Raw genomic sequence first — 112,257 nt, 5'->3', positions numbered from 1 at the left:
GCAAGCCAGTCCACGCCGGGCCGGACAGGCTTGCCGTCCTCCCGCACGATCTCCCCGTTCAGCGCGGGCAGCACCCATGGCAGGCCGGCGCTGCCGGCGTTCAGGTCGATCACCCACGTGAGGACGTCCTCAGCCCGGGCGAACCCGGCCAGGATCGTGTGGACCATGTTCGTCTTGCCCGATCCGGTCGGGCCGACGACCAGCGCGCACTGCTCGCGCAGGTAGGCGCAGACGGTCTCACCGTTCGTGCGCACACCCCACGGCAGGCCGGTCAGCACCGACAGCGGTCCGTATTCGCTGGGGTAGGGGCAGTCCTCCTTGAGGACATTGACTGTGGTCACGTCCAGGATCGTGCGGCCCTGGTGGATGCCGGCAGTCGCCGAGGCGGTGCAGCCGTGCGGCAGCTTCGCATCCGCGGAGAGCTGCACGGAGTACTGCGCGATGCGGTCGTAGGTGATCCCGCCCTGCGGCTCCAGATCGAGCGAGTAGCCGGTTCCGGTGGACCACATCTCCACGGCGAGGACGCGCACGGAAATCGAGCAGATCCGCTGAATCCGCTCCACCCACTCCGCGGCGATCGCCCGCCGCTCCGCGGACAACTCCGCCGCGATGGCCCGCTGCTCGGCTGCGATCGCCTCCTCCTCCCGCGCCTCCTCGTACAGCGCGACGGAGCGGGCCGCGGCGCCCATGCCGACGCCGATGGCAGCGAGGGATCCGAGGGCGGCCCAGGTGAGGGGGCCGGTGGTCATGGCCCAGGTGGTCCAGCCTGCCCCGACGAGCCAGGAGGCGGCGCGGGTGGCGAGAGTACGGCCGGCGTTGCGCACCCGCAGGCCGGCGACGGTGTGGCCTAGGGCGCCGGCGGCGCCGATGGCGAGCACCCAGCCGGGCGGCATGCCGGTGGCCGCGCCAGTAGTGGCGACGGCGAAGGCTCCGGTGGTGGCGGACAGGGCGCCGGTCACGGGTCCGTGACCGGCCGCCCAGTCCAGCACCGGGCCACTGCTGACGTTCTGCTTCTTGGCGGTGGCGGGGCTGCTCATGGTTAGACGTTCCAGCCCTTCTCGGCCTCGGGGCCGTTGCGAGGGTCCTCGTGACGGGCGATGTCCTGCTCGTGCGCCTGCCGGAACAGCGGGCCCATGTCCTCGGCGACCGCGACGGCGCTCATCAGGGCGCCGAAGATGTCGTTGAAGCCGTCCGCGACCTCCTTCTCCAGTGGAAACTCCGAGTCGGAGCGCTCCGCGAGGATCTTCATCACGTTCGCCACCGACGTCAGCGCGGCCGGCAGGCCTTCGACCATGGCGAGGATCTCCATGGCGTTCTCGGGGTCGTACTGGTTAGCGGCCTGCTCCATCTCGGAAGCGACCTCTTCGAACCGGAAACCGGACACGTGCTCTCCTTCATTCACACCGGATGTGCTGGGGGTGGGGATGTCTGCGGCCGGGCGTTCCACCTGCTCGCCCAAGCCGTCGGTGCCGTCCTGAGCGGCCTCCGCATCGGCGGCGGCCTCCTGCTCGCTCAGCGTCTGGCGCGTGGCTTCATCGCGGGCCGCGCGCTGCTCGGTGGCGGTGCGGACGATCTGCCAGAACAAGCGGCGACCGGGGTACATCAGCCACGGGATATCGAACTTGCGTCCGATTAGCGTGCTGACAATGCCGAGCAGCCCGACCGGCAGGGCGAGCAGCGCAGCCAGCAGCCGGCGGCCCTGGAAGCGAGCTGCGGACCGGCGCAACGCCTTACGCGCCGCCCGACGGGCCGGGGCCTTGCGCACCTGCGCCCGCTGCGCCGCCACCGTGGCGCCCGCCTTGGCGTCGCGCCGGTTGCGCTGCTTGGTGACTGCCGCATCCCGCGCGGCACGCGCCTTGCGGGTGGCACCGTTCATGAGCCGGCCTGCCAGGCCAGGACGCTTGCCCGACCGGGCCCGGGAGGTGCCGGCAGCGGCCTTGGCGTTGCGGCGGGCGTCGGCGACCGCGCGCCGGGCGTTGGCCGTCTGCGCCCGCCGCCCGCCGCGCGAACCTGCCGCAGCCTTTTGCGCGGCCCGCAGCGCCTTGACCTGCCCGGCACGCCCCGCAGGGCTCTTGCCCGCGCTCGCCGCGTGCTTGGACGGGCCATGACCGGTCTTGCTGGGCGTCTTCGCGTTCGTCGTCGCGGCGGTGCTGCGGCGGTGCTGGCTGGGCACCTTGCCCGACCGGCCACCGGATCCACCGGCGCGCGAGCCAGCCGAACCGCGGCCCGCGCCGCCGCGGCCCGTTCCGGTGCTCCGCAGTCCTGCGGAGCGTGCAGCCGCACGACCAGCCGCGCGGGCCGCGGACCGGCGAGCCTCGCGGCGAGGGCTCGCCTTGCGGGAGCGGGTGGCGGCGACGGTGCCGAGGACGACGATGCCGGTCGCGGCGACGGCCGCGGCGATGGGCCCGCCGGCCAGGGATGCGGCGGCGAGCGCGCCGACGGTGCTGTTCGCGCCGGACAGGGCGAGTGGGACGATGGGCCACCCGCCGGGCGTGTGGTCCACCTCCTCCACGTCCTTGCCCTTCTTGGCGGGCGGGGTGTCGGGAGGCGGGGGCGGTGTGGGCGGTGCAGGCGGAACGGCTACCGGTTCGGTGCTGACTTCCGTCATGCTGAACGCACTCCTTAAGGGGAGTAGGGCCCGACCGGGACCGTGGAAAGTTGCCGGTCGGGCCTGCTGACGTGTGGGGGTTCAGGCGGCGGGCTGTTCCTCGGCGGCCAGGCACATCCCGCAGATGCCTTGCGAGGTGGGGATGCAGTAGCCGACGTCCAGCTCGCAGCGCGGGCAGGTGCGGCGCGCGAGCATCGCCAGTGCCAGAGCTCCCCACTTGCGCGAGGTCATCGGGCGGACGGGCTTGGCCAGGTCGAGGCGGTAGAGGTAGGCGACGCGCGCCCCGCGGCGGCGGCTGTACACCATCACCTGAGCGGCGACCGGCTGCCCGCCCGGCCGTAACCCCTGGGTTCGGAGCTGTCGGCGGGTGGCGTAGCCGTCCGGGGCCATCCGCCACGGGTAGGTCGGTATCCCGTAGCGGACCCCGTCGGGGTCGAAGCAGCGGCTGTAGGCGGTCGGCATCACTCGCCGCCCACGGCCACCAGATGCGGCCGATCCAAGCCGTCGCCCTCGCGCACGGCGAGGATCTGCTTACGCGCCCACGACTCGCTCATGCCGTACGCCTCGCCCAGCGCACGCGCGGACAGCGGGCGTGCGGCCTGTGCGGATTCGGCGTACGTACGCCGGGCGTCCTGCCGCATCCGCTCCAGCTCCGCCTCCTCGAATTGAGCCTGTCGGGCGGCCTCCTCCGCGCTCAGCTCCGGTGTGCGGACGGTGTGCGGGGTGTGCGGATCCGCCGCCCGCACGGCGTCCGCACGGCCGGTGACCTGCTCCGACACCGGCGGCGCGGTCTCCTCGACCGTGCCGCTGGGGGTGTCGTCGGGAAGGTCGGGGGCGGGGGTGTGCGGGAGGGGTGCGGGGTTTCCCAGACGCTGTCCGTCCGACTGCTGGTGTGCGGGTGCGGGCTGGTGGTGCAGCACCTTGGCGACCAGATCGGAACCGAAGTAGATCGACCCGACCGGCAGCGAGGTCGCCAGCAGCACCAGCGCATAGTTCGCTGCATCCCACTCCGCGAGCCGCCCCCACTCGGCCCTCTGGCCGTGCAGTTCGGGAACGAGCCCGTGAACGTAGTTGAGCACCAGCGACGCGAGCGTGTAGGTGCCCAGCACCCGCAGGGCGAACTTGCGGTCGTCACCGGCCAGGACAAGCGTGGCGACCAGCGCGAGCGCCATCAGGCCGTCGACGACGAACGGGTAGAGGGTGGCGGCCGTCGCGTCCGCGCCGATCGCGCCGGCGATGTCGCGCAGCGCGTTCCACGAGACCCTAAACGCCATCGCGACCACCGCGACCAGCGCGGCCACCAGCAGCTTTCCCTTACGGTTCACCGGGCACCCCCCAGCGCGAGCAGGACGGCAAGGACGAGCAGGGCGCCACCCGCGCGGGTCAGATCGATCGCGCGGCGGAGCCCGGTGAACTTCACGACCGCCAGCCGGGACAGTCCCGCGATGTCGGCGGCGAGGTCACCGCCGTCGACGGCGGTGGCGATCTCCGCGGCCGTGAGGGTGGCCCACAGCGGGAAGCCGTGCCGGCCCCGCAGGTTCGGACGCACCGAAGCCAGCAACAGCCCGGCCGCCGCGACCAGCAGCGCCATCCCCAGACCGCCCGCCGTACAGGCGGGAACGTTCAGCGGCAGGTCGCGGGCGACCGTCCACGCACCGGCGAGAATCGCACCGACGAACGCCAGCAGCAGACCCGTTTTGGCGTCCGTCCGGGCGATCTCCGCCTTCACCTCGGCATGCGCAGCCACCAGAGCGGCGCTCATGCGGCGACCTCCCTCGCGGTGACGCGGTTGGCGAGCGTCGCACGCTCGGCCAGCACCCGGCTCCTGTTGCGGCGGACGCGTCGCTGGTCCGGCCCCGTCGGCGCCCGCTCCATGAGAGCGATCTGGACGTCCAGCGTCTCGACGTCAGCGAGGATGCCGGGCATCTCGGCGTCGATCGCGTCCAGCTCGGAGTCCGTCGGCTCCATCCAGTCGGCGAACGCGGTAACAGCGTCCTGAACAGTGACGATGTGTTCCATGGGTCGTGTTCTCCCTGCAAGGTGGCAACGGCCCGAACAGCGGCCCCGGTGCTCGAACACCGGGGCCGCGCGCCGTTGAAGTCGGTAGATCCGGCTCCCCTCAGCGCTGCTCGTTCGGGACGAGCAGCGGAGGCAACCGGCGCGACGAGAGCCGCGAAGGTCGATACGCGTTCTAGTCGCGCAGTCCGTCTTTTCGACTCGGGGAGACGGGGCCCGCCTATGCAGTTGTCAAGCAATCGCCAGTGCGGGGCCCGCCCCTCAATAGGGCGAGCTATCCCGTCCGGCAGCCGCCCCGCGAAGGCGGGGCCGGCGTTGCATCTATAGACTGGACCGGTGGACCGGTCCAGTCAACCCTTGAAAATCGAGTTGGGAGACGGGAAGTTGCGTTTGCGCAGGTCGGAAAGCGTGACGAGGCATCAAAAAAGCTGGACCGGCGGACCGGTCCAGCTCTCAAAACGTGCAGCTCCTACATGGCGTACGTGTCGACCTGCTCGAAGAACACGGAGGGCGTGACCCCTTCCTCGCAGACCAGCGGTCGGCCTGCCTGGTCGTACGCCGTGTGAAGGAGCACAGCGACCGCGCTGGCCGTCGCCACTCCCAATCGGTCCGCTTCCGCGTCCGTGGCGAGGCGCACTGTGGTCACATCCACCCCCTCGACAGGGAACCGCCCAGTTTGCCGGCGGACATAGCGTGTCGTGCCCTCGGCGATGGGCGCGGTGTCGGCGAGGCGCGGCGCCGACTCTGCGATCTCTGGCGGAAACCACGCTTCAACGCAACTGTTCGGAGTCCCGTCCGGCAGCTGCAAAACGCGGATGCGTCGGAGCGCCTGGACCCCGGAGGAGAGTCCGAGCGCGGCTGCCACGCGCGCGGGAGGTTCTGACCAATCCGGCGTGCCGATGCGCAGGTACGGCATCCCGCCCAAGATGCGGGCCGAACCAGATCGGCGAGCACCAGCGGGGCGCGCCACTGGCGTGTCTGTGACGACGAACCCGGTGCCCTGCTTGGCCACCACCACGCCATCGTTGCGCAGCACGTCCACAGCCTTGATGGCGGTGGCCCGTGAAACGGCCCACTGCTCGGCCAGGTCGCGGCCCGACGGGATGGTGTCCCCAGGAGCGAACTCCCCAGCAGCGATGCGGGCGCGTAGAGACTCAGCGATCTCTTCGTACTTCAAAACGGCCATGGCTTCCACTACTCCGCACGCTGGACTGGTCCACCGGTACACAGGATACTGCGACTATGTCGAATCTCGAATTGGCTCCCTCTGTGATGCGGTTCTACGGCGAGACAGTGAACGAGGACGGCCGCCTGCGAAGGTCGGCAGACGGACGTATGGAGCTGGTCAGGACCCAAGAGCTACTCCGCCGCTTCTTGCCCCCTGCGCCGGCGCGTGTGCTTGACGTGGGCGGGGGGACCGGAATTCATGCTGAGTGGCTGGTGAAGGACGGCTACGAAGTCACGCTTGTGGACCCAGTGCCCCGCCATGTCGAGAGCGCGGCAGCCGTGTGTTCGGCGGTCGTCGGAGACGCCCGCGACTTGCGCGAGCCAGATGACAGTTTCGACGTCGTGCAGCTTCTCGGGCCGCTCTACCACCTGCCCGATCCCGACGACAGGCGTGTGGCACTGGCGGAAGCGCACCGCGTGGTAAAGCCGGGAGGGTTGGTCGCGGCCGCTGCTATCAACCGCTACGCGTCCCTCTTCGAGCACGTCACGTACGCCCACCTTCACACCGAGCGGATCCGTGACTCCGTCTCCAAGATTCTTGAGACGGCCGTCTATGACGGTGTACGTGGATTCACCTTGTCCTACTTCCACCGCGCAGAAGAGCTCGTGACGGAGTTGGAGGCCTCTGGGCTGACGGACGTGCAGGTCTTCGGGATCGAGGGGCCTGCATGGTCACTGGTGAAGGCAGCAGAGCAGCAGCCGGGCGAGGGGCCAACAGATGAGCTGATCGCCTCCGCGATGGAGGCGGCGCGCCTGGCAGAGCCGTACCCTGAGCTGCTTGCTGCCAGTTCCCACCTGCTGGCCGTGGGCAAGGCTCCTGCTGACATCAACGCCTGACCTGCATAACGGCGGAGATCGGCAGACAGGCGCAGCCGCCCGGCGCGGGCGCGCACCGCCTCCGCACCGCCCTGATCTTGCTCGACGCGGGACCCGAGCCAGAGAGATGGCTAAAACCGTGGAGCCAGCCTCAGCCACGGCGGGTATCTCCCACTTCCTGACCGCAGCCACCGAGCGCCCCGGCCAGTCCCGACGCAGAGGCCCAAACCCTGCCCGACTTGCCAACCAGTCAACGCACTGCCGATCCGCCTCACACCACTACTAAGTAGAGCATTCCCGAAACAGGGCGAATTGCTACCGCTAAGTAACATGTCCACTATCCCTGCACAAAGGGTTAGCTGGAGCTACCATCCAACGCATGGACGACGTGCCGCGCGTACTGGTCGAACAGGCTCTAACTACCCTTGGCGTGACCGAGGTTGCTCCCCTGCGGGGTGGTGCGCAGAAGGCGGTGTCACTCGTCGATCGCGACGGGGAACGCCTAGTGCTCAAGGTTATATCTATTGGTGCCTCCAACCCGGACAGTATTAAGCGGGCGGAGCGGGAAGTCGAACTGCTTTCCGCCATTAGTAGTCCCTATGTTGTGGCGGTGGCATCTGAGCTAATCGAGCTAGGCAATCCCCCGACAGGTGCTGCCTGGCTCGAAGAGTTCCTAGATGGTGACGACCTGACGCCTAGCCTTCAAACCGGGCCGTGGACCTGGAATGAAACGGCGATGATGGCTAGGGACGTGGCAAAAGGATTGGGAGCCGCTCACGTCAAGCGGGTAGTTCACCGTGATTTGAGTCCGAATAATATCCGCAGACTCTCCAACGGTACCTACAAAGTCATGGATTTCGGGTTCGCTCGGCATACTCTGCGTTCCGGGTTGACCATTGCTGGACAGCCCGGAACTCCCGGATTCGCGAGTCCAGAGCACCTGCACAACTTCTCTGGAGCGCCGACAGCCGCTTCTGACGTTTTCTGTGTCGGCATTCTCGTGTATACCGCCCTTAGCGGACAGGTGCCGATCCCATACGCAGGCGATGATGCCGACTACGCCATCCGCCTAATAAACGCCCGCATCGTCGATATAGCCGAACATAGGCCAGATCTCACCGACCGGCAATGCGCTCTAATTCGCAAGTGCCTGCACCCGCAACCCGCACGGCGGTACTTGAACGGAAACCGTCTGGCGCAGGCCGTTGAGGAGCTCATGTGAGTATCTTGATCGAGGACAGTCCCCGCAACCTCCTAGCCTGGATAGTCCAGGCAGTAAAGGCTGGAGACGCGCATGGTGCCGTTATCTCCCCGTTCGCTTCTCCGCTTCAAGGTCTGCGACACAGGCGCAGTGCGGAGGTCATGGCTCGAGGACTCCTAAGCGAAGGGGCTCAAGTCTGGTTTGATGCTCAGACGCACGCTCTCCAAATGGCTGGTGTTGGAGATTTCCGCTACTACCAAGAGTATGAACTGTGGGACGGTAGTAGAGGAGATCTTTCCAGTGCGTCTTTGAGGAGAGGTCACATCGCCAGGGTTTTTGCGTTCCAAGATCGCCTAGAAGTGACAAGGCTCGCTCCCACTACGCTGCTGCATCACGCGGAAACTCAGAGCAGTGAGGCGGCGTTGGAACTAGCGAAGGACGCGATCGATCAAGCACCGGACTGCTGGATTACGATCGCTGGCACTGCCCCCTTCTGGGAGAGTGGTCTAGCACTGGATGCCCATATTGGCGCCCTCGCCCAACTGGAACCTGCTGGTTGGTTTATCGTTCCGGTGCGACCGCTCGCGACTCTGCCAGTGGAGGTCGAGGCTGAGGAAACTCATGGGATTTGCAGGACCGTCAGAGCTCTAAGCGAGAACGCGACGGTGCACATTTCTCACGGGGACCTCGCCGGCCTGCCGGGGGTTGCTGCTGGAGCTGCAAGCGTGGGATCTGGCTGGGATCAGCGTCAGCGAGCATGTGCTTACGCTAGCTACGCGGAGCGTGAGAACGGCGACGGGGGTGGTGGTGGTTGGTATGAACGGGTCACCATCCGAAGCCTGTTGGGGTCGCTGCGGCCGTCCGAAGTAGCCGTGCTTCGGAGTCAGAACCCGGCGCTCTACCAGGCGCTTGGTGAATTTCCACCGCCCGGCCCTCAAGAGGCCTTCCGGCATCATGTATCCGCCCTCCGCTCCGTTATCAGCGCTATTGCCGACAACGGAGATGACTATCACGCACGTTACGCGACCTTGCTGGAGATGTACCGCAACTCTTCCAGGCTCTGGCCGCAGGTGGCGGCTACAACAGGTTCACCTCTGAACGCCTCCCACTGGACCGATCCGCTACAACGTGGAATGACCCTCTACGGGGAAGGTGAAGGCTGGTAATCGTTGCGTAGCGCGGCGACTGTGTGCTCTGCCGCCCATACACGCTTTTGGCGAGAGTGAGTCGATTCTAGGCGGGGACGAACAATCCAATTTCCGGCGACCATGAGCCCTCCCTGGTCACGCTCGACCTCGTCACACATTCGTTGCGTTGCCTTTTTGGACAAGTCGCCCATGACCACAACATAGGAATCTGCCCACACGGCATAAGTGCGCACCTGTCGCAAAGCCTTACGCCAGTCCTCCACCTTGGCTTCCACTGCGATAATGCTGCCGTGTGGTTTGATGCTCGGGGGTCGCACATAGAGGTTGGCCTTGACTTCGATTAGACCACCTGATTTAACGAGATGAGGTACTCTTCGTGCGATAGTTGCGCTAGGCCATCCAATAGCGCGAGCGAGGGCGTCAACGGAGCGGGCTGCATTCGCGTGAGCTACGGCCACGATCGCGGCGTCTACTTCATTCAGCAACGGTGGAACCGGATAATCAAGGCGTGCATCGAGTGCGTCACGCCCGCCGATGATGGCAGTGAAATCGGGAATTCCATATGGTCCTGTCATTTCCCGAATTATAGTCAAATCCCGCCTCGGCGTAGCCAAATCGACACACGCTTTCAAGGCTGGTGCATGCAGGGCGAGTTCTTTTGTTGGTTGAAACCGTTTTCCTGCGCGAGGTTTCGCCGTATCGGTGACATTCGCGTTCACTCCACACCCCGATTGCAGACAGCGTCAATATTGGATGATCTGGCGTCTAGCCTACAGCAAACCACCGACAATAGCCGTGCTGGGCATTTCTGGCGAAGGTCAGTCATTGGTTTCCTGCATTCCAGACGCAGGTTTTGAACTGCTCCTCACGCAAGGACGCTGGGCCGGGGCGCTAGGGGATTCACGTCGGCGTTCGCTCAGTTCTAACCCGATGAGAGCGTGATGGTTGTGGTTCACAGTCCCCGAACGTGTGATCGTCCCTAGGCCGTCCAACGCCTCTCAGAGAGTGTGCCTGCGCTTCGCGAAGTGACGTCAGCAGATGGCATCAATGTCGTCGGACAGTAACGGAGCGGAACAGCCACAGGAGCACCGGCAGCTTTCAACATCATGAACACGCAGTAGGTAACCCGATGATCGAACTTCCGATGCAGTGTTCTCGGACCCACTTCCCCCAGGTGTGCCCCAGGGGTACACGGGAGCGGAGATACCGCAGGTCAAAGTGCCCGAACCCGTCCCGCTGTAAATCTGCCTGGGCCGCCGCGTCGTCCTGTACCTCTATGTCCGGGGCGATGCGCCAGTCTCTCAGGGCAGCCGAGACTTCCCGCAGCGGTGGCAGACGGCTCTTTGCGGCTGTATAGACCGTCCCGTCAGGAGACATGCCCGGCTACCTGCCGGCTTCCATGGCACGGGTGGGCGCTGGGTACCGTGGTGCCATGAACGCCGCAACGATGGGACTCGCGGGAGCCTTAGCGGGTGCACTGGTCGCTGCTGCGGCGACCACGCTCGGACCGCTCGCCCTCCAGAGAAGGAAGGAGCATGTGGACGAGCGACAACGGCGGGCGGATGTCGTCACTCGCAAAGTGGACATCGTCAACGACGTCGGGGTGCACTGCCGTGCCTGGCTGATCTACCTCGTGCGGGTCTTGGAGGATGAGGGGCGAGGCGTAGGTCCGACCGTAGGCGAGTTCGATGAAAAGTCCGAAGCCTTGAGAGGCGCCGCCGAACGCGCCTTGGCTCAGGCGGCACACGCGGGCTACGAACTATCTGACAGTGGCTTGGCCGACGCGCTGCGCGCCATGGAGACCCAGGTTCGCCGCTCACTGGGACACGGTGGTCCGCGTGCTCTCGCGCAGTTGAGGGAACAAGCGAGCGGCTACTTCACTCCTCGGGAGATCGTCAGAACGAACATGCTTCGCCAAGTCACTAGTGAAGAACTACCAACGGATCCCCTAGCTGGGACGGTCTTCGAACGTCGTCATCCACCTCGGCCGTAGGGCGGGCTGGCTTGCTGCGTCCGCATGCGTGGGGCACTGGTGGGGCTCCGGGACTTGAGATGGGAAGCGGCCCAGCTCAAGCGCGTTCGCGCGGACTGTAAAACTGCCGGCGCAGCCGTCTCCGTGCGCCGTCGATAGCCACCGAGAGCCGCCAGTCTCAGTTGCAGTCTCATTTCAGGCTCGGTCCGGCACCGTCCGTCAGTGTCCATCGAAGTCTGTGAACATCCCTGACCAGCGGGGATGTCTGGTTTGCAAACGCCCACGGACGGCCCCGGATCAAGGTCGGACAGCTCGTAATGCGTAGGTCTCGGGTTCGAATCCCGAAGGCGGCTCCGAGAAACCCCAGGACTCACTCGCCGTGACCTGGGGTTTCTTCTTTAGGGTGACCTTGGACCCAAGCCGGTCGGGCATCTGTGGTGCCCAAGCGTGCAGTGATTGGGCAGATCGGTCCCGATCGGCCGTGCGGTCACACGTGGGCTCGGGGCAGCCGGGTGGGGCCATCCGGACATACCCACGATCAACGCGCTCGACCCTGGGCACGATCGACAGGAGCCGCCGCAGGGGTGTCAGCCAGGAAGTGTCCCCCGATGCCAGGTCGCGGCGTCGGTCGAGTCCCAGGCCCCGGGGCAGCGGTGGAGTCGCTGAGCCCGGAGCCGTCTATGGGCTGCCGCTCAGGCAGACTTGGCGGTCATGCTGCGTTCTCGGGCGAGGAGCTCGACGATCTTGTGGAGACGCAGCTTCGGGTCGGGAGCCTCGGCGATCATTTCGGTGAGCAGGTTGTTGAAGTCGTCCAGTGCGGGGCTGCAGAGCCCGGCCGCGTTCATCGCGGCATGCTCTTCCTGGAGTTGTTCGATGATGCGGGCGGCGTCGGCGTTGACGGCGGCCGTCATGCCGGCACCTCCGCCCGCTCGGGCCCGGTCCCGCAGAGGACACGGGTGATCGTGCCCCACACCTGGTCGGGGTTCCCGGTCTCCAGGATCATCCCAGCTGCCACGTCGAGGGCCTTGTCGATACGCCCGCCGTTGTTCTCCTTCTCTACGTCGATGGCGTGCAGTGCGCGAACGACGTGGGGGCGGGCCGCCGCATGCGCGGCGGGCAGCCGGGCCGGGACGGGGTACGCGGCCGGGCTGTCGTCGTAGGTGACGACCCTGGGAGTGCCCCTGCCGCTGCCCAGGTGGACGTCCAGGCGAAGCAGGGACGCTTCCCGGAACAGGGCGGTGATGCCTGGGCCCATGCTTCGAGGATCACCTTTCGGACGGCGTATCCGTGCCGGCGCAGCGAGACGCGTGCGAGCCAGACGGCGGTGCCGGGGTTGGTGCGTCAGGGTACTTCTCGGTCAGCGCGATGCTGGCCGAGTCGACGTGGACCTGACCCGATCTGGATTCCGAGATCGCCATCCACGCCCATAGTGATGAATGCAACCCAGAGGACCGCGATGAGAACAAAGGCTGCTTCGGTCGCGGTACTGGTGACTCGTGTTTTCAGCTGTGGCGCGACAGGTGGCGCATCATCAAGGAAGGCGAGTCAATCCAAGGTGAACGTGCAGGAAGCGGCTGACACGCTATGAAGGGGTGTGGGCGTGCAAGGGATATCCTCCGACGACCTGGTCACGCAGCTTCTGCGACTGCTTCCGGAAGTGAAGCCGTATGTCGAGCAGGCGGCCGCCCGGCACGATCTGAGCGTTTCCCAGGTGACTCACTGGGAGCAGCTCAACACCAGTCCGGGAACGCTCATTTCCGAAGTCCTCGCTTATCCGCTGTTCCAGCCACTGATGTAATCCCCGGAGATCGACGCGGAAGGGGAGGATTTCCTCAAGCGGTGTTTCGAATTCATCGAGGCGCTCCATGAGGACCCCACGGGCCGGCTGACGGACACCGCCTGTTTCACCTTCGTGGAGTCCTTCCTGGAGAGCAGGGAGGTGCTCGACCGCGCCTTCCGCTTCGCGTGGCCGAGGACCCGGGCGGCGGCCCTGTCCATGCTGCGCGCCTGGAACGTCCCCGTGGACCCCTCCTGGGAGCACCCGTCGGGCGAACACCCGCCGAAGTAGATCCGCCGGGGACCACGGGGGATCACGTCGGATCGGCGGGGGCGGCCGGAGACGTCCGAGACGCCGAGACGTCCGAGGACGGCAGGGTGGTGACCGCGCGTCAGCCCAGCAGCCGTACCGGTGCTCCCGCCAGGTAGGCCCTGATGTCCTCCACCGCCTGCCCGTAGTACCGCTCGTAGTTGGCACGCGAGACGTAGCCGAGGTGCGGGGTGGCCAGCAGGCGGGGAGCGGTGCGCATGGGGTGGCCGGAGGGGAGAGGCTCCACGTCGAAGACGTCCACCCCGGCGCCCGCGATCCGGCCCTCCCTCAGCGCCGCCAACAACGCGTCCTGGTCGACGATCGCCGCGCGTGAGGTGTTGACCAGGTATGCCGTCGGCTTCAGCAGGGCCAGCTCGGAAGGGCCCAGCAGGGCGCGGGTGCGGTCGCTCAGCGCCAGGTGGACCGAGACGAAGTCGCTCCCGGAGAGCAGCGCCTCCTTCGACGGGGCCCGTCGCACACCGACCTCCGCCGCCCGCTCCGGCGTCAGGTTCTGGCTCCACGCGCTCACCTCCATGCCGAAGGCGAGTCCCACCCGGGCCACCGCGCTCCCGATCTTTCCCAGGCCCAGCAGGCCGAGCCGGCTGCCGTGCAGGTCAGCGCCGACCGTCGACTGCCAGGGCCCGCCCTCCCGCAGGGCCGCGTTCTCCCGCACGAGCCCACGCGCGAGGCCCAGCAGCAGCGCCCACGTCAGCTCGACCGGCGGCGTCGACGAGCTCTGCGTGCCGCACACCGTCACGCCGTTCGCCTTCGCCGCCGCGTAGTCGATCACCGAGTTGCGCAGGCCCGACGCGATCAGCAGCCGCAGCCGGGGGAGCCGGTCCAGCAGCGACGCGGGGAAGGGGACCCGTTCGCGCAAGGTGACCACGCAGTCGAACGCGGCCAGCGCCGCCGCGAGTTCGTCCTCGTCGCCGAAGTGCCGGGTGAAGGGGACCACTTCCAGCTCATGGCCGGGGGCCGACCAGTCGGCGAGGCTCGTGGCGACGTTCTGGAAGTCGTCGAGTACGGCACAGCGGAAGGGCACGGCGTTTCCTCCAGGCGGTGTCACTGCCGGGCGGCGTCCCCGGGCGGGGAACGTCCGGTAGGAGATTACGGCCGCCTGCCCGGGGGGCTGTCGTGGCGACGGCTCGCCTCTGAGGCACCATCTACCGTGACGACGCCCGCCGCGCGCCCCGGGCCGCGGCCGCCGTCGGATGCCGGACCGATCGAGAGGGACGTGGTGGACGTGGGCGAGGCGGGCGACGTGGGCGACGTGGGCGATGCGGCGGACGTGACGGACGCGGCGGAGCCGGGGCCGAGGATCGCCGTCGCCGTGGTGACGATGGGGGACCGGCCCGCCCAGGTGGACGCGCTGCTGGAGTCGGTGGCCAAGCAGGACCTCGCCCCCGCCCGCATCGTGATCGTCGGCAACGGCTGTGTGCTCCCCGAGTTCGCCGCGCGGCTCTCCCTCCCCGGTGAGGTCACCACGATCGACGTCGACGAGAACCTCGGCTGCCCCGGCGGCCGCAACGTCGGCCTGGCCCGGCTGCGCGAGTTCGGGGACGTCGACGTCGTCGTCGAACTGGACGACGACGGGCTGCTCGTCGACGCCGACGTCCTGCGCCGCGTCCGCGACCTGTACGCGGCCGACCCGCGCCTGGGCATCGTCGGCTTCCGCATCGCGGACGAGCACGGGGAGACCCAGCGCCGGCACGTGCCCCGCGTCGGCGCCTCCGACCCCATGCAGGGCGGGTACGTCACCGGCTTCCTCGGCGGCGGCCACGCCCTGAGCACGGCCATGCTCGCGGAGACGGGCGACTGGCCCGCCGAGTTCTTCTTCGCCCACGAGGAGACCGACCTGGCCTGGCGCGCCACCGACGCCGGCTGGAAGATCCTCTACGCGCCCGAGCTGCTGCTCCAGCACCCCAAGACCTCGCCCGCCCGGCACGCCATCTACCACCGCGTCACCGCCCGCAACCGGGTCTGGCTCGTCCGGCGCAACCTTCCGCTGCCGCTCGTCCCGGTCCACCTGGGGGTCTGGATCGCCGTCACGCTGCTGCGCACGCGCTCGCTCGCCGGGCTGAGGGCCTGGTTCGGCGGGTTCGCGGAAGGCGTGCGGAAGCCCGCGGGCCCGCGCCGGCCCATGAAGTGGCGGACGGTGTGGCGGCTCACCCGGCTGGGCAGGCCGCCGGTCATCTGAGTCCGCGGACCGTCCGGGGCACAGGGCGGGCCTCGGTCGTTCACCTCCGACGACCGAGGCCCCCTATGCGCCCGAACCCGGCCGCAGCGGCGACACTCCCCCGAGCTGCGCGTCGATACGCGCGCGCCGTCGGGCCAGATCCGAGAGTCTGATCACACCAGGCCGCGCCAACGAATCGCTAACATGTGGCCAACGGTTCGCCGCGTCATCGCTGGTCATCTGGCCTGAAGTCGCCGGGCGACCCGGGGAGACGGCCGCACCGACGGCCGTCTCCGACGGGGACCGCCCGGGGAACGGCCGGGGCCCGGGTGGCGGAAAACCGGCGGCCGGGGGCGGAATTCCGCCAGCACGGCGGGGTACCCGCCCGGAGCGCGGGCGACTCGACAGGGCGACCCGGCAAGAGCCGGGCGCGGAAGGGCGATGGGCGGCGTGATGCGGCGGTACGGGCTGCGGTTCGGACTGCTGGGCCCCCCGGTCCTCTACCCGGCCGGCCTCGCCGCCGTCGACCTGGCCGAACCGGCTGAACTGGCTGAACCGGCCGAACTGGCTGAACCGGCCGAACCGGCTGAACCGGCTGAACCGGCCGGACCGGTCGATCCGGCGGAGGCCGCCGCCGGGCCCGAAAGCGTGTCCTCGCCCTTCACCGGGCCCGCGGCCCGCCCCCACCCCCGGTCCGAAGCCGGGGCCGCCCCCCTCGGGGACGCCCGACGCGCCCGCGCCCCCTACGAGACCGTCCGCAGCCCCAAGGTGCGCGCGCTGCTGGCCGCGCTGCTCCTGGAAGCGGGCCGGACCGTTCCCGTCGACTCGCTGAAGGAGGCCCTGTGGGGCGGCGCTCCGCCGGCGTCGGCCCAGGCCTCGCTGCACAACCACGTGACCCGGCTGCGCCGGCTGCTCGACGACCCGCGACGGCTGCGGGCCGTGGGGTCCGGCTATCGGCTCCGGGTGGAACAGGGCGAGCTCGACGTCCACGTCTTCGACCGGCACGTCGCCGCCGCCCGCGGCGCGCACGCCGCCCGGGACTGGGAACGGGTCCTGTGCGAGTGCGGGGCGGCGCTCGCGCTGTGGCGGGGCACCCCGCTCAGCGGGCTCCCCGCCGAACTGGGCGGATACGCCTTCGTGCGACGTCTGCGGGAAGCCCGGCTGCTCCTGCTCGAATGGCGGCACGACGCCGAACTCGCCCTCGGGGACGGACGGTTCGAGCACCGGCTGCCGGAGCTGACGGCCCTGGCCGCCGAGCATCCGCTGCGCGAGACGTTCCACCGCCAGCTGATGCTCGCCCTGCACCGCACCGGCCGCCAGGCCGAGGCCCTCGCCGTCCATCGCGACCTGCGCACCCGTCTCGTCGAGGAACTCGGCGTCGAGCCCGGCCCCGCGGTCCGCGAGGCCCATGTGGAGGTCCTCGGCCCCACGGCCGACGCCGCCACCGGTCCGGCCGCTCCCGCGCTCTCCGTCGCCCTCCCCCCGGCCCGGTCTGCGGCTTCCGCCGCCGCCGCTTCCGTCACCGCCGCGCCCGAGGGCTCCGAGGACGAGTCCGTGAGCACGTCCGGGGGCGAGTCCATGGGCGAGGACGAGGGCGAGTCCGCGGTCCGGTCGGTGCGGCGTCCCCGCCCGGCCCAACTGCCTCCGCCCCCCGCCTGCTTCACGGGCCGCGCCGACACCCTGCGCCGGCTCCGCGCCACACTCGCGCCGGGGGACGGTCCGGGCGGGCGCGGTCCGGCCGTCGTGGTGCTCGGCGGCACCGCCGGCGTCGGCAAGAGCGCGCTCGCGCTGCACGCCGCGCACTCCATGCGGGAACGTTTCCCTGACGGTCAGCTCTACGTCCACCTGCACGGCGCGACTCCCGGCGTGACCCCGCTGACCGCGGGCCAGGCGCTCACCGCCCTCCTGCGCGACCTCGGCGTCGAGCCCTGCCGCATCCCCGAACACCCCGACGCGGCGGCCGCGTTGCTGCGCACCGTGCTCGCCCCCACCCGCACCCTGATCGTCCTGGACGACGCGGCGACCGCCGCCCAGGTCCGTCCGCTGCTGCCGGCCGGCGCCGGGTGCGCGGTGATCGTCACCAGCCGCTCGCCGCTGACCGCTCTGGACGGCGCTCACCGCGTCCCGCTCGCTCCGCTGTCCGCCGAGGACAGCGCCGCGCTGCTGCGGGTCGCCGCCGGTCCCGGCGAGGGGCGGGCGGAGCTGGGCGCAGGCCACCCGCTCGTCGGTCTCACCGGCCGCCTGCCGCTCGCACTGCGCGTCGTCGCCGCCCGCCTCGCCGCGCGCAGCGCCCTCACGCCGGACATGCTGGCCCGCCAACTGGCTGAGGCGGAGAGCAGGTTGACGCATCTGGAGTACGACGACCTCAGCGTCCGCCGGTCCCTGGCCGTGGCGCACGACGCGCTCGCCGCCTCGGAGCGCGAGGCCGACCGGGACGCGGCCCTGGTGCTGCGGCGCATCGGCGCGCTCGACCTCCCGGAGTACGGCGTCCCGCTGCTGTCCCGGCTCCTCGACGCCGACGAGTCCCGTGCCGAGGCCGCCCTGGACCGTCTCGTCGACGTGGCCCTGCTGGAGGAGCGGGCCTACGGCCGCTACACCCCGCACGACCTGGTGCGCGACTTCGCCCGCGAACTCGCGGTGACCGGCCCCGCGACCGTTCCCGCCACCGGCCGGCAGGTCCGGGCGCCCGCCGTCGCGCGGGCCCGGACGGTCGCCCTGCACTGGTACGCGGCCGTGGCCGAGCGCGCGCTGGTCGCGGTCGTCGAGGCGGGTCTCGATCTGGAGGACAGGCGCCGGCCGACCGCGGCCCAGCCCGTGGCCCACACGGCATATCTCGCGCAGGCCCCCGCCTTCGCCGGCCCCGAGGAGGCCTTCGGGTGGGTGGACACGGAGCTGGAGAACATCGTCGCCCTGGTGGCGGGCACCGCGGCCGGAGCGACCGGAGCCGCCGGAGCTGCCGAGGCAGCCGAGGCGACGGTCGGTTCGGCCGCTGCCGAGCCGGGGCTCGTCTCCACGCTGCTGCGGCTCCTGCTGCCTTGTCTGCAACGGCGCGGACGGGTCGCCGAGATGGAGGTGCTCGGGCGGACCGCGCTGCGGGTGGCGCGGCTGCTCGGCGACGAGGCCGCCGAGGCCTACGCGCTGGGCGACCTCGCGGGCCTGCACTTCCTGACCGGCCGCCAGAGCGACGCGCTCGACCTCAACGGCCGCGCCCTGGCCATCTGGCTGCGGCTGGGCCGCCTCTCCTGGATCCGGCGCTGCCTCAGCAACCGGGGCCTGCTGCTGGAGGCGCTCGGGCGTTACGAGGAGTCCGGGACGGCGCTGCGCCACAGCCTCCAGCTCTCACGCCGGCTGGGCGACCCGCACGGGGAGGCCGTGGCCCACAGCCACCTCGGCAACCTCTACGAGCACACCGATCCGCGCGCCGCCATCGAGCAGCACCGGCGGTCCCTGGCCATCGGGACCGGCATCGGGGCCGTCATCGTGCAGCACTCGGCGCACTGCAACATCGGCTACGCCCACCTCGCGCTGGGGGAACCGGCCGCCGCGCTGCCGCACTTCGAGGAGAGTCTGCGCATTCTCGGCGCGCACGGCGACTGGCACGGCGAGTCGCAGACGCGGCTGGGTCTCGTGCGCGCCCTGCGCCCGCTGGGCCGGGCCGAGCGGGCGCTGGGGGAGTGCGCCGAGCTGCTGCGCCGGGCCGAGGCCCGCGCCGACCGCTACACGGCCGCGCTGGCCCGCCACCAGCACGGTCTGCTGCTGCGGGAGCGTGGAGAGCGGGAGCGCGCGTTCGAGGAGTGGCGGTCGGCGCTCGACGCGCTGGACGGCACGGACGAGACGGCGGTCGCCGGGGAGCTTCGCGAGCTGCTCGCCGGCCGGGGCTGACTACTTGGCGTCGGCATAGCACTCCACCACCGCGACGGTGAACGGGAACCGCACCGGCGTCTCGCCGAAGGTGAGCCGCCCGGCCAGGTCGGAGGCCTCGCGGATCGCCGCGGCCACCTGCTCGGCCTCCTCCTCGGGACAGTGCACGATCACCTCGTCGTGCTGGAAGAAGACCAGCTCGGCCGCCATCCCGGCACAGGCCCGGCGCAATGCGGCGAGCAGCAGCAGCGCCCAGTCGGCCGCGCTGCCCTGGACGACGAAGTTGCGGGCGAAGCGCCCCCGCGCGCGGGCGTTGGTCGAGGCGTATCCCGGCACCCACTCCTGTCCGTCGCCCTCCCCGTCGCCGTCGGCTCGCCGCCGTCTCGCCACGTGGCTTGCGTCGGGGCCGTCGGCGTCGTCCTCGGGGAGCGGGATGCCGGCCTCCTCGGACCCCGCGTCTCCGGTCCGGGCCGCGGGCGGGCAGGTCCGGCCCAGCCAGGTCCGCACCAGCCGGCCCTCCTCGCCGGCCTTGGCGGCCTCGTCGACGTAGGCCACCGCGCGCGGGAAGCGGCGGCGCAGCGCCGCGAGGTTCTTCAGGCCGTCGCCGGAGGTCTGGCCGTAGACCGCGCCGAGGACGGCCAGCTTGGCCTGGCCGCGGTCGCCGGAGAAGGCGCGCTCGGAGACGGACTGGTAGAGGTCGCTCTCCCGGCCCGCGACCTCCATCAGCCCGGGGTCGCGGGAGATCGCCGCCAGCACGCGGGGCTCCATCTGGTCGGCGTCGGCGACGACGAGCCGCCAGCCCGGGTCGGCGACGACGGCTCGCCGGATGACCTTGGGGATCTGGAGCGCGCCTCCGCCGTTGGTCACCCACCGGCCGGTGACGGTGCCGTGCGCGAGGAACTCCGGGCGGAACCGCCCGTCGCGCACCCAGTCCTGGAGCCAGGACCAGCCGTGGGCCACCCAGATGCGGTACAGCTTCTTGTACTCGAGGAGCGGCTTCACGGCCGGGTGGTCGAGGGACTCGATCTCCCAGCGGCGGGTCGACCGGACCCTGATCCCCGCCTGCGCGAATGCCTTGACGACGTCGGCCGGCAGATCGGGACGGACCCGGCGGCCGAAGGCGGCCGAGACCTCGTCGGCCAGCTCGGCCAGCCGCCGGGGCTCGCCGCCGCCCGCGTAACGCTCGCCGAGGAGGTCGTGCAGGACCGCGCGGTGCACCGGGGCGCTCCAGGGCAGCCCGGCCCGGTTCATCTCGGCCGCCACCAGCATGCCGGCCGACTCGGCCGCCGTCAGCAGCCGCATCCGCGCCGGGTGCCGCGTCAGCTCGTGGCGCCGCTGCTGGTCGGCGTAGACGGCGAGGAGGTCGTCGAGGGGGAGGCGGGCGGCGGCCCGCGCTTCGAACAGCGGGGACTGCGCGCCGGGGGCGGCCGCGCGCGAGGGCGGATCCGGCGGTACGGGACCGCCGCGCAGCCGGGCCAGTGCGGCGGCCGCCGAGCGGGGCTCGCCCGACCGGCCCTCGTGGCCCAGCAGAAGCGTCTCGGCGTCCTCCACGTCGTAGCACCGCTCCACCCGCACCCCCGCGGCGAGCAGCGACGGATAGACCTCGGCCGTGGAGCGCCAGACCCAGCGGGCGACATCTGGTCGCTCGCGCACGGCACGGGCGAGGTCCGGCTCGCGCAGCACCGGACCGGCGGGCAGCCCGTCGGGGCCGAGGGGGGCGAGTTCCACGCCGCCGTCCTCGGCCGGGGCGAGAGCCCACCGATCGGCCATGCTGCGAGTGTGGCAGGAGGGTCTGACAACGGCCCTGCTCAAGCCCGTCGGCCGTCGCCTGCCGCCGTCGCCCTCGCCCCCGGAGTTCTCGCCCTACTCGGCCGCCCCGCCCGCCTCGTCCGCCTTCACCAGCCCGGCGAGGGCCTCCGCCACGAACCTCTCGGTCGCCGCCTTGCCGACGCCGAGGCCGCTGAGCACGCCCGCGCCGTTCTCGTGTTCCAGCAGGGCCAGCAGCAGGTGCTCGGTGCCCACGTAGTTGTGGCCGAGGCGGAGCGCCTCGCGGAAGGTGAGTTCGAGGACCTTCTTGGCGTCCGTGCCGTACGGAACCAGCTCCGGCGGCTCCTCGACGGGCGACGGGAGCGCGGCGGTCGCGGCCTCGCGCACGGCGTCCGGGGAGACGCCCTGTGCGGCGATCGCCTTGGCGGCGAGGCCCTCCGGTTCGGAGAGCAGGCCGAGGACCAGGTGCGCGGGCAGGCCCTCGGCGTTGCCGGCCGCCTTGGACGCGTTGTGGGCCGCCATGACCACGTTGCGCGCGCGGGGGGTGTAGCGGCCGAAGTTCTGGTTGGCGTCCAGGTCGGACGACTCCTTCGGGACGAACCTCTTCTGGGCGGCCTGCCGGGTGACGCCCATGCTGCGGCCGATGTCGGTCCACGAGGCCCCCGAGCGGCGGGCCTGGTCGACGAAGTGGCCGATGAGGTGGTCCGCCACGTCGCCGAGGTGGTCGGCGGCGATGACGGCGTCCTGGAGCTGTTCGAGCGGCTCGTCGTGGACCTTCTTGATCGCGTCGATGAGGTCGTCGAGACGCACGGACGACGTGGTGGCGGGGCGTGAATCGGTCATGTGTCAACCTTAGGTTGACAGTAGGATGGTGTCAACCCAAGGTTGTCACTCGCGCGGGCGCGCCCCCCACGCGGAAGCGACCCCCGCATGGGCAAGCGACCCCACGCGCGGAGGCGTCGGGAACACGCGGAGGCGTCCTCACACGGGCGGAAGCGTCGGGAACACGCGGAGGCGTCCTCACACGGGCGGAAGCGTCGGGAACACGCGAAGGGGCGTCTCCCCAGGGGCGGAGGCGTGGTGCACACGCGGGGGCGTCCTCCCGTGCACCGGGTGCCTCCCGCGCGTGGGGGCGGTCCCGCCCGCGTGGCACGATCGACCGGTGAGCAGCACCAGTGACAGCCCGGCCGACACCGTCGAACGCGCCTTCCGCGCCGCCCTGCACGACAGCGCCGACGCCGCCCTCGACACGGGCGCGTCCCTCCTCGCCGCCGACCCGGCGACGGACGCGGAACTCACGCGCCGGGGTGTGGAGTTCGTCGCTGCGCTCTGGCGTCGCGGCTGGCAGCCCGCGGACGCCGTGCGCATCGTCCGCCGGGAGCTGGACGCCGTCCACGTGGGCCTGGTGACGGCGCTGATCCGCGCCCACGCGCGCGACGACCGCGCACGCGGCCGGCGCTGGGCGGACCAGCTCGCGGAGCTGCCGGCCGGCCCGCCGGCGTCCACCGACCGCTTCTCGCACGCCACCGCGGTCCTGGAGCTGTACCGCCTGCTGCTGCGCCTGCCCGCCCTCGAACCCCTCCAGGAGCGCGAGCCGCACCGGTCCGCACGCCCCGGGACCCACTCCCGCATGCTCACCCGCATCCGCGCCCTGCTGGCCAAGGCCGAGGCGACCGGGTTCCCGCAGGAGGCGGAGGCGCTCACCGCGAAGGCGCAGGAGCTGATGGCCCGGCACAGCGTCGACGAGGCGCTGCTCGACGCCCAGGCGCCGGACCCGGACGCGCCCGGCGCCTGCCGGATCGGCGTCGAGCCGCCCTACGAGCAGGCCAAGGCGGTGCTGCTGGACGCGGTCGCCGCCGCCAACCACTGCCGGGCGGTGTGGAACGAGCCCTTCGCGTTCTCCACGGTCGTCGGGTTCGAGGCCGACCTGGAGGCGGTCGAACTGCTCTACACGTCGCTGCTGGTGCAGGCGCAGTCCGCGATGGCGAAGGCGGAGGCGGCCCAGCGGGCCGGGGGGCGCAGGCGGACCAAGACCTTCCGGCAGTCCTTCCTCGCCGCGTACGCGCACCGCATAGGCGTCCGGCTGGGCGAGATCGCCGCGGCCGCCGAGACCGCCGTCGACGACGCTCTGCTGCCGGTCCTGGCCACGCGCGCGGTCGCGGTCACCGCCGCGACGGACCGGATGTTCCCGCAGACGGTCTCCACACGTCTGCGCGGGGTCACCGACGAGGCGGGCTGGTCCGAGGGCGCCGAAGCCGCCGACAGGGCCAGGATGCGCTCCCGGCCCCGCCTGCCCTGACGCCCCCCGCCGGCCCGCCGCTCCCGGTGCGGGTCAGTCGCCCGCCTGCGTGAAGGCGCTCACCGTGGCGTCGGGGACGCCCTTGCTCTTCAGGGCGACGTCGCCGTACGACCAGTCGAAGCTCACGGTGGACGAGGCGTCCGGCAGGCCGTACTTCACCGTCTTGACGGCGAGGCTCTTGTCGCCGCCCTTCTCGCCGCGCACATAGGTGATCGTGAACGAGGCGGTCCCCTGTGCCGGGAGGGTCAGCGTCTGTGCCGCGGCGGCGCCGTCCTCGGGCACGGTCGCGGAGTCGCCGTCGGCCTGAAGAGCCACCTTGGGGAAGCCCTTGAGGGTGCACTGCGCGCCCTTGTTGGTGAGCGTGACGGTGACGTTGCCGGTGTCACCGGCGGCGGGTGCGGCGTCGACGGGGCCGACCTCCTGGCCGAGGCCGTCGGCGGCACAGGCGCCGCCGGCGGGGCCGGACGAGCCGGCGGCCTTGCTCTCGTCGCCGCCGGAGCCGCTGTCGTCCCCGCCTCCGCAGGCGGTGAGGAGCAGGGCCGCGGCGAGGGCGGTGACGGTGATGGGAAGGGCGCGCATGAGTGATTCCTAGGGTGTCGTGACGGTGCTCGATGGATCATCACGCACGCGTGCGGCGACACGACGCGCGCCCCCCCGCTTCCGTGACGACCCGATCACACATACGCACCCGACGACCCACACCGCCCCGGCGACCGCGCCGACCGTGTCGCCGGAGGCGATCCGCGTCTGCACGGCTCTTGACCGCCCGGCCGCCGCCAGTTGCCCAATCCGCCTCTCGCTTGCCCGAGCCGCTCCGGGCTGCCTGAGCTGCGGTCGGCTGGCCGGGCAGCGGTCGCCGGCCGGGCCGCCGTCGGCCGTCCGAGCCGCTTTGCGGCCGCGCGCGTTCCACGGCTGCCCGCACACCCCTCGGCCGCCTGCACGGCCTTTTTGGCCGCCGGACCGCCTCCAGTTGCCCAAGCCGCCTCTCGCTTGCCCGAGCCGCTCCGGGCTGCCTGAGCCGCCGTCGGCTATCCGGGCAGCAGCGGGTCGCTGGCCGGGCCGCCGTCGGCCGCCCGGCTTGCTTTTCGGGCCCGCCGCCCGCGCGGCCCTCGGCCGTCCGCATGATCCTCGGATGCACGCGTGCCCCTCGGACGTCCGAGCCGCTTGCGGCCGCCCGTGCGCCTCGGCCGTCCATGCGGTCCACCGCCGCCCGCGCGCCCCTCGGCGTGCGGGCCGACCGCGGCTAGCCGAGCCCCGGTGTCGGCAGTCCGGAGGGCCACTGGCCGCCCTGCGCCTTGGCGAACGTCTCCTTGCCGGCCGCGCCGGACCACGTCACCTTGAGGGACTTCGCGTCGACGGAGTCGACCATCCCGGTCGTCCGGTCGTCCTTGCCGGCGCTGCACTTGAGGCGGATCATCCGCATGCCCGCCTCCTCGCCCGCCGTGCCGCTGCAAACGGCCCCGCCGGTCACGAAGAGGGCGGCCTGCTTGCCCGTGACGATCAGGGCGACGGCCTTGCCGTCCGTCGTGGCGAGCCAGCTCCCCTCCAGCTCGTGGGAGGCGGACGCCGAGGCGGAGGCCGAGGCGCCGCCGGTGCCGCTCGCGCCCCCGGTGCCCGCGGTCGCCGTCGCGGACGGCGCGGCCGAGGAGCCGTCGGACCCGCCACCGTCGCTGCACGCCGTGAGCGTGAGCGCGCCCGCCAGCGCGGCCGCCGCGGCCGCCGCGCGGACCGACGGACGGGACGTGCCCCGCGAGAAGTTCGCCGAAGTCACTGCTGGCTCCCAAGCTGTGCTGTAGCGGGCCGGCCCGGTCGGCGGACGCGAGGACCGCGCGGGCCGAGGGTCCGCAGCAAGCTACCAGCAAGCCCCGGCGGAGTCCCGGGGCCGCCCGTGGCCTACCAGGACGCCTTCCGCACCCCGGGCAGCCGCCCGGCGTGCGCCTCCTCGCGCAGCCCCAGCCGGGACAGCCCGAATTTGCGGATGTACCCGCGCGGGCGCCCGTCGACCTGGTCGCGGTTGCGCACCCGCGTCGCGCAGGCGTCGCGGGGCTGGGCGTGCAACTCCCGCTGCGCCTCGCGCCGTTGCGCGTCGGTCGTGGAAGGCAGCCGGACGATCTGCTTCAGCTCGGCCCGGCGGGCCGCGTGGCGCGCCACGATCGCGCGGCGCCGCTCGTTCTTGGCGATCTTGCTCTTCTTGGCCATCAGATCCGCACCCCCCGCGCGCGGATGCGCGCCACGGCCGCCTCGACGCCGATCGCGTCGACGGTCCTGATGCCCTTCGTGCTCAGCCGCAGCCGGACGTGCCGGCCCTCGCCCGGCAGCCAGTACCGCCGGCTCTGGATGTTGGGGTCGAAGCGCCGCGAGGTGCGCCGGTGGGAGTGGGAGACGCGGTTGCCGAAGCCGGGCCGGGCGCCGGTCAGCATGCAGTGCGCGGACACGGGTGACGTACCTCTCCTCCGCCGATGAGGACATCGGTAGTGCTAATGGAATTCATTTTCAGTAAGATAGCAGCATGGCACGCAACGAACTCCGGCCGGTCGTCAGGCTGCGCTCCACCGCGGGGACGGGCTTCACCTACGTGACCCGCAAGAACCGCCGCAACGACCCGGAACGCACCATCCTCCGCAAGTACGACCCCGTCGTACGCCGTCACGTCGACTTCCGAGAGGAGCGCTGAGCACCGCATGCGCAGGGGAATCCACCCGGCCTACGGTCCCGTCGTCTTCCGGGACCGCGCCGCGAACCACGCCTTCCTCACCCGTTCCACGATGAGCGCGGACCGGACGATCGAATGGGAGGACGGCCGCACGTATCCCGTGGTCGACGTCGAGATCTCCGACGCCAGTCACCCCTTCCACACCGGCACGGCCCGCGTCATGGACACGGCCGGCCGGGTCGAGCGCTTCGAGCGCCGCTACGGGAAGCGGGGCGGGGCGTGAGCCTGCCGATCGTGATCGTCGCCGGGCTGCACGCCGACGCCCGCCGCGCGACGGTCGCGCGACTGCTCGCCGACGTCCCCGGCTGCGTCGTCCTCCACCACGACCTCGCGACGGCGGCGGCCGGCACCGTCGTCCGCACCGTCCGCGACGCCACCGGCGTCCTTTCCGCCGCCGAGACGCCCTTGGTGAACGACTGCGCCTGCTGCGCGCTGCGCGAGGACCTGGTCCCCGAGCTGCGCCGCCTGGCCGGGGACGGCGTCACCCGCCTCGCGGTCGTCGAGCTGTGGGACTCCGTCGAGCCCCGCGGCATGGCCGAGGTGGTGGCGGCCGGCGGGCTCACCGTCACCGGCGTGGTCACCGCCGTCGACCCGGCGCTGCTGCTGCCCTTCCTGGGCAACGGCGACGATCTCGCCGACGTCGGTCTCGCCGCGGCGGCCACCGACCGGCGCACGGTCGCCGACACCTTCGCGCGACAGCTGGAGTACGCCCCGGTCGTGGCCGTCGTCGCGTCCGAGGAGGCCGACGACCAGGACCACGAACTCCTCGCCCAGCTGCACCCCACGGCCCGCCGGATCCCGCTCCCACCCCTGCCTCCGGACCCGCTCGCCGCTCCGCTCGACGGCCGTGCGGACGCGCCCTCCGCACTGGCGGGCGCGCTGCTCGGCCGCGAGACCGGGGGCCGGGCACGTCCGGGCCGTGACGTGCAGGGTCAGGTGGTGACCGGCGGCACCGGGGCCGGTCGCGAGGCCGCCGGAAAGGAGGTCTCCGGTAGGGAGATCGCCGGTCGGGAGACGCCGGCCTGCTTCGACGTGGAGGCTGCCGCCGCCGCCCAGCACCCGGCCTGCGCCCTGCTGCCCGCCGAGGCGGACGCACACGGCGTGAGCACCCTCGTCTGGCACCGCCGCCGCCCGTTCCACCCGGCACGGCTGTACGCCGCGCTGGAGGACCTGACCTGCGCGGCCGCCCGCAGCCGCGGCCGGTTCTGGCTCGCCGACAAGCCCGACACGCTGCTCCACTGGGACGCGGCCGGGGGAGCACTGTGCGTGGAGCCGGCCGGCCCCTGGCTGGCGTCCCTGCCGGACGCCGCCTGGGATCTGGTCCCGCCGGTGCGCCGGGCCGCCGCCGCGCTGGACTGGCACCCCGAGCACGGCGACCGCTGCCAGCACCTGGTCTTCACGTCACCCGGCCTGGACCGGGACGGGCTCGCGTCCCTCCTCGACTCCTGCCTGCTCACGGACGCCGAGTACGCGGCCGGGCGCACCGCCTGGCAGCAGTGGCCGTCCGCCTTCGACAGCCTCCTGGAGGTCTGACCCCATGCCCAACAAGCCAGCGCGCAAGCCCGCGCGCGTCTTCGGACGCACGCCGGGCGCGTCCCGGCCCAACCCGCTCGACCAGGCGGGCGTCGTCTACGTCGACTACAAGGACACCGAATTGCTGCGGAAGTTCCTGTCCGACCGCGGCAAGATCCGCAGCCGCCGCGTCACGCGGATCACCGCCCAGCAGCAACGGCGGCTGTCCCGAGCGGTCAAGAACGCCCGTGAGATGGCGCTCCTCCCTTACGCGACCACTCGCTGACCCGCCCCACCGCCCGCCCGGCCGGGCCCGTCCGCAGCCCGCCCGAGCCGTCCACCCTCCGGCTCGGGCGGGCCCTTTCACCCGTGCCGTGCCGGTCCCGTCCTGGCCGCTCACCACTCGCCTCCCCGCCGAACGCAAGCCGGAACCGGCCGGAGAGCGCCGCGCGCCGGTCGAGAAGTGTGGCCATCCGGACGAGGAGTGTGGCCACCCGGTCGACCGGCACGGGCTGCCGGCTCCGTCCGACGAGGGTCGCCGCTTCGTCACTTCCCGAGGGGCCCGGGTGTGTCCTGTACGCACCCGTCCCGTCCACCCCGGGCCCGCCGAAGCCGTTCGTCGTGCTGAGACGCGGCCCCCTCCTCCCCTGGACGGGCTACGTCGTTCATACGAGCGAATCCGGTCCCGGTGTCCATTCACGCGGGCCGTTCGCCCGTCGCCCGACCGCGACGACCGGCCGAGCCTCGGCTCATGCGTCGGACCGTCCCCGCCTCATCCCCGCGTGCCCCTCCACCTGTTACCCCGCCCATAACTCCACCTGCATCTCCACCCCCGGCTCCGGCCCCACGGCCGCTCTTGTGCACCCGCGTGCCCCTGGGCCGCGGGGGACAGGCCGTCGCCGGCGGACGCCGCGGGCGGGAGGTGTCCCGGACGGCGGGCCGCGACCCGGGACCGTCGGGTCGGCGTCGCTCGGTCCGCCGGATCCGTGCGGAGCGCTGAGCGGATGCCCGGAATCCGCCGGAACGGGGTCTCCCGGACCGGTGCCGTCGAACCTTCGCCGTGCGACCTCGGCCGAATCCCGTTTCACCGCCGACGGAACAGGACGGGCCTGCTGAGCGTCTGTCCTCATGCACGGATGGTTCGATCCGGACGACTTTCGCGGGGAGCCCGGAACAGGCTCGCGAAGCGGAACGAGCCGGGTAAAGCAGGCGTCAAAGCTGTAACCACTCAGGCACCGCGCGTGCACGTGCATCTGCTCATGCGACTGCACGTGAACGGGGCTATGATCCCGGGACAGTTGACAACGGCACCCATGGCCACACGAGCCAGTGCACCACCAGGGAGCGACCTGTGGACCACCACGTTGACGGGGGGCACGACGTGTACAACGGCATGACGGCCACACAGTTGTACGGGGTTGCCTGGCAGAAGAGCCGGCACAGCAACTCGCAGGGTTCGTGCGTGGAGTTCGCCCGGCTGCCGGGCGGTGACGTGGCCGTGCGCAACTCGCGTTTTCCCGACGGTCCCGCGCTCGTCTACACGCGTGCCGAGATCGAGGCCATGCTGCTGGGCATCAAGGACGGCGAGTTCGACCACCTGATCGCGAGCTGAGGGCGCCCGACGTGACCGCGGCCGCCCCTGCTCCCGTCCCGGCCCTCGCCTCCGCCCCCGTCCCGCCGGATCCTGGGCGACCCGGTCCTCGCGCTTCGGTGTGACGCGCGTAGAACCGCGGCGTCACAGCGCGCCGCGGTTCTTCACCGGGCGGGGGTGTGCAGCCGGAAGAGGGCCCAGACGACCTTGCCGCGCAGGGTGCCGGAGAGTGGGTGCCAGCCCCAGCTCTCGGCGAACGAGTCGACGAGGAAGAGCCCGCGGCCGCACTCGGCCGAGAAGTCCTCGCCTTCCCGGGGCAGAGGGCTGTCGTGGCTGGGGTCGCGCACCGCGCAGACGAGGCGTTCGGTCCACCGCATCAGATGCAGACGCACGGGCGGATGCCGGTGATCCGGTCCGACGGGAACCTCGTCGGGGGCCAGCCCGTGTCTCAGCGCGTTGGTCACCAGCTCCGAGACGACCAGGCAGACGTCGTCGAGACAGTCGCCCACGTCCCACTGCCCGAGGGTCCGCCTGGTGAACTGCCGGGCCTCGCGCACCGCTTCGAAGCGGGTCGGCAGAGCGCAGGAGGCGGCGTTGGACACGGCCGCGGGATCAAGCGGCGGAAGGCCCTGCCGTAACGGCTCGAGCATGGTCGATCCATTCGTCCCCATGCGAGGCACTCCCGGGATTCGCGGTCGTTGCGATGCAGCGGTGGCGCGGGACCATGGTTTCGGATGCGCACGGTGGATGCAAGGGCAGATGCACGTGCACGTGACCGAAATGGACCCGCCCGTACCGCTTCTTGGCCATTTTTTCCGCCAACTTCTCGCCCAGCACGGCCACTTCCCTTGCTTTCTCCTCACTCTTCCCACGCATCCCTCTGCACGTATCCTTCTGTTTCTTTCCATCTCTGTAATCGGACGAGTACTGCTCGAAGTGTTTTAGTGGCAGACTGCGGCCCCTAGGACGGTTGGGGAGGCTGGCGAACGTGAGCGCGGGAGAGCCCGGATCGGTGGTGCGGCGGATGCTGCTCGGCTCGCAACTACGGCGGTTGCGCGAGACGCGCGGCATCACACGCGAAGCGGCCGGATACTCGATCAGGGCGTCGGAGTCGAAGATCAGCCGGATGGAACTGGGCCGGGTGAGCTTCAAGACCCGCGACGTGGAGGACCTGCTCACGCTGTACGGCATCACGGACGACACGGAGCGCCAGGCGCTCGTCGGACTCGCCCGCGAGGCCAACGTGGCTGGCTGGTGGCACAGTTACTCGGACGTCCTGCCCAACTGGTTCCCCACCTACGTGGGACTGGAGGGCGCGGCCGCGCTGATCCGCGCGTACGAGGTCCAGTTCGTGCACGGCCTGCTCCAGACCGAGGCGTACGCCCACGCCGTCGTCAGCCGCGGTATGAAGGAGGCGTCGGCCGCCGACATCGACCGGCGCGTGGCGCTGCGGCTGGAGCGGCAGAAGTACCTCGTCGCCGAGAACGCCCCCGACGTCCACATCGTCCTGGACGAGGCGGCGCTGCGCCGGCCGTACGGAGACCGCGAGGTGATGCGCGGGCAGCTCCAGCATCTGATCGAGATCTCGGAGCGTCCCAACGTGCGCCTCCAGGTCGTGCCGTTCAGTCTCGGCGGGCACGCCGGCGAGTCGGGCGCGTTCACGATCCTGAGCTTCCCGGAGTCCGACCTCCAGGACGTCGTCTATCTGGAACAGCTCACCAGCGCGCTCTACCTGGACAAACGCGAGGACGTGGCCCAGTACGAGCAGGCTCTCGTGGAGCTCCAGCGCGACAGTCCCGGCCCGGACGCGAGCCGGGACCTGCTGCGCGGTCTGCTCCAGCTGTCGTAGGGATTCCCCCGCGGGGGCCGGCGACCGGCCGAAGTCCCCGCCAACTCCCCTGCATCCACCGTACGATGACGCGTGATCAGATCGTGATGCCGATCGATCGAAGCCGATCGCAGCAGGGGATTGAGGGATCGCATGTCGTCATACTTCACCGACCTGGCCCAGCAATACATCGACGGCACATGGCGTCCGGGCACCGGGTCCTGGGACATCATCACCATCAATCCCTATGACGGCGAGAAGCTGGCCTCGATCACCATAGCCACGGTCGAGGAGGTCGACGAGGCGTACCGGTCCGCCGCCCGCGCCCAGAAGCAGTGGGCCGCGACCAGCCCGTATGCGCGCCGCGCGATCTTCGAGAACGTGCTGCGCCTGGTCGAGGAGCGCGAGGCGGAGATCAGCGCCCTCCTCGTCGACGAGGCCGGCGGCACCTTCGGCAAGGCGGCCTTCGAGCTCCACCTCGCCAAGGAGTTCCTGCGCGAGTCGATCCACCTGGCGCTGCGCCCCGAGGGCCGCATCCTGCCCTCGCCGATCGACGGCAAGGAGAACCGCGTCTACCGCGAGCCGGTCGGGGTGGTCGGCGTGATCAGCCCCTTCAACGTGCCGTTCCTGCTGTCGCTGAAGTCCGTCGCCCCCGCGCTCGCCCTCGGCAACGCCGTGGTGCTCAAGCCGCACCAGAACACCCCGGTCTCCGGCGGCACCGTGATCGCCAAGCTCTTCGAGGACGCGGGCCTGCCACCGGGCCTGCTGAACGTCGTCGTGACCGACATCGCCGAGATCCGCGACGCCTTCCTGGAGCACCCGGTCCCGCGGGTCATCTCCTTCACCGGCTCCGACAAGGTCGGCCGCCACGTCGCGACCGTCGCCGCCTCGCACTTCAAGCGGACCGTCATCGAACTCGGCGGCAACAGCGCGTTCGTGGTGCTCGACGACGCCGACGTCGACTACGCCGTCGACGCGGCGGTGTTCAGCCGCTTCGTGCACCAGGGCCAGGTCTGCATGGCCGCCAACCGCATCCTGGTGGACCGCGCGGTCGCCGACGAGTTCACCGAGAAGTTCGTCGCCAAGGTGCGCACCCTCAAGGCGGGCGACCCGCGCGACCCGCAGACCGCGATCGGCCCGCTGATCAACTCCTCGCAGGCGGAGGCCGTCACGGCTGTGGTGGAGCAGGCCGTCGGCGAGGGCGCGCACGCGCTGGTGCACGGTAGGACGGTGGGCAACGTGGTCGAGCCGTCCGTCCTGGCCGACCTGCCCGCCGACTCCGCGCTGCTGCGGCAGGAGGTCTTCGGGCCCGTCGTGTTCGTGAACACCTTCGACGGCGAGGAGGAGGCCGTACGGCTGGTCAACGAGTCGCCGTACGGGCTCAGCGGGGCCGTCCACACCGCCGACGTCGAGCGCGGAGTGGCCTTCGCCAAGCAGATCGTCACCGGCATGTTCCACGTCAACGACGCCACCGTGCACGACGAGCCGATCGTGCCGTTCGGCGGCGAGAAGAACTCCGGCGTCGGCCGTCTCAACGGCGAGTCGACCCTGGAGGCCTTCACCACCACCAAGTGGATCTCGGTCCAGCACGGCCGCAGCGCGTTCCCCTTCTGAGCGCGCGCCGGGGCGGGCGGAAGGGCGCCCGCGGCGTCCGCGCGCGGGGGCGCGAGCGGCCCGCTGACGCCCGTCCGGCACGCCCTAACCTGGGCGCATGTCAGCGATCCGTCTTCTCGTCCTGGGGGCCGTGCGCCAGCACGGGCGGGCCCACGGCTACCAGGTGCGCGGCGACCTGGAGTACTGGGGCGCCCACGAGTGGTCCAACGCCAAGCCGGGCTCGATCTACCACGCCCTGAAGCAGATGGCCAAGCAGGGACTGCTGCGCGAGCACGAGACGGCCCCCTCCCCGGCGGGCGGGCCGCCGCGCACCGAGTACGAGATCACCGAGGCCGGTGCCGAGGAGTACTTCCGGCTGCTGCGCGCCGCGCTGACCTCGTACGACCAGAGGACCGACGTGAAGTCGGCGGCCATCGGCTTCATGCTCGACCTCCCGCGCGCGGAGGCCGTGTCGCTCCTTCAGGAGCGCATCCGCGGCATCGAGGCGTGGCGGGCCGACGTCACCGCGCACTACCTCCCCGAGGAGGGCCCGCAGCAACTGGGCCACATCGGCGAGATCATGAACCTGTGGCTCCACACGGCCGACGCCGAGGCCGAGTGGACCCGCGGCCTGATCGCCCGGGTCGAGGGCGGCGCATACACCTTCGCGGGCGAGGGCGAGCCGTTCGTCGGCGTGCTGGCCGAGGGCGAGGAGAACCCGTACGCCACGGGCGAGCGGCACCCCGGCGACGCGCACTGACCAGCCGCCAGGGACCTCCCCGGGCCCGGCCGGCCGGCTGGTCGCCGGGCCGGTCAGGTGGTCGGGCGGCCGGACGGTGAGGCGGTCGGTGGGCATCCCGCCCGCCGCCCGCCGCGACCCTAGTGGTGGAAGCTCGTCGCCGCGCCCTTGTCCCGGGTCGCCGGACCGGACTGGCGGCGCAGCTCCGGCAGCAGTCGCGTCAGGTCCTCCACGAACAGTTCGGCCAGGTCCTCCGAGAAGCCGTTTCTGCACACGACCCGCAGCACGGACAGGTCCTCCCGGTTCGCCGGGAAGGTGTAGGCGGGCACCAGCCAGCCGCTCTCGCGCATCCGCCGGGACACGTCGAAGACGTCGAACGCGTCCACGTCCTGCGCCGTGGTGAAGGCGAAGACCGGCAGTTCGTCGCCCCGGGTGAGGAGCCGGAAGTCGCCGAGGGCCTCCACCTGTCCGGCCAGCCGGCCCGCCACGTCCCGCGTGGTCTGCTGGACCGCCCGGTAGCCCTCCCGGCCGAGCCGCAGCAGCGTGTAGTACTGCGCGACGACCTGGGCGCCCGGGCGGGAGAAGTTGAGCGCGAACGTGGGCATGTCGCCGCCCAGGTAGTTCACGCGGAACACCAGCTCCTCCGGCAGGGCCTCCTTGTCGCGCCACAGCGCCCAGCCGACACCCGGGTAGACCAGGCCGTACTTGTGCCCCGAGGTGTTGATCGACGCCACGCGCGGGAGGCGGAAGTCCCACACCAGGTCCTCGTCGAGGAAGGGGGCGATCATCGCGCCGGACGCGCCGTCGACGTGCACCGGCACGTCCAGACCGGTGCGCTCCTGGAGCGAGTCCAGCGCCGCGCACAGCTCGGCGATCGGCTCGTAGGACCCGTCGAAGGTGGAGCCGAGGATGCCGACGACCCCGATGGTGTTCTCGTCGCACAGCTCGGCCGCGAGCTGCGGGTCCAGGTGGAAACGCTCCCCCTCCATGGGGACCAGCCGGGCCTCGACCTCCCAGAAGTTGCAGAACTTCTCCCAGCAGACCTGGACGTTGATGCCCATCACGAGGTTCGGCCGCGCGCCCGGGTAGCGGTCGGCGTTGCGCCGCGCCCACCGCCGCTTCAGAGCCATCCCGGCGAGCATGCACGCCTCGCTCGACCCGGTCGTCGAACAGCCCACGGCCGCCGAGGGGTCGGGCGCGTTCCACAGGTCGGCGAGCATCGCCACACAGCGCCGTTCCAGTTCGGCGGTGCGCGGGTACTCGTCCTTGTCGATCATGTTCTTGTCGCGGCACTCCGCCATCAGGACGCCGGCCTGCGGCTCCATCCAGGTGGTCACGAAGGTGGCCAGGTTCAGGCGCGCGTTGCCGTCCAGCATGAGTTCGTCGCGCACCAGCTGGTACGCCGTGGACGGGGGCGTCGGGCCGTCCGGCAGGCGGTGCTTGGGCGGCGCCTCGATCATGCCGCTGACCGGATCGGCCTCGCCGTAGAAGGGATTGACGGACAGCGGGCGCTCGTCGGGCTTCCGGGGCCCTTTGTGCAACGGCATGAATGCCTCCTGATGGGTCGAACGGGTGTCAGCGGACCGGAGTTCCGTCCGCGCGCAACTGCATCTGCGGCCGCCCCGTCACCAGCAGCCAGGCAGGCAGCGTGGCGATGCACAACAGGGCGATGATCGACGCCGAGGCCACCAGGACGGCGGCGACGAAGAGACTCACCCAGCCCTGCCGGGTGATGGCCAGGAGCACGCCCAGCACCCCGGCCGCCACGCCCACCGAGGGATGGACGCCGGAGACGAGCGCGTGGGCGGTGAGACCGAACGCGGTGCCCACGAACACGGCCGGGAAGATCCGGCCGCCGCGGAAACCGCAGGACGCGGCGACGAGCAGCGCGGCCAGCTTCACCACCGTCATCGTGGCGAACTGGCCGGCCGTCCAGCCCTCCGGATCGGCCGCGAGCTCCCCGACCTCGTCCAGCCCCTTGAAGAGCGTCAGATGGCCGCCCAGCGCCCCCAGCAGGCCCAGGACGAGGCCGCCGAGCGGCAGCATCAGCATCGGGTGCCGCAACCGCGTGAACACGGCGTGGACGTACGGGAAGGCGCGGACGGCGCACAGGGTCAGCAGCGCGCCCGCCGAGGCGATCACGAGCGCCGCCAGCAGATCGCCCCAGCCCGGCCGGTCGAGTCCGGGCAGACCCAGGTCGAAGGCCGGATGCGCCACCAGGGTGGTCGTCATGGAGCCGGCCGACGCGGCGACCAGCGGAGGGAACACGTGGTCCCACAGCGGGCCCTCGCTCTGCCGCCCCGCCAGCGCCTCGGAGATCAGCAGCGCCGCCGCCACGGGCGTGCCGAACAGCGCGCCGATCGTCGCCGCCTCGGCGAGGACCGCCCACAGGGCGCCCGGCGCCCGCGGCGCCGCCCGGCGGCCCAGCCAGACGGCCAGTCCCACGTTGACGGCGATGATCGGGTTCTCCGGGCCCAGGCTCGGGCCGCCCGCCAGCATCAGCGCCGTCGCCACCACCAGTCCGGGCAGCACCGCCGGGGGCAGCACGGGCGCGTCCAGTCCCATCGTCGCCGGATCGGGTCCCGCATGTCCCGGCGCCTTCCACACCACCAGCCCCACCGCCACGCCGGTCCCGGTGAGGACGACGAGCATCCACAGCACCGAGTAGCGGCCCACGTCCAGCGCGTCCGGCAGCGTGGCCCACAGCACGTGCTCCAGCCGCTCCGCCACCCCCTCCACCAGCAGGAGCAGCACGGAGGCCAGCACCCCGACCAGCAGAGCGGGCAGGATCGACGGCAGCAGGGCGCGCGCCGGCGTCGCCGCGGAGGCGGGCGAACGCTGCGAGGTGTCCTGAGCCACGGGCTCACGATAAGCGGACGAAACGGACACGACATCCGGACGCGGACGCCCGCGGGACATCCCGCTTGCACCTCACGCGGCGTGAGGCAGCACCGTGGAGCGCGTACAGGGAAGGGAGCGCACGAAGTGAGCTACTCGGTAGGACAGGTCGCCGGATTCGCCGGTGTCACGGTGCGCACACTGCACCACTACGACGACATCGGCCTGCTCGTCCCCGGCGGGCGCAGCCACGCGGGCCACCGGCGCTACGACGAGGCCGACCTCGACCGGTTGCAGCAGATCCTGTTCTACCGCGAGCTGGGCTTCCCGCTCGAAGAGGTCGCGGCCCTGCTCGACGATCCGGCGGCCGACCCGCGCGCGCACCTGCGCCGCCAGCACGAGTTGCTGACCGCCCGGATCGAGAGGCTGCAAAAGATGGCCGCGGCCGTGGAACACGCCATGGAGGCACGGAAAATGGGCATCAACCTCACGCCCGAGGAACGGTTCGAGGTCTTCGGCGACAAGGACCCCGGTCGGTACGCCGAGGAGGCGGAACAGCGCTGGGGCGGCACGGAGGCCTACGCCGAGTCGCAGCGCCGCGCCGCCCGCTACACCAAGGAAGACTGGAAGCGCCTTCAGGCCGAGGTCGACGACTGGAGCGAGCGCTACGCCGCCCTGGTGGCCGCGGGGGAGCGGCCCGCCGGCGAGGCGGCCATGGACCTGGCCGAGGAACACCGGCGGCACATCACCGCCTGGTACTACGACTGCCCCCATGAGATGCACGTGTGCCTGGGCGAGATGTACGTCTCCGACGAGCGCTTCAAGGCGTTCTACGACGCCATGCGCCCGGGCCTCGCCGAACACCTCAGGGAGGCGATCCTGGCGAACGCGGCCCGGCACACGGGGTGAGTGACGGCCCGGCCGTCCCGGTCCCGGTCCGGGGCTACTCCCGGGCCAGGACCACGGCCGTGCCGTAGGCGCACACCTCGGTGCCCACGTCGGCCGCCTCCGTCACGTCGAAGCGGAACATCAGCACGCCGTTGGCTCCCCGCGCGCGTGCCTGCTCCACCAGCCGTTCCATCGCCTGGTTGCGGGTCTCCACCAGGGTCTTGGTCAGCCCCTTGAGCTCACCGCCGATCATCGACTTCAGACCGGCGCCGATCTGGCTGCCCAGGTGCCGTGAGCGCACCGTCAGTCCGAAGACCTCGCCGATGACCTGCTGCACCCGGTACCCGGGCACGTCGTTCGTCGTGACGACCAGCACGTCGGACTGGGGGCCCTGCCCGCCGCCGTAATCCTCGATACCCATGGCTCACAGCTTCGCCCCGGCAAGCGCACGGCGCATCCCGAAGACGCCCGTGGAACCTGGGGTCCGCGCGGTGCGTTGATAGCTTTGTGCGGCCGCAGCATGGACGCTGCACTTCCCCCACCCCCGTCAGGAGCCCGGAAGCGTGACGACGATCGCCCTCGGACCGAGCTGGCTGGACCCCGACTACCTGCTCGACAACTTCGGCATCTGGGGCCTGCTGCTGATCGTCTTCGCCGAGTCCGGCCTGCTGATCGGCTTCTTCCTGCCGGGTGACTCGCTGCTGTTCACCGCCGGTCTGCTGATCACGTCCAACCAGCTGGACTTCCCGCTGTGGGGCGCGGTCGCGCTGATCTGCATCGCCGCGATCCTGGGCGACCAGGCGGGCTACATGTTCGGCAAGAAGGTCGGGCCGTCGCTCTTCAACCGGCCGGACTCCCGGCTCTTCAAGCAGGAGAACGTCACCAAAGCGCACGAGTTCTTCGAGAAGCACGGCCCGAAGTCGCTGATCCTGGCCCGCTTCGTGCCCATCGTGCGCACGTTCACGCCGATCATCGCCGGCGTCAGCGGCATGCGGTACCGCTCCTTCCTGACGTTCAACGTCATCGGCGGCGTCCTGTGGGGCGCGGGCGTGACCCTGCTCGGCTCCTGGCTGGGCAACATCGACTTCGTCAAGAAGAACATCGAAGCGATGCTCATCCTGATCGTGCTGCTCTCCGTGATCCCGATCGCCATCGAGTTCCTGAGGGCCCGCTCGAAGTCGAAGAAGGGCGCGTCGCAGGCCCCGGCGCCGGCCCCCGAGCAGCAGCACCGGCCCCAGCAGCAGTTCCCCGTCATGGACGACGCGACCACTCAGCTGCGCCGGATCGACGGGCCCGACCAGCAGTACCCGTACGGCGACCAGGGCCGTCAGACCCACGGCCAGCAGCCCCAGGGGCAGCAGAACCACGGCCCGCGGCAGACCCACGGGCAGCAGAACTACGGCCGGCAGGCCCAAGGGCAAGGGCAGGACTTCGGGCCCCAGGGCCGGCAGGACGGCTACTACGGCGCGCAGCAGCAGTACCCGCAGCAGCAGGCGTACCCCCAGCGGCAGCGGCAGCGGCACGCCCAGGACGACTGGCCGCAGCAGCCGCAGCAGGCCCAGCCGCAGCCGCAGGAACAGCCGTACGGCGCTCAGCCCAACGGCTCCGGCCACCACGGGCACGGCCACCACGGTCAGTACCCCTACGACAACCAGGGCCACTAGAGGCGGCGCCGGGGGACCAGGGGCTCAGAAGCCCCTGGTCCGCTTGGCGGCCCGCCGCTTCTCCTGGGAACCGATCCGCAGGAACATCCGGGACACCTCGGACCCGAGGTTCACCCCGATCGCGATGGCCATCGCCAGCGCCGCCGCCTTGGTGATCGACACCAGTCCCGCGTCCACCTTGCTCTGCGCGATGGCCAGCAGCCCGAAGTAGGTCGCCGAACCCGGCAGCAGCGGTCCGATCGCGGCCGTGGTGTACGGCAGCGCGGAGGCGAACCGGTAGCGCGCCAGCAGCTGCCCGAACAGGCCGACCACCCCGGCTGCGACGGCCGTGGACGCGACGGGCGAGATCTCGCCGGTGTAGTGCATCGCCCCGTACACCGACCAGGCGACGCCGCCGTTGAGGGTGACGGCGACCACGGTGGACCGCTCCTGCTGCAACAGCACCGCGAACGTCAGGGACAGCAGCATCGACGCGCCGATCTGCAACAGCGGCCGCTTCGTGACGCCCAGGGCCGCGTCGGGATTGAGATGCGCGCCGAGCTGGACCCCGACGTACAGCATCACCAGCACCCCGGCCACGATGCCCACGAAGAAGTACATGACCTCCAGCAGCCGCGCCGCCGCGGTGATGTAGAAGCCCGTCAGGCCGTCCTGGACGCCCGCCACCAGCGCCCGCCCGGGCAGCAGCGCGAACAGTCCACCGGTGATGACGGCGGACGCCTTCACGTCGACGTGGGACAGCGTCAGCGCGATGCCGATAGCGGCCGGGGGCATCGCCGCCACCAGGAACTGGTAGAACTCCGGCAGCCCGCGCCCTGCGCACAGCCACGCCAGCCGGTCGCCGAGCATCGCCCCGAGCATGGCCGCCACGAACACGACGAGGTCGCCGCCGACCAGCACCGAGGCCGCGCCCGCGAGCAGTCCGCTCGCCGAGGTCAGCACCCATGTCGGGTACGGGTGCCGGTTGCGGCGCATCTCCGCGAGGCGGCGGTAGGCCTCCTCCAGCGAGAGATGGCTCTCCGCGTCGCTCAGATCGTCCACGAGCCGGAAGACGGCCGCCAGGCGCGTGTAGTCGGTGCCGCGGCGGCGCACCGTCCGCGACGCCGTCACCGGGTCCTCCACCAGGGACGGCTGGTAGGAGATCGACAGCAGGGTGAAGGTGACGTTCGGCTCGCAGCGGTCGAGGCCGTAGGAGCGGCACACCGCGAACATCGCGGCCTCCACGTCCTCGGCGCCCTCCCCGCCCGCCAGCAGCAACTCGCCGATGCGCAGCGTCAGGTCGAGCACCCTGGGGACGGCCGGGCCCTCCTCCTCCGCCGTCTTGGGCCCCGGCTCGGGAGCGGGCCGCTCGGCCACCGGCATCCGCAGCATGGTGCGCATCCGGTCCTGCCAGGGCAGGTCCTTGATGAGGCTCACCACCGGGACGCCCCCGGCCGGCGTGAAGGCGGCCGGGGCCTGCCGCGCGCTGTACGTGCTGGGCGGACTGAACGCCGACCCCTCGCCCTCGCCGGCGGCCGGCTGGGCCACGTCCAGCCCCGCCGGGACGGCGAACTCCGACGTGGTCTCCGGCTCGCCCCCGGGTCTGGCGACGGCCAGTCCCGCCGGGATCGCGAACTCGGACGTGATCTCGGGGTCGAAGCCACTCCTCGCCTCGTCCGACTGCGGCTTGCGGTCCTCCGCCTCCGACACTCAGCAACGCTCCCTGGAACGACACCTTCCGTTGGCCTCAGTATGCGCACAGACACGCGAAAGGGCCGCACGCGCATGCGTGCAGCCCTTCACCTACCTCAGCGCAGGCGTTTCACACTCGCGAACGCTCAGTGACCGCCCTGGTCCTTGAAGCGCTTGTAGGACCGCTCGATCTCGGCCTCGGCGTCGGTGCGACCGACCCAGTCGGCGCCCTCGACGGACTTGCCGGGCTCCAGGTCCTTGTAGACCTCGAAGAAGTGCTGGATCTCCAGGCGGTCGAACTCCGACACGTGGTGGATGTCGCGCAGGTGCTCCACACGCGGGTCGGTCGACGGGACGCAGAGCAGCTTGTCGTCGCCGCCGGCCTCGTCGGTCATCCGGAACATGCCGATCGCGCGGCAGCGGATGAGGCAGCCCGGGAAGGTCGGCTCGTCCAGGATGACCAGCGCGTCCAGCGGGTCGCCGTCCTCGCCGAGAGTGTTCTCGACGAAGCCGTAGTCGGTCGGGTAGGCGGTCGAGGTGAAGAGTCGACGGTCCAGGCGGATCCGACCGGTCTCGTGGTCCACCTCGTACTTGTTCCGCGAACCCTTCGGGATCTCGATCGTGACGTCGAACTCCACCGGTGGCTCCTCCATGATCAACACATAGTTCTGGTGGTTAAGTGTCCCTCACGCAGGTGTGTGATCGCGAAAGGGGCTGGTGTTCGTGCCAGAGCTGAGGCCTTGGCGGGCCGCGAGACCGCACGTGGTGCGGATCGGGAACGCCGTACGACCGCGTCTGGCACGGGCCGCAAGGATCGTACGGCCCCGCCTCGCGCACGTCGCCGCGACCGCGAAGCCGCAGGCCGCGCGACTCGCGCGGGCGGCGCGCCCGCAGCTCGCACGGATCACGAAGGCCGGTCCGCAGGCCAGGTCCTGGCAGTACACCGCGGGTGCGGCGACCGCCGGGCTGGCGCTGACCGCCGTCGTGGTGAGCGCCGTCGGGCCCTGGGACTCCAGCGGTCAGCGTACGGCCGAGCGGGACCGGGCCGCCGCCCTGCAACGGCCGGGTGGCACAGATCACGGACGCCCGGACGATTCGTCCGGCAGATCCGATTCATCGGATGCATCCGGTACGTCCGGTACCTCCGACACGGCGGCCGGAGCGCCCCGGCCCGCCCCCAGCGCGGCGTCCGTCCTCACCGCCCTCGGTGGCGCCGCGCAGGCCGGCGCCGCCGTGAAGTCCGCCCCCGGCACCCTTCCGAGCGGCGCGGGCCTCACGGGCGTCCTGGGGCCCCTCCTGGGCGATCCGGCCCTCGGCGCCCAGCACGCCGCCGCGGTCGTCGACGTGGCCACCGGCAAGCGCCTCTACGGCGCCGGAGCCGGCCGTGCGCTCACCCCCGCCTCCACCACCAAGATCGCCACCGCGGTCGCCGCGCTCTCCGCGATGGGCGGCGAACACCGCTTCACCACGCGTGCCGTGCTGGAACCCGACACCCGGGAACTCGTCCTCGTCGGCGGCGGCGACCCCACCCTCACGGCCCGCGCCGACGCCCGCGGCTGGGCGAGCCTGCGCACGCTGGCCGCCTCCACCGCGGCCGCCCTGAAGAAGCGCGGCCTCACCCGCGTCACGCTCTCCTACGACACGACCCTGTACGCCGGTTCGCGGATTCACCCCATCGGGGTCAACCCCAACCTCGCCCCCGTCACCGCCCTGAGCGCCGACGAGGGCCGCACCGACGACTCCGACAGCGGCCCGGCGGCCCGCGTCGACGACCCGGCCGCCGACGCCACCGCCACCTTCGGGGCGCTCCTGGAGGCCGCCGGCGTGACGACCACGTCCCCCGGCCCCTCCAAGGCCACCACGCGCGCGCAGAGCCTCGCGACGGTCACCTCGCCCCCGCTGACCGCTCTCGTCGAGCGGATGCTCACCAACAGCGACAACGACATCGCCGAGGCCCTCGCCCGCCAGACCGCCGTCGCCACGGGCGTCCGCGCCGACTTCGCCGGCGGCGGCAAGGCGGTCCACGCTCAACTGAAGAAGCTCGGACTGCCCATGGCCGGGGCCCGCTTCAAGGACGGCAGCGGCCTGGACCGGCAGGACCGCCTCACCGCGAACCTGCTGACCGCCCTCCTGGTCGAGGCCGGCGACCCCCGCCGACCCGACCTGCGGCCCGTCCTCACCGGCCTCCCGGTCGCCGGCTTCACCGGCACCCTCACCAGCCGCTACACCGACGGGGCCGCCGGCGTCGTCCGCGCCAAGACCGGCACCCTGAGCGGCGTCAACACCCTTGCCGGGACCGTCGTCGACCAGGACGGCCGGCTGCTCGCCTTCGCCCTCATGGCCGGCGGCACGACCGACCCGGGGGCGGCCCAGGCAGCATTGGACCGGGCGGCCACGGCGCTGGCCGGATGCGGCTGCCGCTGATCCCGCCACCCCCGAGCCGCCCCCGGCGGCCCTGGGGGCCGACCCTGACATCTCCCTGACAGGCCTCCCGCGGCCTGCCCTCCCCGACGCCGCTCACGTACGGTTGACGCATGACGAGCATCGGCGGCGCTGCCTCATCGGGGATGGTCGACTGGAATCTCGCGGTGGCGACCGCGACCCGGCTCGTACGGCCGGGACCGGAGGTCAGCCGCGACGAGGCGCGTGCCGTCGTCGCGGAACTGCGCCGGCACGCCAAGGCCTCCGAGCAGCACGTGCGCGGCTTCACCCGGATGGCCACCGACGACATCCACGACACGCCCGTCCTCGTCGTCGACCGCCCCGGCTGGGTGCGGGCCAACGTCGCGGGCTTCCGGGAGATCCTCAAGCCTCTGCTGGAGAAGATGCAGGAACGCCGCGGCAGCAGCCCCGGCGGCGCGGTCCTCGGCGCGGTCGGCGGCAAGGTCACCGGCGTCGAACTCGGCATGCTGCTGTCGTTCCTGTCGTCCCGTGTCCTCGGCCAGTACGAGACGTTCGCCCCCGCCACCCGCGAACTCCCGGCCGGCGCGAACGGCGGCGGCCGCCTGCTGCTCGTCGCACCGAACATCGTCCACGTGGAACGCGAACTCGACGTCGATCCGCACGACTTCCGCCTCTGGGTGTGCCTCCACGAGGAGACGCACCGCACGCAGTTCTCGGCGGTGCCCTGGCTGCGCGACCACCTGGAGGGCGAGATCCAGTCGTTCCTGGGCGAGACCGACGTCGACCCCATGACGTTCCTGGAACGCGTCCGGGAAGCCGCCCAGTCCCTCGCCGGGGGCCGCCCGGAGGGCGAGGAGGACGACGGCGGCCGCTCCCTCGTCGAACTCGTGCAGACGCCCGCCCAGCGCGAGATCCTCGCCCGCCTCACGGCCGTGATGTCCCTCCTGGAGGGCCACGCCGACTTCGTCATGGACGGCGTCGGCCCCGAGGTCGTCGCGACCGTCGCCGAGATCCGCGAGAAGTTCCAGCAGCGCCGCGCCAAGGGCGCCTCCCGGCTCGACATCGCCCTGCGCCGCCTCCTCGGCCTGGACGCCAAGCTCAAGCAGTACCGGGACGGCGAGCGCTTCGTGAGGGCCGTCGTGAACGAGGTCGGCATGGACGGCTTCAACCGCGTGTGGACCTCCCCGAACACACTTCCGACCAAGGCCGAGATCGCAAAACCGGCCGAGTGGGTCGCGCGGGTGCACCGCAAGGCCGAGTCGTGAACCGCGGGCACGGGCGGGAACCGATTCCGGCCGCCGGCAGGAGAACGCCCCCGCAATCACCCGTCCGAGGGACCGTGAGCCCTCGGTAGGCGTGCAATGCTCGGGGAACGCCCCGGTTCTGTCACCATCTACACACTCTGAGTGACCGAATCCCGTGCCAACCCCCGAAAACTTCATGAAGGGAACCGGACAATGGGTCCCCATCCTGCGGTCGCGGCGATACGCCTGGCGGTCCGCCGCGTACTTCACGACATCCTCAACGACCACCCCGTCCCCGAGACCGACCCGCACGAGCGCCCGAACCCGCCGCTCGTGCTCGTGGCGTGCTCCGGCGGCGCCGACTCCATGGCGCTCGCGTCCGCCCTCGCCTTCGAGGCCCCCCGGCTCGGCGTCCGCGCCGGCGGCGTCACCGTCGACCACGGCCTGCAACCCGGCTCCGACCTGCGCGCCGCGGAAGTCGTCCTGCGACTGCGCGAGTTCGGCCTCGACCCCGTCGAGTCCACCGCCGTCGCCGTCGGCCGCGAAGGCGGCCCCGAAGCCGCCGCCCGCGACGCGCGCTACGCCGCCCTCGACGCCGCCGCCGAAGCCCACGGCGCCACCGCCGTCCTGCTCGGCCACACCCGCGACGACCAGGCCGAGACCGTCCTGCTCGGCCTCGCCCGCGGCTCCGGCATCCGCTCCCTGTCCGGCATGGCCGCCGTCTCCGGACGGCCGGGCGCCGCCCGCCGCTACCGGCGCCCCTTCCTCCAACTGGACCGGCAGACGGCCCGCAAGGCCTGCATGGTCCAGTCCCTGCCCGTCTGGGACGACCCGCACAACGCCGACCCGGCCTACACCCGCTCCCGGCTGCGCCACGAGGGCCTGCCCGCCCTGGAGAAGGCCCTGGGCAAAGGCGTCGTCGAAGCCCTGGCCCGCACGGCCCAGCTCTCCCGCGACGACGCCGACGCCCTCGACGCCTGGGCCGGCCAGGCCGAGTCCTCCGTACGCGACGCGGCGGGCCTCCTGGAGTGCGCCAAGCTCTACGCCCTGCCGCCCGCGGTGCGCCGCCGGATCCTGCGCCGCGCCGCGATCGAGGCGGGCGCTCCCGCCGGTTCGCTCTTCGCCCGGCACATCGAAGAGGTCGACCGGCTGATCACCGGCTGGCGCGGCCAGGGGGTCATCAATCTCCCGGGCAAAGTCGTCGCCCAGCGCCAGGGTGGCAGACTGGTGATTCGGCAAGGCTGAATCCGGGCCTCCGGCAGGACCGCTTACGTGGTCGTGGGCGGTCCCGGCGGCCGGTGGGACGACCGAAGGATGCGGGTGGACGCGAAAGACATGGGCACCGACCTCAAAGAGGTGCTCATCACCAAGGAAGAGATCGACGCGAAGCTGGCCGCTCTGGCCGCGGAGATCGACGCGGAGTACGCGGGCAAGGACCTGCTCATCGTCGGTGTCCTCAAGGGCGCGGTGATGGTCATGGCCGACCTCGCCCGGGCCCTGTCCACCCCCGTCACCATGGACTGGATGGCCGTGTCGTCCTACGGGGCGGGCACCCAGTCCTCCGGTGTGGTGCGGATCCTCAAGGACCTCGACACCGACATCAAGGGCAAGCACGTCCTGATCGTCGAGGACATCATCGACTCCGGCCTGACCCTGTCCTGGCTGCTGTCGAACCTCGGCTCGCGCGAGCCCGCCTCCCTGAAGGTGTGCACACTGCTGCGCAAGCCCGAGGCCGCCAAGGTCGCCATCGACGTCGAGTGGGTCGGGTTCGACATCCCCAACGAGTTCGTCGTCGGCTACGGCCTGGACTACGCCGAGAAGTACCGCAACCTCCCGTTCGTGGGTACGCTCGCGCCCCACGTCTACGGCGGCTGAGACCCGAAGGGCGCAAGCCCTCAGGGAAGATCGGGAACCCCGGCGGGTCTCGCGCCGTTGGAGCATGCAGACGGGTGCGCCAGCCGTTCCGTGCGGCTTTGCGCGACGAAGCTGGGGTACCGTCAGAAGAACTGTCTTATCAAACTCACTATGGCAGGAGGGACGGGGCGACACCGCTCCGTATGGATGGACGTGAAGCGATACTTCCGTGGGCCGGTCATGTGGATCGTGCTGGCCGTCCTTGCCGTGGTCGTGTTGATGCAGGTCGTCGGCTCGTCCGGCGGCTACAAGACGGTGGACACCGGCCAGGTCATTGCAGCGATCAACGACAACAAGGTCGAGTCGGCCAAGCTCACCACCGGTGACGAGCAGACCGTCAAGGCCACGCTCAAAGACGGCGTGAAGATCAAGGGCAGCTCGAAGATCCAGGCGAGCTACATCGGCGATCAGGGCGTGACGATCGCCAACACGCTGCAGACCAAGTACCAGGACAAGCAGATTCCGGACGGCTACACGGTTTCGCCGACGAAGCAGAACGCCTTCGTCTCGATCCTGCTGTCCCTGCTCCCCTTCGTCCTCATCGTGGTCGTCTTCCTGTTCCTGATGAACCAGATGCAGGGCGGCGGCTCCCGGGTCATGAACTTCGGGAAGTCCAAGGCCAAGCTCATCACCAAGGACACCCCGAAGACGACGTTCGCCGACGTCGCCGGGTCGGACGAAGCCGTCGAGGAACTCCACGAGATCAAGGAGTTCCTCCAGGAACCGGCGAAGTTCCAGGCCGTCGGCGCCAAGATCCCCAAGGGCGTGCTCCTGTACGGGCCGCCCGGCACCGGCAAGACCCTGCTCGCACGCGCCGTCGCCGGCGAGGCGGGCGTCCCCTTCTACTCCATCTCCGGCTCCGACTTCGTCGAGATGTTCGTCGGCGTCGGCGCCTCCCGGGTGCGTGACCTCTTCGAGCAGGCCAAGGCGAACGCCCCGGCGATCGTCTTCGTCGACGAGATCGACGCGGTCGGCCGCCACCGCGGCGCCGGCCTCGGCGGCGGTCACGACGAGCGCGAGCAGACCCTGAACCAGCTGCTCGTCGAGATGGACGGCTTCGACGTGAAGGGCGGCGTGATCCTCATCGCCGCCACGAACCGGCCCGACATCCTCGACCCCGCGCTGCTGCGCCCCGGCCGCTTCGACCGCCAGATCGCGGTCGACCGTCCGGACATGCAGGGGCGTCTGGAGATCCTCAAGGTTCACCAGAAGGGCAAGCCGGTCGCGCCCGACGTCGACCTGGCCGCGGTCGCCCGCCGCACCCCCGGCTTCACGGGTGCCGATCTCTCCAACGTGCTGAACGAGGCCGCACTGCTGACGGCCCGTTCGGACAAGAAGCTGATCGACAACCACATGCTGGACGAGGCGATCGACCGCGTGGTCGCGGGCCCGCAGAAGCGGACCCGGATCATGTCGGACAAGGAGAAGAAGATCACCGCGTACCACGAGGGCGGACACGCCCTGGTCGCGGCGGCCTCGCCGAACTCCGACCCGGTCCACAAGATCACGATCCTCTCCCGAGGCCGTGCCCTGGGCTACACGATGGTCCTCCCCGACGAGGACAAGTACTCCACCACCCGCAACGAGATGCTCGACCAGCTGGCCTACATGCTGGGCGGGCGCGCTGCGGAGGAGCTCGTCTTCCACGACCCCACCACGGGCGCGGCGAACGACATCGAGAAGGCCACGGCCACCGCACGGGCGATGGTCACCCAGTACGGCATGACCGAGCGGCTGGGCGCGATCAAGTTCGGCGGCGACAACACCGAGCCGTTCCTCGGCCGTGAGATGGCTCACCAGCGCGACTACTCGGAAGAGGTCGCCGCCCTGGTGGACGAGGAAGTCAAGAAGCTGATCGAGAACGCGCACAACGAGGCCTGGGAGATCCTGGTCGAGAACCGCGACGTCCTCGACAACCTCGTGCTGCGGCTGCTCGAGAAGGAGACGCTGAACAAGGAGGAGATCGCCGAGATCTTCTCCGCCATCGTCAAGCGTCCGGCACGGCCCGCCTGGACCGGCTCCTCGCGGCGTACGCCGTCCACCCGCCCGCCGGTGCTCTCCCCCAGGGAGCTGGCACTGACGAACGGCGCCAACGGCGCGACGCAGGCGATCTCGACCGCGAAGTCCACCGCGGTGGAGACCGGCCCCGTGGCCGAGCCCAGCCCGGAGGACCGCCCCGAGAGCTGATCCGGCTCCGGAAGGTCCCACCAGGCCCGGAATGGATGCCGCGCCCCCCAGGTTCTAGCCTGGGGGGCGCGGCGTTTTCCGTATGACCGATTTCGTAGGCTCGCAGATGAGGTGCGTACCCACCCGAGCGACCCGCACAGGAACGAGGCCCCCATGACCGACCCCGTGACGCTGGACGGCGACGGCTCCATCGGCGAGTTCGACGAGAAGCGCGCCGTAAACGCCGTCCGCGAACTGCTGATCGCGGTCGGCGAGGACCCGGACCGCGAGGGCCTGCGCGAGACGCCGGCACGCGTGGCGCGGGCCTACCGGGAGCTGCTGGCGGGCCTCACCCAGACGCCCGAGGACGTCCTGACGACGACGTTCGATCTCGGCCACGACGAGATGGTGCTCGTCAAGGACATCGAGATCGTCTCCCTGTGCGAGCACCACATGCTGCCGTTCCACGGCGTCGCGCACGTGGGTTACATCCCCGCGGAGTCCGGCAAGATCACGGGCCTGTCCAAGCTGGCGCGGCTGGTCGAGGTGTTCGCGCGCCGCCTCCAGGTGCAGGAACGTCTCACCACGCAGGTGGCGGACTCGCTGATGCGGATCCTCGAAGCCCGTGGCGTCATCGTCGTCATCGAGGCCGAGCACATGTGCATGTCGGTGCGGGGGATCCGCAAGCCCGGCGCCAAGACCACGACGTCCGCGGTGCGCGGGCAGCTCAGGGACGCCACGACGCGCGCCGAGGCGATGAGCCTGATACTGGCGCGCTGACGGCGCCCCGACCGGCCGGCGAGGCCGGGAAGGGCCGCAGGCGGCCTCGGGAACGGGCCGCGGGCGGATACGGGCCGCGGGCGGCCCGGGAACGGCGGGTCCGGCGACGGCGGGCGACGAACGGCGCGGTGGGCGGCTCAGGCCGCCGTGGCCGCGCCGTTCTCGTGGTCGTCGTCCTCCGGGAGTCGGCAGACGCGCTCCAGGAAGATGGCCGCCGCTATGACCGCGATGCCGGCCAGGACCGAGAAGCCGGCGTAGATGGCCTGGTCACGGCGGGCGGGGATGTCGAGGGACTCCAGGAGGAAGACGCCCGTGCCCCCGTACATGCCGGAGACGAGCGCGGCGACCAGGGCGCTGGACTGGCCGAAGACCACCGCTCGCGCCGCCATCAGCGGGTCGACGCCCTTGGCCTCGGGGCGGCGCTCGCGCTGGGCCTTGAGGCGGGCGCGCAGCGAGAGCGCCGTGGCCGTCAGCACCACGGCGATCAGGGCGAGGACGATGGGGGCGGCCAGGGGAACGCTGGGAAGGGTCCCGATCGAGTTCCACAGGCGGGCGCCCGCCCAGGACAGGATCGCGGCCACGGCGAACACGCCGATCAGCACCCTGATGCGCAGCTCTCTCACGGTGTCCCTTCAGCTCCCCCGCGCCCGCGGCGGGAAGATCTCGCGGGCAGTGGTCTCGTTGACCTTCCTGCTTGACCTTAACGACTAGTCGGGCAGGTGGAGTTCCAGGTCCTTGCGGGCTTCGACGCCTTCGCGGGGAAGCGCGCCGAGCAGATCGGCGACGGCGCCCCGGCCGGGCAGCTGGGCCTCGGGCTCCACGTCGTGCCAGGGGGCCAGGACGAAGGCCCGCTGATGGGCGCGGGGGTGCGGGAGGGTGAGGTGCGGGTCGTCGTCGACGACGTCGGCGTACGCGACGATGTCGACGTCCAGCGTGCGGGCGCCCCAGCGCTCGTCCCGCACCCGGTGGAAGGCCTCCTCGACCGCGTGGGCGCGCTCCAGGAGGGACGAGGGCGGGAGCGTCGTCTTCAGCAGGACCACCGCGTTGAAGTACGAGGGCTGGCTGCCGGGCTCGACGCCCCACGGCTCCGTCTCGTACACGGGGGAGACGGCCTTGATGCGGACGCCGGGGGTGTCCTCCAGGGCGTCGATGGCCCCCTGGAGCGTCTCCAGACGGTTGCCCAGGTTGGAGCCGAGGGAGATCACCGCGCGTTTGGGGTTGTGCAGGGTGGTGTCCGCGGCGTCGACCTGCTCGACGACGGAGGCGGGTACCGGCTGGACGGTCGGGTCGCTCTGGCCCTCGGTGAAGAACGCGGTCATGCTCGGCTCCGGGTGATGGTGACGGTCACGTCGTCGAACGGGACGGTGATCGGCGCGTCCGGCTTGTGGACGCAGACCTCGACCTCCTGGACCCCTTCGTGCTTCAGACACGTCTGGGCGATGCGCTCGGCGAGCGTCTCGATGAGGTCGACGGCCTCGCCCTGGACGACGGCCACGACCTCCTCCGCCACGATGCCGTAGTGCACGGTCTTCGTCAGGTCGTCGTCGGCCGCGGCCGGCCGGGTGTCCAGGCCCAGGACGAGGTCCACGATGAAGGTCTGGCCCTCCTCGCGTTCCTTGGGGAACACGCCGTGGTACCCGCGGGCCTTGAGGCCGCGCAGCGCGACACGATCCACGCGAATCACTCCTGCAATCGTCGGTTGGGGCCGGTGCGTACCGGGTGCGGGCGGCCGCCCGGCCTCGAACGAATCTACCTGCGAGCACTGACGGTCCCGGCCTCCGGCGGCGGGGGCCCGGACCGGAGCCGGCAGTGTTCACCGGGCGTTTCCCCCGGGGAACCCGGCGGCTCACGGGTTGGTAGCCGCCCCTACCCGTGGGTTCGTGATTCCAACCACTTCTTCGTCCTGTCGGGCGCCCCGTGGGGCTGCTGCCCCGTCCGGGCCGGTCCATCCGCTCGGAAAGCTCCGGAAGCTCCAGAGCCTGAGAAGGCTCCGGAAGCTCAGGACGGGGTGCCGTCGATCCCGGGGGCGCCGGGGTCGTCCAGGTCGTCGGGGATGCCCGGGCTGTCGGCGTTCTCGGGGTGCCCGGTGTCCGCGGGGTCGTCGGCGTCGTCGCTCTCGGCCAGTACCGGAGAGGCGTGGTGCGACCACAGCTTCCAGCCGTCCGGGGTGCGGCGGAACACGTTGGTGGCGACCACCAGCTGGCCGACGAGCGGCCCCAGCTCCTCGCCGTCCTCGGGCGCGGGGCCGCCGCTGAGGATGTTCTCGGTGCAGGTCACCAGGGCGGTGTCGCCGGTGACGGAGACGTGCACGTCGGTGAGGAAGAACTGGATGTAGTCGGTGTTGGCCATGATCAGCGCGTAGGACCTGAGGACCTCGCCCCGGCCGGTGAGCACCGGCCAGCCGGGGTGGACGCAGGAGACGACGCCGACGTCCGCGGGGTCGTGGTACGTCTCGTCGACGCCCAGGTCGGCGGGGGTGAGCCAGAGGGCGGAGACGCCTTCGAAGTCGCCCTGTTCCAGCGCTTCGTAGAACGCGGCGTTGGCGGCTTCGACCTGCTCGACGTCGGTGTGGGGGGCGCTCACCGGGCTCCCTCTGCGCGGGGCGTGGCGGAGCCGGTCCGCGCGTCGGGCGTGCCTCCCGCGCCGGGTGGGCTCGCCGTCGGCCGCGCCCGCCCGGATGCGCCTGCGCCCGGCGTGTCCGTCCCCTCGCGCGCCCCTTCCACGGCTCGCGCGACCCGCACCGCGTCCGCGGTGGCGCGGACCTCGTGCACCCGGACCGCCCACGCGCCGGCCCGGGCCGCGAGGGCCGACACGGCGGCGGTGGCGGCGTCCCGCTCGCGCGCGGGTGGCGGCGCGCCCTGCGGGCCCGCCAGAACGCGGCCGAGGAACCGCTTGCGGGAGGCGGCGACCAGCAGCGGGTGCCCGAGGGCGTGCAGCCGGTCGAGGTGGGCGAGCAGCGTCAGGTCGTGGTCGGCCTCCTTGGAGAAACCGAGGCCCGGGTCGACGACGATGCGGTCGGGGGCGACGCCGCCCGCCAGGACGGCGTCCACGCGTGTGCGGAGCTCGTCCACGACTTCGGCGACGACGTCGGCGTACACGCCCTTGACGTTGCCGCCGTCGAGGAAGCCCCGCCAGTGCATGACGACGAAGGGGGCGCCCGCATCGGCCACGGTGGGGATCATCGCCGGGTCGGCCAGGCCGCCGCTGACGTCGTTCACCAGGGCGGCGCCGGCCGCGAGGGCCTGGGCGGCGACGGTGGCGCGCATGGTGTCGACGGAGACGACGACGCCCTCGGAGGCCAGGCCCCGGACGACGGGGACGACCCGGCGGAGTTCTTCGGCCTCGTCGACGCGGGTGGCGCCGGGGCGGGTGGACTCGCCGCCGACGTCGACCAGGTCCGCGCCCTCGGCGACGAGCTGCAGACCGTGTTTGACGGCGGCCGTCGTGTCGAACCAGCGGCCGCCGTCGGAGAAGGAGTCGGGGGTCACGTTGACGACTCCCATGACCGCGCAGCGGTCCCATTCGGGAAGTCCGACGACGCGCCCGCGTCCGCTCTGCTTGCTCATGCGTTCAGCGTAGGCCCAGGAGGGAGCCCTGCCGCGGTGCGGCCCGGACCGAACCCGCGGGGCGGACCGCTAGGCGGACCCGCGGGGCGGCTGGCAGGGGCGGACCGGTGAGCGGACCGGAAGGGGCGGCCGGTGGGGTGGGCCGGTGGGCGGACCGGGCGGGGTTTCCGCCCGGCCGGTCATGGGGCGGCCGGTTCCGGCCCACCCCGGCCGGGGTGGGGAGGGACGGGGCCGGGGTTACGCGGCCCGTACGTCTCTGTCCGCCACCGCGTGCGTGCACGCGCGTGCCGGTGCGGAGCGACGGCGCAGGAAGCGCGGCAGCGGCAGGGCGAGCGTGACGAAGCCCTCTGCCTGCATGGCGGCGAAGCCGATGCGGGGAAGGTCGCCGGAGGCCCGGTAGACGACGAAGCGGGGCTCCCAGCGGGGCTGGAACTTGGCGTTGAACTTGTACAGCGACTCGATCTGGAACCAGCGGGAGAGGAACACCAGCAGCCCGCGCCAGGCGCGCAGGACGGGCCCGGCGCCGATCTTCTCGCCGCGGGCCAGGGCCGAGCGGAACATCGCGAAGTTCAGCGACACGCGCGTGATGCCGAACTTGGGCGCCGCCTGGAGGGCCGCGACGATCAGCAGTTCGTTCATGCCGGGGTCGGCCGACCGGTCGCGGCGCATCAGGTCCAGCGAGGCGCCGTCGGGGCCCCAGGGCACGAAGTGCAGGATCGCCTTGAGGTCGCCGTACTCGCCGGGCGCCTCGTCGCTCTTGTGGGCGGTCGCGATCAGGCAGTCGCCGTCGCCCGGGTCGCCGATGCGGCCCAGGGCCATGGAGAAGCCGCGCTCGGTGTCGGTGCCGCGCCAGTCCTCGGCGGCGCGCCGGACGCGCTCCAGTTCGGCTTCGCCGAGGTCACCCACGCGCCGGACCCGGGTCTCGTAACCGGCGCGTTCGATGCGCTTGACCATTTGGCGCACGTTGCGCATCGCGCGGCCGGCGAGGGAGAAATCCGCCACGTCCACCACCGCCTCGTCGCCCAGTTCGAGGGCGTCCAGGCCGGTCTCCCGGGTCCACACCTCGCCGCCGGTCTCCGAGCAGCCCATGACGGCCGGGGTCCAGGAGTGGGCCTTGGCCTCGTCCATGAAGCGCTCGATGGCGCCGGGCCAGGCCTCGACGTCGCCGATGGGGTCGCCGCTGGCGAGCATCACGCCGGAGACCACGCGGTAGGTGACGGCGGCCTTGCCGCTGGGGGAGAAGACGACGGCCTTGTCGCGGCGCAGCGCGAAGTGGCCGAGGGAGTCGCGGCGGCCGTGCTTGACCAGCAGGGCGCGCAGCCGCGTCTCGTCCTCCTCGGTGAGGCGCGCGGCGGGGTGCTCGGGGCGGAAGGCGAGGTAGATCGTGGTGACCGCGGTGATCCAGCCGAGCGCGCCCAGGGAGAAGGCGACGGTCCAGGAGGTGTTGCCCTGGTAGTCCACCGGCCCCTCGAAGCCGAAGAGGCCGTACAGGACGTGCGTAAGGCGATCGGCCAGGCTCGGGTCGCCGATCAGGCGGTTGGGGTGGACGCTGACGATGACCAGCCCCAGACCGAGGGATCCGGCGCCCATGAGAACGAAGTTGGCGAGCGCGCGCCAGCGGCTGCGCGGGTCGGGCAGCGCCGCGAACTGGTCGCGGTGCAGCAGCAACGGCACCAGGAGCGCGATCGAGATGAGCGCGCCCAGGATCGAGTGGCGGTACATGAACTGGGCGACCGCACCGGCCGGGAGCAGCATCACCGCGGCCCGCCACGCGCGCCGCTTGCCGCGCCTGAGGCCGTGGGCCAGCAGCAGCAGCAGGACGCCGGCGCTGAGCGACAACGCGGCGGCGAACGGCCCGAAGGAGCCGGGGAGCACCTCGGCGAAGGAGTGCATACGGCTGTGACGGAACCGCGGGAAGACGCCCCCGGCGACGTCCAGCAGGCCCACGAGGGCGCAGGCCCTCGCGACGAGGGCGGGAACGGCCTCAGGGCGCGGACCTCGCACTATCCGCCGCACCCGGCTTGTTCGGCGCGGAACCCCGCCCGACATTTCCGCATCTTCCGTGACAGACATCGCATCCCGTAGTTCCGCGAGAGAGCTTGGACCCGGTGCCGATTCGGGCATCCGGCGACATTGCGCCCTCTAGGACGGTGTCTTGGGGAGAGAGGTTCACTCGTCTCGCCAAAGCCACTGAAAAGGCGAAGGAAAATCCGGGACAAGCCCTCGCGAAGGAGTCGGGGGAAGCGGGTGCGGTCCCGGACGAAGAGCAGGCAGGAAACCACCGCATGGGTCTCACGAGCAACAAAGTGCTGCTGCTGTCAGTGCTGTTCGCCTTGCTGCTGTTCGTCGGCACGGTCTGGCTGTGGCCGCGGCTGGCCAGGCGCAGCTGGCCGGCCGTCGGCGGGCGGGTCGGGCTGCTGCTCGCCACACAACTGGCGCTCTTCGCGTCCATCGGGCTCTCCGCCAATCAGGCGTTCGGCTTCTACGCCAGCTGGGCGGACCTGTTCGGTCAGGAGACGGAGCCGGGCGTGGTCGTCGACCACTCCGCGGGCGGCGCGGCCGCGGGGCCGCTGAGGGTCGTCGACACCCGCCGGGTGGACGCCGGGGGCGGGCGGCCGCGGGTCGCCGGGCAGGTCCAGAAGGTGGCCGTCGTCGGGCGTACGACGCACATCACCACGCCCGCGTTCGTGTACCTGCCGCCGGAGTACTTCGACCCGGCCTACCGCACGCGGACGTTCCCCGCGGCCGTGGTCCTCACGGGGTACCCGGGCACGGCAGAGGCGCTCGTCGACAAGCTGCACTACCCGCGCACCGCCCGGCAACTGGCCAGGGAGGGCAGCATGCAGCCGATGATCCTGGTGATGATGCGGCCCACGGTGGCGCCGCCGAGGGACACGGAGTGCGTGGACATCCCGGACGGCCCGCAGAGCGAGACGTTCTTCGCGAAGGACCTGCGGGACGCCGTGGCGGCCCACTACAGAGTGGGGAAGAAGGCGAGCAACTGGGGCATCATCGGCGACTCGACGGGCGGCTACTGCGCGCTGAAACTGGCGATGCACCACCCGGAGGCCTACGCGGCGGGCGCGGGCCTGTCGGCGTACTACAAGGCCCCGATCGACCCGACCACGGGCGACCTCTTCCACGGGAACAAGACGCTGCGCAATGAGTCGGATCTGATCTGGTTTCTGAAGAATCGTTCCGCTCCCGCCACCTCGCTCCTGGTCACCAGCAGCAAGGTCGGAGAATCCAACTACAAGGCCACGCGGAAGTTCATAGAGCTGGCGAAGGCGAACGACAGGACCAGGGTCTCGTCGATCATCCTGGAAAGCGGCGGGCACAACTTCAACACCTGGCGGCGGGAGATTCCGCCGACGCTGCAGTGGATCAGCGGCCGCCTGAGCGACCGCTGAACGACGCCGCCGCCCGCCGTCCGCCGGTGGCGCGCGCGACTGTGTGACGTGATGGTGAGGTCGGGAGGTGACCGGCGCGGCGGGCGGGCGGCCCCTGAGGCGGGCGGGGGCCCCTGCGGGCGAGGGCGGTCGCCGCCCCGCACCAGGGCCGACGGGCGCGCACACCACGCGCGAGAGGCGTCCGCAACAGGCGCGGCGGGCACCCGCAATGGGTGCGAGGGGCGCGTCGATGGCCCTTCCCGGCGCGTTGAATGATCTTGCTTCTTGTCGAATTCGGCGACGGTCCCGATTCCTGATGCCGTGTGAAGACATCGTTATGGCTGTGTTTTTGTGGGGCGGGGCGCCAACAATCGCCTACGCGCGGTAAGTTTCTGGCCATGCCACGAGGACGTCACCGCCATTCCCCTCCTTTGCACAGGCTGCTGCCCCCCTCGGCGATCGCCGGCGTCTCCCTTGTCTGCGCCCTCGGCCCTTGGCTGTTCACGCAGGCGACGGCGCTCCGTGTGCTGGCCGCGGCCGCCGCGGCGACGGCGATCGTCGGCGCGGTCGTGATGCGCCACTGGGACGTGCAGGCCGGAAAGCAGGTCGCCGACCTCACACGCGCGCGCGCCGGTGACGAGTGGCGCTTCGAGGAACGTGTCGCCGAGCTGGAGAGCGACCTCGAGGAATCGCGTGAGCTGCGGGTCAAGCTGGAGCAGAGGCTGAGGGCCAAGCGAGCCGAACTGGCCGGCCTGCGCAACGAGCACGCGGCGCTGCTGCGCCGGTACGCCACCGCGGAGACCGAGCGGGCCACCGCCCTGGAGGGCCGCCGCCTGCTGGAGATAGAGGCGGCTCCGTCGCCCGCGTCGCTGCCCGCCGCGCGCGGGCCGCAGGACACGGAGCCCACCGAGCCGGCGGAACCCACCGTGGCGGAGGCGGCGGAGACCACGGAGGCCGTGGAAGCCGGGGAGGCGCTGCCCGGGACGTCGTCGGCGTCCGAGGCGTCCGGCTCCGCCGCGTCGGGTGAGTCCGAGCCGGTCGAGTCCGTCGAGTCCTCCGGGTCCGGTGCGGGGAGCGCGACGTCGGCGGTGTTCTCGCCGCATGGTTCCCAGCTGTTCCTGCGGGCGCAGGCGGCCCTCGCGCGGCTCGACGCCGACGCGGACGCGGCCGTCGAGGCCTCCGAAGACGAACCGGGCGACGACCTCGCGGAGGGGTCCGTCAAGGGCGCGGCCGGCGAAGGGTCCGCGCGCGCGGCCTCCGTGGAGGCCGCGCAGGAGGACGAGGGCGAGGGGAAGCCCGAGGCGGTCGACGAGCACACGCGCGCGACCGCCCTCCGCACGGCCGCCGGCGACGCGGCAACCGAGAACGACAAAACCGAGAACGACAAAACCGAGAACGACAAAACCGAGAACGACAAAACCGAGAACGACGGAACCGGCTCCGACGGCGGGACGGCGCGGGAAGCCCGCCCGGACGACGCCCCGTCCGGCGCCTCGTCCGACGTCCTGGCTTCCGACGAGACGCCCTCGACCGACAGGACGGCGACGGACCTCAGCCGGGCGGGAGTCCTCTCCGAGGACGAAACCGACTCGGTTGCCGAGCCCCTGGATCCGGGCCCCGTCGGCGCCGGCCGTGACCCCGACCCGGACCCCGATCCAGGCCCGGGTCCCGGCCGCGGCACCGCCCACGCCGCGGAGCCCGCTGCCGCTGCCGCGACCGAGCCCGGCGCCGTCGTCCGGCGTCCCGCCGCTCCCGTGCAGCGTCCCTCCGGGCACTTCGCCGTGCCGACCGCCGTGGCCGTCGTCCCGGCCGCCGAGCCGGTGCGGCGTCCGACGGCCGAGGGCGGCTTCGACTTCTTCGGCACGAAGAGCGACGCGGAGCCCGACGCGCTGGAGGCGGTGCAGAACGAGGATCTCGCCGACGTCGTCGGCCAGGAGGCCCTCGCGCTGCACAAGGCCGAGTCCGAGGCGGAGTTCAAGCCGGCGGACGAGGCGGCGCGCGCCGTGGGCCAGGTCATCGACCTGACCGCGCACGACGAGACGGAGCACATCGACCTCCAGGGGCTGCGCAGCGCCGTCTCCTGACCGTCCGTCCACCGCCGGACCGCGGTCCGGCGGTGGACGGACGGTGGACGAAGCCGGACGGCGGTCGGTCCTCGGGGAGCCGTTGCGGGTCGCCGTCCACGTCGTCCAGGTCATCCACCGGTCGTCCAGGTCATCCACCGGTCGGTCAGGTCATCCACCGGTCGGGCCGGGCGTCGTTGCGCCCGGTCCGCGATCGTTCGGCCTGGCTCGCGAGCAGCTCGGCGGCCTGCTGTGCGTCCCGCAGGCGGGCTGTGACGGTCTTCCCGGCCCCCGTGTCCACATGGACGTCCGCGAGCCGCCAGAGGCGCTGCCAGGGCCCCTGGGTCAGCCGTACGCTCTGGACCTTGGCGTGCGGCACGAGCGCCAGCCGCCTGCGCAGCAGCCCGTGCCGGGCGGCGAACACCGTGTCGGTGACGGCGGTTCCGTAGCCCCGCCACCACACCGGCGCACACCGCCCGGCCCGTCGCGGCGGGCGCGCGAGCGACTCCGCGGCCGGGACGCACACGCCGGGCAGCACGTGCGCGACGATCCCTTCGGCCGCCTCGCGCGGAGCGACCGGCACCAGCACGGAGTTGGCGGAGCCGGCCACGTCCAGCTCGACGCGCACCCAGCCGGGCCGCCGCCACAGCAGCGGCTGGACGATGCGCACGGTCTGCACCCGCCCCGGCGGCACCGTCTCGTGCGTACGGTCCAGGAGTCCGCGGTCGATGCGCAGGCCGTCCGGTGACTCGCCGACCGTCCAGTCGTACTCGCCGACGAAGCGGCCCGCGCCGGCCGCGCCCGCCGCGCCGAGCAGCGGCACGCCGGTCGCCAGGACCGTCCACACGCTGTGGGTGGCCAGCCACAGCAACGGCGGCACGACGAGCGCGGCGGCCAGGGTGCCCCAGGTCGCGCCGGTCAGGGCCAGCGCGGCCGCGAGCTTGCGCGGCGGCACGCGCAGCAGCTCGCGCGCGGGCGCCTCGCCCACTTCGTGCGCGGTCTCCGGCGCGAATCCGGCCGCCCGCGCGAGCAGCTCCGCCCGCAGCGCGCGGGCGTCCTCCTCGCCGAGGAAGGCCAGTTCGTCCTTCTTCTCGGCGCCGACGACGTCGAGCCGCAGTTTCGCGACGCCCGCGATCCTGGCCAGCAGCGGCCGGCTGACGTCGATCGCCTGGATGCGTTCCAGCCGGATGTGCGCGGCACGCCGGAACAACAGGCCGGTGCGTATGCGCAGCTCGCTGTCCGTCACCGCGTAGTGGGTGAACCACCAGGTCAGGAAGCCGTACAGGGAAGCCGCGGGGACGAGGACGGCCAGCGCGATCAGCAGAGTGGTCGTGGTCAGCCGGGTCAGCTGCTCCTGCGCCTGGTTCGGGTCGTGCACCGCCCACCCGACGAGGACCGCGATGGGCGCCCAGGCCCGCCGGAACGGCGTGACGGGATGCAGCCGCCGCTCGATCACGGGCCGCCCCACCCCGGCGGCGGGCACCGCCGGTTCCGGCCCGCCCGGGGCGTCGGCGCCGACGTCAGGGGTCGTCACAGTCCCGCCGATCGTGCCTCGCCGAGGGCGGTGAGCCGGTCGCGGAGCCGTTCCGCCTCGGCCGGGTCCAGGCCCGGAATGGCCGCGTCGGTCGCCGCGGCCGCCGTGTGCAGCTGGACGCCGGCCAGCCCGAAGAAGCGCTCGACAGGGCCGGAGGTGACCTCGACGAGCTGCATGCGCCCGTACGGGACCACCGTCTCCTCCCGCCACAGCACCCCGCGGCTGATCAACAGGTCGTCGGCCCGCTCGGCGTACCGCCAGGAGCGCCAGTTGCGGCCGAGGAGCACCCAGCCCCAGCCGATGCCCGCCAGGGGCAGCAGTGCGAACGCCGCCCACGCGGGGGCGACGAGCAGTCCTAGCGGCAGTCCCACCGCGACGGCCGCGAGCCCCATCCACACCACCAGCAGCAGCCGCCGCATCCGCAGCAGACCCGCCGGCAGTCCGCTCCACTCCGGCGCGACCGCCGCCGGCTCCCCGCCCCCCGGGTTTCCCGGGCTCCCCGTTTCCATGGGGCCAGCGTACGTAGGGGAGACTGTCGCCATGACTCCTACGACGGAGACCACGGTCGGGATCGGCGGTGCCGCGGAGAGCACGGACATGGTGCTCAACATCGGCCCCCAGCATCCCTCCACGCACGGCGTGCTGCGGCTGCGGCTCGTGCTGGACGGCGAGCGCATCCGGCACGCGGAGCCGGTGATCGGCTACATGCACCGGGGCGCGGAGAAGCTGTTCGAGGCGCGCGACTACCGGCAGATCGTGATGCTGGCCAACCGCCACGACTGGCTGTCGGCGTTCTCCAACGAGCTGGGCGTGGTCCTCGCGGTGGAGCGGATGCTCGGCATGGAGGTCCCCGAGCGGGCCGTGTGGACGCGCACGCTGCTCGCCGAGCTGAACCGGGTGCTCAACCACCTGATGTTCCTCGGCTCGTATCCCCTGGAGCTGGGCGGCATCACGCCGGTCTTCTACGCCTTCCGCGAGCGCGAGGTGCTCCAGAACGTCATGGAGGAGGTCTCCGGCGGCCGCATGCACTACATGTTCAACCGCGTCGGCGGCCTCAAGGAGGACCTGCCGGCCGGCTGGACCTCCCGCGCACGGGAGGCCGTCGCCGCCGTGCGTTCCCGGATGGACGTGTACGACGACCTGGTGCTCGGCAACGAGATCTTCCGCGGGCGCACCCGCGACGTGGGCGTCCTCGCGCCGGAGCACGTGCACGCGTACGGCGTGAGCGGTCCCATCGCGCGCGGTTCGGGCGTCGACTTCGACCTGCGCAGGGATGAGCCCTACCTGGCGTACGGGGAGCTTCAGGACACGCTGAAGGTGGTGACCCGCACCGAGGGGGACTGCCTGGCGCGTTTCGAGTGCCTGCTGGAGCAGACGCACAACGCGCTCGACCTCGCGGACGCCTGCCTCGACCGCCTCGTCGACCTGCCGCCCGGACCGATCAACCAGCGGCTCCCGAAGGTCCTGAAGGCGCCCGAGGGGCACACGTACGCGTGGACCGAGAACCCTCTCGGCATCAACGGGTACTACCTCGTCAGCAAGGGCGAGAAGACCCCGTACCGGCTGAAGCTGCGCTCGGCGTCGTACAACAACATCCAGGCGCTCACCGAGCTGCTCCCGGGCACCCTGGTCGCGGACATGGTGGCGATCCTGGGGTCGATGTTCTTCGTTGTGGGCGACATCGACAAGTAACCCGCGCGCGGGACGGTGCGACGGCCGGGCGGCGGGACGGCCGGAGGGGCGAGCGGAGGGGCGTGGGCCGGGCGATTGCCGTCGGCCCGTCGGCGGGGGTCAGCCGGCGGTGGGCTCCCGGTCGTGTCCGGTGTCGAGCGGATCCGCGATCCCCACCGGCTGGAGCAGCCAGCCGAAGTCGCCCAGTCCGCCCCTGGCGGTCAGCTCGCAGGCCTCGGTGGCGCCCGCCAGGGCGCGCACGTACCCCGAGGGATCCGTGGCGGCGAGCGTGAGCGGGGGCCGCGCCCCGGAGACGCCCAGGGCGCGCAGCGCGTCGCGCTGGGCGAGCACCCGCGCGCGGGAGGCGACGGACCGGGCCGCCTCCGTCCTGGCCGCCGCCTGCGCCGTCCCCGTGGCAGCCGCCGCGCACGCGTCCAGGGCGACGTGGGCGGTCAGGTCGCAGGAACCGTCCGGGACGGGCGTCGTCTCGCGGCCCTCCCGGAACGCGGTGAGCGTCCCGAAGGGCGGGCGGGCGTCGGCGCGGTGCGCGTAGTCCACGGCCACCGCGAGCCCGCGGGCGACGCACGCCACCGCGGACGCCCACGCCGTGTCCCGCGGCAGCCCGATCTCCGCCCGCAGCCCTTCCTCGCCCGGCAGCGGCCACCATCGCGCGAGCCACCGGGCCTGCGCGCCGGAGACCGGCTCCCCGAGCCGCTCCGCGCCGTCGTCGCGGACGAGCACCAGACGCGGCACGCCCGCGGAATCGACCTCCGCGACGTCGAGCGGGACGTTGTCCAGCCACTCGTTGGCGAAGAGCAGCCCGGTGATCTCCCGGGGCGGCTCGGACCGCCACGCGATCCGGGGAGCCAGGCCCTCGGGTCGGCCGGCGATCTCGACCGCGCACACGCGTGTGCGGGCGGCGACGCCGGCGGGCATTGCCGCCAGCACGCCCTCGGCCAGCTCGCCCCGGCCGGCGGCCATGTCGACGAAGTCGAGCGACGCGGGCCGGCCCAGCGCCTCGTCGACCCGGCAGAGCAGCCGGGCCACGGCCTCGGCGAAGAGCGGCGAGGCGTGCACGGACGTGCGGAAGTGCCCCGCCGGCCCCTCGGGCCGCCGGTAGAAGCCGCCCCGCGCGTGAGCGCCGCGATCGTGCGGCGTGTCCGGACTGCCCTGCGCTCCCGCCCCGGCCCGCGCCTGCGCGCCGGACTGTGCGTCGGGCTGTGCGTCCGGGCCGTACAGGGCGTCCTGCATGGCCGCCCGCCAGCCGCGCCAGCGGCCCGTGCCGGTCACCTCGTCCACCGCCCGTCGTTCACCACTCGTTCAATGTAGGCGTACAGGTGATCACGGCATCCACCTTGCGGAGTACGCCCGCGCGGACCGGATCGGCCCTCCGGTTGACCCCTGCACGCATCGGGCTTCCCTACGCTGGGTTACGTGCAGCGCCTCTATGACTTCCTTCGCAGACACCCGACCAGGGTCGACGGCTTCTGGGCCCTCGTCCTGTTCGGGATCTCCGCCGCTGCCGGAACCGCCGGGCAGGACCGGGGCGGCACCGACTCCATGGCGCTGCTGATGCCCGTGGTCTTCCTGCTGTGCCTGGTCATCGCGTTGCGCCGGCGCATGCCCGAGCAGATGCTCGTGCTCGCCGCCGGGCTCGGGACGGCGCAGCTGGTGCTGAACGTCGGCGTCACGGCGGCGGACTTCGCGCTGCTGGTGATCGTCTACACGGTCGCGGCGACGGGCGCCCGCTGGGCCTCCCGCCTGGCCCTGGTCATGGCGCTGAGCGCGGCGACGCTGGCGCAGCTGCGCTGGCCGCACGAGAACGCGAGCGTGCCGGGCCAGGTGGCGGTCATCGTGTTCCAGACGGTGCCGTTCGCCCTGGCCTGGGTGCTCGGCGACTCCATCCGCACCCGTCGCGCCTACTTCGCCCAGCTGGAGGAGCGCGCGGCACGCCTGGAGAAGGAGCGCGAGGCGCAGTCGAAGGTCGCGGTGGCCGCCGAACGCGCCCGGATCGCGCGCGAGCTGCACGACGTCGTCGCGCACAACGTGTCGGTGATGGTGGTGCAGGCGGACGGCGCCGCCTACGTCCTCGACGCCGCGCCCGACCAGGCGCGCAAGGCGCTGGAGACGATCTCCTCCACCGGCCGCCAGGCGCTGGCCGAGATGCGGCGCCTGCTGGGCGTGCTGCGCACCGGTGAGCACCAGGAGAGCGGCGAGTACGTGCCGCAGCCGGACGTCGAGCAGATCGAGGACCTCGTCGAGCAGTGCCGCGGTTCGGGCCTGCCGGTGGACTTCAAGGTCGAGGGCACCGCGCGGCCGCTGCCCAGCGGCGTCGAGCTGACGGCGTACCGCATCGTGCAGGAGGCGCTGACGAACACCCGCAAGCACGGCGGACCGAACGCCGGCGCGAGCGTACGTCTGGTCTACTTCGACGACGGTCTGGGGCTGCTCGTGGAGGACGACGGCAAGGGCGCCCCGCACGAGCTGTACGAGGAGGGCGGCGCCGACGGCGCGGGCCACGGTCTGATCGGCATGCGCGAGCGGGTCGGCATGGTGGGCGGCACCCTGGACGCGGGGCCGCGGCCCGGCGGAGGATTCCGCATCAGCGCCCTGCTGCCGCTCAAACCGGCGCATTGACGCCCACGCGCGCCCCTGGTTGACACCTGTCACGCCCCGCGAAACAGACCAGATGACCAGAAGAGCCAGAAGAACCAGAAGCGAACGGAAGAGGACTCGATGGCGATCCGCGTGATGCTCGTCGACGACCAGGTGCTGCTGCGCACCGGGTTCCGGATGGTGCTCGCCGCCCAGCCGGACATGGAGGTCGTGGCCGAGGCGGGCGACGGCGTCGAGGCCTTGCAGGTGGTGCGCTCCACGCCGGTGGACGTCGTGCTGATGGACGTCCGCATGCCGAAGCTGGACGGCGTGGAGGCGACCCGGCGCATCTGCGCGGAGCCCGACGCGCCCAAGGTGCTGATCCTGACCACCTTCGACCTGGACGAGTACGCGTTCTCCGGGCTGAAGGCGGGCGCCTCCGGATTCATGCTCAAGGACGTGCCGCCGGGCGAGCTCCTGACCGCGATCCGTTCCGTGCACAGCGGCGACGCGGTGGTCGCCCCGTCCACCACCCGCCGTCTGCTGGACCGGTTCGCGCCGATGCTGCCGAGCACCGGCGGGGAGCCCCGGCACAAGGAGCTGGAGCGGCTGACGGAGCGCGAGCGCGAGGTCATGGTGCTCGTCGCCCAGGGGCTGTCCAACGGGGAGATCGCGGCCCGTCTGGTGCTGTCCGAGGCCACCGTGAAGACCCATGTGGGCCGCATCCTGACGAAGCTGGGGCTGCGCGACCGGGTCCAGGTCGTGGTCCTGGCGTACGAGACGGGACTCGTCCGCGCGGGCGGCCTGTGAACCGCCGGGAACGGGCCGTGCGCGGGAGCGGCGGCCACTAGGGTCTGCGCATGCTCCTGTGGATCAACGGCCCCTTCGGGGGCGGCAAGACACAGACCGCGCACGAGATACGGCGCCGGCTGCCGGGCAGCGTCGTCTGCGATCCCGAGCACGCCGGGTTCGGGCTGCGCCGGATGCTGCCGCCCGGCCTGCGCGGGGACTTCCAGGATCTGGCGGCGTGGCGGCAGGGCGTCGTCGAGGTCCTCGACCTCGCCCTGCGCGCGCACGACGGCGTGGTCATCGCCCCCATGACCGTCACCGATCCCCGGTACTTCGACGAGACCGTCGGCCGCCTGCGCGGACTCGGCCACGACGTGCGCCACTTCACCCTGCTCGCCGAACGGGAGACGGTCCTCAGGAGGCTGCGCGAGCGCGGCCCCGGGCACCTCCTCGGGTTCGCCCTGGGCAGGAACGCGGGGCTGCGCCGGGAGACCTGGGCCGTCCAACGGCTCGACCACTGCCTGGAGCGGCTGCGCGAGCCGGAGTTCGCCGAGCATCTGTGGACGGATCACACGAGCGTGCCGAGGACCGCCGACCGCATCGCTGTCCTGGCCGGGCTGACGCTCAGCCCCAACACGGAGGGCCCGCTGCGGACACGGCTGCGCCAGGCCGGGGTGGGCGTGCGGCACATCCGGTTCGACTGACCCCGGCGAGGCGGTCGGGCCTCAGCGGAGGATGCCTTCCAGGAAGTCGCTGCCCAGGCGGGCCACCACCGTCACGTCGAGCTGGTGCAGCACGTACCGGCCGCGTCTGCGCGTGGTCACCAGGCCCGCCTTCTTCAGGACGGTCAGGTGCCGGGATATCTCGGGCGCGCTCCTGCCGTGCACCTGGGCCAGCTCCGTCGTGGTGTACGCGCTGCGGGCCAGCAGCCGGCAGATCCGCATCCGGACGGGGTGGGACAGCGCCGTCATCCGCAGGGTCAGCTGCTCCACCGAAGGGGGCGAGGCCAGCTCGGGCGAGCCCACGGGGTAGTGCAGCACGGGCTGCCAGCCGTACCGGTGCAGCACCATGAGGTGCGGCCAGCCCAGGCTCGTGGGCACGAGCAGGAGACCGCCCTCGCCGGTGGAGGTGCGGCCGGAGACCAGCTTGTCGACGGTGATCCGCGTGCCGCTCTCGTCGAGGGAGACGGCCGACGACACCGAGGCGAGCGTCTCCGCCAGCCCCTTGTGGCGCAGGAGGTCCGTCTTGTGGCGGGCGTCGGCGGCCAGCGGGAGGCGCACCCGCGCCCAGACGTCGGCGAAGAACGCCTCGTCGCAGTCCTCCAGGAACTCCCGCAGCCAGCCACGCACGCGTGGGGGGTCGGCGAGGAGCCGCCGGGTGAACCGCACCTGCCGAGGCCCGCGCGTGGCGGCCAGGTCGAGCGCACGGCGGCACAGCTCGGGGTGGGCGAGCAGGGCCGGGCCCGGCAGGTCGTATCCGGGAGCGCAGGTGAACTCCAGCGCGGAGTCGACGAACTGTTCGTCCGTCAGCTTGTCCAGCAGGTCGAGTTCCTCGGCGAGCGAGGCTTTGGGGAGCGTGCCCCCGGGGATGCCCGCGTAGGGCAGGAAGAGGTCCGAGAACGTCGTCCGCCACAGGAAGTCGGCCTCGCACATCCGGTCGGCCAGGTGCGAGTCGAGCCGGGCGGTGACGGAGGTGACCCAGCCCTGAAGGCCGGGATGGTGGCCCGGCTCGGCCAGCGCGTGCAACGCCATGCCGAGCTCGGCCAGGGGCGAGGGCACGACGGCGACCCTCTCCGGCCGCAGCCCCGCGATGTCGATGCTCAGACTCATGCCCCCATGGTGCACCTCACCACCGACAACGCCGTCGCCGCTCGGGGGCCGCCGTCGACCGGCGACGGCGGGGCGTGCCCGGAGTGCCGCGCCCGTGGTGGCCGCCGTGCCCGAAGAGGACCGTGCCGCCTCCCACTCGGCCCGGCCTCGTTCGCCGGCGGGGCCTACCGGACGCCGGCCGCCCGGGCCGCCCGGGCCGCGAAGTCCGCGGCCGCCGCCCTCACGTCGTCCGCCGTCCAGCTCAGGCCGGCGGCGCGCACCGTGACCTCGGTGAAGGACAGTCCCGGCCCGCCGCGGTTCCAGGCCCCGGCGAACAGCATCGTGCCCGTCTCCTCCGCCTGCGCCACGGCCGCCTCGTCCGCCACGTCCGCCTCGTACGGCAGCCAGACCTGGAACTGGTGCGTGTGCGGGGCCTCGGGGTGCACGCGCGCCCACGGGACGTCCGCCCCGGCGAAGCCCTCGCGCAGGGCGGCGGCGACCACACGCGCGTGCGTCACGTACTCCGGCAGCCGGGGCAGCTCGCGGTCCAGGCCGACGAGCGCCGACAGCACGGTGGGGAACTGCTGGAAGACGGTGCCGCCGTAACGGTGCCGCCAGGCCTTCGCCTCCGCCACCAGGGTCTTCGGGCCGGCGAGGGCGGCGCCGCCGAAGCCGTCGAGGGACTTGTAGAACGACACGTAGACGCTGTCCGCGAGGTCCGCGATCTCCGACAGGGCGCGGCCGAAGTGCTGGGTGGTCTCCCACAGGCGTGCGCCGTCGAAGTGCACCACCGCGTCGCGCTCGCGTGCCGCCTCCACGACGTCGGTCAGCTCCTGCCACGTGGGGAGAACGAACCCGGCGTCCCGGAGAGGCAGCTCCAGCATGAGCGCGCCGAACGGCTCGTCGAAGGCGCGTATCTCCTCGGCCGTGGGCAGCCTGGGCTCGCGCGTCACCCGCACCGTGCGCAGGCCGCTCACGGCGCCGAAAGCGCCCCGCTCCCACACCTCGGGGTGGCTCAGGGCGTGCAGCGCGACGGTCGGGTCGCCGGTGCGGCCGGCCCAGCAGCGCAGGGCGACCTGCTGGGCCATCGTGCCGGTGGGGAAGAACGCGGCGGCCTCCGTCCCCAGCAGCCCGGCGACCCGCCCCTCCAGCGCCTCCACGACCCCGTCCCCGTAGACGTCCGCGGGTTCGTCGAGGTCGTGGACCTGGGGGGCGGCCTCCTGGAGCACCGCGAGCCGGTCCCGCAGCGTGCTCTGGAACCCGGCGCGCGACAGCACGCGCTCCGCCTTCCGGTGCGCGAGCGCCCGCCGCTCCCGCAGGCTCTGCCGTGCCGGCTGTTCCTCGCTGTGCTCCGCGGTGTACGTCATGCCCCGGATGATGCCGTGCGCCGGGGCCGCACGCGCACACGCGTGTGCCGTCCCGCCGCTCGGCCCCGGCGCGGAGGGCGGGCGCGACGGGTGGGAAAACCCACAGCCTGTGGACGACCGGGGCCCGCCGGAACAGATCGCGTTAACATGACGAGAAATCGTCCGGTACCCGGAGCGGACTGGAACGGAAGGCCGCCGTCGAGTGAGTACACCCCAACAGCCAGACCCCAGGGACCGCCCCGCGCGGCTCGCCGTCGGCGTCGTCGGCGCGGGCCGGGTCGGGCCCGCCCTGGCCGCGTCGCTGCAACTCGCCGGGCACCGGCCCGTCGCCGTCTCGGGCGTCTCGGACGCCTCCAGGCGGCGAGCGGCGCTCCTGCTGCCCGACGTGCCCCTGGTGCCGCCCGCCGAGGTCCTCCAGCGGGCGGACCTGGTGCTGCTCACCGTCCCCGACGACGCCCTGCCGGGACTCGTGGAGGGCCTCGCCGACACCGGGGCGGTACGGCCAGGCCAGCTCCTCGCGCACACCTCCGGGCGCTTCGGCGCGAAGGTCCTCGACCCCGCCCTGCGCGCGGGCGCCCTGCCGCTGGCCCTGCACCCGGCGATGACGTTCACGGGCACCCCCGTGGACGTCCAGCGGCTGGCAGGCTGCTCCTTCGGCGTCACCGCGCCCGAGGAGCTGCGGCTGGCCGCCGAGGCGCTCGTGATCGAGATGGGCGGCGAGCCGGAGTGGATCGCCGAGGAGAGCCGGCCGCTCTACCACGCCGCTCTCGCCCTGGGCGCCAACCACCTGGTCACCCTGGTCGCCCAGTCCATGGAACTGCTGCGCGCGGCCGGCGTCGAGGCTCCCGACCGGATGCTCGGCCCGCTCCTCGGCGCCGCCCTGGACAACGCCCTGCGCTCCGGCGACGGCGCGCTCACCGGCCCCGTCGCGCGCGGGGACGCCGGCACGGTCGCCGCCCACGTCGCCGAACTGCGCGCGCACGCCCCGCAGACCGTCGCGGGCTACCTGGCGATGGCCCGCGCGACCGCCGACCGCGCGCTCGCCCACGGGCTGCTCAAGCCCGAACTGGCCGAGGACCTCCTCGGGGTGCTCGCCGACGAGGCCCACCCGGCCCCCCGGCCGCCCGGCGCGTCAGGCACAACCGGCACAACCGGCACAACCGGTATCGACGGCACGGACGGCGTCGACGGCGTCGACGGCAATGACGGCACCGAAGGAGAAGCGGGATGACCACCGCCCTGCTGCGCACCGCCGGCGAACTCCGCGCACGCGCGCGTGACGGCCGCCGGGCCGTCGTGATGACGATGGGCGCCCTGCACGAAGGACACGCCACCCTCGTGCGCACCGCCCGCGAACTGGCCGGGCCGGACGGCGAGGTCGTCGTCACGGTCTTCGTCAACCCGCTGCAGTTCGGCCAGGGCGAGGACCTCGACCGCTACCCCCGCACCCTCGACGCCGACCTCAAGGTCGCCGAACTGGCGGGCGCGGACGTCGTGTTCGCCCCTTCCGCGGACGAGGTCTACCCCGGCGGCGAGCCCCAGGTCCGCATCACCGCGGGCCCGATGGGCGAGCGCCTGGAAGGCCGCTCCCGCCCCGGGCACTTCGACGGCATGCTGACGGTCGTCGCGAAGCTGCTGCACCTCACCCGCCCCGACACGGCGCTGTTCGGGCAGAAGGACGCCCAGCAGCTCGCCCTGATCCGCCGCATGGTGCGGGATCTCGACTTCGGCGTGGAGATCGTCGCGGTGCCCACCGTGCGCGAGGAGGACGGGCTCGCCCTGTCCAGCCGCAACCGCTATCTGTCCGCCGCGGAACGGCGCACCGCGCTCGCGCTGTCCCAGGCGCTCTTCGCGGGCCGCGACCGGCACGCCGCGCAGGAGGCGCTGCGGGCCCGCGCGCGGGAGGTGCCCGCCACCCACGCGCGCGCCGAGGCCCTCAGCGCCCTCGGGGAGTCGCGCGCCGCCGCCGACGCGCACGCCGTCGCCAAGGCCGCCCCCGGCGACCCGGCGGGCGTCCGCGCGGCCGCCCGCGCGGTCCTCGACGAGGCCGCCCGCCTCGTCCCACGGCTCGAACTGGACTACCTCGCGCTCGTCGACCCGTCCGACTTCACCGAGATCGAGGACGGCTTCACCGGCGAGGCCGTCCTCGCCGTCGCCGCCCGGGTCGGCGCGACCCGGCTGATCGACAACCTCCCCCTCACCTTCGGAGCCGCCTCGTGACCAGCACAGGCATACGACTGCACGCGCCCGCGCCCGGGTGGAACATCGACGCGGACGTCGTGGTCGTCGGCTCCGGCGTGGCCGGCCTGACCGCCGCCCTGCGCTGCGAGGCCGCCGGCCTGACGACGGTCGTCGTCACCAAGGCCCGCCTCGACGACGGCTCCACGCGCTGGGCGCAGGGCGGCATAGCCGCGGCCCTGGGCGAGGGCGACACGCCCGAACAGCACCTGGACGACACCCTCGTGGCGGGCGTGGGTCTGTGCGACGAGGAGGCCGTGCGGATCCTGGTCACCGAGGGCCCCGACGCGGTGCGCCGGCTGATCGCGACCGGCGCGCACTTCGACGAGTCCGAGGAAGGCGGCCTGGAGCTGACCCGCGAGGGCGGTCATCACCGTCGTCGCATCGCGCACGCGGGCGGTGACGCGACCGGCGCGGAGATCTCCCGCGCGCTCGTCGAGGCGGTCCGCGCGCGGGGCATGCGCACCGTCGAGAACGCGCTCGTCCTGGACCTCCTCACGGACGCCGACGGCCGCACCGCGGGCGTGACCCTGCACGTCATGGGCGAGGGCCAGCACGACGGCGTGGGGGCCGTGCACGCCCCCGCGGTCGTCCTCGCGACCGGCGGCATGGGCCAGGTGTTCTCCGCCACCACCAACCCGTCGGTGTCCACCGGCGACGGCGTGGCGCTCGCGCTGCGGGCCGGCGCGGAGGTCTCCGACCTGGAGTTCGTCCAGTTCCACCCGACGGTGCTGTTCCTCGGCGCGGACGCGGAGGGCCAGCAGCCCCTCGTCTCCGAGGCGGTGCGCGGCGAAGGCGCCCACCTGGTCGACGCGGACGGCGTGCGCTTCATGGTCGGGCAGCACGAGCTCGCCGAACTCGCCCCGCGGGACATCGTCGCCAAGGGCATCATGCGGCGCATGCAGGAGCAGGACGCCGAGCACATGTTCCTGGACGCCCGGCACTTCGGCGCGGCCATGTGGGAGCACCGCTTCCCGACGATCCTGGCCGCCTGCCGCGCCCACGGCATCGACCCGGTCACCGAGCCCGTCCCGGTCGCCCCGGCCGCCCACTACGCGTCCGGGGGCGTGCGCACCGACTCCCACGGCCGCACCACCGTGCCCGGGCTGTACGCGTGCGGGGAGGTCGCCTGCACCGGTGTGCACGGCGCGAACCGCCTCGCGTCGAACTCCCTCCTGGAGGGCCTCGTCTACGCGGAGCGCATCGTGGCCGACATCGCCGCGAGCCGGGCCGGCGACGCGCTGCGCGCGCGGGTGCCCGCGCCCGTCGAGCACCCCGCGCGTCCGGCGCACCCGCTGCTCGCCCCCGAGGCCCGCTTCGCCATCCAGCGCGTGATGACCGACGGGGCCGGCGTCCTGCGCTCCGCCGGGTCCCTGGAGAAGGCCGCCGACCAGTTGCAGCGACTGCACTCCGAGGCCCGCGACGCCCTGGACGAGAACGGCAAGACGGCCGAGCCCGGGGTAGACACCTGGGAGGCCACCAACCTCCTGTGCGTCGCGCGCGTGCTGGTCGCCGCCGCCCGGCAGCGCGAGGAGACCCGCGGCTGCCACTGGCGCGAGGACCACGCCGAGCGCGACGACGCGAACTGGCGCCGCCACATCGTCGTGCGACTGAATCCGGACCGCACGCTCGCCGTGCACACCACCGATACCGCAGACTTCCCCCCGACCCGGCAGCACCACCAGGAGCAGTGACAGACGTGAGCACCCCCGACCTTCCCCTCGCCCGGAGCGGCGGCTGCGGCGACGCCTGTGCCTGCGGCGCCGACACGGACGCCGAACTCACCGAAGAAGGACACGCCGCCCACCTGGAGTGCGGGCTCGATCCCGCGCTCGCCCGGCTCCTGTCCGAGGCCGGGCTCGACCCGGTCGAGGTGGAGGACATCGCCAACGTCGCGATCGGCGAGGACCTGGCCCACGGCGTCGACGTGACGACCGTCGCGACCATCCCCGAGGACGCGGTCGCCACCGCCGACTTCACCGCGCGCGAGGCCGGCGTGGTCGCGGGCCTGAGGATCGCCGAGGCCGTCGTCTCGGTCGTCTGCACGGAGGAGTTCGAGGTCGAGCGGCACGTCGAGGACGGCGACCGCGTGGAGGCCGGGCAGCCGCTGCTGTCGGTCACCACGCGCACGCGTGACCTCCTCACCGCCGAACGCAGCGCGCTCAACCTGCTGTGCCGCCTGTCCGGCATCGCCACCGCCACGCGCGCGTGGGCCGACGTCCTGGAAGGCACCCGCGCGCGCGTGCGGGACACCCGCAAGACGACGCCCGGCCTGCGCTCGCTGGAGAAGTTCGCCGTCCGCTGCGGCGGCGGCGTCAACCACCGGATGTCGCTGTCCGACGCGGCCCTGGTCAAGGACAACCACGTGGTCGCCGCGGGCGGCGTCGCGCAGGCCTTCGAGGCCGTCCGGGAGGCGTTCCCGGACGTGCCGATCGAGGTCGAGGTCGACACCCTGCACCAGCTGCGCGAGGTGCTCGACGCCGGCGCCGACCTGATCCTCCTGGACAACTTCACCCCCGGTGAGTGCGAGGAGGCCGTGGGCATCGTCGGCGGGCGGGCCCTGCTGGAGGCGTCGGGCCGGCTGACCCTGGACAACGCCAAGGCGTACGCCGACACCGGCGTGGACTTCCTCGCCGTCGGGGCGCTGACGCACTCCTCGCCGATCCTGGACATCGGTCTGGATCTGCGAGCGGCTGAGTAGGAACGGGAACCGGCCATGCTGCTGACGATCGACGTGGGCAACACGCACACCGTGCTCGGCCTGTTCGACGGTGAGGACATCGTCGAGCACTGGCGCATCTCCACCGACTCGCGCCGCACCGCGGACGAACTCGCCGTGCTCCTCCAGGGCCTGATGGGCATGCACCCGCTCCTCGGGGACGAGCTGGGCGACGGCATCGACGGGATCGCGATCTGCGCGACCGTGCCCTCGGTGCTGCACGAACTGCGCGAGGTGACGCGCCGGTACTACGGCGACGTGCCCGCCGTGCTCGTCGAACCCGGCGTGAAGACGGGCGTGCCGATCCTGTTCGACAACCCCAAGGAGGTCGGCGCCGACCGCATCATCAACGCCGTCGCGGCCAACGAGCTCTACGGCGGCCCGGCGATCGTCGTCGACTTCGGGACGGCCACCACGTTCGACGCGGTCAGCGCGCGCGGGGAGTACGTCGGCGGCGTCATCGCCCCCGGCATCGAGATCTCCGTGGAGGCGCTCGGCGTGAAGGCCGCGCAGCTGCGCAAGATCGAGGTGGCCCGCCCGCGCAGCGTGATCGGCAAGAACACCGTCGAGGCCATGCAGTCCGGGATCGTCTACGGGTTCGCCGGCCAGGTCGACGGCGTGGTGACCCGGATGGCCCGCGAGCTGGCGGACGACCCGGACGAGGTCACGGTGATCGCGACGGGCGGGCTGGCGCCGATGGTGCTCGGCGAGTCCTCGGTGATCGACGAACACGAGCCGTGGCTGACCCTGATCGGCCTGCGCCTGGTGTACGAACGCAACGTCTCGCGCATGTGAGCCGTCCGCGTCCCCCACGCGCGGGAGACGCGGACGACGGCGCCGGCCCGCGCCGCCGGGCGGCCGGATCCGGCGCTCCGCCTCGGGCAGCCGGGCCCGGACCCGGAGCGAGGTCCCGGCCGCTCCCACGCAGGGCGGCGGGTGGCGGCGCGTGACGGCCGGTGGGCCATCGGGGGGTGAGCGGTGGGCCACCAGGGCGGATCCTGGCGCGCCGCGTCCGATCTCCATGTCTCATTTGTCTGATTAGCGCGTATCGTCGCCGCATGCCCACGCCATACGGATCCCGCGGCGGCCTGGCGTTCGGCGCGGAGGAGCTGCGTGTGCTCCGCCGCGCCCTCGCCATCGCCCTCCACCCCGGCCCCGTCACCGCCGAGGACGTCCAGGACTGCCATCGCCTCGCCGAGTCGCTCGACGAGGCGATGGGCGAGGCCGCCCGGCTGCGGGCCTTCCTGGTGGCCGACCTCGGCCGGTACCGCGCAGCCCTCCCCGGCACCGCCGCCGGCTACCTCACCCTTCTGGAGGAGGTGCTGGCCACCGGCCACCTCCCCGAGCCGGACGACCTAGCCGCGCTGCGCGCCCTGCGCGGCAATCCCACGGCAGCGGCCCTCCTGGACCGCTGCCAGGCTCTCGCCGAGCAGGACGTACGCGCCCGTCTGGCGAGCCGGGCGGCCCGCCGGGCCGCATCGGCCGTCCCCACCGTCCCGGCGTCCCGTACGCACCTCCAGGCCCTTCCCGGGGGCCTTTCCGCGGCACGCCGCCCCGCCCTCGCCCCGGCCGTCGCCGGGGCCGAGGGAGCGGCGGCCGGGGAGCCGGGGAAGAAGCCCGCGCCCCGGAAGGAACCCGCCGAGAAGCCGGCCGCCCCCGCGCCGGGTCCGGGACCGGTACCGGTCAAGCCCGGCTCCGAGCCGGCCCGCCGGCCCGTCCCCACTCCCGGCGAGGTCTTCCCGCGGCGCAAACCGGCCCCGCCGCCCGCCGACGCGCGGCAGCACCGGCTGGCCGTCGGCTGACCGGGCCGCAACCCCGCCCGAAGATCCGGCTCCCGTCTGGCTACTCTGGATCCATGGACTACGTCTCCGCGCTCGTGCCCCCCGTCGTCATGGCCGTGTTCTTCGTCGGTCTGATCAGGGTGATCGTGAAGACCCAGGGCGGCGCCAACAAGGCCAAGGAGGACGCGGTGGTCGACGCCGCGCTCGCGCGCGCGGAGGGCGCGCGCCAGGCCTCCGCCGGCCCCGAGGCCTGACGGCCCGCCGCACCCGACAGCCCTTCAGGGCGTGCGTCTCCATTCGGAGCCGCACGCCCTTTTTGTTCGCGTTTGATGGTGAAGGTGCACGTCCGGCACGCGATTGACGGGATCTCCCACTATTGTTCTGAGCTGTGCCTCGCCCATTGGGAGAACTCGAAGACTCGGTCATGACGCGGGTGTGGAAGTGGAACCGCCCGGTGACCGTTCGAGAAGTCCTGGAAGACCTTCAGCAGGAACGGTCCATCGCGTACACCACGGTGATGACCGTTTTGGACAATCTCCATCAGAAGGGCTGGGTTCGCCGTGAAGCGGAAGGCCGGGCCTATCGATATGAGGCGGTCTCCACCCGCGCCGCCTACGCCGCCGCCCTGATGAACGACGCCTGGTCCCAGAGCGACAACCCCGCAGCCGCTCTCGTCGCCTTCTTCGGGATGATGAGCGAGGAACAGCGCGGAGCGCTGCGCGACGCCGTGCGCATCGTCCAGGGGCCGGAAACCGCCGAACCCGTACGCGAACCCGAACCCGCCGAACCAGAACGCGCGGCACCCGAACGCGCGGAACCCGCAAGCTCCCCGACTGCAGAGAACGGGGGGAGTGGGGCGAGTACCGGTGGCGCCGGGGAGAACCCCGCCTCGGCATCGGAGTGCGGCGGGCGATAGCGTCCGCACATGTCAGCAGAGAGTCCCCCGGCCGAGAACGTTGGAGTCACCGCTAAAGCCATCACCGTCCGGCGGGCCCGGACAGGCGATGTCGACGCCGTGCGCCGTCTCCTTGACGCCTACGTCCGCGGCGGCATCCTGCTCGACAAAGCGACCGTGACCCTTTACGAGGACATCCAGGAGTTCTGGGTCGCCGAACGCGACGACAACGCCGAGGTGGTCGGCTGCGGCGCCCTGCACGTCATGTGGGAAGACCTGGCCGAAGTGCGCACTCTCGCCGTGAAGCCCGGGCTCAAGGGCGCAGGCGTGGGCCACCAGTTGTTGGAGAAGTTGCTCCACACCGCGCGCTGGCTCGGCGTTCGCCGTGTTTTCTGTCTGACCTTCGAAGTGGACTTCTTCGCCAAGCACGGCTTCGTGGAGATCGGTGAGACGCCCGTCGACACCGATGTCTACGCGGAGCTGCTGCGTTCCTATGACGAGGGTGTCGCGGAGTTCCTCGGACTCGAACGAGTGAAACCGAACACCTTGGGCAACAGCCGGATGCTTCTGCATCTGTGATCGTCGCCGCATTCCGGCCGACCCGCCTTGCCCGGGTGCCCTATGTCCGAAACGCGCACGTTTCCGGGCAGGGGCGGGGCTGCGGGTCTCTGCCAGGGGTTTGTGTTTTCTCAGCAAAAGCGGTTTGCTTTCCGACGTACTGCAGTACTGCATATAACAGGGTGCGGCTAAACGGCGGACGCCGCTGACCCCCCGCCCTCACGTTTTCGATGAAAGGAAATCCGGTGGCACAGAAGGTTCAGGTCCTTCTTGTCGACGACCTCGACGGCGGCGAGGCGGACGAGACCGTGACGTTCGCGCTCGACGGCAAGACGTACGAGATCGATCTCACGACCACCAATGCCGACAAGCTGCGCGGACTTCTCGAGCCCTACGTGAAGGGCGGCCGCCGCACCGGCGGGCGTGCTTCCGGCGGCCGTGGAAAGACGCGTGCGGCTTCCGGCGGCGGCAGCCAGGACACCGCTCAGATCCGCGCGTGGGCGAAGGAGAACGGTTTCGAGGTCAATGACCGCGGCCGAGTTCCGGCGACCATTCGCGAGGCCTACGAGAAGGCCAACGGCTGAGGGCACGCGCGCCGCAGCCGGACACGGTGACAATGCGTCGCCAGCGTGTCCACCAGCCGTACGAGATCGGGGGCGCCCCCAACGCCCCCCGACGCCGACATCGTCGGCAGCGAGTCCTCGACCTCGCGCCCTGCCACGGGGGGCCGCAGCCAGACGGCGGCCCCCTGCACCGGCCCCGGGCGGCACGGTCCCGGACCGCGGTCCGTGGAACGGCCCGGCGGGCGGGCGGGCGGCGGCGCCTCGACGGTCCCGCCCTCGCCGATGGCCGTCAGGTCCAGTGGCAACGCGCCCCAGTCCAGCCAGCGCAGGATGCCCGGCACCTCGTCCGCGCCGCCCGCCACCACCAGCAGCCGCATCCGGTCGCCCCGCACGGCCACCGGAGAGTCCGGCGCCAGGCGTCGCAGCGCGGCGAAGCCCGCCTCGGCCGGCACGTCCAGGACGTCGAAGCGCTCACCCACCGAAAGTCGTACCGGTGATCCGGGCACGGTCGTCCAGCCCAGTTCGTTCTCGTACCAGCCGCGGATCCGGTCCTCGGAACCGGCGGCGTCGGCTGCATCGTCGGGGTCGAGCGGCCGCCGAGGGACGGGAACCGTCGTGATCGCGGCGGCGGCCGGCCGGGCGGGCGGGGGAACTGAGCCAACCATGCCAAGTGCAACCGCGGAAAAGGCCCGCAAGTTACGCTGGGTGTTTCTGTGACTGCACAGGGTTCCGGCAGGGGGGGCGGGTACGGGTGCGGGGAGACGCAAGGCTGTTCGCCCGTAGCGGAGGGAACGGGGCCGTACGGCATGGAGTGTCAGTCCCGGCGGGTAAGACATCCCTAGTGGGAGGGGGCGACACGCAGGAAGGGCGGTCTCACGTTCGCCATCGGCGTACTGGCGACTGGGGTATCTGCCTGGCCTGCGGGAACATCGTCTCGCACCATCGGGTTGGAGCAGATGTCGGCGTTCGGGGTCAGGAGGCCATCGACGGTGTCGGCAGTTGGAATGAGCGGTCCCCGCTTGCGGGACTAAGCTGCGGAAGGACAGGGAGGGGAAGTTCCCCCCACTGCCTGACCGCTCTGAGGAGCGATTAACGATGTTCGAGAGGTTCACCGACCGCGCGCGGCGGGTTGTCGTCCTGGCTCAGGAAGAAGCCCGGATGCTCAACCACAACTACATCGGCACCGAGCACATCCTCCTGGGCCTGATCCACGAGGGTGAGGGTGTCGCCGCCAAGGCCCTTGAGAGCCTCGGGATTTCGCTCGAGGCGGTCCGCCAGCAGGTGGAGGAGATCATCGGGCAGGGGCAGCAGGCTCCGTCCGGCCACATCCCCTTCACCCCCCGTGCCAAGAAGGTCCTGGAGCTGTCGCTCCGCGAGGCCCTTCAGCTGGGCCACAACTACATCGGCACGGAGCACATCCTGCTCGGCCTGATCCGCGAGGGCGAGGGCGTCGCCGCCCAGGTCCTCGTCAAGCTGGGCGCAGATCTCAACCGGGTGCGGCAGCAGGTCATCCAGCTGCTCTCCGGTTACCAGGGCAAGGAGACCGCCACCGCCGGCGGGCCTGCCGAGGGCACGCCCTCGACGTCCCTGGTCCTCGACCAGTTCGGCCGGAACCTCACCCAGGCCGCTCGTGAGTCCAAGCTCGACCCGGTCATCGGGCGCGAGAAGGAGATCGAGCGGGTCATGCAGGTGCTGTCCCGCCGCACCAAGAACAACCCGGTCCTCATCGGTGAGCCCGGCGTCGGCAAGACCGCCGTCGTCGAGGGCCTCGCGCAGGCCATCGTCAAGGGCGAGGTGCCCGAGACCCTCAAGGACAAGCACCTCTACACCCTGGACCTCGGCGCGCTGGTCGCCGGCTCCCGCTACCGCGGTGACTTCGAGGAGCGCCTGAAGAAGGTCCTCAAGGAGATCCGCACCCGCGGCGACATCATCCTGTTCATCGACGAGCTGCACACGCTGGTCGGTGCGGGCGCGGCCGAGGGCGCGATCGACGCCGCGTCGATCCTCAAGCCGATGCTGGCCCGCGGTGAGCTCCAGACCATCGGCGCCACCACGCTCGACGAGTACCGCAAGCACCTGGAGAAGGACGCGGCCCTCGAGCGCCGCTTCCAGCCCATCCAGGTCGCCGAGCCGTCGCTGCCGCACACCATCGAGATCCTCAAGGGTCTGCGCGACCGGTACGAGGCGCACCACCGCGTCTCCATCACGGACGAGGCGCTGGTCCAGGCCGCCACCCTGGCCGACCGGTACATCTCGGACCGCTTCCTGCCGGACAAGGCGATCGACCTGATCGACGAGGCCGGTTCCCGGATGCGCATCCGCCGGATGACCGCTCCGCCGGACCTGCGCGAGTTCGACGAGAAGATCGCCGGCGTGCGCCGCGACAAGGAGTCCGCGATCGACTCGCAGGACTTCGAGAAGGCCGCCTCCCTCCGCGACAAGGAGAAGCAGCTCCTGGCCGCCAAGGCCAAGCGCGAGAAGGAGTGGAAGGCCGGCGACATGGACGTCGTCGCCGAGGTCGACGGCGAGCTGATCGCCGAGGTCCTCGCGACCGCCACCGGCATCCCGGTCTTCAAGCTGACCGAGGAGGAGTCCTCGCGTCTGCTGCGCATGGAGGACGAGCTCCACAAGCGGGTCATCGGCCAGGTCGACGCCGTCAAGGCGCTGTCGAAGGCGATCCGCCGTACGCGTGCCGGTCTGAAGGACCCGAAGCGTCCCGGTGGCTCGTTCATCTTCGCCGGCCCGTCCGGCGTCGGTAAGACCGAGCTGTCCAAGGCGCTCGCCGAGTTCCTCTTCGGCGACGAGGACGCGCTGATCTCCCTCGACATGTCGGAGTTCAGCGAGAAGCACACGGTGTCGCGTCTCTTCGGTTCGCCCCCCGGGTACGTGGGCTACGAGGAGGGCGGCCAGCTGACCGAGAAGGTCCGCCGCAAGCCGTTCTCCGTCGTCCTCTTCGACGAGGTCGAGAAGGCCCACCCGGACATCTTCAACTCGCTGCTGCAGATCCTGGAGGACGGTCGGCTGACCGACTCCCAGGGCCGGGTCGTGGACTTCAAGAACACGGTCATCATCATGACGACCAACCTCGGCACCCGGGACATCTCCAAGGGCTTCAACCTGGGCTTCGCGGCCTCGGGCGACTCGAAGACCAACTACGAGCGCATGAAGAACAAGGTGTCGGACGAGCTCAAGCAGCACTTCCGTCCCGAGTTCCTCAACCGCGTCGACGACGTGGTGGTGTTCCCGCAGCTCACGCAGGCGGACATCCTGCGGATCGTCGACCTGATGATCGGCAAGGTGGACGAGCGCCTGAAGGACCGCGACATGGGCATCGAGCTCTCGTCGTCCGCCAAGGAGCTGCTGTCGAAGAAGGGCTACGACCCGGTGCTGGGTGCGCGTCCGCTGCGTCGCACCATCCAGCGCGAGATCGAGGACTCGCTGTCGGAGAAGATCCTCTTCGGCGAGCTGCGTCCCGGTCACATCGTGGTCGTCGACACCGAGGGCGAGGGTGACGCCAAGACGTTCACCTTCCGCGGCGAGGAGAAGGCGGCGCTGCCCGACGTCCCGCCGATCGAGCAGGCGGCCGGCGGAGCCGGTCCGAACCTGAGCAAGGACGCCTGACCCTCCCCGGGTCGAGCGTAGAGAGGGGCCGGTGCTTGCCAGCACCGGCCCCTTTCGCATGCCGTGGTCGGCTCAGGTGCGCATGCCCTGGTGGCTCAGGAGAGCTGGCCGTCGTAGTCGGGCAGCTTGTACGTCGTCTCGGCGTGGCCGCCCGACAGGTCGGTGGCGCTGTTGCCGACGTTCGCGATGATCGTGTAGCCCTTGGACTCGATGGTGAAGCGCTGGGCGGTCTTGTAGGCGGCGACGTCCTTGAAGAGGTCCAGGAAGCCGCGGACGTACAGGCCGGAGACGTCGTAGCCGACGGTCTTGAGGTTGTAGTCGGTCACCCCGGAGATGATGCCCGGGCGGGCGGTGACGAAGAACAGGGAGACGCCGTGCTCCTGCGCGTACCTGGCCACGTCGAGGACGGGCTTGTTGGCCGGGGCCGGGTAGTGGAAGCCGAAGTCGGACTCCAGGGTCGTGTTGTCGATGTCGAAGACGATCGCCTGCTTCTCGCCCGGCTTCGCGGCGGCGATGCGCTGCTTCAGGGCCGGCAGCGCCTGGTTCATCACGGCCTGGCAGTCCTGCTGCCAGGTGGCGTAGTCGACCTTGGCGGCCACCGTGGCGGTGGCCGCGCCGGAGACGGACACGGCGGCGGTGTCTGCCGCCGTCGCCGCCTGGGCGCCGGCCGGGAGGGCCAGCGCGGTGGCGGCCGCGGTCGCCACCGCGGTCAGGGCGGTGCGGCGCGTCCAGGTGCCTCTGGTCATGGGTGGGGGGTCCTCTCGCGTCCTTGCGCTACCGGTGTCGTGGACATGCTCATCGTTCGGAATGGCCTGAGGGGAACCAGCGGGTTACTGGACGGTAGAGGCGAAGGAGACCCCGGTCACAGACCCGTGCACGCGACGTGACCGGGGTCACAAGTGCCGTACGGGGCAAGGGAGTAGCCGCCGTCACATTCCGAAGTCCCTTGAGGCGGGGGGCCGGTGACATGCCGCACAGGCGGTTCGGGCCCTACTAGGCGGAATAGTCGCAGCGCATTTTCGGGCAAAACGGACGGGCGTGCGGCGTCCCGGATTCGCGGAGGGCTCGCGGACCGGGCCGGTGTCGAAAGTGTCCGGAACGGGCGGTCTGTCAAGGAGTGGGAAGTTTTGCGGTGAAGTACTAGCTTCCGTCGTAGATCACACGTTTGGGGGTCTGTGGGCCACCGGGTTACCAAGGGATGGCCACCGCGGCGGAGCTTCCCGCCTGGTGGTTTCCGCTGTCCCCGATCCCATGAGGTCTTCGATGTTCCAGCGCGTCACGTTCCGTTCTTCCCGTACGTCCCTGCTCCGCACCAGCGTGGCCGTCGGGGCCGCCGCAGTGGGCGCCTCGGTCGTGCTGGGGACCGGAGTGGCGTCCGCCGCCGCCCCCGCCGCCGCGCCCGCCGCCAAGAAGGCCGTCTCCGCCGCCTCCTGGATCGACCCGGTGAAGAAGTACACGCTGTCCGCCGGGTTCGCCCAGGCCGGCAAGATGTGGCAGTCCACCCACAGCGGTCAGGACTTCGCCGTGCCGAGCGGAACCAAGGTCATGGCCGCTCACGGCGGCACCGTGGTGAAGGCCGGCGGCAACGGCGCCGGCGACGGCCCGGCCTACGGCAACGCCGTCGTGATCAAGCACGCCAACGGCGTGTACTCGCAGTACGCCCACCTCTCGCGCATCGAGGTGAAGATCGGCCAGGTCGTGAAGACCGGCCAGGAGATAGCGCGGTCCGGCAACACCGGCAACTCCAGCGGTCCGCACCTGCACTTCGAGATCCGCAAGACCGCGAACTACGGCTCGGCGATCAACCCGGTCGCCTTCCTGCACGCCAAGGGCGTCAAGGTCTGACCCCCGGCGGGACCGGCGAGGTGACGCCGGTCCGCCGTCAGCCGCCGTGATGCGCCTGCGTCACGAGATCGACGGCGACCTCCAGGACAGCGGCCCGCTTGTCCTCGGGGTCGCCGTCGAGGTCGTTCAGGAAGAACATCCCGGCGTGCAGCGTGAAGATGGCGCTCACGCACCGGACCTGGTCGGTGAGGGGGGCCTCCGGGTCCATGATGATGTCGCGCAGGCCGCGCATGCGGTCCTTGAACGAGTCGCCGATCTGGAGCTCGCGCACCGTCGCCTGGTTCTCCTGCATGAAGCGGAAGAGCGGGGCCGCCTCGGACAGGGCCTTGCTGTAGCGCCGTACGAGTTCGTGCTTGGTCTCCAGGGTGTGCGGCTGCTCCCTGCCCCACTCGATCAGGTCTTCGATCGGTTTCGTCAGATCCGTGAAGATGCCGACGATGATCTCTTCCTTGGTCTTGAAGTGGTAGTACAGAGCCGCCTTGGTGACCTCCAGGCGCTCCGCGATCTCGCGGAGGGAGGTCTTCTCGTAACCCTGCTCGGCGAAGAGTTCGAGGGCCACGTCCTGGATGCGCTGGCGGGTGTTGCCGCGTCGCTGCTGCTTGGTGCCGTCCATGGTGCGGTCCATCCTCGTACTCCTAGGGTTCCCGCGAAAACTTACTTGCCGCCCGGCTAGTTCGACACCCTTAACTTACTTGACGACCGGCTAGTGACAGGTCTACCTTCCCAGTGTAGTGAACTAGCCGGGCGGCAAGTAAGTAGCCGGCCGGAGCGGGACCCAGGGGAGTGGGAACGATGGCGGACACGAAGACACCAGAGACCGAGCCGGAGAAACAGCCCAGGAGCGTGCGGGTCGTCCTGCTCGCACTCATGATCACCATGATGCTCGCGATGCTCGACAACATGATCGTGGGCACCGCGATGCCGACGATCGTCGGTGACCTGGGCGGCCTCGAGCACCTCTCGTGGGTCGTGACCGGATACACGCTGGCGACCGCCGCCTCCACCCCCATCTGGGGCAAGATCGGCGACATGTACGGGCGCAAGGGCGCCTTCATGGCGTCGATCGTGATCTTCCTGATCGGCTCCGCGCTCAGCGGCATGGCCCAGAACATGGGCGAACTCATCGGGTTCCGCGCGATCCAGGGCCTCGGCGCGGGCGGTCTGATGGTCGGCGTCATGGCCATCATCGGCGACCTGATCCCGCCGCGTGAGCGCGGCAAGTACCAGGGCATGATGGCCGGCGTCATGGCGCTCGCGATGATCGGCGGCCCGCTCGTCGGCGGCACCATCACCGACAACTGGGGCTGGCGCTGGTCCTTCTACATCAACCTGCCGCTCGGCGTGGTGGCCCTCATCGCGATCAGCGTGGTCCTCCACCTGCCGAGGAAGCGCTCGCAGGCGCGCATCGACTACCTGGGCGCCGGTCTGCTGACGCTCGGCATCACCTCCATCGTCCTCGTCACCACCTGGGGCGGCTCGGAGTACGCCTGGACCTCGGCGCGGATCATGGAGCTCGTCGCCATCGGCGTCGCCTCGCTCATCGGGTTCGTGTTCTGGCAGACCAGGGCCGCGGAACCGATCGTGCCGCTGCACATCTTCCGCAGCCGCAACTTCACCCTGATGTCCCTGATCGGCTTCATCACCGGCTTCGTGATGTTCGGTGCCACCCTGTTCCTGCCGCTGTACCAGCAGTCGGTGCAGGGCGCCTCCGCGACCAACTCCGGCCTGCTTCTGCTGCCCATGCTCGGCGCGATGCTGGTCACCTCGATGGTGGCCGGGCGGGTGACGACCAACAGCGGCAAGTACAAGATCTTCCCGGTCGTCGGCAGCGTCCTGATGGTGATCGGCCTGTACCTGCTGTCCACGATGGACACCGGCACCAGCCGCCTCACCTCCGGCGTCTTCATGGCCGTCGTCGGCCTCGGCATGGGCTGCCTGATGCAGATCACGATGCTGGTCGCCCAGAACAGCGTCGAGATGAAGGACATGGGCGTCGCGTCCTCGTCCACCACCCTCTTCCGCACCCTCGGCTCCTCCTTCGGCGTCGCGATCATGGGCGCCCTGTTCAACAACCGGGTCCAGGACGTGATGTCCGAGCGGGCCGGCTCGCTGGGCTCGAAGATCACCGAGCAGTCCGCGCAGCTGGACGCGGCCAGCCTGGCCAAGCTGCCCGCCGCCGCCCGGGAGGCCTACCAGCACGCGGTGTCGGCCGGCACCCACACGGCATTCCTGCTGGGCGCCGTGGTGGCGATCGCCGCGCTGGTGGCGGCGGTGTTCGTGAAGGAGGTCCCGCTGAAGGGAGCGGGACCGCAGAAGGCGACCGACGGGACCGACGGTCCGGCCGTCGCCCCGCCGCCGATGGCCGAGGCGGTCTGATCCCCCGGCATTGAACGAAGGCCTCCGGCGGTGTCCGCCCCCGGGGGCCTTCCTCATGCCCCGTCGCACCTCGTCGGGGAAGCGGGCGCGGTGCCGAGAGCGGCAGCAGTGTCGGCGTCCGCAGCGGTACCGCCGACGGCCGCCCCCCGTGCCGACCAGGCGCCCTCCAGGTGCCCGGGGCCGGGTGTGGCACCGGTCGGGGTGGTGGTCGGAGGCCGGGCCCCTCACGGCATCGTCGAATAGCTTCCTGTGTTGGTCGGGGCGTGCTCGGGCAGCCACAGGACGGCCACGGCGCCCTCGGACGGTATGTGCTCCGGGGCCCCCGCGGGCCGCACGTTGCGGAAGGTGAGCCGGGCCCCCAGGACGCGGGCCTGGCCCGCCGCGATGGTGAGGCCGAGACCGTGTCCGCGCCCCGCCCGGTCGGCGCTGCCGGTGCGGAAGCGGCTCGGCCCGTCGGCGAGCAGGTCCCCGGGGAAACCGGGGCCGTGGTCGCGGACCCGGATGACCCGGCCCTCGACGGTGACCTGGATGGGCGGCTTGCCGTGCCGGGCCGCGTTGGCCAGCAGGTTGAACAGCACCCTCTCCAGGCGGCGCGGGTCTGTCGTGACCATCGACTCGTGCACCACCCGCACCTCGACGTCCGGGTCCTTGGCCGCCACCCGGCGCGACACGAACTCGCCCAGCACGATGTCCTGCAATTCGGCGCGCTCCGAGGCGCCGTCCAGCCGGGCCACTTCCAGGACGTCCTCGACGAGTGTGCGCATGGCCTTGGCGCGGTCCAGCACCAGCTCGGTCGGCCGGCCCGGCGGCAGCAGCTCGGCCGCGGTCAGCAGTCCCGTCACCGGGGTGCGCAGTTCGTGTGCGATGTCCGCGGTGACCCGCCGTTCGGCCTCCAGCCGAGCCTGGAGAGTGTCCGCCATGGCGTCCACCGCGCTCGCCAGGTCGTCGGTCTCGTCCCGCACGACCCCGCCTATCGCGTCGCGGACGCGGACGTTCGTCTCGCCCCGGGCGACCTGGTTCGCCGCGGCCGCCGCCTTGCGCAGCCGCCGCGACATCTGGCCGCCGATGAGGACGCCGACCGCGCTGCCGCCGAGGACGACCGCGATCGAGCCGATCACCAGGGCCTGGTCGAGATCCTTGAGGATGTCCGTGCTGCGGTCGGTGAACCCGGTGTGCAGGGACAGCACATGCCCGCCCTTGACCGGCACGGCGGCCCAGATGTCCGGCACCCCGCCCCCGCGGTCGGAGACGAACGTCGCCCGGCGGCCTTCGCGGACCTTCTCGCGCAGCGCGACCGGCAGACCGACGTCGTCGATCTTGATGTTGGGGAAGTTCGGCCGCCCCAGCTTCTCGTAGTTGGTCTGCGCGATCCGGACGCGCTCGTCGGCGAGATCGCGCGCGTTGTCCAGCATCGAGACCCGCGCGGCGTTGTGCACGACCAGGCTGAGCGCGATCGCCACCAGCGCGCCGACCAGCGCGATCGCCGCGCTCAGCTTCCACCGCAGCCCCGTGCGCAGGCCCATGCCCTCCACGCGCGCCAGGCCCAGGTGGCGGATCATCCCCCGCATAGTTCCGTCCCCGTCCCGCTCAGGCCTTCAACTTGTAGCCGAAGCCGCGGACCGTCTCGATGCGGTCCTGGCCGATCTTCGTGCGCAGCCGCTGCACATGGACGTCGACGACCCGGGTGTCGCCGCCCCAGCCGTAGTCCCACACCCGCTCCAGCAGTTTGTCGCGCGAGAGGACGGTGCCCGGAGCGGAGGAGAACTCCAGCAGCAGCCGCATCTCGGTCGGGGTCAGCGCCACCGGCTGCCCGGCCCGGCGCACCTCCATGCCCTCCGTGTCGACTTCCAGGTCGCCGAAGGTCAGCACACCGCCGGCCGGGGCCGTGTCGGGCTCGGCCCGGTCACCGCCGCCGGCGTGGCCGAACCGGCGCAGCACGGCCCGGATCCTGGCGACCAGGACAGCCCCGTCGAACGGCTTGGTCACATAATCGTCGGCACCGGCCTCCAGGCCCAGGACGACGTCGATGGAGTCGGCGCGCGCGGACAGCATGATCACCGGGACGGTGGACTCGTCCCGGATGCGCCGGCACAGGCTCACCCCGTCCAGGCCCGGGACCATGACGTCCAGCAGCGCGATGTCGGGGCGGTCGGCGCGGAAAGCCTCCAGGCCGGACAGGCCGTCGGGCATCGCGGTCACCGCGAAGCCGTCCCGCTCCAGGGCGAGCTGGGTGGCCTCGCGGATGACGTCGTCGTCCTCGACGAACAGAACGTGGGTCTGGTCTGCCATCCCGGTGCTCTCAGTTCTCGTTGCTTGCTCGTGTGCGTGTCGGCGGGGGCGCCTGACGGCCGTCGGTCATCGGTCCACCGTTGTCCGTGTCCGTGTCCTTGGCTGTTGTCGGTCGTCCGTCGTCGGTCAGTCTGACGGGTTTCTGTGCGTCTGCTGTCAGGTACACCCCCTGGGGGGACGCGCGGGACGCCGCGAGCGTTCACTGCCCGCCAACCCTCGCCCGCTCCCGCCCCTCCACCAGATGATCGGAACGAGCGGCCCGATCGGTTCACGCCCACCCGGAAAATCTTCGACCGGCGACTCCCGCGCAGGTCAGCCGGTCGTAGGCACCGGTTTGGGCTCGTCGCCGACGACGCTGCTGTAGTCGTTGTGCCAGCTGTACTCCTTGCGGAAGCGGCCCGCGACCCAGCGGTACGTCACCACGTTCTCCCCGGAGGGGCTGGAGACGGGGTCGCCCTTCTCGTACACCTGGTTGGTCACCACCAGGTCGCCGCGGTCTATCTCGGCGTAGACGGGGGGCTCCTCCGCCTTGAACACGTTCGCGTAGCCGTCGCCGTCCTCCCGGTAGACGTAGGAGCCGAGGCCGACGATGTCGCCGCAGGTGAGCACGTTGACGATGAGGTCGTCGCCGGAACCGCCGGTGAGGTGCCCGTACGACACGTCGACCGGGTACTCGTCGCCGGCGCAGGGCTTCAGCTCGTTCTTGACCTCCGCCGACACCGCCGGGTCGTTCTTGACGAGGCGCACCGCGTCCGAACGGTCCGGGGCGCCGGTGGGAGAGGCCGAGGGCGGCGTCGTGGCGCCCACGACCGCGTCGGCGTGCGCCGGGCCCTCGTCCCGCGCGCCGGTGCCGCCGGTGCCGCAGGCGGAGACGAAAAGGGCGAGGGCGGCGAGCACGGTCATCGCCGTGATCGCCGCCTGGATGGTGCCTCGGGCCGGTGTGGGCCCGGCCTGGGTCAGGCCGCCGCGCAACGCTCCCGCTCCTCACGCTCCAGCGCGCGTGCGTCCAGATCGCGGGCTTCCAGCTCCTCGCGGAGCCGGGCGAGCGCCCGGTGCAGCGTGCTCTTGACCGTTCCGGCCGACATGCCGAGGGCGGCGGCCGTCTCGTCCGTGGACATCTGCTCCCAGTGTCGCAGCACGACGACGCTGCGCTGCTTGGGTGCCAGCACCTTCATCGCGTCCATGAGCAGGGCGCGGTCGGCGTGCTGCTCGGTGGAGTCGTCCACACAGGCGTCGGGGAGCTGCTCGGTCGGCACTTCCTCCAGTTTGCGGGCCCGCCACCACTCGGTCCGCGTGTTGATCATCACCCGGCGCAGGTAGGCGTCCGCGAGCCGCTTGTCCGCGATGCCGTCCCAGCGGCCGTACGTCCGGGCCAGCGCGGTCTGCAGGAGGTCCTGGGCGTCGACCGGGTCCGGGACGAGCCGGCGGGCGCTGCGCAGCAGCGCGTCCTGCCGTGTGCGGACGTATTCCTCGAACTCGAGCACCTCGCCCTGCGCCATGGTCAACCGCCTCCGATTCCCCGTTCCGGCGGTGGTCGTCGCCGGCTTCACTGCTTGTGGTCTGCGGCCCGCCGGATCTCCGCCGGGCATGCAGATGAAGCTACGGAGGTGTTGTCACGGCGTTGTCCGAAGGAGCCTTCGGCCAGCGCTCAGCTGTCCGTCGGTTGTGTAACGGCCGTGAGTTCTGGGTAGAAGGAAGGATCGGTTCGCCGGGTTATGGAGAGATTCGTCCGCACGTCGGCCGTGACGAACGCCCGGCGACACCCGTGACAGTCCCTCGCGGCCACCTCGAAGCTCCCTCGCGGAGCCCCGTCGCGGCCCCCCCTTCGCCCCCCGCTCGCGGCCCGTCGGCGTCCGCCGCGGGCCGTGATGAAGCCGACGGGCCCGTGACGAACGCCGATAGACGCCGTTGACGAAGGTTGGTGCCGGGCCGACCGGGTGTCAGGTGAGCGGCAGCCGGTACAGGCCGCCGGGCAGCGGCTCCACCAGCCCGTCCGCGACCAGTCCGTCCAGCGCACGCGCGCGTTGCACCGGCTCGTGCCAAACGCGGTCGAGCGCGGCCTGCGGCACGGGGGCGTGCGCGTCGCGCAGGACGGCGAGCAGCTTGCCCCTGACCTGCCGGTCGGTGCCGGCGTAGGTCTGGCCGCGGCGCGCCGGGCCGTCGTGTTCCGGCTTGCCGGCGAGCCGCCAGGCGCACTGCGCGGCGATCGGGCACCGCGCGCATGCCTCGTTCCTGGCCGTGCAGACGAGCGCGCCCAATTCCATGGACGCCGCGGCCCAGCGCGCGGCCGTCGGCTCGTCGTCCGGCAGCAGGGCGCGGGCCAGTTTGCGTTCGGCGGCCGTGGTGGCGTTCGGCGGGTACTGCACACCCCGGACGGCGCGCGCGAAGACGCGGCGGACATTGGTGTCCAGGACGGCGTGCCGCTGCCCGTACGCGAAGGAGGCGACGGCCGCCGCCGTGTACTCGCCGATGCCGGGCAGTGCCAGGAGCTGTGCGTGGTCGGACGGCACGTCGCCGCCGTGCCGTTCCGTTATGGCCACCGCGGCGCCGTGCAGGCGCAGGGCGCGGCGCGGATACCCGAGCCGCCCCCAGGCGCGCACGGCCTCGCCGGGGGCCTCCGCGGCGAGGTCGGCGGGGCGCGGCCAGCGGGCGATCCACTGCTCGTAGACCGGCAGGACGCGGCTGACCGGCGTCTGCTGGAGCATGAACTCGCTGACCATCACCCCCCAGGCCCCGGCCTCGGGGCGTCGCCAGGGGAGGTCGCGGGCGTGGTCGTCGAACCAGCCGATCACCGGGGCGTGCAGATCCGCTCCGGAGGCGTCGGTGTCGGCGTCCGCGCCGGCGCGGACGTGGACGGGGCTGCTGCTGTGCGGGGGCTTCGTGGGAGCAGTCATGGCCCTACCGATCCTGCCATGCGCACCGCGGCACGCGCGCGTACCGCCACTCGACCGGGCCGCACGGCGGAGGCGTCTCCCGCGCGGGCGCCGAGGCCATGGCCGGAGCTGCAAGGCGTGCGATCGGCAACGGCGGCGCGGGCGCGGGAGACGAAGTCGGGTGCGCGGAGGGCCGTTTCCGAAATGATGATCCGGAAAAGTTGTGTTCTCGGCGGCGGGTGGGGCCAGCGAACGCGTCGATCTCTCGTACAGTTTGGGCCGTGGGATCACTGCGCAATCCGGTCGGGCCGCTTCCCTCCTCCATCTACTGGCGACGGAGGGCCGTACTGCTGTCCGTGTTCGCCCTGTTGGCGTTGCTGGTCCTGTGGGTGACGTTGTCGGGCGGGGGCGGCGGCAGGAACGGCGCCGACGGGGGCGGCGGCAAGAATCCCGCCTCCTCGATCACGCCGGGGCCGTCCGGGTCGGGGCCCGCGATCAGCCAGAAGCCGGGCGGCCGGGACGAGTCGAGCGGGGGCGGCTCCGGCGGGTCCGGCTCGGGCACGGGATCCGGTGCGGGCTCGGGCGGCGGCGCGGGAACCGGTGGCGCGGACGGCGGTGCGGACGGGTCGGGCGATCTCGACGACGGCGTCAACGGCAGCGCGAGCGGCAACGGCGGTGTGGGCGCGATCGGCGGCGCGGGCGCCATCGGGGGCGACGGAGGCACCGCCACGACGCTGCCGGCCGGCACGACTCTGCCCAACTGTGCGCCCGGCGCGGTCACGTTGACGCTGCGCAGCGTCCGCAACGCGTACTCGCCGGACGAGGCTCCCACTTTCAGGCTGACGGCCCGCAACAGCTCGGCCGCCGACTGCAAGGTCGATCTCGGGCCCAAGAAGGCGGTGTTGACGATCACGAAGGCCGACGGCGACGACGACTACTGGTCGTCAGCGGACTGCCCCAAGGGCGCCGGGAGCCTGCTGTACCGGGTGCCGGCCGGAAGCAGCTTCACGTACACCCTGAAGTGGGACCGCAAGCCGAGCGCTCCGCAGTGCGCCACGCCTCCGGCGGGCACGGCCGCAGCGGGCACCTATCTGGTGGAGGCCAAGGCCCCGGGATTCGCGAAAGCGCAGACGTCCTTCGTCCTGAAGAGCGACTGAGTCACCGCGCGGCCGGCACCGAGCGGCGCCGGCACGCGGCCTCGCCGGCACGCGGCCTCGCCGGTACGCGCCCCGGTATCCCCGGTACGCGTTCCGGCCGGTTCAGCCGGTCAGACGTAGCGCTCCAGGATCGACGACTCGGCCAGCCGGGACAGGCCCTCGCGCACGCTCCGGGCGCGCGCCTCGCCCACGCCGTCCACCGTCTGAAGGTCGTCGACGCTCGCCGCGAGGAGTTTCTGAAGGCCGCCGAAGTGCTCGACCAGGCGGTCGATGATGGCGCCGGGCAGACGAGGCACCTTCGCCAGCAGGCGGAAGCCGCGCGGGGAGACCGCCGAGTCCAGCGCCTCGGGGGAGCCGGTGTAGCCCAACGCCCGTGCCACCGTGGACATTTCGAGCAGCTCGGCGTGGGAGAGCGCGTTCAGCTCGTAGAGCGCCTCGTCGACCGTGCGGGAGCGCTTGGCCGTGGGCTCGGGAACGTAGTCGCGGACGACCAGCTCGCGCTCCGGCTCCACGCCCGCGATCAGCTCGTCGAGCTGGAGGGCGAGCAGCCGCCCGTCCGTGCCCAGTTCGACCACGTATTCGGCGATTTCGGTGGCGATGCGCCGGACCATCTCCAGCCGCTGTGCCACCGCGGAGACGTCCCGGACCGTCACGAGGTCCTCGATCTCCAGCGCTGACAACGTTCCCGCGACCTCGTCCAGCCGGAGCTTGTAGCGCTCCAGGGTGGCCAGCGCCTGGTTCGCGCGGGACAGGATCGCCGCGGAGTCCTCCAGGACGCGGCGCTGTCCGTCGACGTACAGGGCGATCAGGCGCATGGACTGCGAGACCGAGACGACCGGGTAGCCCACCTGCTTGCTGACCCGGTCCGCCGTGCGGTGCCGGGTGCCCGTCTCCTCCGTGGGGATCGTGGGGTCCGGCACCAGCTGGACGCCCGCGCGGAGGATCTTCGACAGGTCGGAGGAGACCACGATGCCGCCGTCGAGCTTGCACAGCTCGCGCAGCCGGGTGGCGGCGAACTCCACGTCCAGGACGAACCCGCCCGTGCACATGGCCTCGACGGTCTTGTCGGAGCCCAGGACGATGAGCCCGCCGGTGTTGCCGCGCAGGATCCTCTCCAGGCCGTCGCGCAGGGCCGTGCCGGGAGCCACCGCGCTCAGCGCGGCACGCATCAGGCCGTCGGCACCGGAACTCCCACCGGACTTTCCGGGAGCTGCCGCCCGGTCGTTGGCTGCCACTGCACTCCTCCGGTCACAGGTCTGGGACGCTCCCGTTTCGCGCACTCGTTTCGTACGGACGGGCGAGACCAGGGCAAAGTCTACCGGCGGTCCTCCGGCTCCCGTGGGGCGTCTCGGCGACGGGAACGCGGCAGGACCCGCAGGGCGTCCCCCATGTCCGCGACTTCGAGGACCTTCATGCCCGCCGGGATCTTGCCGGGATCGCCCGGCACGAGCGCGTGCGTGAAGCCCAGACGGTGGGCCTCGGACAGTCTGCGCTGGACGCCCGTGACCCGTCTGACCTCGCCCGCGAGGCCCACCTCGCCGATCGCGACGAGGTTCTTGGGCAGCGGGGTGTCGCTCGCGGCGGAGGCCAGGGCGAGGGCGATCGCCAGGTCCGCGGCCGGCTCCGACAGCTTCACCCCGCCGACCGTGGCGGAGTAGATGTCCCGCTTGCCGAGGGCGCTGATCCGGCCGCGCTGCTCCAGCACGGCCAGCATCATGGAGACGCGGGAGGTCTCCAGGCCGGACGTCGTGCGCCGGGGCGAGGGGATCTGGGAGTCCACGGTGAGCGCCTGCACCTCGGCGACCAGGGGGCGGCGGCCCTCCAGGGTGACCGTCAGGCAGGTGCCCGGGACCGGTTCGTCACGACGGGTCAGGAAAAGTCCGCTGGGGTCCGCAAGGCCCGTGATGCCCTCGTCGTGCAGTTCGAAGCAGCCGACCTCGTCGGTGGCGCCGTAGCGGTTCTTGACGCCGCGCACCAGGCGCAGCCGCGCGTGCCGGTCGCCCTCGAAGCTCAGGACGACGTCCACCAGGTGTTCGAGGAGGCGGGGGCCGGCGATCGCGCCGTCCTTGGTGACGTGGCCCACCAGGAGCGTGGACATGCCGCGTTCCTTCGAGGCGCGGATCAGGGCGCCCGCCACCTCGCGGACCTGGGCCATGCCGCCGGGCGCCCCGTCGATCTCCGGAGAGGCGACCGTCTGCACGGAGTCCACGATCAGCAGGGACGGCTTCACGGCGTCCAAGTGGCCGAGCACGGCCGCGAGATCGGTCTCGGCGGCCAGGTACAGATGGTCGTCGAGAGCGCCGATGCGGTCGGCGCGCAGCCGGACCTGCGAGGCCGACTCCTCGCCCGTGACGTAGAGCGTGCGGTGCTCGTCACTGGCCGACTTGGCCGCCACGTCCAGCAGCAGCGTCGACTTGCCGACGCCGGGCTCCCCGGCCAGCAGCACCACCGCGCCGGGCACGAGCCCGCCGCCCAGGACGCGGTCCAGCTCGGGCACGCCGGTGGGGCGGGCGGTGGCCTGACGGCCGTCGACCTGGCCGATCGGGAGCGCGGAGGTGGTGACCCGGCCCGGCGCCGTCGTGCGGACCGCGGGCGTGCCGTACTCCTCGACCGTCCCCCACGCCTGGCACTCGGGGCAGCGGCCGAGCCACTTGGCCGTCTGCCAGCCGCACTCCGTGCAGCGGTAGGACGGTCGGTCCTTGGTGGTCTTCGTACGGGCAGCCATGGGGAAACCGTAACCGCCGCCACCGACAGCCGGACGGGCCTGTGGACGACCGCGCCTCCGAAGACCCCGGCGCCGCCCCTCCACGCCCTCCGCCGGTCGCGCTCCACCACCCTCCGCCGTCGCGCTCCACCGCCCTCCGCCATCGCCCCGCGACCCCTCCGCCGCCCCCTTCGCCCATCTTTCGTCACCGTCCGCGCGCGGGGGCGCGCGGCGGGGTGGGCGACGGCGCCCCCTGCGATCCGGCCACGCCCCGTCACGAACGAGCCATCGGACCCGCCTCCCCTGTCCCCTTATGAGGGATCGTTTCACCCGTACGGATTAAAAGGACTCAAGGGACAAGTGGACCTCGTTCCGCGCCGCCTACGGTCGCACGGGTGATGAGCAGCAGCCCGGAAACCTCGACCCGCACGACCGGCGCGCACCGGGCGCACCGGGAGGCGCGCGACACCGCTGCGGCGCGCACGCTCGCGCAGCGGCCGCCCGCGCGCTACGAGCCGTACCTGGACGGCCTGTTCACCTACTGTCTGTCGGTCCTGTGCGACCACGACGCGGCCACCGCCGCCCTCGGGGACGCCCTCGCGTTCGCCGAGCGGCGCGGGCAGCGGATGCCGGACGCCGCGGGCGACCGCCGGGCCTGGCTGTACGCCCTGGCCCGCTGGGCCTGCCTGCGCCAGCTCACCGAGGCCAGGCAGAGACGCCGGAGCACGCACGCCGCGCACCGCGACGGCGGCCGCCGTCGTTCGGCCGGGAAACACGCGACCACCGCGGCCTCCCCGGCCTCTCCGGCGTCCTCGGTGGACGCGGCTCCGACCGCAGCCTCCGTCCCCTCCGCCTCCAGCGCCTCTGTCACGCCCGGGGGTCCCGTTCCCGACGGGCTTCAGGAGCGGCGGCAGCGCGAACTCGCCCTGCTCGCCTGGCCGGAGGCCGCGGGCACTTCTCCGGAGCAGCGCGAGGCCCTGGAACTGGCCGTTCGTCATCACCTGGCCGCGCACGAGGTCGCCGCCGTGCTCGGCAGGGATCTCGCCGCCGCCCGCGAACTGCTCGCCTCCGCGGCCTGTGAGGTCGAGCGCACGCGCGCGGCGCTCGCCGTCGTCGAGACCGGCGGCTGTCCCGGTGTGAGCCGGCTCGCCGGTGAGAACCAGCTCGTGCTGAGCGCCGCCCTGCGCCGCGAACTGGTCCGGCACGTCGACGACTGCCCGCACTGCCGCCGCGCCGCCGAGCGGGCCGTCCCCGGCCGCTGGCCCGGCGCCGGCGTCACCCCCGCCGAGCTGCCGATCCTGGAGGCGCCCCGCGCGCAGCTGCACGTCGCCATGGCGAGGCCCTCCCGCGCGCGGGGAGTCGCCGTGCCGCGCTACGACCGGCGCGGTTTCCCGATGGACCCCAAGGACCGCGCCGCCCGCCGGGAGCGTCTGCGCGCGCGTGCCGTCACGACGACCGTCGTCGCCACCGTCGTCGCCGCCCCCGTCATCGCCCTGTGGGCGGCCTACCGCGGCACACCGACGGGGGAGGGGGCCGAGGGCCGCTCGGCGAGCGCGGGAGAGGCGCACGGCCCCGGCAGCTTCGACGGCGAGGCCGGGGGCGGCTACGAGAACGCCGGGAACGTCAGCACCCGGCCCGGCGCCGACCCGGCCCGGCGCGGCGAGCCGGACGTCTCGGTGGAGGTCATCAGCGTCAGCGGACTCGGGCACGGTGCGGCCGGCCGGCTGTCGGTGAAGGCCGTCACCAGCGGCGACACCACCCTCATCACCCTCGCCGCGTCCGCGGAGGCGGAGAAGCCGATCCGCTGGTCGGCCACCACGGCGGCGCCCTGGCTCTACCTGAGCCGTGCCACGGGCACGTTGAAGCCCGGCGAGTCGGTGAGGGTCAGGGTGTACGTCGACCCCCTGCGCGAGCCCTCCGGTCACTGGCACGCGCGCGTGGCGATCGCCCCGGCGGGCGCGGTCGTCTCGATCGAGGGCTACGGCACCGCTCCCGGCCCGTCGCACCCCGGCGACGGGCACGGTCACGGCCATGGCCCGGGTCCCGGCGATCCGCCGGCCACGTCCGGCCCGGAGCCGACCCCGACGGCCCCGTCCTCCCCGGACCCCACCCCGACGGCCCCGCCCACCTCGGCGGACCCGGAGCCGACTCCCGGGGACCCGTCCCCGTCCGCCCCGGACAGCCCGTCCCCGACGAACGACGACGACCCGCCGAGCCCGGCCACGTCCTAGCAGTGCCGCCCGCGATCGGCTAAGCCGGATCGCCCGTGTCAGGCCGGGCGACCGGGGCGACGGCGGCGGACGGGGCGGCGGCAGGAGCGACCGGGTCCGCCGGGTGCGGGGCCAGCAGGGGCAGCTGCGCGGCGAGGCGCTCCTCGCACAGTTCGACGAGCCGGTCGTAGCCGGCCTTGCCCATCAGCTCGGTCAGCTCGGGGCGGTACGACACGTACACCGGGTCGCCCGCGCCGTGCGCCGAGGTGGCCGAGGTGCACCACCAGTGCAGGTCGTGGCCGCCCGGTCCCCAGCCGCGCCGGTCGTACTCGCCGATCGACACCTGCAGCACGCGCGTGTCGTCGGGCCGGTCGATCCAGTCGTAGGTCCGCCGCACCGGAAGCTGCCAGCAGACGTCCGGCTTGGTCTCCAGCGGCTCGCGGCCCTCGCGCAGGGCCAGGATGTGCAGCGAGCAGCCCGCGCCGCCGGCGAACCCCGGCCGGTTCTGGAAGATGCAGGAGCCGTTGAACGGGCGGGTCTGGCGGGAGCCCTCCTCGTCCTGCGAGACCCAGCCGCCGCGCCGGCCCTCGGCGTGGTGCTGCCAGATGTCGGGGGTGAGCCTCGCCACGTGCTCGGCGACGCGCTTCTCGTCGTCCTCGTCGGAGAAGTGGGCGCCCAGCGAGCAGCACCCGTCGTCCGCGCGGCCCGCCTGGATGCCCTGGCAGCCGCTGCCGAAGATGCAGTTCCAGCGCGAGGTCAGCCAGGTCAGATCGCAGCGGAAGACCTGCTCGGCGTCGGCCGGGTCCGGGAACTCCACCCACGCGCGGGCGAAGTCCAGCCCCTTCTCGTCGTCGGCCGGAGCCTTGGCCGCCGCGTCCTTGCCGGGCTTCTTCGGCGGCTTCACCGGCTTCGCCCGCGAGGGGCCGCCGGCGGGTTTGTCGGCCTTCGCCTTGTTCGTCTTTGGCACCCGTCCAGGGTAAGTCGCCGAGGGCCGCTCCGGGGACGTCGTCCGCCTCCCGGGCGTTCCGTTCCCGACGGGGCGTTCCGACCCGCGCCACCTGGACCGTCCGGTGGGGCAGTAGCGTTCCCTGCATGAGACTCGGTGTCCTCGACGTGGGATCGAACACGGTGCATCTGCTGGTGGTGGACGCACACCCGGGCGCGTGCCCGCTGCCCGCGCACTCGCACAAGGTGGAACTGCGCCTTGCCCAACTCCTCGACGGGGACGGGGCGATCGGCGCCGAGGGCGTCGACAGACTGATCGCGGTGGTGCGGGAGGCGCTCCAGGCCGCCGAGGACAAGGGCGTCGAGGATCTGCTGCCCTTCGCGACCTCGGCCGTGCGCGAGGCCAGCAACGCCGACGAGGTCCTCGCGCGCGTGCGGGCCGAGACGGGCGTCGAGCTTCAGGTTCTCTCCGGCGCCGAGGAGGCCCGGCACACGTTTCTCGCCGCCCGCCGCTGGTTCGGCTGGTCGGCCGGCAAGCTGCTGGTCCTGGACATCGGCGGCGGCTCCCTTGAGATCGCGTTCGGCATGGACGAGGAGCCCGACGCGGCGGTGTCGCTGCCGCTGGGCGCGGGCCGTCTCACCGCGGGCTGGCTCCCCGGCGACCCGCCCGACGCGGAGGACGTCCGGGCCCTGCGCCGCCACGTCCGGGCGCAGATCGCCCGCACGGTCGGCGAGTTCGCCCGGTTCGGCGCCCCCGACCACGTCGTCGCCACCTCGAAGACCTTCAAGCAGCTCGCCCGCATAGCCGGCGCGGCCCGCTCCACCGAGGGCCAGTACGTCCAGCGCGAGCTGAAGCGGGAGTCCCTGGAGGCCTGGGTGCCGCGGCTGGCGGGCATGACGGCGGCCCAGCGGGCGGAGCTGCCCGGGGTCTCCGAGGGCCGCGCCAACCAGCTCCTCGCCGGTGCGCTGGTGGCCGAGGGGGCCATGGACCTCTTCGGCATCGAGTCGGTCGAGGTCTGCCCCTGGGCGCTCAGGGAGGGCGTCATCCTGCGCAAACTCGATCACATGGCGTCGGCGTGACGGACCCGTCGGCGTGACCGGAGTCGCGGAGGCGACAGAGGCGACAGAGGTGACGGACCCGGCAGCGCGGCGGCCGCCGTCGGCCCCACGACGACCGTGGCGCAGGCGCCGTACCCGCCCGACGTGACGTACCCGACAAGGGGGCGCGCGCGGCGGCCGGACGGCGCACCGAACAGGGAGCTGAGCTGCGCGTCGGGCGGTGCGAGGGCGCAACTGCGCGCGGGCGTCGGGGGCGCGAGGGCCCCGCACCCACCCGGTCCCACCCCGTAACCTGTGCACCATGGCAGAGCCAGTCGTGCGGATCCCGGATGCGAAGGTCGCCCTGTCGACTGCCTCGGTCTATCCGGAGTCGACGGCGACGGCCTTCGAGATCGCCGCACGCCTCGGCTACGACGGCGTCGAGGTCATGGTCTGGAACGACCCCGTCAGCCAGGACATCGACGCGCTGCGCAGACTCAGCGACTTCCACCGGATCCCGATCCTCGCCGTGCACGCCCCCTGCCTGCTCATCACGCAGCGGGTGTGGTCGACCGACCCGTGGACCAAGCTCCAGCGGGCCCGCGCGGCCGCGGAGAAGCTCGGCGCGAGCACCGTCGTCGTCCACCCGCCGTTCCGCTGGCAGCGCCAGTACGCGCGCGACTTCGTCACCGGCATCTGGCGGATGGCGGACGAGACGGACGTGCGGTTCGCCGTCGAGAACATGTACCCCTGGCGCTACCGCGACCGCGAGATGCTCGCCTACGCCCCCGACTGGGACGTCACGAAGGACGACTACCGGCACTTCACCATCGACCTCAGCCACGCCGCGACGTCCCGCACGGACGCGATGGGCATGGTCGACCGCATGGCCGACCGGCTGGGCCACGTCCATCTCGCCGACGGAAACGGTTCCGCGAAGGACGAGCACCTGGTGCCCGGACGCGGCTCCCAGCCCTGCGCGGAGCTGCTGGAGCGGCTCGCGCTGACCGGTTTCGACGGGCACGTCGTGATCGAGGTCAACACCCGGCGCGCGATGTCCGGCGCCGAACGGGAGGCCGATCTGGCGGAGGCGCTGGCCTTCACCCGCCTGCACCTGGCGTCGGCGTCCCGAGGCGCACCCGGAACGCCCGGCGCACCCGCCTCCTCCGCGTCCCCCGCCCCCTCGGCCTCATCCGGCCCGTCACGCCCATCCGGCCCGTCAGGCTCCCCGTCCCCGTCCTCGGCGTCCCGGGCCGCCGCCCCGCCGCAGTCCGGGTCCCACTCCTCCGTCCCGGCCCCGTCGGCGCCCTCGGCCCCGCCGTCGTCGTCCGCCCGGTCGTCGCGCCGCTCGTCGGCGAGGGCGCGCCGCCGGTGAGCGGCGTCACCGCCCGCCGGCGCGGCCGGCCCCCACGGGCCGAGTCGGGCGACACCCGCGACCGCATCCTGACCGCCGCCCGCGAGGAGTTCGCCGAGCGGGGCTACGACAAGACGTCCGTGCGCGGGATCGCCAAGGCGGCCGGTGTGGACCCGGCCCTGGTCCACCACTACTTCGGCACCAAGGAACAGGTCTTCGAGACGTCGATCGAGGTGGCCTTCGCGCCCGCGCTGAACGCGCCGGAGGCGGTCGCCGACGGGCCGCCGGACCAGGTCGGCGAACGTCTCGCCCGCTTCATCTTCGGCGTCTGGGAGAACCCGACCACCCGCAAGCCGCTGCTCGCGATCGTGCGGTCCGCCGTCAACAACGACACCGCGGCCGCCGTCTTCCGCCGTCTGGTCGCCTCCCAGCTGCTGCGCCGCATCGCCTCCCAGCTCGACCTGCCGGACGCCGAGCTGCGCGCCGAGCTGGCCGCGGCGCAGCTGGTGGGCTGCGCGATGCTGCGGTACGTGATCAAGGTGGAGCCGCTGGCCTCGGCCGATCTGGAGCAGATCATCGCGCGCGTGGCACCGGTCGTTCAGGGGCATCTCACCGGCCCCTGAGGGCCTCCGCGCCGAGACATGCGTCCCGCATTCCGGACACCTCGTCCCGCCCCCTGGATGACCGGCGTACGCTCGTTAGCAGCCCCACCCGTCTGAAGGAGCGAGCGACGATGCCCGAGCTGAGGTCCCGCACAGTCACCCACGGACGCAACATGGCGGGCGCCCGCGCCCTTATGCGCGCCTCCGGTGTACCCGGTGCGGACATCGGGCGGAAGCCGATCATCGCGGTGGCGAACAGCTTCACCGAGTTCGTGCCCGGCCACACGCACCTCCAGCCGGTCGGCCGGATCGTCAGCGACGCCATCCGCGAGGCCGGCGGCATCCCGCGCGAGTTCAACACGATCGCCGTCGACGACGGCATCGCGATGGGCCACGGCGGCATGCTCTACAGCCTGCCCTCGCGCGACCTGATCGCGGACAGCGTGGAGTACATGGTCGAGGCGCACTGCGCGGACGCCCTGATCTGCATCTCCAACTGCGACAAGATCACCCCGGGCATGCTGAACGCGGCCCTGCGGCTGAACATCCCCACGGTCTTCGTGTCCGGCGGCCCGATGGAGTCCGGCCGCGCCACGCTCGTCGACGGCACGGTCCGCACCCTCGACCTGGTCGACGCGATCTCCGACGCCGTGAACGACAAGATCTCGGACGAGGACATCCTCCGCATCGAGGAGAACGCCTGTCCGACCTGCGGCTCCTGTTCCGGCATGTTCACCGCCAACTCGATGAACTGCCTGACCGAGGCCATCGGCCTGTCCCTCCCCGGCAACGGCTCGGTCCTGGCCACGCACACGGCCCGCCGGGCGCTGTACGAGGACGCGGGCCGCACGGTCATGGACATCACCCGCCGCTACTACGAGCAGGACGACGAGACGGTCCTGCCGCGCAACATCGCCACCGTCGCGGCCTTCGAGAACGCGATGGCCCTCGACATCGCGATGGGCGGCTCGACCAACACGATCCTGCACCTCCTCGCCGCCGCCCAGGAGGCGGGCGTCCCCTTCGGCCTGGAGGAGATCAACGAGGTCTCGCGCCGCGTGCCCTGCCTGGCCAAGGTGGCGCCGAACGTCGCGAAGGACCGCACGTACTACATGGAGGACGTGCACCGCGCCGGCGGCATCCCCGCCCTCCTCGGCGAACTGCACCGCGCGGGACTGCTCAACGAGGACGTGCACGCGGTCCACAGCCCGTCGCTCGGGGACTGGCTGAAGACCTGGGACGTCCGCGCCGGCTCGCCGTCCCCCGAGGCCGTGGAACTGTGGCACGCGGCCCCCGGCTGCGTCCGCTCCGCCGAGGCCTTCTCCCAGTCCGAGCGCTGGGAGGCGCTGGACGAGGACGCCGAGGGCGGCTGCATCCGCTCCGCCGAGCACGCCTACAGCAAGGACGGCGGCCTCGCCGTCCTGCGCGGCAACCTCGCGGTCGACGGCTGCGTGGTCAAGACGGCCGGCGTCGACGAGTCGATCTGGACCTTCGAGGGCCCGGCCGTCGTCTGCGAGTCGCAGGAGGAGGCCGTCGAGAAGATCCTCAACAAGCAGGTGACGCACGGCGACGTCGTCGTCATCCGCTACGAGGGTCCCAAGGGCGGTCCGGGCATGCAGGAGATGCTCTACCCGACGTCCTTCCTCAAGGGCCGCGGCCTCGGCAAGACCTGTGCGCTGGTCACCGACGGCCGCTTCTCCGGCGGCACGTCGGGCCTGTCGATCGGCCACGCCTCGCCCGAGGCCGCGTCCGGCGGCACGATCGCCCTCGTCGAGGACGGTGACCGCATCCGCATCGACATCCCGAACCGCACGATCGAGCTGCTCGTCGACGACGCCGAGCTGGCCCGGCGCGAGGCGGCCCTCGGTGGCGTGTACGCGCCGAAGAACCGCGAACGCAAGGTGTCCGCCGCGCTGCGCGCCTACGCCGCCATGGCGACGAGCGCCGACAAGGGCGCGGTACGGGACGTGTCGAAGCTCGGCTGACGCCCACCCCGCCGGCCCGGTGTCCCCATGAGGGCCGTCTCCGCATCCCGGAGGCGGCCCTCGACACATCCGCCACCTGACGGCCGGCGACCGAGACCGCCGCGCCGCGCCCGCCTGCGTCAGCGGCTCCGTCCGCGCTACCGGGGCAGCCCGCCCCGCCGGGCGCGGCCGGCATCACCAGCGCGCCGGGTCCCGTCCGTCGACCGCGAAGACGGTGCCGTCCGGGGCGCCCGCGTAGACCCGGTCGCCGGCCGCCTGGGGCGCGGGCAGCGTGGCCACCACCCGGTCCGAGTGCGCGCCGAGCCGCAGCGCCGTCTGCCCGAGGAGCCTGCCGTCCGCCGCGCCGACGGCGAGGAGCCGCCCGTCGGCGGCGCTGAAGTAGACGTGTCCGCCGTCGGCGGCCGGCGCCGAGCCCCGGCTCACCGCGCTCTGCAGGGACCACACCTTTCGTCCGGCGGCCGTGTCGACGGCCGTCAGCGTGCCGTCGAAGCCCAGCAGGTACACCCGGTCGCCGTGCACCGTGGCCTGTGCCTCCTGCATCGTGACGTCCAGCCGGACCCGCCGCGCCGCCCGGCCCGCGGGGTCGTAGCGGACGACGGCGTCGACCGTGCCGTCACCGCCGCCCCGGGACAGCAGGACCGCGCTGCCTGCGGCGGTGCCCACCAGGTCGAGCGCGCCGTCGAGCCGCGCCTTCCACCGCACCTCGCCGGTGGCGGGGTCGACGGCGGTGATCCTCGTGTGCCCGTCGTCGGTGACGCCCGACGCGTACGCCAGCGGATCGCCCGGGAAGGACGCGAAGTAGGGCTCGCTCACCCCCGGGATGCGGTGGCTCCAGAGCGTCCCGCCCGTCGCGGCGGCCACACCGGTGACCGTCCCGTCGGCCGCGGTCAGCAGCAGCGTGCCGCCGGCCACGCGCCAGCTCACGTACCCCGACAGTCCCCGCTGCCAGCGCGGGGCGCCCGTGGCCGGGGCGAGCGCCTCGACGAGCCTGCCCGCGTGCGTGACCACCAGCGCCGCACCGCCCGCGAGCGCGGGCGCCTCGGCCGGCCGGTCGCCGTCGGCGAGCGCGTGCCGCCACAGCACGTGCCCGTCGCCCGCGTCCAGCGCGGACACCAGACCCGGCTGCGCGCAGAGCACCCGCTTCGCGCCGGTCGCGCACAACGGCATGCCGCCCGTTCCGGCGCCCGAGCCCGCTCCGGGCGCGGCCTTGGCCGGCCGGGTGCTCCAGGGGCGGAAAGGGGGCGAGGCGGAGGGCGATCCGGCCGCGTCGCCTCGCGTGTCACGGTCCGAGTCGCCGCCGTCGGACAACATCGCGGCGCCGAGCGCGCCGCCGACGAGGACGACGGCCATCGCGCCGGCCGCCAGAGCGACCCGCCCGCGCCGCCGCCCGCCCCGGCCCCGGGCCCACGCCCCGGCCCGCCCGCCCGGCGCCCGTCCGGCCCCGTCCACCTGCGCGGACGCGCCCCCCGACGTCTCCTCGGAGACCTCCGACCGCTCCGGTTCCCCGAGAGCCGCCGACGGCTCCACGGACGCCCCCGTCGCCGCCGAGACGCCCGTGACCCCCGAAACCGCCGGACCCACCGGTTCACCGGGGCGCACGGGTTCCCCCAGGTCCACGAAGCCCGCCGGATCCGTCGTCCCGACATCCGTCGTCCGGACATCCGCCGGATCCGTCGGCCCAATGCCTAGCGAGTCCCCTGCCTCGACGTCCGCCCGGTCCGTCCAGCCGTCTCCGAGGGCCCGCTGCGACGGTATGAACGACTGGTTGAGGAACGACTGCGTGTCGTACGAGGCCGCCACCGACCGCAGTTCCCGCATCAACTCGTCCGGAGTGGGCCGCTCCTCCGGCTCCTTGGCGAGGCAGCGCGAGACCAGCGGCGCGAGGTTGTCCGGCACGCCGGTCAGATCCGGTTCGTCGTGCACGACCTGGTAGGCGACGACGTAGGGGCTGTCGGAGTCGAACGGCCCGCGTCCGGTCGCCGCGTGCACCATGACCGACCCGAGCGCGAAGACGTCGGCGGCCGGGCCGACCTCGCGGGGCCGCCGGAACTGCTCCGGCGCCATGAACGGCGGTGTGCCGATCAACTTGCCGGTCTCCGTGCGCAGTTCGCTGTCCTTGGGCCGGGAGATGCCGAAGTCGATCACCTTCGGCCCGTCGTCGGCGAGCAGCACGTTGCTCGGCTTGAGGTCCCGGTGGACCACCCCGACCCGGTGGATGTCCCGCAGCGCCTCCGCGAGCCCGGCCATCAGCCGCCGCAACTCACCCGAATTCAGGGACCCGTTCCGCTTCACCTGCTCGGCGAGGGTGGACCCGGGGATGAACAGGGTGGCCATCCAGGGCCGTTCGGCCTCCGGGTCGGCGTCGACGACGGGCGCGGTGAACGCCCCGCTCACCCGCCGGGCCGCGGCCACCTCCTGCCGGAAACGGCCCCTGAACTCGGGATCGCGGGCGAACCGGGCGTGCACGATCTTCACCGCGACCTTCATCCCGGAGGTGCTGCGGGCAAGGTGCACCTCGCCCATGCCACCGGAGCCCAGGCGTTCCCGCAGGCGGTAGTGGCCGGCGTACTCCGGAAGTTCCGCTTCCGCGCCCGCTCCGGTGTTGCGCTGTGGCGACATGAACCACCCCCGTGCTGTTCAACCGTGCGCGCGACGCACGGAGCCTAGTCGATGACTCCGAGGGCGCAGAGGCGGCTTGCTAGCCTGCGCGTGCGAATTCTGCACAGGTGTTTCATTGCGGGATCCGAGGGAATCAACGTGGCCCCATGGCACTCATGGGGTCCGACGGGGGAGGTTTTTCATGTCCGTGGAACGCGTGGAACGGGTGGAAGAGGCCGAGAGCGCAGAGACGGCGGTGGCCGTCACGGCGGCGGATCTCAAGACGGTCGCCCTCACCTACTACCCGGTGGCCCCGGGCGTCCGGCTGAACGTGCGCAGCGGCCCGGGCACCGGCTACTCGGTGGTCAGGGTGCTGGCCGAGGGCGTCAAGGTCCCGATCCACTGCCAGACGCGGGGCACCTCGGTGTCCGGCCCGTACGGCACGTCGACCATCTGGGACAACATCGGGGACGGCCAGTTCGTCGCGGACGCGTACGTGCACACCGGCAGCGACGGTTTCGTCGCCGGACGCTGCGCCTGATACGACCGCCGGGGCCGCCTTCGAAGCCCCGCGCCCGAGCAGACCGCCGCGCCTGTTCCGGGGCCCCGCGTCCGATCCGGCGCTGACGGGCTGCCCGGAGCGTCGTCGCGAGGGGCCTTCAGCCGCCCGCCCTCACGACGGGGTTCCGGGCGGCCCGCCCGCAGGTCCGCGCCGGCCCGGAGCCATAATCGTCCCGTGAGCGACGAAAACGGCACCCCGGACACCTCGGCGGGCTTCCTGGGCACCCCGGCCGGCCGGGCGGCCGGAACCCCCGCCGGCGTGGACTCCGGGCCCGGCCCCCGCCCGGAGCCCTTGCGCTTCTTCGGCACCACCTGGGTGGACCACGACCCCGGCCTCCGCGGCTACGCGGTCCGCCGGGCCGCCGCCGCCGTGGGTTCCCTCGCCGCTGCCGCCGTCTCCTGCCTCGTGCTGCGCTTCGCCTACCAGGGCATCGCCATCGCCGACCTCGGCGGCTTCGTGACCGTCCTGATCGTGGTGATGTTCGCGGTGTGCAGCGCCCTCGCCTTCCGCCACACGTGGGACGGCTTCACCAAGCGCCCCGACCCCGACCGCCAGGCCTCCCTGCGCGGCCTGCTGGCCATCGGGTTCGTCGGCTCCCTGCTCGCCTACTTCTTCCGCACGCTCGTCGAGGCCCCCGGTGAGGGGCTGCACCGCCGGGAACTCGAAGAGGCCCGCCGCCGCCACACCCGGCGCTCCACCCGCCGCACCGGTAACCCCTCGAAGAAGCGCCGCCGCGCCTGACGGCGGACGGCCACCCGCCCGAACCCCGGTGCGCCGTCCTGGGCCCCCGTCCGGATCTTCCTCGGCTCGTCCGCGTCGTCATGGGCCCGTAAACCCGTTCCCCTCCGCGCCCGCCCCCCGCGAGCATGGCCGCATGACGGTCTCCTCCCACGCAGCCCGGGTCCACGCGGCCAGAGCCCACTCCTTCAACTCCGCCGCGGCCCAGTACGCCGCCAACCGTCCCTCGTACCCGACCGCCCTCCTCGACGCGATCGAGGAACTGGCCGGCCGCCCGCTCACCGGCGCGCGGGTCGCGGACGTCGGGGCCGGCACCGGCATCTCGACCGCTCTCCTGCACGCCCGCGGCGCGGACGTCGTCGCCGTCGAACCGGGAGAGGGCATGGCCGCGCAGTTCCGGCGGGTCCTCCCCGAGGTGCCGGTCGTCCGGGGCGACGGCAACCGCCTGCCGCTGGCCGACGCCTGCCTCGACTTCCTCACCTACGCGCAGTCCTGGCACTGGACCGACCCGGCCCGCGCGGTCCCGGAGGCGCTGCGCGTGCTGCGTCCGGGCGGGGCGCTGGCCCTGTGGTGGAACACCGACGCCCCGGACGTGGCCTGGCTCGCCGAGCAGAGCCGGCGCATCGCACGGCACTTCGGCCAGGACGTTCCCGGCCCCGACCGGAACGTGAGCGCCCGTGCCGTCGACCCCTCGGGCCGCCTGGACCCGGTCCGCCGTGAGGTCCGCTGGAGCCGCCGCGTCCCGATCGACACGCATCTGGCCAACATCGGCAGCCACTCGGCCTTCCTGGTGCAGGGCGAGGAGGCGACGGCGGCGTTCCTGGCCGAGGAGCGCGAGCACCTGACCCGCGTCTTCCCCGACGGCCTCGTCGAAGAGGTCTACGACGTCGTCCTGCTGCTCACGACCAGGCCTTGACCCGAGGCGACCCCCGAGGCCGACTCCCGCCCTCATCCCGACGTCTGCTCCCGCGCGGCGGCCCACCTCCAGGGCCGCCGCGCGCGCACGTTCCCCTCAGGGCCGCCCGCTGTTCCCCGGAGGGGTCTTCCCCCGCCTACGGAGCGGCCGACCCTCCACCTCTCCGCGCCCGCGCCGCTTGACGCCTCACCACCGGCGCGAGCATTATTCATCGCATGATGAATTTCAGGTCCGGCTCCCGTCCGCCCGACGGGGAAGCGCGGCCGACCGAGAAGCAGACCCCGCTCAGGCCCGCCCCCGCCGCCCCCGACGACCTCGCCGCCCCGGCCGTCCGCGCCCAGGGCCTCACCGTGGTCCGCGGCCCCCGCACCGTGCTGCGCGCCCTCGACTTCACCGTCCCCCGCGGCCAGATCACCGGCCTCCTGGGCCCCTCCGGCTGTGGCAAGTCGACCCTCATGCGCGCCGTCGTCGGCACCCAGGCGAAGGTCACCGGCACACTGGACGTCCTCGGCCGCCCCGCCGGCCACCCCGCACTGCGCGCCCGCATCGGCTACGTCACCCAGGCCCCCTCCGTCTACGACGACCTGACGGTCCGCCAGAACCTCGACTACTTCGCGGCGATCCTCGACCCCGGCCGGGCGGCCGCGGACCGGCGCGCCGACGACGTCACCCGCGTCATCGCCGACGTCGACCTGACCACCCACGCGGACGCCCTGGCCGGCAACCTCTCCGGCGGCCAGCGCAACCGCGTCTCCCTGGCCGTCGCCCTCCTCGGCGCACCCGAACTCCTGGTACTCGACGAGCCCACCGTCGGCCTCGACCCCGTCCTGCGCCGCGACCTGTGGAACCTCTTCCACGACATCGCCGCGAGCCGGGGCGCGACCCTCCTGGTCTCCTCCCACGTCATGGACGAGGCCGAGCGCTGCCACCGCCTCCTCCTCATGCGCGAGGGCCGGATCCTCGCCGACGCCACCCCCGACGCCCTGCGCACCCGCACCGGCGCCGACACCGTCGAGTCGGCGTTCCTGCACCTGGTGGACGCCGCCGCACGGACGGCCCGAGCCAAGGAGAGCACCCGATGACCACGCGCACGCCCCCCGCCCCGCCCGCCGCCGCGTCCCGCGCCCCGGCGCCCGGCGGCGCCCTGAACGCGTCCCGCACCACCGCCACCGCGGCCCGCGTGCTCCGCCAGCTGCGCCACGACCCGCGCACGATCGCGCTGCTGATCCTCATCCCCTGCGTGATGCTGTTCCTGCTCCGCTACGTCTTCGACGGCAGCCCCCGCACCTTCGACAGCATCGGCGCGTCCCTGCTCGGCGTCTTCCCGCTGATCACGATGTTCCTGGTGACCTCCATCGCCACCCTGCGCGAACGCACCTCGGGCACCCTCGAACGCCTCCTCGCCATGCCACTGGGCAAAGGGGACCTGATCGCCGGCTACGCGCTCGCCTTCGGCGCCCTCGCGATCGTCCAGTCGGCCCTGGCCACGGCCCTGGCCGTGTGGTTCCTCGACCTCGACGTCACCGGCAGCCCTTGGCTCCTGCTCCTGGTGGCCCTCCTGGACGCCCTGCTCGGCACGGCGCTCGGCCTCTTCGTCTCCGCTTTCGCGGCCTCGGAGTTCCAGGCCGTCCAGTTCATGCCGGCGGTGATCTTCCCCCAGCTTCTGCTGTGCGGCCTCTTCGCCCCGCGCGACACCATGCACCCCGCCCTGGAAGCCGTCTCCGACATCCTGCCCATGTCCTACGCCGTCGACGGCATGAACGAGGTCCTCCACCACACGGACATGACGGCGACCTTCGTCCGCGACGTCCTCGTCGTCGCCGGCTGCGCCCTCCTGGTCCTGTTCCTGGGCGCCGCGACGCTGCGCCGCCGCACCCCCTGACCGCGCCGGGCCGCGTCCGGCCGCCCCCGGGACGCGTCGTCCGCCCACCGGACATCCGGCCCCGCCCCGCACCCCCGGTGCGAGGATGACCCCGGACGACGGACGACGCACCCCAAAGGACCCTCCGCCATGACCCAGAAAGTCGCAGTCCTCGGCACCGGCAAGATCGGCGAAGCCCTTCTCAGCGGCATGATCCGAGGCGGCTGGCGCCCGGCCGACCTCCTCGTCACCGCGCGCCGCGCCGAGCGGGCCGAGGAACTCCGCTCCCGGCACGGCGTCACCCCGGTCACCAACACCGAGGCCGCCAAGACCGCCGACACCCTGATCCTCACGGTCAAGCCGCAGGACATGGGCGCGCTCCTGGACGAACTCGCCCCGCACGTCCCCGCCGACCGCCTGGTCATCAGCGGCGCCGCCGGCATCACGACCGCCTCCATCGAGGAGCGCCTCGCCGCCGGCGCCCCGGTGGTCCGCGTCATGACGAACACCCCCGCCCTCGTCGACGAGGCCATGTCCGTCATCTCGGCCGGCACCCACGCCACCCCCGCCCACCTCGCCCACACCGAGGAGATCTTCGGCGCCGTCGGCAAGACCCTCCGCGTCCCCGAGTCCCAGCAGGACGCCTGCACCGCCCTCTCCGGCTCCGGCCCGGCGTACTTCTTCTACCTGGTGGAAGCGATGACCGACGCCGGCATCCTGCTCGGCCTGCCCCGCGACACGGCCCACGACCTGATCGTCCAGTCCGCGATCGGCGCCGCGACCATGCTCCGCGACAGCGGCGAGCACCCGGTCAAGCTCCGCGAGAACGTCACGTCCCCCGCGGGCACGACCATCAACGCCATCCGCGAACTCGAGAACCACGGCGTCCGGGCCGCCCTCATCGCCGCCCTGGAAGCGGCCCGCGACCGCAGCCGCGAACTCGCCGCGGGCAAGAAGGACTGACCCTCACCGGGAGGGCGCGGAGGCGGTCAGACGCCGGCCGCCTCCACGATCTCCTTCGTGGTCACCACCCGCGCGAACCCGCCCCCGTGCAGCGACACCGCCGAGGCCTGCGCGATCTCGTCGGCCCCACGCCGCCAGCCGAACGGCCCCTCCAGATCGAACGTGTAGGTCGCGTCGTACGCGAACAGCACGTCGTACCCGAGGTTCCCGCCCATCCGCGCCGTCGTCTCGGCGCACATGTTGGTCTGGATCCCGGCCACCACGATCTGCGAGATCCCCTGAGCCGTGAGCCAGGCCCCCAGATCGGGCGTCCCCAGGAAGGCCGAGTTCACGGTCTTCGTGACGAACAGCTCGGCCCCCGCGCCCTTCCCCCGGCGCTCCTCCACGTACTCCTTGAACCCGTTCCCCTCGTACCCCGGGCGCAGGGGCGACCCCGGCTTCTCCGAGTCGTGCCGCACGAACACGACCGGCCGCCCCGACCCCTGCCACACGTCCACCAGGGCGGCGATGTTGTCGTCGGCCCCGGGATTGTTCCGCGGCCCCCAGTACTCCAGCTCCTCGAACCCCTTCTGCACGTCGACGACCACCAGCGCTGCGTTCTCTGCGATGTCCATGCCCCGATCCTGCCGCCGGGCCGGCCCGCGCCCCAGAGTCCGCGAAGTCATCGATCGATGGTTTACTGCCAGCCATGAAGCCTGCGTACCGGGTCGCCCTCGTCGCCTTCCCCGGCATCCGCGCCTTCGACGTCTCCGTCATCACCGAGGTCTGGGGCGCCGACCGCACCGACCGCGGCGTCCCCGCCTTCGACCTGCGCAGAGTCTCCGCCGACATCACCACGCCGATCCCGATGCGCGGCGGCCTCGCCCTCCTGCCCGACCGCCCCCTCGGCTGGCTCGCCCGCGCCGACCTCGTCCTGGTCCCCGGCCTCGACGACCACCTCACCCCGGCGCCCGCCCCCGTCCTGGACGCCCTCCGCCGCGCCCACGCCCGCGGCACCACCCTGGCCGCCCTCTGCGGCGGCGCGTTCACCCTCGCCCAGGCCGGTCTCCTCGACGGCCGCCGGGCGATCACCCACTGGCACCTCGTCGACCTCCTGCGCACCCACCACCCCCGGGTCACCGTCGTCCCCGACGCCCTCTTCATCGAGGACGCCAACATCTGGACCGCCGCCGGCACGGCGGCCGGCATCGACCTCTGCCTCCACCTGGTCCGCCGCTCCCACGGCGCGGAGACGGCCGCCGCCATCGCCCGCTCGATGGTCACCGCCCCCTTCCGCACCGGCGGCCAGGCCCAGTTCATCGAACACCCCACCCCGCACGCCGACCGGGACGCCGACGCCCTCGCCGCCGTACGCGAACACGCCCTGCGCCACCTGCACGAACCGCTCACCGTCGCCGGCCTGGCCGCGCACGCCGGCATGTCCCCGCGCAGCTTCGCCCGCCACTTCGCCGCGGCGACCGGGACCACCCCCCTGCGCTGGCTCCTCGACCAGCGCGTCGCCGCCGCCCAGAAACTCCTCGAACGCACCGACCTCCCCATGCCCGAGGTCGCCCGCCGCGCCGGGTTCGGCAGCGAGGTCACGATGCGCCAGCACTTCGCAGCGCGCCTCGCCACCAGCCCGCGCGCCTACCGAGCCGCGTTCAGCGCGGCCCCCGCCACCGGCTCCGCCGCGGACTCCACCCCAGGCTCCACCAGCGGCGGAAGCAGCCCGATCGCGCGATAGGCGCCGTCCACCACGGGCCGGGCCATGGCCCGCGCCTTCTCGGCCCCGTCCCGCAGCACCCGCTCCACGTACCCGGGGTCGGCGCACAGTTCCTGGTGCCGGGCCCGCAAGGGCCGCAGCACCTCCACCACCGCGTCGGCCGTGTCCTTCTTCAGATTCCCGTAGGACGTGTACCCGGTGCTCAGCGCCTGCGGATCACCGCCCGTGCACGCGGCGAGGATCTCCAGCAGGTTCGCGACCCCGGGCCGCCCGGCACGGTCGTACACGACCTCCCGCCCGCTGTCGGTGACGGCCCGCATCACCTTCTTCCGGACGACGTCGGGCTCGTCCAGCAGATAGACGATGCCGGGCCCGAAGTCGTCGCTCTTGCCCATCTTCGACCCCGGATCCTGAAGGTTCATCACCCGCGCCGCCACCGCCGGAAGCGTGGCCTTCGGCACGACGAACGTGTGCCCGTACCGCTGGTTGAACCGCACCGCCAGATCCCGCGCCAGCTCCACGTGCTGCGCCTGGTCGTCGCCGACCGGCACCTCGTCGGTCGCGTAGGCGAGGATGTCCGCCGCCATGAGCACGGGATACGTCAGCAGCGACAGCCGGACGCCGCCCCCGCGCTCCCGCTCCCGCGCGGCCTTCTCCTTGTACTGGATCATCCGCCGCATCTCGCCGTCCGTGGCCACGCACTCCAGCAGGTACGACAACCGGGCGTGCTCGTCCACATGGCTCTGGACGAAGACGGTGCACAGCCGGGGATCCAGTCCCGCCGCCAGCAGCAGCGTCGCCGCCTGCCGGCTCAGCCGGCGCACCCGCGCCGGATCGTGCTCCACGGTCAGGGCGTGCAGATCGACCACGCAGAACAACGCGTCCGCCCGGTGCTGGTCCACCTCGGCCCACTGCCGAAGCGCTCCCAGGTAGTTCCCCAGCGTCAGGTGCCCCGTCGGCTTGATCCCGCTGAAGACCCGCTTCATCTCTCCACCTCCTGGTCGAGACCGCCGCCCCGGCCGGCCGATCCCCTGAAACCCTGGAGGGAGATACGAGAACGGCCGCCGAAGCGGCGGCCGTTGAGTGCATACGTGAGCGCGGCCGCCGTCAGGCGGCCCACCACAGCTGGGTGCACGTACGCGTAGTCATGGGGGTCAGCGTACGCCTCAGGGATGCCACCGGGACATGAGTTGACACACCCCGACCGCATACGTAGTGTTCTCCGAGTTGTCCGACGTGAGCGCCGACCCCGGTCGGTCCCCGGACGGCCATTCCGCAGGTAACCACCACCTCTCGACGTGCAGTGCATTCGTCTGCCGTCGCGTCGTTCCGGTGTCTATTCGCGAAATGAGGAATCCGCGTTCGAAAGGGCGCAGGACCCCGATTGGCTTCGGTGGCCGGGAATCCGCTAAAGTCTCACTCGTCGGAACGGCCCAACAGCCGGGAAGACAAGCCCCCTCTGACTGGGAATCAGGCCCGAAAGGATCTGATAGAGTCGGAATCGCCGGAAAGGGAAACCGCGAAACAAAAGCGGGAACCTGGAAAGCACCGAGGAAATCGGATCGGGAAAAGATCTGATAGAGTCGGAAACGCAAGACCGAAGGGAAGCGCCCGGAGGAAAGCCCGAGAAGTTCGGGTGAGTACAAAGGAAGCGTCCGTTC

Annotated in this window: 104 protein-coding genes (1 of these 104 only partly in view); 56 read left to right on the top strand and 48 right to left on the bottom strand. The window is 72.1% G+C overall.

Annotated elements, in window-relative coordinates:
* From ACGFSH_RS11170 to ACGFSH_RS11140, 7 genes are all read right to left on the bottom strand, one after another.
* Positions 1-1,037, bottom strand: partial view of a hypothetical protein gene (locus ACGFSH_RS11170; RefSeq protein ID WP_393347171.1) — the 5' portion only. Its footprint begins 1,060 nt before the window's first position; the window shows 1,037 of its 2,097 coding nt (coding positions 1-1,037); its start codon is at positions 1,035-1,037; its stop codon lies off the left edge, out of view.
* 2 nt (positions 1,038-1,039) lie between these two features.
* Positions 1,040-2,608 (bottom strand): hypothetical protein, encoded by a 1,569-nt coding sequence (locus tag ACGFSH_RS11165; RefSeq protein WP_393347169.1) that lies wholly within the window; start codon positions 2,606-2,608, stop codon positions 1,040-1,042.
* A gap of 81 nt (positions 2,609-2,689) precedes the next feature.
* Complete coding sequence (locus tag ACGFSH_RS11160; RefSeq protein ID WP_393347167.1) at positions 2,690-3,070, bottom strand: RRQRL motif-containing zinc-binding protein; 381 nt, start codon at positions 3,068-3,070, stop codon at positions 2,690-2,692.
* Positions 3,070-3,933, bottom strand: a complete 864-nt coding sequence (locus tag ACGFSH_RS11155; RefSeq protein WP_393347164.1) for a DUF2637 domain-containing protein — start codon at positions 3,931-3,933, stop codon at positions 3,070-3,072. The genes ACGFSH_RS11160 and ACGFSH_RS11155 overlap by 1 nt, the downstream gene beginning before the upstream one ends.
* On the bottom strand, positions 3,930-4,370 hold the full coding sequence (locus ACGFSH_RS11150; protein ID WP_393347162.1) for a Pycsar system effector family protein: 441 nt from the start codon (positions 4,368-4,370) through the stop codon (positions 3,930-3,932). The genes ACGFSH_RS11155 and ACGFSH_RS11150 overlap by 4 nt, the downstream gene beginning before the upstream one ends.
* A complete protein-coding gene (locus tag ACGFSH_RS11145; protein ID WP_393347160.1) occupies positions 4,367-4,627 on the bottom strand; it encodes a DUF6284 family protein in 261 nt (86 codons plus the stop codon). Before ACGFSH_RS11145 ends, ACGFSH_RS11150 begins: the two co-directional genes overlap by 4 nt.
* 466 nt (positions 4,628-5,093) lie before the next feature.
* Positions 5,094-5,810 carry a GntR family transcriptional regulator gene (locus ACGFSH_RS11140; RefSeq protein WP_393347158.1) on the bottom strand — a complete coding sequence of 239 codons (717 nt, stop codon included), beginning with the start codon at positions 5,808-5,810 and terminating at the stop codon, positions 5,094-5,096.
* Between the two features lie 56 nt (positions 5,811-5,866).
* On the opposite strand from ACGFSH_RS11140, the gene ACGFSH_RS11135 reads away from it, so the two are divergent.
* The gene (locus ACGFSH_RS11135; protein ID WP_393347156.1) at positions 5,867-6,688 is read left to right on the top strand and encodes a class I SAM-dependent methyltransferase; all 822 of its coding nucleotides are present in this window, start codon (positions 5,867-5,869) and stop codon (positions 6,686-6,688) included.
* A 358-nt stretch (positions 6,689-7,046) separates the two neighbouring features.
* Complete coding sequence (locus ACGFSH_RS11130) at positions 7,047-7,889, top strand: serine/threonine-protein kinase (protein WP_393347154.1); 843 nt, start codon at positions 7,047-7,049, stop codon at positions 7,887-7,889.
* 1,120 nt (positions 7,890-9,009) lie between these two features.
* Here the strand turns inward: ACGFSH_RS11130 and ACGFSH_RS11125 are convergent.
* The gene (locus tag ACGFSH_RS11125; RefSeq protein WP_393347153.1) at positions 9,010-9,591 is read right to left on the bottom strand and encodes a hypothetical protein; all 582 of its coding nucleotides are present in this window, start codon (positions 9,589-9,591) and stop codon (positions 9,010-9,012) included.
* An 857-nt stretch (positions 9,592-10,448) separates the two neighbouring features.
* On the opposite strand from ACGFSH_RS11125, the gene ACGFSH_RS11120 reads away from it, so the two are divergent.
* Positions 10,449-11,009, top strand: a complete 561-nt coding sequence (locus ACGFSH_RS11120) for a hypothetical protein (RefSeq protein WP_393347151.1) — start codon at positions 10,449-10,451, stop codon at positions 11,007-11,009.
* A 671-nt stretch (positions 11,010-11,680) separates the two neighbouring features.
* Here ACGFSH_RS11120 and ACGFSH_RS11115 read toward each other — a convergent pair.
* Together ACGFSH_RS11115 and ACGFSH_RS11110 are read right to left on the bottom strand one after the other, a co-directional pair.
* Positions 11,681-11,899: a hypothetical protein gene (locus ACGFSH_RS11115; RefSeq protein ID WP_393347149.1), complete on the bottom strand. Its 219-nt coding sequence runs from the start codon at positions 11,897-11,899 to the stop codon at positions 11,681-11,683.
* Positions 11,896-12,243, bottom strand: coding sequence for a hypothetical protein (locus ACGFSH_RS11110; protein WP_393347147.1), 348 nt, complete (start codon positions 12,241-12,243; stop codon positions 11,896-11,898). Before ACGFSH_RS11110 ends, ACGFSH_RS11115 begins: the two co-directional genes overlap by 4 nt.
* A 345-nt stretch (positions 12,244-12,588) precedes the next feature.
* Between ACGFSH_RS11110 and ACGFSH_RS11105 the strand changes: the two genes are divergently transcribed.
* Positions 12,589-12,786: a hypothetical protein gene (locus tag ACGFSH_RS11105; RefSeq protein ID WP_393347145.1), complete on the top strand. Its 198-nt coding sequence runs from the start codon at positions 12,589-12,591 to the stop codon at positions 12,784-12,786.
* Positions 12,787-12,900: 114 nt separating this feature from the next.
* Positions 12,901-13,056 carry a hypothetical protein gene (locus ACGFSH_RS11100; RefSeq protein ID WP_393347143.1) on the top strand — a complete coding sequence of 52 codons (156 nt, stop codon included), beginning with the start codon at positions 12,901-12,903 and terminating at the stop codon, positions 13,054-13,056.
* Positions 13,057-13,156: 100 nt separating this feature from the next.
* On the opposite strand, the gene ACGFSH_RS11095 is transcribed toward ACGFSH_RS11100, so the two are convergent.
* Positions 13,157-14,116 carry a D-2-hydroxyacid dehydrogenase family protein gene (locus ACGFSH_RS11095; RefSeq protein WP_393347141.1) on the bottom strand — a complete coding sequence of 320 codons (960 nt, stop codon included), beginning with the start codon at positions 14,114-14,116 and terminating at the stop codon, positions 13,157-13,159.
* Between the two features lie 246 nt (positions 14,117-14,362).
* Between ACGFSH_RS11095 and ACGFSH_RS11090 the strand changes: the two genes are divergently transcribed.
* Together ACGFSH_RS11090 and ACGFSH_RS11085 are read left to right on the top strand one after the other, a co-directional pair.
* A complete protein-coding gene (locus ACGFSH_RS11090; RefSeq protein ID WP_393348088.1) occupies positions 14,363-15,271 on the top strand; it encodes a glycosyltransferase family 2 protein in 909 nt (302 codons plus the stop codon).
* 420 nt (positions 15,272-15,691) lie between these two features.
* A complete protein-coding gene (locus tag ACGFSH_RS11085) occupies positions 15,692-19,132 on the top strand; it encodes a BTAD domain-containing putative transcriptional regulator (RefSeq protein WP_393347139.1) in 3,441 nt (1,146 codons plus the stop codon).
* Here the strand turns inward: ACGFSH_RS11085 and ACGFSH_RS11080 are convergent, their stop codons facing one another.
* Positions 19,133-20,881, bottom strand: coding sequence for a bifunctional 3'-5' exonuclease/DNA polymerase (locus ACGFSH_RS11080; protein WP_393347137.1), 1,749 nt, complete (start codon positions 20,879-20,881; stop codon positions 19,133-19,135).
* Positions 20,882-20,974: 93 nt separating this feature from the next.
* Positions 20,975-21,721 carry a Clp protease N-terminal domain-containing protein gene (locus ACGFSH_RS11075; protein WP_393347135.1) on the bottom strand — a complete coding sequence of 249 codons (747 nt, stop codon included), beginning with the start codon at positions 21,719-21,721 and terminating at the stop codon, positions 20,975-20,977.
* 319 nt (positions 21,722-22,040) lie between these two features.
* Between ACGFSH_RS11075 and ACGFSH_RS11070 the strand changes: the two genes are divergently transcribed.
* Positions 22,041-23,177, top strand: a complete 1,137-nt coding sequence (locus ACGFSH_RS11070) for a DUF2786 domain-containing protein (protein WP_393347133.1) — start codon at positions 22,041-22,043, stop codon at positions 23,175-23,177.
* Between the two features lie 33 nt (positions 23,178-23,210).
* Here the strand turns inward: ACGFSH_RS11070 and ACGFSH_RS11065 are convergent, their stop codons facing one another.
* From ACGFSH_RS11065 to rpmB, 4 genes are all read right to left on the bottom strand, one after another.
* On the bottom strand, positions 23,211-23,756 hold the full coding sequence (locus tag ACGFSH_RS11065) for a DUF4232 domain-containing protein (RefSeq protein ID WP_393347131.1): 546 nt from the start codon (positions 23,754-23,756) through the stop codon (positions 23,211-23,213).
* 664 nt (positions 23,757-24,420) lie between these two features.
* A complete protein-coding gene (locus tag ACGFSH_RS11060) occupies positions 24,421-24,948 on the bottom strand; it encodes a hypothetical protein (protein ID WP_393347130.1) in 528 nt (175 codons plus the stop codon).
* 122 nt (positions 24,949-25,070) lie between these two features.
* Complete coding sequence (rpsN, locus tag ACGFSH_RS11055; RefSeq protein WP_393347128.1) at positions 25,071-25,376, bottom strand: 30S ribosomal protein S14; 306 nt, start codon at positions 25,374-25,376, stop codon at positions 25,071-25,073.
* Positions 25,376-25,612 (bottom strand): 50S ribosomal protein L28, encoded by a 237-nt coding sequence (gene rpmB, locus ACGFSH_RS11050; RefSeq protein WP_393347126.1) that lies wholly within the window; start codon positions 25,610-25,612, stop codon positions 25,376-25,378. Before rpmB ends, rpsN begins: the two co-directional genes overlap by 1 nt.
* Before the next feature lie 74 nt (positions 25,613-25,686).
* Between rpmB and rpmG the strand changes: the two genes are divergently transcribed.
* The 5 genes from rpmG to ACGFSH_RS11025 all read left to right on the top strand — a co-directional run bounded on the left by rpmG (position 25,687) and on the right by ACGFSH_RS11025 (position 29,014).
* Entirely contained in the window at positions 25,687-25,851 is a 165-nt protein-coding gene (gene rpmG / locus ACGFSH_RS11045) for a 50S ribosomal protein L33 (protein ID WP_393347124.1), read from the top strand.
* Positions 25,852-25,858: 7 nt separating this feature from the next.
* Entirely contained in the window at positions 25,859-26,113 is a 255-nt protein-coding gene (locus tag ACGFSH_RS11040; RefSeq protein ID WP_393347122.1) for a type B 50S ribosomal protein L31, read from the top strand.
* A complete protein-coding gene (locus ACGFSH_RS11035) occupies positions 26,110-27,423 on the top strand; it encodes a GTP-binding protein (protein ID WP_393347120.1) in 1,314 nt (437 codons plus the stop codon). Before ACGFSH_RS11040 ends, ACGFSH_RS11035 begins: the two co-directional genes overlap by 4 nt.
* 4 nt (positions 27,424-27,427) lie before the next feature.
* Positions 27,428-27,688, top strand: coding sequence for a 30S ribosomal protein S18 (gene rpsR, locus ACGFSH_RS11030; RefSeq protein WP_393347119.1), 261 nt, complete (start codon positions 27,428-27,430; stop codon positions 27,686-27,688).
* A gap of 1,107 nt (positions 27,689-28,795) precedes the next feature.
* Positions 28,796-29,014, top strand: coding sequence for a DUF397 domain-containing protein (locus tag ACGFSH_RS11025; protein ID WP_052183895.1), 219 nt, complete (start codon positions 28,796-28,798; stop codon positions 29,012-29,014).
* 143 nt (positions 29,015-29,157) lie between these two features.
* Here the strand turns inward: ACGFSH_RS11025 and ACGFSH_RS11020 are convergent, their stop codons facing one another.
* Positions 29,158-29,643 (bottom strand): ATP-binding protein, encoded by a 486-nt coding sequence (locus ACGFSH_RS11020; RefSeq protein ID WP_393347117.1) that lies wholly within the window; start codon positions 29,641-29,643, stop codon positions 29,158-29,160.
* Between the two features lie 374 nt (positions 29,644-30,017).
* Here ACGFSH_RS11020 and ACGFSH_RS11015 point away from each other — a divergent pair, with 374 nt between their 5' ends.
* The 3 genes from ACGFSH_RS11015 to ACGFSH_RS11005 all read left to right on the top strand — a co-directional run bounded on the left by ACGFSH_RS11015 (position 30,018) and on the right by ACGFSH_RS11005 (position 33,174).
* Positions 30,018-30,842 carry a helix-turn-helix domain-containing protein gene (locus tag ACGFSH_RS11015; protein WP_393348086.1) on the top strand — a complete coding sequence of 275 codons (825 nt, stop codon included), beginning with the start codon at positions 30,018-30,020 and terminating at the stop codon, positions 30,840-30,842.
* 132 nt (positions 30,843-30,974) lie between these two features.
* A complete protein-coding gene (locus tag ACGFSH_RS11010) occupies positions 30,975-32,435 on the top strand; it encodes an aldehyde dehydrogenase family protein (protein ID WP_393347115.1) in 1,461 nt (486 codons plus the stop codon).
* Positions 32,436-32,532: 97 nt separating this feature from the next.
* Positions 32,533-33,174 (top strand): PadR family transcriptional regulator, encoded by a 642-nt coding sequence (locus ACGFSH_RS11005; RefSeq protein ID WP_393347113.1) that lies wholly within the window; start codon positions 32,533-32,535, stop codon positions 33,172-33,174.
* A 119-nt stretch (positions 33,175-33,293) separates the two neighbouring features.
* Here the strand turns inward: ACGFSH_RS11005 and ACGFSH_RS11000 are convergent, their stop codons facing one another.
* The gene (locus ACGFSH_RS11000) at positions 33,294-34,700 is read right to left on the bottom strand and encodes a glutamate decarboxylase (RefSeq protein WP_393347111.1); all 1,407 of its coding nucleotides are present in this window, start codon (positions 34,698-34,700) and stop codon (positions 33,294-33,296) included.
* Positions 34,701-34,728: 28 nt separating this feature from the next.
* Complete coding sequence (locus ACGFSH_RS10995; protein WP_393347110.1) at positions 34,729-36,012, bottom strand: ion channel protein; 1,284 nt, start codon at positions 36,010-36,012, stop codon at positions 34,729-34,731.
* A gap of 126 nt (positions 36,013-36,138) precedes the next feature.
* Between ACGFSH_RS10995 and ACGFSH_RS10990 the strand changes: the two genes are divergently transcribed.
* A complete protein-coding gene (locus ACGFSH_RS10990; RefSeq protein ID WP_393347108.1) occupies positions 36,139-36,900 on the top strand; it encodes a MerR family transcriptional regulator in 762 nt (253 codons plus the stop codon).
* 34 nt (positions 36,901-36,934) lie between these two features.
* Here the strand turns inward: ACGFSH_RS10990 and ACGFSH_RS10985 are convergent, their stop codons facing one another.
* Positions 36,935-37,300 carry a YbjQ family protein gene (locus tag ACGFSH_RS10985; protein ID WP_393347107.1) on the bottom strand — a complete coding sequence of 122 codons (366 nt, stop codon included), beginning with the start codon at positions 37,298-37,300 and terminating at the stop codon, positions 36,935-36,937.
* A 142-nt stretch (positions 37,301-37,442) separates the two neighbouring features.
* Between ACGFSH_RS10985 and ACGFSH_RS10980 the strand changes: the two genes are divergently transcribed.
* Positions 37,443-38,543, top strand: a complete 1,101-nt coding sequence (locus ACGFSH_RS10980; RefSeq protein ID WP_393347105.1) for a VTT domain-containing protein — start codon at positions 37,443-37,445, stop codon at positions 38,541-38,543.
* A 24-nt stretch (positions 38,544-38,567) separates the two neighbouring features.
* Here ACGFSH_RS10980 and ACGFSH_RS10975 read toward each other — a convergent pair whose 3' ends face one another.
* Both ACGFSH_RS10975 and ACGFSH_RS10970 read right to left on the bottom strand, forming a co-directional pair.
* Complete coding sequence (locus ACGFSH_RS10975; RefSeq protein WP_393347103.1) at positions 38,568-40,232, bottom strand: threonine/serine exporter ThrE family protein; 1,665 nt, start codon at positions 40,230-40,232, stop codon at positions 38,568-38,570.
* A 128-nt stretch (positions 40,233-40,360) separates the two neighbouring features.
* The gene (locus ACGFSH_RS10970) at positions 40,361-40,852 is read right to left on the bottom strand and encodes an inorganic diphosphatase (RefSeq protein ID WP_007452023.1); all 492 of its coding nucleotides are present in this window, start codon (positions 40,850-40,852) and stop codon (positions 40,361-40,363) included.
* Positions 40,853-40,931: 79 nt separating this feature from the next.
* Between ACGFSH_RS10970 and dacB the strand changes: the two genes are divergently transcribed.
* The 6 genes from dacB (at position 40,932) to folE (ending at position 48,721) form a co-directional block, all read left to right on the top strand.
* Entirely contained in the window at positions 40,932-42,638 is a 1,707-nt protein-coding gene (dacB, locus tag ACGFSH_RS10965; RefSeq protein WP_393347101.1) for a D-alanyl-D-alanine carboxypeptidase/D-alanyl-D-alanine-endopeptidase, read from the top strand.
* A 110-nt stretch (positions 42,639-42,748) separates the two neighbouring features.
* Entirely contained in the window at positions 42,749-43,882 is a 1,134-nt protein-coding gene (locus ACGFSH_RS10960; protein WP_393347099.1) for a zinc-dependent metalloprotease, read from the top strand.
* Positions 43,883-44,074: 192 nt separating this feature from the next.
* Positions 44,075-45,106, top strand: a complete 1,032-nt coding sequence (tilS, locus tag ACGFSH_RS10955) for a tRNA lysidine(34) synthetase TilS (RefSeq protein ID WP_393347097.1) — start codon at positions 44,075-44,077, stop codon at positions 45,104-45,106.
* Between the two features lie 69 nt (positions 45,107-45,175).
* Positions 45,176-45,736 (top strand): hypoxanthine phosphoribosyltransferase, encoded by a 561-nt coding sequence (gene hpt, locus ACGFSH_RS10950; protein WP_329412327.1) that lies wholly within the window; start codon positions 45,176-45,178, stop codon positions 45,734-45,736.
* A gap of 186 nt (positions 45,737-45,922) precedes the next feature.
* Positions 45,923-47,962 carry an ATP-dependent zinc metalloprotease FtsH gene (gene ftsH / locus ACGFSH_RS10945; protein WP_393347095.1) on the top strand — a complete coding sequence of 680 codons (2,040 nt, stop codon included), beginning with the start codon at positions 45,923-45,925 and terminating at the stop codon, positions 47,960-47,962.
* 153 nt (positions 47,963-48,115) lie between these two features.
* Positions 48,116-48,721 (top strand): GTP cyclohydrolase I FolE, encoded by a 606-nt coding sequence (folE, locus tag ACGFSH_RS10940; RefSeq protein ID WP_393347093.1) that lies wholly within the window; start codon positions 48,116-48,118, stop codon positions 48,719-48,721.
* Positions 48,722-48,858: 137 nt separating this feature from the next.
* Here the strand turns inward: folE and ACGFSH_RS10935 are convergent, their stop codons facing one another.
* The 6 genes from ACGFSH_RS10935 to ACGFSH_RS10910 form a co-directional block, all read right to left on the bottom strand.
* Positions 48,859-49,344, bottom strand: a complete 486-nt coding sequence (locus ACGFSH_RS10935; RefSeq protein ID WP_393347091.1) for a DUF3180 domain-containing protein — start codon at positions 49,342-49,344, stop codon at positions 48,859-48,861.
* Between the two features lie 84 nt (positions 49,345-49,428).
* A complete protein-coding gene (folK, locus tag ACGFSH_RS10930) occupies positions 49,429-50,040 on the bottom strand; it encodes a 2-amino-4-hydroxy-6-hydroxymethyldihydropteridine diphosphokinase (protein ID WP_351360273.1) in 612 nt (203 codons plus the stop codon).
* On the bottom strand, positions 50,037-50,396 hold the full coding sequence (gene folB / locus ACGFSH_RS10925) for a dihydroneopterin aldolase (RefSeq protein ID WP_393347088.1): 360 nt from the start codon (positions 50,394-50,396) through the stop codon (positions 50,037-50,039). Before folB ends, folK begins: the two co-directional genes overlap by 4 nt.
* A gap of 323 nt (positions 50,397-50,719) precedes the next feature.
* The gene (locus ACGFSH_RS10920; protein ID WP_393347087.1) at positions 50,720-51,304 is read right to left on the bottom strand and encodes a nuclear transport factor 2 family protein; all 585 of its coding nucleotides are present in this window, start codon (positions 51,302-51,304) and stop codon (positions 50,720-50,722) included.
* Entirely contained in the window at positions 51,301-52,287 is a 987-nt protein-coding gene (gene folP, locus ACGFSH_RS10915; RefSeq protein ID WP_393347085.1) for a dihydropteroate synthase, read from the bottom strand. Before folP ends, ACGFSH_RS10920 begins: the two co-directional genes overlap by 4 nt.
* Positions 52,288-52,524: 237 nt before the next feature.
* On the bottom strand, positions 52,525-54,336 hold the full coding sequence (locus ACGFSH_RS10910) for a phosphatidylglycerol lysyltransferase domain-containing protein (RefSeq protein ID WP_393348085.1): 1,812 nt from the start codon (positions 54,334-54,336) through the stop codon (positions 52,525-52,527).
* Between the two features lie 236 nt (positions 54,337-54,572).
* Here ACGFSH_RS10910 and ACGFSH_RS10905 point away from each other — a divergent pair, with 236 nt between their 5' ends.
* Together ACGFSH_RS10905 and ACGFSH_RS10900 are read left to right on the top strand one after the other, a co-directional pair.
* Entirely contained in the window at positions 54,573-55,697 is a 1,125-nt protein-coding gene (locus ACGFSH_RS10905) for an alpha/beta hydrolase (RefSeq protein WP_393347083.1), read from the top strand.
* 377 nt (positions 55,698-56,074) lie between these two features.
* On the top strand, positions 56,075-57,760 hold the full coding sequence (locus tag ACGFSH_RS10900; RefSeq protein WP_393347081.1) for a hypothetical protein: 1,686 nt from the start codon (positions 56,075-56,077) through the stop codon (positions 57,758-57,760).
* Positions 57,761-57,905: 145 nt separating this feature from the next.
* Here the strand turns inward: ACGFSH_RS10900 and ACGFSH_RS10895 are convergent, their stop codons facing one another.
* Complete coding sequence (locus tag ACGFSH_RS10895) at positions 57,906-59,222, bottom strand: PH domain-containing protein (protein ID WP_393348083.1); 1,317 nt, start codon at positions 59,220-59,222, stop codon at positions 57,906-57,908.
* 47 nt (positions 59,223-59,269) lie between these two features.
* On the bottom strand, positions 59,270-59,782 hold the full coding sequence (locus ACGFSH_RS10890; protein WP_393347079.1) for a PH domain-containing protein: 513 nt from the start codon (positions 59,780-59,782) through the stop codon (positions 59,270-59,272).
* A 31-nt stretch (positions 59,783-59,813) separates the two neighbouring features.
* Between ACGFSH_RS10890 and ACGFSH_RS10885 the strand changes: the two genes are divergently transcribed.
* The gene (locus tag ACGFSH_RS10885; protein ID WP_351360248.1) at positions 59,814-60,965 is read left to right on the top strand and encodes an NADH-quinone oxidoreductase subunit D; all 1,152 of its coding nucleotides are present in this window, start codon (positions 59,814-59,816) and stop codon (positions 60,963-60,965) included.
* Between the two features lie 99 nt (positions 60,966-61,064).
* Here the strand turns inward: ACGFSH_RS10885 and ACGFSH_RS10880 are convergent, their stop codons facing one another.
* Positions 61,065-62,195, bottom strand: coding sequence for an SAM-dependent methyltransferase (locus ACGFSH_RS10880; RefSeq protein ID WP_393348082.1), 1,131 nt, complete (start codon positions 62,193-62,195; stop codon positions 61,065-61,067).
* A gap of 183 nt (positions 62,196-62,378) precedes the next feature.
* Between ACGFSH_RS10880 and ACGFSH_RS10875 the strand changes: the two genes are divergently transcribed.
* The 3 genes from ACGFSH_RS10875 to ACGFSH_RS10865 all read left to right on the top strand — a co-directional run bounded on the left by ACGFSH_RS10875 (position 62,379) and on the right by ACGFSH_RS10865 (position 65,032).
* Positions 62,379-63,581, top strand: a complete 1,203-nt coding sequence (locus ACGFSH_RS10875; RefSeq protein ID WP_393347077.1) for a sensor histidine kinase — start codon at positions 62,379-62,381, stop codon at positions 63,579-63,581.
* 99 nt (positions 63,582-63,680) lie between these two features.
* Positions 63,681-64,349, top strand: a complete 669-nt coding sequence (locus tag ACGFSH_RS10870) for a response regulator (protein WP_393347075.1) — start codon at positions 63,681-63,683, stop codon at positions 64,347-64,349.
* 50 nt (positions 64,350-64,399) lie between these two features.
* Complete coding sequence (locus ACGFSH_RS10865) at positions 64,400-65,032, top strand: AAA family ATPase (protein WP_393347073.1); 633 nt, start codon at positions 64,400-64,402, stop codon at positions 65,030-65,032.
* Positions 65,033-65,053: 21 nt separating this feature from the next.
* Here the strand turns inward: ACGFSH_RS10865 and ACGFSH_RS10860 are convergent, their stop codons facing one another.
* Both ACGFSH_RS10860 and ACGFSH_RS10855 read right to left on the bottom strand, forming a co-directional pair.
* On the bottom strand, positions 65,054-66,157 hold the full coding sequence (locus ACGFSH_RS10860; protein WP_393347072.1) for a DUF5937 family protein: 1,104 nt from the start codon (positions 66,155-66,157) through the stop codon (positions 65,054-65,056).
* A 164-nt stretch (positions 66,158-66,321) separates the two neighbouring features.
* Complete coding sequence (locus ACGFSH_RS10855; RefSeq protein ID WP_393347070.1) at positions 66,322-67,503, bottom strand: threonine aldolase family protein; 1,182 nt, start codon at positions 67,501-67,503, stop codon at positions 66,322-66,324.
* Positions 67,504-67,705: 202 nt separating this feature from the next.
* On the opposite strand from ACGFSH_RS10855, the gene ACGFSH_RS10850 reads away from it, so the two are divergent.
* From ACGFSH_RS10850 to ACGFSH_RS10805, 10 genes are all read left to right on the top strand, one after another.
* A complete protein-coding gene (locus ACGFSH_RS10850) occupies positions 67,706-68,734 on the top strand; it encodes a Rossmann-like and DUF2520 domain-containing protein (protein ID WP_393347068.1) in 1,029 nt (342 codons plus the stop codon).
* Complete coding sequence (gene panC, locus ACGFSH_RS10845; protein ID WP_393347066.1) at positions 68,731-69,723, top strand: pantoate--beta-alanine ligase; 993 nt, start codon at positions 68,731-68,733, stop codon at positions 69,721-69,723. Before ACGFSH_RS10850 ends, panC begins: the two co-directional genes overlap by 4 nt.
* Positions 69,720-71,435, top strand: coding sequence for an L-aspartate oxidase (locus tag ACGFSH_RS10840; protein WP_393347064.1), 1,716 nt, complete (start codon positions 69,720-69,722; stop codon positions 71,433-71,435). The genes panC and ACGFSH_RS10840 overlap by 4 nt, the downstream gene beginning before the upstream one ends.
* A 5-nt stretch (positions 71,436-71,440) precedes the next feature.
* A complete protein-coding gene (gene nadC / locus ACGFSH_RS10835) occupies positions 71,441-72,442 on the top strand; it encodes a carboxylating nicotinate-nucleotide diphosphorylase (protein ID WP_393347063.1) in 1,002 nt (333 codons plus the stop codon).
* A 15-nt stretch (positions 72,443-72,457) separates the two neighbouring features.
* Positions 72,458-73,255 (top strand): type III pantothenate kinase, encoded by a 798-nt coding sequence (locus tag ACGFSH_RS10830; protein WP_329412365.1) that lies wholly within the window; start codon positions 72,458-72,460, stop codon positions 73,253-73,255.
* A 293-nt stretch (positions 73,256-73,548) separates the two neighbouring features.
* Complete coding sequence (locus ACGFSH_RS10825) at positions 73,549-74,262, top strand: hypothetical protein (protein ID WP_393348080.1); 714 nt, start codon at positions 73,549-73,551, stop codon at positions 74,260-74,262.
* 53 nt (positions 74,263-74,315) lie between these two features.
* Complete coding sequence (locus ACGFSH_RS10820; protein ID WP_329412366.1) at positions 74,316-74,495, top strand: hypothetical protein; 180 nt, start codon at positions 74,316-74,318, stop codon at positions 74,493-74,495.
* A gap of 170 nt (positions 74,496-74,665) precedes the next feature.
* On the top strand, positions 74,666-75,157 hold the full coding sequence (locus tag ACGFSH_RS10815) for a BlaI/MecI/CopY family transcriptional regulator (RefSeq protein ID WP_393347061.1): 492 nt from the start codon (positions 74,666-74,668) through the stop codon (positions 75,155-75,157).
* 9 nt (positions 75,158-75,166) lie between these two features.
* Positions 75,167-75,715, top strand: coding sequence for an amino-acid N-acetyltransferase (locus ACGFSH_RS10810; protein ID WP_393347059.1), 549 nt, complete (start codon positions 75,167-75,169; stop codon positions 75,713-75,715).
* 224 nt (positions 75,716-75,939) lie between these two features.
* The gene (locus ACGFSH_RS10805) at positions 75,940-76,278 is read left to right on the top strand and encodes an Lsr2 family protein (RefSeq protein ID WP_329412374.1); all 339 of its coding nucleotides are present in this window, start codon (positions 75,940-75,942) and stop codon (positions 76,276-76,278) included.
* On the opposite strand, the gene ACGFSH_RS10800 is transcribed toward ACGFSH_RS10805, so the two are convergent.
* A complete protein-coding gene (locus tag ACGFSH_RS10800) occupies positions 76,257-76,922 on the bottom strand; it encodes an SCO3374 family protein (protein WP_393347058.1) in 666 nt (221 codons plus the stop codon). The two genes, ACGFSH_RS10805 and ACGFSH_RS10800, sit on opposite strands and share 22 nt — an antisense overlap.
* A 430-nt stretch (positions 76,923-77,352) precedes the next feature.
* Between ACGFSH_RS10800 and ACGFSH_RS10795 the strand changes: the two genes are divergently transcribed.
* Entirely contained in the window at positions 77,353-79,878 is a 2,526-nt protein-coding gene (locus ACGFSH_RS10795) for an ATP-dependent Clp protease ATP-binding subunit (protein ID WP_329412377.1), read from the top strand.
* 95 nt (positions 79,879-79,973) lie between these two features.
* On the opposite strand, the gene ACGFSH_RS10790 is transcribed toward ACGFSH_RS10795, so the two are convergent.
* Complete coding sequence (locus ACGFSH_RS10790) at positions 79,974-80,624, bottom strand: HAD family acid phosphatase (RefSeq protein WP_393347056.1); 651 nt, start codon at positions 80,622-80,624, stop codon at positions 79,974-79,976.
* Between the two features lie 517 nt (positions 80,625-81,141).
* On the opposite strand from ACGFSH_RS10790, the gene ACGFSH_RS10785 reads away from it, so the two are divergent.
* On the top strand, positions 81,142-81,723 hold the full coding sequence (locus tag ACGFSH_RS10785) for a M23 family metallopeptidase (RefSeq protein WP_393347054.1): 582 nt from the start codon (positions 81,142-81,144) through the stop codon (positions 81,721-81,723).
* A gap of 37 nt (positions 81,724-81,760) precedes the next feature.
* Here the strand turns inward: ACGFSH_RS10785 and ACGFSH_RS10780 are convergent, their stop codons facing one another.
* Positions 81,761-82,348 carry a TetR/AcrR family transcriptional regulator gene (locus tag ACGFSH_RS10780; protein WP_393347053.1) on the bottom strand — a complete coding sequence of 196 codons (588 nt, stop codon included), beginning with the start codon at positions 82,346-82,348 and terminating at the stop codon, positions 81,761-81,763.
* Between the two features lie 167 nt (positions 82,349-82,515).
* Here ACGFSH_RS10780 and ACGFSH_RS10775 point away from each other — a divergent pair, with 167 nt between their 5' ends.
* A complete protein-coding gene (locus tag ACGFSH_RS10775) occupies positions 82,516-84,099 on the top strand; it encodes an MDR family MFS transporter (RefSeq protein ID WP_393347051.1) in 1,584 nt (527 codons plus the stop codon).
* 224 nt (positions 84,100-84,323) lie between these two features.
* Here ACGFSH_RS10775 and cseC read toward each other — a convergent pair whose 3' ends face one another.
* The 5 genes from cseC to ACGFSH_RS10750 all read right to left on the bottom strand — a co-directional run bounded on the left by cseC (position 84,324) and on the right by ACGFSH_RS10750 (position 89,282).
* Positions 84,324-85,658: a two-component system sensor histidine kinase CseC gene (gene cseC / locus ACGFSH_RS10770; RefSeq protein ID WP_393347049.1), complete on the bottom strand. Its 1,335-nt coding sequence runs from the start codon at positions 85,656-85,658 to the stop codon at positions 84,324-84,326.
* Positions 85,659-85,686: 28 nt separating this feature from the next.
* Positions 85,687-86,388, bottom strand: coding sequence for a two-component system response regulator CseB (gene cseB, locus ACGFSH_RS10765; protein ID WP_393347047.1), 702 nt, complete (start codon positions 86,386-86,388; stop codon positions 85,687-85,689).
* A gap of 312 nt (positions 86,389-86,700) precedes the next feature.
* Positions 86,701-87,360 carry a hypothetical protein gene (locus ACGFSH_RS10760; RefSeq protein ID WP_393347045.1) on the bottom strand — a complete coding sequence of 220 codons (660 nt, stop codon included), beginning with the start codon at positions 87,358-87,360 and terminating at the stop codon, positions 86,701-86,703.
* Positions 87,345-87,887, bottom strand: coding sequence for a SigE family RNA polymerase sigma factor (locus ACGFSH_RS10755; protein ID WP_329417220.1), 543 nt, complete (start codon positions 87,885-87,887; stop codon positions 87,345-87,347). Before ACGFSH_RS10755 ends, ACGFSH_RS10760 begins: the two co-directional genes overlap by 16 nt.
* Before the next feature lie 441 nt (positions 87,888-88,328).
* The gene (locus ACGFSH_RS10750; RefSeq protein WP_393347043.1) at positions 88,329-89,282 is read right to left on the bottom strand and encodes an A/G-specific adenine glycosylase; all 954 of its coding nucleotides are present in this window, start codon (positions 89,280-89,282) and stop codon (positions 88,329-88,331) included.
* Between the two features lie 260 nt (positions 89,283-89,542).
* On the opposite strand from ACGFSH_RS10750, the gene ACGFSH_RS10745 reads away from it, so the two are divergent.
* Positions 89,543-90,418, top strand: coding sequence for a hypothetical protein (locus ACGFSH_RS10745; RefSeq protein WP_393347042.1), 876 nt, complete (start codon positions 89,543-89,545; stop codon positions 90,416-90,418).
* A 110-nt stretch (positions 90,419-90,528) separates the two neighbouring features.
* Here the strand turns inward: ACGFSH_RS10745 and disA are convergent, their stop codons facing one another.
* Both disA and radA read right to left on the bottom strand, forming a co-directional pair.
* Positions 90,529-91,653: a DNA integrity scanning diadenylate cyclase DisA gene (gene disA, locus ACGFSH_RS10740; protein WP_069773158.1), complete on the bottom strand. Its 1,125-nt coding sequence runs from the start codon at positions 91,651-91,653 to the stop codon at positions 90,529-90,531.
* Between the two features lie 80 nt (positions 91,654-91,733).
* A complete protein-coding gene (gene radA, locus ACGFSH_RS10735) occupies positions 91,734-93,143 on the bottom strand; it encodes a DNA repair protein RadA (RefSeq protein ID WP_393347041.1) in 1,410 nt (469 codons plus the stop codon).
* Between the two features lie 374 nt (positions 93,144-93,517).
* Between radA and ACGFSH_RS10730 the strand changes: the two genes are divergently transcribed.
* Positions 93,518-95,353, top strand: coding sequence for a hypothetical protein (locus tag ACGFSH_RS10730; protein WP_393347039.1), 1,836 nt, complete (start codon positions 93,518-93,520; stop codon positions 95,351-95,353).
* A gap of 19 nt (positions 95,354-95,372) precedes the next feature.
* Here the strand turns inward: ACGFSH_RS10730 and ACGFSH_RS10725 are convergent, their stop codons facing one another.
* Entirely contained in the window at positions 95,373-96,299 is a 927-nt protein-coding gene (locus ACGFSH_RS10725; RefSeq protein ID WP_393347037.1) for a hypothetical protein, read from the bottom strand.
* A 125-nt stretch (positions 96,300-96,424) separates the two neighbouring features.
* Here ACGFSH_RS10725 and ACGFSH_RS10720 point away from each other — a divergent pair, with 125 nt between their 5' ends.
* The 4 genes from ACGFSH_RS10720 (at position 96,425) to ilvD (ending at position 101,256) form a co-directional block, all read left to right on the top strand.
* On the top strand, positions 96,425-97,357 hold the full coding sequence (locus ACGFSH_RS10720; protein ID WP_393347035.1) for a Ppx/GppA family phosphatase: 933 nt from the start codon (positions 96,425-96,427) through the stop codon (positions 97,355-97,357).
* Between the two features lie 280 nt (positions 97,358-97,637).
* Positions 97,638-98,690, top strand: coding sequence for a sugar phosphate isomerase/epimerase family protein (locus tag ACGFSH_RS10715; RefSeq protein ID WP_393347033.1), 1,053 nt, complete (start codon positions 97,638-97,640; stop codon positions 98,688-98,690).
* Positions 98,687-99,292, top strand: coding sequence for a TetR family transcriptional regulator (locus tag ACGFSH_RS10710; RefSeq protein ID WP_393347031.1), 606 nt, complete (start codon positions 98,687-98,689; stop codon positions 99,290-99,292). Before ACGFSH_RS10715 ends, ACGFSH_RS10710 begins: the two co-directional genes overlap by 4 nt.
* A 110-nt stretch (positions 99,293-99,402) precedes the next feature.
* Positions 99,403-101,256: a dihydroxy-acid dehydratase gene (gene ilvD, locus ACGFSH_RS10705; RefSeq protein WP_393347029.1), complete on the top strand. Its 1,854-nt coding sequence runs from the start codon at positions 99,403-99,405 to the stop codon at positions 101,254-101,256.
* Between the two features lie 174 nt (positions 101,257-101,430).
* Here ilvD and ACGFSH_RS10700 read toward each other — a convergent pair whose 3' ends face one another.
* Positions 101,431-103,875: a serine/threonine-protein kinase gene (locus ACGFSH_RS10700; protein WP_393347027.1), complete on the bottom strand. Its 2,445-nt coding sequence runs from the start codon at positions 103,873-103,875 to the stop codon at positions 101,431-101,433.
* A 181-nt stretch (positions 103,876-104,056) separates the two neighbouring features.
* On the opposite strand from ACGFSH_RS10700, the gene ACGFSH_RS10695 reads away from it, so the two are divergent.
* From ACGFSH_RS10695 to proC, 6 genes are all read left to right on the top strand, one after another.
* A complete protein-coding gene (locus ACGFSH_RS10695) occupies positions 104,057-104,395 on the top strand; it encodes an SH3 domain-containing protein (protein ID WP_393347025.1) in 339 nt (112 codons plus the stop codon).
* Positions 104,396-104,590: 195 nt separating this feature from the next.
* Positions 104,591-105,157 (top strand): EamA/RhaT family transporter, encoded by a 567-nt coding sequence (locus tag ACGFSH_RS10690; RefSeq protein WP_393347023.1) that lies wholly within the window; start codon positions 104,591-104,593, stop codon positions 105,155-105,157.
* Positions 105,158-105,290: 133 nt separating this feature from the next.
* On the top strand, positions 105,291-106,070 hold the full coding sequence (locus ACGFSH_RS10685; RefSeq protein ID WP_393347021.1) for a class I SAM-dependent methyltransferase: 780 nt from the start codon (positions 105,291-105,293) through the stop codon (positions 106,068-106,070).
* Between the two features lie 215 nt (positions 106,071-106,285).
* The gene (locus tag ACGFSH_RS10680) at positions 106,286-107,152 is read left to right on the top strand and encodes an ABC transporter ATP-binding protein (RefSeq protein ID WP_393347019.1); all 867 of its coding nucleotides are present in this window, start codon (positions 106,286-106,288) and stop codon (positions 107,150-107,152) included.
* On the top strand, positions 107,149-107,952 hold the full coding sequence (locus ACGFSH_RS10675) for an ABC transporter permease (protein ID WP_393347017.1): 804 nt from the start codon (positions 107,149-107,151) through the stop codon (positions 107,950-107,952). The genes ACGFSH_RS10680 and ACGFSH_RS10675 overlap by 4 nt, the downstream gene beginning before the upstream one ends.
* Before the next feature lie 129 nt (positions 107,953-108,081).
* The gene (proC, locus tag ACGFSH_RS10670) at positions 108,082-108,894 is read left to right on the top strand and encodes a pyrroline-5-carboxylate reductase (RefSeq protein ID WP_393347015.1); all 813 of its coding nucleotides are present in this window, start codon (positions 108,082-108,084) and stop codon (positions 108,892-108,894) included.
* A 26-nt stretch (positions 108,895-108,920) separates the two neighbouring features.
* Here the strand turns inward: proC and ACGFSH_RS10665 are convergent, their stop codons facing one another.
* A complete protein-coding gene (locus ACGFSH_RS10665) occupies positions 108,921-109,508 on the bottom strand; it encodes a cysteine hydrolase family protein (protein WP_393347013.1) in 588 nt (195 codons plus the stop codon).
* Positions 109,509-109,582: 74 nt separating this feature from the next.
* Between ACGFSH_RS10665 and ACGFSH_RS10660 the strand changes: the two genes are divergently transcribed.
* Entirely contained in the window at positions 109,583-110,617 is a 1,035-nt protein-coding gene (locus ACGFSH_RS10660; protein WP_393347011.1) for a GlxA family transcriptional regulator, read from the top strand.
* Here the strand turns inward: ACGFSH_RS10660 and trpS are convergent.
* Positions 110,521-111,582: a tryptophan--tRNA ligase gene (gene trpS, locus ACGFSH_RS10655; RefSeq protein ID WP_393347009.1), complete on the bottom strand. Its 1,062-nt coding sequence runs from the start codon at positions 111,580-111,582 to the stop codon at positions 110,521-110,523. The two genes, ACGFSH_RS10660 and trpS, sit on opposite strands and share 97 nt — an antisense overlap.
* Between the last annotated feature and the right edge of the window lie 675 nt (positions 111,583-112,257).

It is taken from the genome of Streptomyces sp. NPDC048481 (assembly GCF_043200075.1).
Taxonomy (GTDB): domain Bacteria; phylum Actinomycetota; class Actinomycetes; order Streptomycetales; family Streptomycetaceae; genus Streptomyces.
This window is presented reverse-complemented; position numbering and strand designations above follow the sequence as displayed.

What these genes read in the sequence shown, in the direction of transcription:
- ACGFSH_RS11165 (WP_393347169.1), bottom strand. Translation starts at nt 2,608, where the DNA reads ATGACGGAAGTCAGCACCGAACCGGTAGCCGTTCCGCCTGCACCGCCC.
- ACGFSH_RS11160 (WP_393347167.1), bottom strand. Translation starts at nt 3,070, where the DNA reads ATGCCGACCGCCTACAGCCGCTGCTTCGACCCCGACGGGGTCCGCTAC.
- ACGFSH_RS11150 (WP_393347162.1), bottom strand. Translation starts at nt 4,370, where the DNA reads ATGAGCGCCGCTCTGGTGGCTGCGCATGCCGAGGTGAAGGCGGAGATC.
- ACGFSH_RS11145 (WP_393347160.1), bottom strand. Translation starts at nt 4,627, where the DNA reads ATGGAACACATCGTCACTGTTCAGGACGCTGTTACCGCGTTCGCCGAC.
- ACGFSH_RS11140 (WP_393347158.1), bottom strand. Translation starts at nt 5,810, where the DNA reads ATGGCCGTTTTGAAGTACGAAGAGATCGCTGAGTCTCTACGCGCCCGC.
- ACGFSH_RS11135 (WP_393347156.1), top strand. Translation starts at nt 5,867, where the DNA reads ATGTCGAATCTCGAATTGGCTCCCTCTGTGATGCGGTTCTACGGCGAG.
- ACGFSH_RS11130 (WP_393347154.1), top strand. Translation starts at nt 7,047, where the DNA reads ATGGACGACGTGCCGCGCGTACTGGTCGAACAGGCTCTAACTACCCTT.
- ACGFSH_RS11125 (WP_393347153.1), bottom strand. Translation starts at nt 9,591, where the DNA reads ATGACAGGACCATATGGAATTCCCGATTTCACTGCCATCATCGGCGGG.
- ACGFSH_RS11120 (WP_393347151.1), top strand. Translation starts at nt 10,449, where the DNA reads ATGAACGCCGCAACGATGGGACTCGCGGGAGCCTTAGCGGGTGCACTG.
- ACGFSH_RS11115 (WP_393347149.1), bottom strand. Translation starts at nt 11,899, where the DNA reads ATGACGGCCGCCGTCAACGCCGACGCCGCCCGCATCATCGAACAACTC.
- ACGFSH_RS11110 (WP_393347147.1), bottom strand. Translation starts at nt 12,243, where the DNA reads ATGGGCCCAGGCATCACCGCCCTGTTCCGGGAAGCGTCCCTGCTTCGC.
- ACGFSH_RS11085 (WP_393347139.1), top strand. Translation starts at nt 15,692, where the DNA reads ATGGGCGGCGTGATGCGGCGGTACGGGCTGCGGTTCGGACTGCTGGGC.
- ACGFSH_RS11080 (WP_393347137.1), bottom strand. Translation starts at nt 20,881, where the DNA reads ATGGCCGATCGGTGGGCTCTCGCCCCGGCCGAGGACGGCGGCGTGGAA.
- ACGFSH_RS11075 (WP_393347135.1), bottom strand. Translation starts at nt 21,721, where the DNA reads ATGACCGATTCACGCCCCGCCACCACGTCGTCCGTGCGTCTCGACGAC.
- ACGFSH_RS11065 (WP_393347131.1), bottom strand. Translation starts at nt 23,756, where the DNA reads ATGCGCGCCCTTCCCATCACCGTCACCGCCCTCGCCGCGGCCCTGCTC.
- rpsN (WP_393347128.1), bottom strand. Translation starts at nt 25,376, where the DNA reads ATGGCCAAGAAGAGCAAGATCGCCAAGAACGAGCGGCGCCGCGCGATC.
- rpmG (WP_393347124.1), top strand. Translation starts at nt 25,687, where the DNA reads ATGGCACGCAACGAACTCCGGCCGGTCGTCAGGCTGCGCTCCACCGCG.
- ACGFSH_RS11040 (WP_393347122.1), top strand. Translation starts at nt 25,859, where the DNA reads ATGCGCAGGGGAATCCACCCGGCCTACGGTCCCGTCGTCTTCCGGGAC.
- rpsR (WP_393347119.1), top strand. Translation starts at nt 27,428, where the DNA reads ATGCCCAACAAGCCAGCGCGCAAGCCCGCGCGCGTCTTCGGACGCACG.
- ACGFSH_RS11025 (WP_052183895.1), top strand. Translation starts at nt 28,796, where the DNA reads ATGACGGCCACACAGTTGTACGGGGTTGCCTGGCAGAAGAGCCGGCAC.
- ACGFSH_RS11020 (WP_393347117.1), bottom strand. Translation starts at nt 29,643, where the DNA reads ATGCTCGAGCCGTTACGGCAGGGCCTTCCGCCGCTTGATCCCGCGGCC.
- ACGFSH_RS11015 (WP_393348086.1), top strand. Translation starts at nt 30,018, where the DNA reads ATGCTGCTCGGCTCGCAACTACGGCGGTTGCGCGAGACGCGCGGCATC.
- ACGFSH_RS11010 (WP_393347115.1), top strand. Translation starts at nt 30,975, where the DNA reads ATGTCGTCATACTTCACCGACCTGGCCCAGCAATACATCGACGGCACA.
- ACGFSH_RS11005 (WP_393347113.1), top strand. Translation starts at nt 32,533, where the DNA reads ATGTCAGCGATCCGTCTTCTCGTCCTGGGGGCCGTGCGCCAGCACGGG.
- ACGFSH_RS11000 (WP_393347111.1), bottom strand. Translation starts at nt 34,700, where the DNA reads ATGCCGTTGCACAAAGGGCCCCGGAAGCCCGACGAGCGCCCGCTGTCC.
- ACGFSH_RS10985 (WP_393347107.1), bottom strand. Translation starts at nt 37,300, where the DNA reads ATGGGTATCGAGGATTACGGCGGCGGGCAGGGCCCCCAGTCCGACGTG.
- ACGFSH_RS10960 (WP_393347099.1), top strand. Translation starts at nt 42,749, where the DNA reads ATGACGAGCATCGGCGGCGCTGCCTCATCGGGGATGGTCGACTGGAAT.
- tilS (WP_393347097.1), top strand. Translation starts at nt 44,075, where the DNA reads ATGGGTCCCCATCCTGCGGTCGCGGCGATACGCCTGGCGGTCCGCCGC.
- hpt (WP_329412327.1), top strand. Translation starts at nt 45,176, where the DNA reads ATGCGGGTGGACGCGAAAGACATGGGCACCGACCTCAAAGAGGTGCTC.
- ftsH (WP_393347095.1), top strand. Translation starts at nt 45,923, where the DNA reads ATGGACGTGAAGCGATACTTCCGTGGGCCGGTCATGTGGATCGTGCTG.
- folE (WP_393347093.1), top strand. Translation starts at nt 48,116, where the DNA reads ATGACCGACCCCGTGACGCTGGACGGCGACGGCTCCATCGGCGAGTTC.
- folK (WP_351360273.1), bottom strand. Translation starts at nt 50,040, where the DNA reads ATGACCGCGTTCTTCACCGAGGGCCAGAGCGACCCGACCGTCCAGCCG.
- folP (WP_393347085.1), bottom strand. Translation starts at nt 52,287, where the DNA reads ATGAGCAAGCAGAGCGGACGCGGGCGCGTCGTCGGACTTCCCGAATGG.
- ACGFSH_RS10910 (WP_393348085.1), bottom strand. Translation starts at nt 54,336, where the DNA reads ATGTCGGGCGGGGTTCCGCGCCGAACAAGCCGGGTGCGGCGGATAGTG.
- ACGFSH_RS10905 (WP_393347083.1), top strand. Translation starts at nt 54,573, where the DNA reads ATGGGTCTCACGAGCAACAAAGTGCTGCTGCTGTCAGTGCTGTTCGCC.
- ACGFSH_RS10900 (WP_393347081.1), top strand. Translation starts at nt 56,075, where the DNA reads ATGCCACGAGGACGTCACCGCCATTCCCCTCCTTTGCACAGGCTGCTG.
- ACGFSH_RS10890 (WP_393347079.1), bottom strand. Translation starts at nt 59,782, where the DNA reads ATGGAAACGGGGAGCCCGGGAAACCCGGGGGGCGGGGAGCCGGCGGCG.
- ACGFSH_RS10885 (WP_351360248.1), top strand. Translation starts at nt 59,814, where the DNA reads ATGACTCCTACGACGGAGACCACGGTCGGGATCGGCGGTGCCGCGGAG.
- ACGFSH_RS10880 (WP_393348082.1), bottom strand. Translation starts at nt 62,195, where the DNA reads ATGCAGGACGCCCTGTACGGCCCGGACGCACAGCCCGACGCACAGTCC.
- ACGFSH_RS10870 (WP_393347075.1), top strand. Translation starts at nt 63,681, where the DNA reads ATGGCGATCCGCGTGATGCTCGTCGACGACCAGGTGCTGCTGCGCACC.
- ACGFSH_RS10865 (WP_393347073.1), top strand. Translation starts at nt 64,400, where the DNA reads ATGCTCCTGTGGATCAACGGCCCCTTCGGGGGCGGCAAGACACAGACC.
- ACGFSH_RS10860 (WP_393347072.1), bottom strand. Translation starts at nt 66,157, where the DNA reads ATGAGTCTGAGCATCGACATCGCGGGGCTGCGGCCGGAGAGGGTCGCC.
- ACGFSH_RS10855 (WP_393347070.1), bottom strand. Translation starts at nt 67,503, where the DNA reads ATGACGTACACCGCGGAGCACAGCGAGGAACAGCCGGCACGGCAGAGC.
- panC (WP_393347066.1), top strand. Translation starts at nt 68,731, where the DNA reads ATGACCACCGCCCTGCTGCGCACCGCCGGCGAACTCCGCGCACGCGCG.
- ACGFSH_RS10830 (WP_329412365.1), top strand. Translation starts at nt 72,458, where the DNA reads ATGCTGCTGACGATCGACGTGGGCAACACGCACACCGTGCTCGGCCTG.
- ACGFSH_RS10820 (WP_329412366.1), top strand. Translation starts at nt 74,316, where the DNA reads ATGGACTACGTCTCCGCGCTCGTGCCCCCCGTCGTCATGGCCGTGTTC.
- ACGFSH_RS10815 (WP_393347061.1), top strand. Translation starts at nt 74,666, where the DNA reads ATGACGCGGGTGTGGAAGTGGAACCGCCCGGTGACCGTTCGAGAAGTC.
- ACGFSH_RS10810 (WP_393347059.1), top strand. Translation starts at nt 75,167, where the DNA reads ATGTCAGCAGAGAGTCCCCCGGCCGAGAACGTTGGAGTCACCGCTAAA.
- ACGFSH_RS10800 (WP_393347058.1), bottom strand. Translation starts at nt 76,922, where the DNA reads ATGGTTGGCTCAGTTCCCCCGCCCGCCCGGCCGGCCGCCGCCGCGATC.
- ACGFSH_RS10795 (WP_329412377.1), top strand. Translation starts at nt 77,353, where the DNA reads ATGTTCGAGAGGTTCACCGACCGCGCGCGGCGGGTTGTCGTCCTGGCT.
- ACGFSH_RS10790 (WP_393347056.1), bottom strand. Translation starts at nt 80,624, where the DNA reads ATGACCAGAGGCACCTGGACGCGCCGCACCGCCCTGACCGCGGTGGCG.
- ACGFSH_RS10785 (WP_393347054.1), top strand. Translation starts at nt 81,142, where the DNA reads ATGTTCCAGCGCGTCACGTTCCGTTCTTCCCGTACGTCCCTGCTCCGC.
- ACGFSH_RS10780 (WP_393347053.1), bottom strand. Translation starts at nt 82,348, where the DNA reads ATGGACCGCACCATGGACGGCACCAAGCAGCAGCGACGCGGCAACACC.
- ACGFSH_RS10775 (WP_393347051.1), top strand. Translation starts at nt 82,516, where the DNA reads ATGGCGGACACGAAGACACCAGAGACCGAGCCGGAGAAACAGCCCAGG.
- cseC (WP_393347049.1), bottom strand. Translation starts at nt 85,658, where the DNA reads ATGATCCGCCACCTGGGCCTGGCGCGCGTGGAGGGCATGGGCCTGCGC.
- cseB (WP_393347047.1), bottom strand. Translation starts at nt 86,388, where the DNA reads ATGGCAGACCAGACCCACGTTCTGTTCGTCGAGGACGACGACGTCATC.
- ACGFSH_RS10755 (WP_329417220.1), bottom strand. Translation starts at nt 87,887, where the DNA reads ATGGCGCAGGGCGAGGTGCTCGAGTTCGAGGAATACGTCCGCACACGG.
- ACGFSH_RS10750 (WP_393347043.1), bottom strand. Translation starts at nt 89,282, where the DNA reads ATGACTGCTCCCACGAAGCCCCCGCACAGCAGCAGCCCCGTCCACGTC.
- radA (WP_393347041.1), bottom strand. Translation starts at nt 93,143, where the DNA reads ATGGCTGCCCGTACGAAGACCACCAAGGACCGACCGTCCTACCGCTGC.
- ACGFSH_RS10720 (WP_393347035.1), top strand. Translation starts at nt 96,425, where the DNA reads ATGAGACTCGGTGTCCTCGACGTGGGATCGAACACGGTGCATCTGCTG.
- ACGFSH_RS10715 (WP_393347033.1), top strand. Translation starts at nt 97,638, where the DNA reads ATGGCAGAGCCAGTCGTGCGGATCCCGGATGCGAAGGTCGCCCTGTCG.
- ilvD (WP_393347029.1), top strand. Translation starts at nt 99,403, where the DNA reads ATGCCCGAGCTGAGGTCCCGCACAGTCACCCACGGACGCAACATGGCG.
- ACGFSH_RS10700 (WP_393347027.1), bottom strand. Translation starts at nt 103,875, where the DNA reads ATGTCGCCACAGCGCAACACCGGAGCGGGCGCGGAAGCGGAACTTCCG.
- ACGFSH_RS10695 (WP_393347025.1), top strand. Translation starts at nt 104,057, where the DNA reads ATGTCCGTGGAACGCGTGGAACGGGTGGAAGAGGCCGAGAGCGCAGAG.
- ACGFSH_RS10685 (WP_393347021.1), top strand. Translation starts at nt 105,291, where the DNA reads ATGACGGTCTCCTCCCACGCAGCCCGGGTCCACGCGGCCAGAGCCCAC.
- ACGFSH_RS10680 (WP_393347019.1), top strand. Translation starts at nt 106,286, where the DNA reads ATGATGAATTTCAGGTCCGGCTCCCGTCCGCCCGACGGGGAAGCGCGG.
- ACGFSH_RS10675 (WP_393347017.1), top strand. Translation starts at nt 107,149, where the DNA reads ATGACCACGCGCACGCCCCCCGCCCCGCCCGCCGCCGCGTCCCGCGCC.
- proC (WP_393347015.1), top strand. Translation starts at nt 108,082, where the DNA reads ATGACCCAGAAAGTCGCAGTCCTCGGCACCGGCAAGATCGGCGAAGCC.
- ACGFSH_RS10665 (WP_393347013.1), bottom strand. Translation starts at nt 109,508, where the DNA reads ATGGACATCGCAGAGAACGCAGCGCTGGTGGTCGTCGACGTGCAGAAG.
- ACGFSH_RS10660 (WP_393347011.1), top strand. Translation starts at nt 109,583, where the DNA reads ATGAAGCCTGCGTACCGGGTCGCCCTCGTCGCCTTCCCCGGCATCCGC.
- trpS (WP_393347009.1), bottom strand. Translation starts at nt 111,582, where the DNA reads ATGAAGCGGGTCTTCAGCGGGATCAAGCCGACGGGGCACCTGACGCTG.